Source organism: Sphingobium nicotianae, assembly GCF_018603885.1.
GTDB lineage: Bacteria > Pseudomonadota > Alphaproteobacteria > Sphingomonadales > Sphingomonadaceae > Sphingobium > Sphingobium nicotianae.
In genome coordinates this window covers 1-113,532 of the sequence record NZ_JAHGAW010000011.1, presented here as the reverse complement: position 1 = coordinate 113,532, position 113,532 = coordinate 1, and the positions used below count along the sequence as shown (strand labels likewise).

Annotated in this window: 106 protein-coding genes, 1 tRNA gene and 3 pseudogenes (1 of these 110 only partly in view); 47 read left to right on the top strand and 63 right to left on the bottom strand. The window is 65.1% G+C overall.

What is annotated here, in order from left to right; translation table 11 throughout:
• The 7 genes from KK488_RS16420 to KK488_RS16390 form a co-directional block, all read right to left on the bottom strand.
• Positions 1 to 445, bottom strand: partial view of an NAD(P)/FAD-dependent oxidoreductase gene (locus KK488_RS16420; protein ID WP_214624786.1) — the 5' end (the start) only. The gene continues 1,121 nt to the left of window position 1, outside the view; 445 of the gene's 1,566 nt are visible here — the first part of the coding sequence; its start codon is at positions 443 to 445; the stop codon falls past the left edge of the window.
• A gap of 79 nt (positions 446 to 524) precedes the next feature.
• On the bottom strand, positions 525 to 1,301 hold the full coding sequence (locus tag KK488_RS16415; RefSeq protein ID WP_349356912.1) for a cell envelope integrity TolA family protein: 777 nt from the start codon (positions 1,299 to 1,301) through the stop codon (positions 525 to 527).
• Positions 1,302 to 1,425: 124 nt separating this feature from the next.
• Entirely contained in the window at positions 1,426 to 3,015 is a 1,590-nt protein-coding gene (gene purH, locus KK488_RS16410; RefSeq protein ID WP_214624785.1) for a bifunctional phosphoribosylaminoimidazolecarboxamide formyltransferase/IMP cyclohydrolase, read from the bottom strand.
• Between the two features lie 93 nt (positions 3,016 to 3,108).
• Positions 3,109 to 3,801 (bottom strand): pentapeptide repeat-containing protein, encoded by a 693-nt coding sequence (locus KK488_RS16405; RefSeq protein ID WP_432653858.1) that lies wholly within the window; start codon positions 3,799 to 3,801, stop codon positions 3,109 to 3,111.
• A gap of 281 nt (positions 3,802 to 4,082) precedes the next feature.
• A complete protein-coding gene (locus KK488_RS16400; protein WP_214624783.1) occupies positions 4,083 to 5,846 on the bottom strand; it encodes a heparinase II/III family protein in 1,764 nt (587 codons plus the stop codon).
• Positions 5,843 to 6,505 carry a ribulose-phosphate 3-epimerase gene (gene rpe / locus KK488_RS16395; RefSeq protein WP_214624782.1) on the bottom strand — a complete coding sequence of 221 codons (663 nt, stop codon included), beginning with the start codon at positions 6,503 to 6,505 and terminating at the stop codon, positions 5,843 to 5,845. The genes KK488_RS16400 and rpe overlap by 4 nt, the downstream gene beginning before the upstream one ends.
• 77 nt (positions 6,506 to 6,582) lie before the next feature.
• On the bottom strand, positions 6,583 to 7,926 hold the full coding sequence (locus tag KK488_RS16390) for an RsmB/NOP family class I SAM-dependent RNA methyltransferase (protein WP_214624781.1): 1,344 nt from the start codon (positions 7,924 to 7,926) through the stop codon (positions 6,583 to 6,585).
• A gap of 121 nt (positions 7,927 to 8,047) precedes the next feature.
• Here KK488_RS16390 and KK488_RS16385 point away from each other — a divergent pair, with 121 nt between their 5' ends.
• Both KK488_RS16385 and KK488_RS16380 read left to right on the top strand, forming a co-directional pair.
• Positions 8,048 to 8,212, top strand: coding sequence for a DUF1674 domain-containing protein (locus KK488_RS16385; protein ID WP_214624867.1), 165 nt, complete (start codon positions 8,048 to 8,050; stop codon positions 8,210 to 8,212).
• Between the two features lie 241 nt (positions 8,213 to 8,453).
• The gene (locus tag KK488_RS16380) at positions 8,454 to 9,095 is read left to right on the top strand and encodes a hypothetical protein (protein ID WP_214624780.1); all 642 of its coding nucleotides are present in this window, start codon (positions 8,454 to 8,456) and stop codon (positions 9,093 to 9,095) included.
• An 85-nt stretch (positions 9,096 to 9,180) separates the two neighbouring features.
• On the opposite strand, the gene ssb is transcribed toward KK488_RS16380, so the two are convergent.
• The 4 genes from ssb to KK488_RS16360 form a co-directional block, all read right to left on the bottom strand.
• The gene (ssb, locus tag KK488_RS16375; protein WP_214624779.1) at positions 9,181 to 9,708 is read right to left on the bottom strand and encodes a single-stranded DNA-binding protein; all 528 of its coding nucleotides are present in this window, start codon (positions 9,706 to 9,708) and stop codon (positions 9,181 to 9,183) included.
• 85 nt (positions 9,709 to 9,793) lie between these two features.
• A complete protein-coding gene (gene feoB / locus KK488_RS16370) occupies positions 9,794 to 11,659 on the bottom strand; it encodes a ferrous iron transporter B (protein WP_214624778.1) in 1,866 nt (621 codons plus the stop codon).
• Positions 11,659 to 11,952: a FeoA domain-containing protein gene (locus tag KK488_RS16365; protein ID WP_214624777.1), complete on the bottom strand. Its 294-nt coding sequence runs from the start codon at positions 11,950 to 11,952 to the stop codon at positions 11,659 to 11,661. Before KK488_RS16365 ends, feoB begins: the two co-directional genes overlap by 1 nt.
• Positions 11,953 to 12,156: 204 nt before the next feature.
• Complete coding sequence (locus tag KK488_RS16360; protein ID WP_214624776.1) at positions 12,157 to 12,840, bottom strand: COQ9 family protein; 684 nt, start codon at positions 12,838 to 12,840, stop codon at positions 12,157 to 12,159.
• Positions 12,841 to 12,996: 156 nt separating this feature from the next.
• Here KK488_RS16360 and KK488_RS16355 point away from each other — a divergent pair, with 156 nt between their 5' ends.
• Complete coding sequence (locus tag KK488_RS16355) at positions 12,997 to 14,067, top strand: alkene reductase (protein ID WP_214624775.1); 1,071 nt, start codon at positions 12,997 to 12,999, stop codon at positions 14,065 to 14,067.
• A gap of 30 nt (positions 14,068 to 14,097) precedes the next feature.
• Here KK488_RS16355 and KK488_RS16350 read toward each other — a convergent pair whose 3' ends face one another.
• The gene (locus KK488_RS16350) at positions 14,098 to 15,171 is read right to left on the bottom strand and encodes an aromatic ring-hydroxylating dioxygenase subunit alpha (RefSeq protein ID WP_214624774.1); all 1,074 of its coding nucleotides are present in this window, start codon (positions 15,169 to 15,171) and stop codon (positions 14,098 to 14,100) included.
• Positions 15,172 to 15,245: 74 nt separating this feature from the next.
• On the opposite strand from KK488_RS16350, the gene KK488_RS16345 reads away from it, so the two are divergent.
• Positions 15,246 to 15,818 (top strand): TetR family transcriptional regulator, encoded by a 573-nt coding sequence (locus KK488_RS16345; protein WP_214624773.1) that lies wholly within the window; start codon positions 15,246 to 15,248, stop codon positions 15,816 to 15,818.
• Between the two features lie 10 nt (positions 15,819 to 15,828).
• Positions 15,829 to 16,572: a hypothetical protein gene (locus KK488_RS16340; protein WP_214624772.1), complete on the top strand. Its 744-nt coding sequence runs from the start codon at positions 15,829 to 15,831 to the stop codon at positions 16,570 to 16,572.
• Between the two features lie 140 nt (positions 16,573 to 16,712).
• On the opposite strand, the gene ribH is transcribed toward KK488_RS16340, so the two are convergent.
• The 3 genes from ribH to ribB are packed head-to-tail and all read right to left on the bottom strand — an operon-like array spanning position 16,713 to position 19,305.
• Entirely contained in the window at positions 16,713 to 17,135 is a 423-nt protein-coding gene (gene ribH, locus KK488_RS16335) for a 6,7-dimethyl-8-ribityllumazine synthase (protein ID WP_214624771.1), read from the bottom strand.
• 20 nt (positions 17,136 to 17,155) lie between these two features.
• Positions 17,156 to 18,007: a DMT family transporter gene (locus tag KK488_RS16330; protein WP_214624770.1), complete on the bottom strand. Its 852-nt coding sequence runs from the start codon at positions 18,005 to 18,007 to the stop codon at positions 17,156 to 17,158.
• A 2-nt stretch (positions 18,008 to 18,009) separates the two neighbouring features.
• On the bottom strand, positions 18,010 to 19,305 hold the full coding sequence (ribB, locus tag KK488_RS16325) for a 3,4-dihydroxy-2-butanone-4-phosphate synthase (protein WP_214624769.1): 1,296 nt from the start codon (positions 19,303 to 19,305) through the stop codon (positions 18,010 to 18,012).
• Between the two features lie 154 nt (positions 19,306 to 19,459).
• Between ribB and KK488_RS16320 the strand changes: the two genes are divergently transcribed.
• A complete protein-coding gene (locus KK488_RS16320) occupies positions 19,460 to 20,458 on the top strand; it encodes a hypothetical protein (protein ID WP_214624768.1) in 999 nt (332 codons plus the stop codon).
• 15 nt (positions 20,459 to 20,473) lie between these two features.
• On the opposite strand, the gene KK488_RS16315 is transcribed toward KK488_RS16320, so the two are convergent.
• The 6 genes from KK488_RS16315 to KK488_RS16295 form a co-directional block, all read right to left on the bottom strand.
• Positions 20,474 to 21,082 (bottom strand): riboflavin synthase, encoded by a 609-nt coding sequence (locus tag KK488_RS16315; RefSeq protein WP_214624767.1) that lies wholly within the window; start codon positions 21,080 to 21,082, stop codon positions 20,474 to 20,476.
• 11 nt (positions 21,083 to 21,093) lie between these two features.
• Positions 21,094 to 22,113, bottom strand: coding sequence for a bifunctional diaminohydroxyphosphoribosylaminopyrimidine deaminase/5-amino-6-(5-phosphoribosylamino)uracil reductase RibD (gene ribD, locus KK488_RS16310; protein WP_250890576.1), 1,020 nt, complete (start codon positions 22,111 to 22,113; stop codon positions 21,094 to 21,096).
• A gap of 2 nt (positions 22,114 to 22,115) precedes the next feature.
• Positions 22,116 to 22,601 carry a hypothetical protein gene (locus tag KK488_RS21455; RefSeq protein WP_250890575.1) on the bottom strand — a complete coding sequence of 162 codons (486 nt, stop codon included), beginning with the start codon at positions 22,599 to 22,601 and terminating at the stop codon, positions 22,116 to 22,118.
• Between the two features lie 77 nt (positions 22,602 to 22,678).
• A complete protein-coding gene (locus KK488_RS16305; RefSeq protein ID WP_250890573.1) occupies positions 22,679 to 23,350 on the bottom strand; it encodes an energy transducer TonB in 672 nt (223 codons plus the stop codon).
• 157 nt (positions 23,351 to 23,507) lie between these two features.
• Complete coding sequence (gltX, locus tag KK488_RS16300; protein ID WP_214624765.1) at positions 23,508 to 24,860, bottom strand: glutamate--tRNA ligase; 1,353 nt, start codon at positions 24,858 to 24,860, stop codon at positions 23,508 to 23,510.
• 6 nt (positions 24,861 to 24,866) lie between these two features.
• Entirely contained in the window at positions 24,867 to 26,531 is a 1,665-nt protein-coding gene (locus KK488_RS16295) for an NAD+ synthase (RefSeq protein WP_214624764.1), read from the bottom strand.
• A 296-nt stretch (positions 26,532 to 26,827) separates the two neighbouring features.
• On the opposite strand from KK488_RS16295, the gene KK488_RS16290 reads away from it, so the two are divergent.
• Positions 26,828 to 27,763 carry a ribose-phosphate pyrophosphokinase gene (locus KK488_RS16290; protein WP_214624763.1) on the top strand — a complete coding sequence of 312 codons (936 nt, stop codon included), beginning with the start codon at positions 26,828 to 26,830 and terminating at the stop codon, positions 27,761 to 27,763.
• A gap of 12 nt (positions 27,764 to 27,775) precedes the next feature.
• On the opposite strand, the gene KK488_RS16285 is transcribed toward KK488_RS16290, so the two are convergent.
• Positions 27,776 to 27,946, bottom strand: a complete 171-nt coding sequence (locus KK488_RS16285; protein ID WP_214624762.1) for a hypothetical protein — start codon at positions 27,944 to 27,946, stop codon at positions 27,776 to 27,778.
• Between the two features lie 143 nt (positions 27,947 to 28,089).
• Positions 28,090 to 28,791, bottom strand: coding sequence for an NnrU family protein (locus KK488_RS16280; RefSeq protein ID WP_214624761.1), 702 nt, complete (start codon positions 28,789 to 28,791; stop codon positions 28,090 to 28,092).
• A 127-nt stretch (positions 28,792 to 28,918) separates the two neighbouring features.
• Between KK488_RS16280 and pabB the strand changes: the two genes are divergently transcribed.
• The 7 genes from pabB to KK488_RS16245 all read left to right on the top strand — a co-directional run bounded on the left by pabB (position 28,919) and on the right by KK488_RS16245 (position 35,939).
• Positions 28,919 to 30,094, top strand: coding sequence for an aminodeoxychorismate synthase component I (gene pabB / locus KK488_RS16275; RefSeq protein ID WP_214624760.1), 1,176 nt, complete (start codon positions 28,919 to 28,921; stop codon positions 30,092 to 30,094).
• A 13-nt stretch (positions 30,095 to 30,107) separates the two neighbouring features.
• Positions 30,108 to 30,740 (top strand): aminotransferase class IV, encoded by a 633-nt coding sequence (locus KK488_RS16270; RefSeq protein ID WP_214624759.1) that lies wholly within the window; start codon positions 30,108 to 30,110, stop codon positions 30,738 to 30,740.
• Between the two features lie 77 nt (positions 30,741 to 30,817).
• Positions 30,818 to 32,020: a pyridoxal phosphate-dependent aminotransferase gene (locus KK488_RS16265; protein WP_214624758.1), complete on the top strand. Its 1,203-nt coding sequence runs from the start codon at positions 30,818 to 30,820 to the stop codon at positions 32,018 to 32,020.
• Between the two features lie 110 nt (positions 32,021 to 32,130).
• Entirely contained in the window at positions 32,131 to 32,541 is a 411-nt protein-coding gene (locus KK488_RS16260; RefSeq protein ID WP_214624757.1) for a hypothetical protein, read from the top strand.
• A 102-nt stretch (positions 32,542 to 32,643) separates the two neighbouring features.
• Positions 32,644 to 33,342 (top strand): peptide-methionine (S)-S-oxide reductase MsrA, encoded by a 699-nt coding sequence (msrA, locus tag KK488_RS16255; protein ID WP_214624756.1) that lies wholly within the window; start codon positions 32,644 to 32,646, stop codon positions 33,340 to 33,342.
• Positions 33,343 to 33,615: 273 nt separating this feature from the next.
• Positions 33,616 to 35,094 (top strand): lipopolysaccharide biosynthesis protein, encoded by a 1,479-nt coding sequence (locus KK488_RS16250; protein ID WP_214624755.1) that lies wholly within the window; start codon positions 33,616 to 33,618, stop codon positions 35,092 to 35,094.
• Positions 35,091 to 35,939 (top strand): hypothetical protein, encoded by an 849-nt coding sequence (locus KK488_RS16245; protein ID WP_214624754.1) that lies wholly within the window; start codon positions 35,091 to 35,093, stop codon positions 35,937 to 35,939. Before KK488_RS16250 ends, KK488_RS16245 begins: the two co-directional genes overlap by 4 nt.
• A gap of 24 nt (positions 35,940 to 35,963) precedes the next feature.
• Here KK488_RS16245 and cobT read toward each other — a convergent pair whose 3' ends face one another.
• On the bottom strand, positions 35,964 to 37,790 hold the full coding sequence (cobT, locus tag KK488_RS16240) for a cobaltochelatase subunit CobT (protein WP_214624753.1): 1,827 nt from the start codon (positions 37,788 to 37,790) through the stop codon (positions 35,964 to 35,966).
• Between the two features lie 249 nt (positions 37,791 to 38,039).
• On the opposite strand from cobT, the gene KK488_RS21450 reads away from it, so the two are divergent.
• Both KK488_RS21450 and KK488_RS16230 read left to right on the top strand, forming a co-directional pair.
• The gene (locus KK488_RS21450) at positions 38,040 to 38,633 is read left to right on the top strand and encodes a PEPxxWA-CTERM sorting domain-containing protein (RefSeq protein WP_250890571.1); all 594 of its coding nucleotides are present in this window, start codon (positions 38,040 to 38,042) and stop codon (positions 38,631 to 38,633) included.
• Positions 38,634 to 39,182: 549 nt separating this feature from the next.
• The gene (locus KK488_RS16230) at positions 39,183 to 39,572 is read left to right on the top strand and encodes a hypothetical protein (RefSeq protein ID WP_214624752.1); all 390 of its coding nucleotides are present in this window, start codon (positions 39,183 to 39,185) and stop codon (positions 39,570 to 39,572) included.
• Between the two features lie 109 nt (positions 39,573 to 39,681).
• Here KK488_RS16230 and cobS read toward each other — a convergent pair whose 3' ends face one another.
• Both cobS and KK488_RS16220 read right to left on the bottom strand, forming a co-directional pair.
• A complete protein-coding gene (cobS, locus tag KK488_RS16225) occupies positions 39,682 to 40,689 on the bottom strand; it encodes a cobaltochelatase subunit CobS (protein WP_214624864.1) in 1,008 nt (335 codons plus the stop codon).
• An 84-nt stretch (positions 40,690 to 40,773) separates the two neighbouring features.
• Positions 40,774 to 42,072, bottom strand: coding sequence for an Hsp70 family protein (locus KK488_RS16220; RefSeq protein WP_214624751.1), 1,299 nt, complete (start codon positions 42,070 to 42,072; stop codon positions 40,774 to 40,776).
• A gap of 135 nt (positions 42,073 to 42,207) precedes the next feature.
• Here KK488_RS16220 and KK488_RS16215 point away from each other — a divergent pair, with 135 nt between their 5' ends.
• Positions 42,208 to 42,867, top strand: a complete 660-nt coding sequence (locus KK488_RS16215; RefSeq protein WP_214624750.1) for a class I SAM-dependent methyltransferase — start codon at positions 42,208 to 42,210, stop codon at positions 42,865 to 42,867.
• 23 nt (positions 42,868 to 42,890) lie between these two features.
• Here the strand turns inward: KK488_RS16215 and KK488_RS16210 are convergent, their stop codons facing one another.
• Entirely contained in the window at positions 42,891 to 43,454 is a 564-nt protein-coding gene (locus tag KK488_RS16210) for a DnaJ domain-containing protein (protein WP_349356911.1), read from the bottom strand.
• A gap of 111 nt (positions 43,455 to 43,565) precedes the next feature.
• Here KK488_RS16210 and KK488_RS16205 point away from each other — a divergent pair, with 111 nt between their 5' ends.
• From KK488_RS16205 to KK488_RS16195, 3 genes are read left to right on the top strand one after another with little or no spacing between them, the layout of a single operon-like run.
• A complete protein-coding gene (locus KK488_RS16205; RefSeq protein WP_214624748.1) occupies positions 43,566 to 43,850 on the top strand; it encodes a BolA family protein in 285 nt (94 codons plus the stop codon).
• Between the two features lie 7 nt (positions 43,851 to 43,857).
• Positions 43,858 to 44,310: an NUDIX hydrolase gene (locus KK488_RS16200; RefSeq protein ID WP_214624747.1), complete on the top strand. Its 453-nt coding sequence runs from the start codon at positions 43,858 to 43,860 to the stop codon at positions 44,308 to 44,310.
• The gene (locus tag KK488_RS16195; RefSeq protein ID WP_214624746.1) at positions 44,307 to 45,203 is read left to right on the top strand and encodes a tyrosine recombinase XerC; all 897 of its coding nucleotides are present in this window, start codon (positions 44,307 to 44,309) and stop codon (positions 45,201 to 45,203) included. The genes KK488_RS16200 and KK488_RS16195 overlap by 4 nt, the downstream gene beginning before the upstream one ends.
• A gap of 141 nt (positions 45,204 to 45,344) precedes the next feature.
• Here the strand turns inward: KK488_RS16195 and KK488_RS16190 are convergent, their stop codons facing one another.
• The 4 genes from KK488_RS16190 to rsmI are packed head-to-tail and all read right to left on the bottom strand — an operon-like array spanning position 45,345 to position 48,208.
• Complete coding sequence (locus KK488_RS16190) at positions 45,345 to 45,950, bottom strand: DedA family protein (RefSeq protein ID WP_214624745.1); 606 nt, start codon at positions 45,948 to 45,950, stop codon at positions 45,345 to 45,347.
• A gap of 54 nt (positions 45,951 to 46,004) precedes the next feature.
• On the bottom strand, positions 46,005 to 46,970 hold the full coding sequence (gshB, locus tag KK488_RS16185) for a glutathione synthase (RefSeq protein ID WP_432653857.1): 966 nt from the start codon (positions 46,968 to 46,970) through the stop codon (positions 46,005 to 46,007).
• A 27-nt stretch (positions 46,971 to 46,997) separates the two neighbouring features.
• On the bottom strand, positions 46,998 to 47,360 hold the full coding sequence (locus tag KK488_RS16180) for a YraN family protein (protein WP_214624743.1): 363 nt from the start codon (positions 47,358 to 47,360) through the stop codon (positions 46,998 to 47,000).
• Positions 47,357 to 48,208: a 16S rRNA (cytidine(1402)-2'-O)-methyltransferase gene (rsmI, locus tag KK488_RS16175; protein WP_432653856.1), complete on the bottom strand. Its 852-nt coding sequence runs from the start codon at positions 48,206 to 48,208 to the stop codon at positions 47,357 to 47,359. Before rsmI ends, KK488_RS16180 begins: the two co-directional genes overlap by 4 nt.
• Between rsmI and KK488_RS16170 the strand changes: the two genes are divergently transcribed.
• Positions 48,207 to 49,406, top strand: a complete 1,200-nt coding sequence (locus KK488_RS16170) for a penicillin-binding protein activator (protein ID WP_250890569.1) — start codon at positions 48,207 to 48,209, stop codon at positions 49,404 to 49,406. The genes rsmI and KK488_RS16170 overlap by 2 nt on opposite strands.
• 156 nt (positions 49,407 to 49,562) lie before the next feature.
• Here KK488_RS16170 and fsa read toward each other — a convergent pair whose 3' ends face one another.
• Positions 49,563 to 50,216: a fructose-6-phosphate aldolase gene (fsa, locus tag KK488_RS16165; RefSeq protein WP_214624742.1), complete on the bottom strand. Its 654-nt coding sequence runs from the start codon at positions 50,214 to 50,216 to the stop codon at positions 49,563 to 49,565.
• A gap of 189 nt (positions 50,217 to 50,405) precedes the next feature.
• Here fsa and KK488_RS16160 point away from each other — a divergent pair, with 189 nt between their 5' ends.
• Entirely contained in the window at positions 50,406 to 51,011 is a 606-nt protein-coding gene (locus tag KK488_RS16160) for a DUF2490 domain-containing protein (protein ID WP_214624741.1), read from the top strand.
• 270 nt (positions 51,012 to 51,281) lie between these two features.
• Positions 51,282 to 53,450 carry a primosomal protein N' gene (locus tag KK488_RS16155; RefSeq protein WP_214624740.1) on the top strand — a complete coding sequence of 723 codons (2,169 nt, stop codon included), beginning with the start codon at positions 51,282 to 51,284 and terminating at the stop codon, positions 53,448 to 53,450.
• Positions 53,451 to 53,574: 124 nt separating this feature from the next.
• Here KK488_RS16155 and KK488_RS16150 read toward each other — a convergent pair whose 3' ends face one another.
• The 3 genes from KK488_RS16150 to KK488_RS16140 form a co-directional block, all read right to left on the bottom strand.
• Positions 53,575 to 54,684: a hypothetical protein gene (locus tag KK488_RS16150; protein WP_214624739.1), complete on the bottom strand. Its 1,110-nt coding sequence runs from the start codon at positions 54,682 to 54,684 to the stop codon at positions 53,575 to 53,577.
• A 94-nt stretch (positions 54,685 to 54,778) separates the two neighbouring features.
• Positions 54,779 to 55,819, bottom strand: a complete 1,041-nt coding sequence (ada, locus tag KK488_RS16145; protein WP_284732217.1) for a bifunctional DNA-binding transcriptional regulator/O6-methylguanine-DNA methyltransferase Ada — start codon at positions 55,817 to 55,819, stop codon at positions 54,779 to 54,781.
• 5 nt (positions 55,820 to 55,824) lie between these two features.
• A complete protein-coding gene (locus KK488_RS16140) occupies positions 55,825 to 56,292 on the bottom strand; it encodes a DUF1203 domain-containing protein (protein WP_214624738.1) in 468 nt (155 codons plus the stop codon).
• Positions 56,293 to 56,433: 141 nt separating this feature from the next.
• Between KK488_RS16140 and KK488_RS16135 the strand changes: the two genes are divergently transcribed.
• The gene (locus KK488_RS16135) at positions 56,434 to 58,023 is read left to right on the top strand and encodes a S1C family serine protease (protein WP_214624737.1); all 1,590 of its coding nucleotides are present in this window, start codon (positions 56,434 to 56,436) and stop codon (positions 58,021 to 58,023) included.
• 181 nt (positions 58,024 to 58,204) lie between these two features.
• On the opposite strand, the gene KK488_RS16130 is transcribed toward KK488_RS16135, so the two are convergent.
• Together KK488_RS16130 and KK488_RS16125 are read right to left on the bottom strand one after the other, a co-directional pair.
• Complete coding sequence (locus tag KK488_RS16130; protein ID WP_214624736.1) at positions 58,205 to 59,098, bottom strand: hypothetical protein; 894 nt, start codon at positions 59,096 to 59,098, stop codon at positions 58,205 to 58,207.
• Between the two features lie 113 nt (positions 59,099 to 59,211).
• The gene (locus KK488_RS16125) at positions 59,212 to 60,954 is read right to left on the bottom strand and encodes a methyl-accepting chemotaxis protein (RefSeq protein WP_214624735.1); all 1,743 of its coding nucleotides are present in this window, start codon (positions 60,952 to 60,954) and stop codon (positions 59,212 to 59,214) included.
• A gap of 370 nt (positions 60,955 to 61,324) precedes the next feature.
• On the opposite strand from KK488_RS16125, the gene KK488_RS16120 reads away from it, so the two are divergent.
• The 9 genes from KK488_RS16120 to KK488_RS16080 all read left to right on the top strand — a co-directional run bounded on the left by KK488_RS16120 (position 61,325) and on the right by KK488_RS16080 (position 71,158).
• The gene (locus tag KK488_RS16120; RefSeq protein WP_214624734.1) at positions 61,325 to 61,879 is read left to right on the top strand and encodes a F0F1 ATP synthase subunit delta; all 555 of its coding nucleotides are present in this window, start codon (positions 61,325 to 61,327) and stop codon (positions 61,877 to 61,879) included.
• Between the two features lie 34 nt (positions 61,880 to 61,913).
• Positions 61,914 to 63,443, top strand: coding sequence for a F0F1 ATP synthase subunit alpha (atpA, locus tag KK488_RS16115; protein WP_214624733.1), 1,530 nt, complete (start codon positions 61,914 to 61,916; stop codon positions 63,441 to 63,443).
• Positions 63,444 to 63,545: 102 nt separating this feature from the next.
• Positions 63,546 to 64,172, top strand: coding sequence for a LysE family translocator (locus KK488_RS16110; protein WP_214624732.1), 627 nt, complete (start codon positions 63,546 to 63,548; stop codon positions 64,170 to 64,172).
• A 3-nt stretch (positions 64,173 to 64,175) separates the two neighbouring features.
• Positions 64,176 to 65,048, top strand: coding sequence for a F0F1 ATP synthase subunit gamma (locus KK488_RS16105; RefSeq protein ID WP_214624731.1), 873 nt, complete (start codon positions 64,176 to 64,178; stop codon positions 65,046 to 65,048).
• A gap of 28 nt (positions 65,049 to 65,076) precedes the next feature.
• Positions 65,077 to 66,522, top strand: coding sequence for a F0F1 ATP synthase subunit beta (gene atpD, locus KK488_RS16100; RefSeq protein WP_214624730.1), 1,446 nt, complete (start codon positions 65,077 to 65,079; stop codon positions 66,520 to 66,522).
• 140 nt (positions 66,523 to 66,662) lie between these two features.
• Positions 66,663 to 66,917, top strand: a complete 255-nt coding sequence (locus tag KK488_RS16095) for an ATP synthase F1 subunit epsilon (RefSeq protein ID WP_214624729.1) — start codon at positions 66,663 to 66,665, stop codon at positions 66,915 to 66,917.
• A 216-nt stretch (positions 66,918 to 67,133) separates the two neighbouring features.
• On the top strand, positions 67,134 to 68,606 hold the full coding sequence (locus tag KK488_RS16090; protein ID WP_214624728.1) for an ArnT family glycosyltransferase: 1,473 nt from the start codon (positions 67,134 to 67,136) through the stop codon (positions 68,604 to 68,606).
• An 89-nt stretch (positions 68,607 to 68,695) separates the two neighbouring features.
• On the top strand, positions 68,696 to 70,225 hold the full coding sequence (locus KK488_RS16085; protein WP_214624727.1) for a TadA family conjugal transfer-associated ATPase: 1,530 nt from the start codon (positions 68,696 to 68,698) through the stop codon (positions 70,223 to 70,225).
• A 99-nt stretch (positions 70,226 to 70,324) separates the two neighbouring features.
• Positions 70,325 to 71,158: a class I SAM-dependent methyltransferase gene (locus tag KK488_RS16080; protein ID WP_214624726.1), complete on the top strand. Its 834-nt coding sequence runs from the start codon at positions 70,325 to 70,327 to the stop codon at positions 71,156 to 71,158.
• Between the two features lie 86 nt (positions 71,159 to 71,244).
• Here KK488_RS16080 and KK488_RS21820 read toward each other — a convergent pair.
• The 4 genes and pseudogenes from KK488_RS21820 to acnA form a co-directional block, all read right to left on the bottom strand.
• Positions 71,245 to 71,343 (bottom strand): annotated as a pseudogene (locus KK488_RS21820) (PEPxxWA-CTERM sorting domain-containing protein); the annotation flags it as partial.
• 75 nt (positions 71,344 to 71,418) lie between these two features.
• A pseudogene (locus KK488_RS16075) lies at positions 71,419 to 72,384 on the bottom strand (NF038122 family metalloprotease); the annotation flags it as partial.
• A 228-nt stretch (positions 72,385 to 72,612) separates the two neighbouring features.
• Positions 72,613 to 72,864 (bottom strand): CBU_0592 family membrane protein, encoded by a 252-nt coding sequence (locus KK488_RS16070; protein WP_214624724.1) that lies wholly within the window; start codon positions 72,862 to 72,864, stop codon positions 72,613 to 72,615.
• A gap of 87 nt (positions 72,865 to 72,951) precedes the next feature.
• A complete protein-coding gene (gene acnA, locus KK488_RS16065) occupies positions 72,952 to 75,627 on the bottom strand; it encodes an aconitate hydratase AcnA (protein WP_214624723.1) in 2,676 nt (891 codons plus the stop codon).
• 309 nt (positions 75,628 to 75,936) lie between these two features.
• On the opposite strand from acnA, the gene KK488_RS16060 reads away from it, so the two are divergent.
• From KK488_RS16060 to KK488_RS16045, 4 genes are all read left to right on the top strand, one after another.
• Entirely contained in the window at positions 75,937 to 77,016 is a 1,080-nt protein-coding gene (locus KK488_RS16060; RefSeq protein ID WP_214624722.1) for a helix-turn-helix domain-containing protein, read from the top strand.
• A gap of 98 nt (positions 77,017 to 77,114) precedes the next feature.
• A tRNA-Val gene (locus KK488_RS16055) sits at positions 77,115 to 77,190 on the top strand.
• 7 nt (positions 77,191 to 77,197) lie between these two features.
• A complete protein-coding gene (locus tag KK488_RS16050; RefSeq protein WP_214624721.1) occupies positions 77,198 to 77,425 on the top strand; it encodes a hypothetical protein in 228 nt (75 codons plus the stop codon).
• Positions 77,422 to 78,114 carry a VIT1/CCC1 transporter family protein gene (locus KK488_RS16045; RefSeq protein ID WP_214624720.1) on the top strand — a complete coding sequence of 231 codons (693 nt, stop codon included), beginning with the start codon at positions 77,422 to 77,424 and terminating at the stop codon, positions 78,112 to 78,114. Before KK488_RS16050 ends, KK488_RS16045 begins: the two co-directional genes overlap by 4 nt.
• Positions 78,115 to 78,443: 329 nt before the next feature.
• Here the strand turns inward: KK488_RS16045 and KK488_RS16040 are convergent, their stop codons facing one another.
• Positions 78,444 to 79,703: an NRAMP family divalent metal transporter gene (locus KK488_RS16040; RefSeq protein WP_349356910.1), complete on the bottom strand. Its 1,260-nt coding sequence runs from the start codon at positions 79,701 to 79,703 to the stop codon at positions 78,444 to 78,446.
• A 575-nt stretch (positions 79,704 to 80,278) separates the two neighbouring features.
• Here KK488_RS16040 and KK488_RS16035 point away from each other — a divergent pair.
• Complete coding sequence (locus KK488_RS16035; RefSeq protein WP_214624718.1) at positions 80,279 to 80,494, top strand: hypothetical protein; 216 nt, start codon at positions 80,279 to 80,281, stop codon at positions 80,492 to 80,494.
• 361 nt (positions 80,495 to 80,855) lie between these two features.
• On the opposite strand, the gene sppA is transcribed toward KK488_RS16035, so the two are convergent.
• Positions 80,856 to 82,769 (bottom strand): signal peptide peptidase SppA, encoded by a 1,914-nt coding sequence (gene sppA / locus KK488_RS16030; RefSeq protein ID WP_214624717.1) that lies wholly within the window; start codon positions 82,767 to 82,769, stop codon positions 80,856 to 80,858.
• Between the two features lie 133 nt (positions 82,770 to 82,902).
• On the opposite strand from sppA, the gene nuoF reads away from it, so the two are divergent.
• The 5 genes from nuoF to pepF all read left to right on the top strand — a co-directional run bounded on the left by nuoF (position 82,903) and on the right by pepF (position 89,443).
• The gene (nuoF, locus tag KK488_RS16025; RefSeq protein WP_214624716.1) at positions 82,903 to 84,198 is read left to right on the top strand and encodes an NADH-quinone oxidoreductase subunit NuoF; all 1,296 of its coding nucleotides are present in this window, start codon (positions 82,903 to 82,905) and stop codon (positions 84,196 to 84,198) included.
• A 248-nt stretch (positions 84,199 to 84,446) separates the two neighbouring features.
• Positions 84,447 to 84,734, top strand: coding sequence for a co-chaperone GroES (groES, locus tag KK488_RS16020; RefSeq protein ID WP_214624715.1), 288 nt, complete (start codon positions 84,447 to 84,449; stop codon positions 84,732 to 84,734).
• A gap of 43 nt (positions 84,735 to 84,777) precedes the next feature.
• Positions 84,778 to 86,424 carry a chaperonin GroEL gene (gene groL / locus KK488_RS16015; protein ID WP_214624714.1) on the top strand — a complete coding sequence of 549 codons (1,647 nt, stop codon included), beginning with the start codon at positions 84,778 to 84,780 and terminating at the stop codon, positions 86,422 to 86,424.
• A 305-nt stretch (positions 86,425 to 86,729) separates the two neighbouring features.
• Positions 86,730 to 87,392: a PEPxxWA-CTERM sorting domain-containing protein gene (locus KK488_RS16010; protein WP_250890563.1), complete on the top strand. Its 663-nt coding sequence runs from the start codon at positions 86,730 to 86,732 to the stop codon at positions 87,390 to 87,392.
• A 194-nt stretch (positions 87,393 to 87,586) separates the two neighbouring features.
• Positions 87,587 to 89,443: an oligoendopeptidase F gene (pepF, locus tag KK488_RS16005; RefSeq protein WP_214624713.1), complete on the top strand. Its 1,857-nt coding sequence runs from the start codon at positions 87,587 to 87,589 to the stop codon at positions 89,441 to 89,443.
• A gap of 779 nt (positions 89,444 to 90,222) precedes the next feature.
• Here the strand turns inward: pepF and KK488_RS21445 are convergent.
• Both KK488_RS21445 and KK488_RS16000 read right to left on the bottom strand, forming a co-directional pair.
• Positions 90,223 to 90,333 (bottom strand): non-structural maintenance of chromosomes element 4, encoded by a 111-nt coding sequence (locus tag KK488_RS21445; protein ID WP_250890561.1) that lies wholly within the window; start codon positions 90,331 to 90,333, stop codon positions 90,223 to 90,225.
• Between the two features lie 224 nt (positions 90,334 to 90,557).
• On the bottom strand, positions 90,558 to 90,971 hold the full coding sequence (locus KK488_RS16000) for an EVE domain-containing protein (RefSeq protein WP_214624712.1): 414 nt from the start codon (positions 90,969 to 90,971) through the stop codon (positions 90,558 to 90,560).
• A gap of 140 nt (positions 90,972 to 91,111) precedes the next feature.
• On the opposite strand from KK488_RS16000, the gene KK488_RS15995 reads away from it, so the two are divergent.
• Positions 91,112 to 92,056, top strand: coding sequence for an isopenicillin N synthase family dioxygenase (locus tag KK488_RS15995; protein ID WP_214624711.1), 945 nt, complete (start codon positions 91,112 to 91,114; stop codon positions 92,054 to 92,056).
• A gap of 582 nt (positions 92,057 to 92,638) precedes the next feature.
• Here the strand turns inward: KK488_RS15995 and istB are convergent.
• Both istB and istA read right to left on the bottom strand, forming a co-directional pair.
• Entirely contained in the window at positions 92,639 to 93,421 is a 783-nt protein-coding gene (gene istB / locus KK488_RS15990; RefSeq protein ID WP_214624710.1) for an IS21-like element helper ATPase IstB, read from the bottom strand.
• Positions 93,411 to 94,934 (bottom strand): IS21 family transposase, encoded by a 1,524-nt coding sequence (istA, locus tag KK488_RS15985; protein ID WP_214624709.1) that lies wholly within the window; start codon positions 94,932 to 94,934, stop codon positions 93,411 to 93,413. Before istA ends, istB begins: the two co-directional genes overlap by 11 nt.
• Positions 94,935 to 95,480: 546 nt before the next feature.
• Between istA and KK488_RS15980 the strand changes: the two genes are divergently transcribed.
• From KK488_RS15980 to KK488_RS15970, 3 genes are all read left to right on the top strand, one after another.
• Complete coding sequence (locus KK488_RS15980; RefSeq protein WP_214624708.1) at positions 95,481 to 96,434, top strand: ArsR/SmtB family transcription factor; 954 nt, start codon at positions 95,481 to 95,483, stop codon at positions 96,432 to 96,434.
• Between the two features lie 101 nt (positions 96,435 to 96,535).
• Positions 96,536 to 97,522, top strand: coding sequence for a DUF1852 domain-containing protein (locus KK488_RS15975; protein WP_214624707.1), 987 nt, complete (start codon positions 96,536 to 96,538; stop codon positions 97,520 to 97,522).
• Between the two features lie 27 nt (positions 97,523 to 97,549).
• A complete protein-coding gene (locus tag KK488_RS15970) occupies positions 97,550 to 98,572 on the top strand; it encodes a methionine synthase (protein ID WP_214624706.1) in 1,023 nt (340 codons plus the stop codon).
• 409 nt (positions 98,573 to 98,981) lie between these two features.
• Here the strand turns inward: KK488_RS15970 and KK488_RS15965 are convergent.
• The 16 genes and pseudogenes from KK488_RS15965 to KK488_RS15890 form a co-directional block, all read right to left on the bottom strand.
• Positions 98,982 to 99,245 (bottom strand): annotated as a pseudogene (locus KK488_RS15965) (transposase); the annotation flags it as partial.
• A 401-nt stretch (positions 99,246 to 99,646) separates the two neighbouring features.
• Positions 99,647 to 101,575, bottom strand: a complete 1,929-nt coding sequence (locus KK488_RS15960) for an ATP-binding protein (protein ID WP_214624705.1) — start codon at positions 101,573 to 101,575, stop codon at positions 99,647 to 99,649.
• A 138-nt stretch (positions 101,576 to 101,713) separates the two neighbouring features.
• Positions 101,714 to 103,228 carry a hypothetical protein gene (locus KK488_RS15955; protein WP_214624704.1) on the bottom strand — a complete coding sequence of 505 codons (1,515 nt, stop codon included), beginning with the start codon at positions 103,226 to 103,228 and terminating at the stop codon, positions 101,714 to 101,716.
• 127 nt (positions 103,229 to 103,355) lie between these two features.
• On the bottom strand, positions 103,356 to 103,571 hold the full coding sequence (locus tag KK488_RS15950; protein WP_214624703.1) for a helix-turn-helix transcriptional regulator: 216 nt from the start codon (positions 103,569 to 103,571) through the stop codon (positions 103,356 to 103,358).
• Positions 103,568 to 103,786 (bottom strand): DUF2274 domain-containing protein, encoded by a 219-nt coding sequence (locus KK488_RS15945; RefSeq protein ID WP_214624702.1) that lies wholly within the window; start codon positions 103,784 to 103,786, stop codon positions 103,568 to 103,570. The genes KK488_RS15950 and KK488_RS15945 overlap by 4 nt, the downstream gene beginning before the upstream one ends.
• Positions 103,787 to 104,986 (bottom strand): TraB/TrbI/VirB10 family type IV secretion system protein, encoded by a 1,200-nt coding sequence (locus KK488_RS15940; RefSeq protein WP_214624701.1) that lies wholly within the window; start codon positions 104,984 to 104,986, stop codon positions 103,787 to 103,789.
• Complete coding sequence (gene trbG / locus KK488_RS15935) at positions 104,983 to 105,927, bottom strand: P-type conjugative transfer protein TrbG (protein WP_214624700.1); 945 nt, start codon at positions 105,925 to 105,927, stop codon at positions 104,983 to 104,985. The genes KK488_RS15940 and trbG overlap by 4 nt, the downstream gene beginning before the upstream one ends.
• On the bottom strand, positions 105,924 to 106,730 hold the full coding sequence (gene trbF / locus KK488_RS15930; protein ID WP_214624699.1) for a conjugal transfer protein TrbF: 807 nt from the start codon (positions 106,728 to 106,730) through the stop codon (positions 105,924 to 105,926). The genes trbG and trbF overlap by 4 nt, the downstream gene beginning before the upstream one ends.
• A complete protein-coding gene (gene trbL, locus KK488_RS15925; protein ID WP_214624698.1) occupies positions 106,730 to 108,031 on the bottom strand; it encodes a P-type conjugative transfer protein TrbL in 1,302 nt (433 codons plus the stop codon). The genes trbF and trbL overlap by 1 nt, the downstream gene beginning before the upstream one ends.
• 116 nt (positions 108,032 to 108,147) lie before the next feature.
• Positions 108,148 to 108,900: a P-type conjugative transfer protein TrbJ gene (gene trbJ / locus KK488_RS15920; RefSeq protein ID WP_214624697.1), complete on the bottom strand. Its 753-nt coding sequence runs from the start codon at positions 108,898 to 108,900 to the stop codon at positions 108,148 to 108,150.
• 24 nt (positions 108,901 to 108,924) lie between these two features.
• Entirely contained in the window at positions 108,925 to 111,351 is a 2,427-nt protein-coding gene (gene trbE, locus KK488_RS15915) for a conjugal transfer protein TrbE (RefSeq protein WP_214624696.1), read from the bottom strand.
• Positions 111,345 to 111,608: a VirB3 family type IV secretion system protein gene (locus KK488_RS15910; RefSeq protein WP_214624695.1), complete on the bottom strand. Its 264-nt coding sequence runs from the start codon at positions 111,606 to 111,608 to the stop codon at positions 111,345 to 111,347. The genes trbE and KK488_RS15910 overlap by 7 nt, the downstream gene beginning before the upstream one ends.
• Positions 111,605 to 111,940, bottom strand: coding sequence for a TrbC/VirB2 family type IV secretion system protein (locus KK488_RS15905; RefSeq protein WP_214624694.1), 336 nt, complete (start codon positions 111,938 to 111,940; stop codon positions 111,605 to 111,607). Before KK488_RS15905 ends, KK488_RS15910 begins: the two co-directional genes overlap by 4 nt.
• On the bottom strand, positions 111,937 to 112,929 hold the full coding sequence (gene trbB / locus KK488_RS15900; protein WP_214624693.1) for a P-type conjugative transfer ATPase TrbB: 993 nt from the start codon (positions 112,927 to 112,929) through the stop codon (positions 111,937 to 111,939). The genes KK488_RS15905 and trbB overlap by 4 nt, the downstream gene beginning before the upstream one ends.
• Complete coding sequence (locus tag KK488_RS15895; protein ID WP_214624692.1) at positions 112,926 to 113,324, bottom strand: ribbon-helix-helix protein, CopG family; 399 nt, start codon at positions 113,322 to 113,324, stop codon at positions 112,926 to 112,928. Before KK488_RS15895 ends, trbB begins: the two co-directional genes overlap by 4 nt.
• Before the next feature lie 2 nt (positions 113,325 to 113,326).
• The coding region (locus tag KK488_RS15890) for a hypothetical protein (protein WP_214624691.1) at positions 113,327 to 113,532 on the bottom strand (206 nt) is incomplete at its 5' end.

The following is a 113,532-nucleotide window of genomic DNA, read 5'->3' as shown; positions in this document are numbered from 1 at the left end:
TGCGGCCGAACTGGTTGACCACCCAGTCCTCGAAGCTCTTCACCTCCTTGATCGGGGCCAGCTTGGCCTTGGCATAGCTCGCCATGCACAAGGTCGAGCGCCAGATGCCCAGATTGCGCAGCGCCTCGAAGGCGCGCAGCGGATAGCTGTAGAATTTGCCCTGGTAATAGATGCGGCTCATCCGCGGCCGATCGATGAAGTCGTGCGGCAGGATCTCGTTCCACAGGTCGACCACTTCCTTCGACTTCGAGAAGAAGCGGTGGCCGCCAATGTCGAAGCGAAAGCCGTCATGCTCGACCGTGCGGCTGATGCCGCCGACCTGCGTCGGATCCTTTTCGATAACCGTGACGCGATAGCCCGCCTTGGTCAGCAGATAGGCGGCGGTGAGGCCAGCTGGCCCCGCCCCGATGATGGCGACATCGACGGGCTGGTCAGGACGCGACATGGAGCGGTTCCCCGGGAACGTTTCGATCGCGTCCGGGAGTGAACGAATTGAGCTAATAAAAGGTTAAGCGGGTGTCAGATCAGCCCGGTTTGTCGGGTCCACCCTCGGTTACGCCATAGTCGATGCGGATGCGCACCCAGGCGCCGACCTGGGGCTTTCCGTTAATGCGCGGCGGCATGACCAGAAACTGCCACGCCGCTTCCCGCACCGCCCGGCCGAAGCCGGAGCCCAGCGGCGATTCGCCCAACGTCTGGCAATTGTCGACATGATAGCGCTCGATCGTCTGGCAGGCGATCAGGCCCCAGCCCCTGCGCGGCATGCTGGCCGTCATATATCCACCAATCTCTGCATCGGTGGGCTTGCGATACCAGTCCGCATTGTAGAGCCGTACGCCGCCCGGCCCTTCGCCGGGCCCATAGGTCGAGCTGCTGTCGCCGGTATCGCCGCTGTCACCCGTGTTTCTTTGCGCGCGCGCCATTTTCGAGATGTCGCTGGCGGCGAACTCGGCACGGCTCATGTTGAGCCAGGATGGGCCGATGGGGATGGGCGGCGGAGGCGTCTTGGGCTGCTCTACCGGCGGTGTCGGTGTCGGCTTGGGCTCCGATGCCGCGCTGGCGCTCTCCCGCTTCTTTTCCTTCTGCTCGGTCTTCGCCTTGGCTTTGTCGCCTTTGTCCTCCTTGGCCTCGGGCATGAAGACGGTCGTCAGCGATTCCTCGATCTTGCGCGGGACCGGCGCGCCCTTCTGGAGCAAGAGGAGGCCGATCACCAGGATATGTAGAAGAACAGTGAGCGCGAGCGGCCCGAGCTTGCGCTCGCGCCCGTAACCTCCCCGGCCGGAGACGGGCAAGTCCGTCACAGCCCGGGCATCGCCGGAGCGGCGAGCGGGAAAAAAGTTTTGAAGTCCACCTGCCAACACGCCCGACGATTATCGCGCCAGCGCTTTGCGCGCATCCCCCTTAACGCCAAATGACTGAGCTTTATCAGTGGCGGAAGTGGCGCATGCCCGTGAACATCATGGCGAGGCCGGCCTCGTCCGCCGCGGCGATGACGGCGGCATCTCCCATTGCGCCGCCGGGCTGGATCACGGCCGTGGCGCCGGCCTCCGCCGCCGCGATCAATCCATCCGGGAAGGGGAAGAAGGCGTCGGATGCCACGGCGCTGCCGACCGTGCGCGGCTGGGCCCAGCCGGCAATCTCGGCGGCTTCGCGGGCGCGGATCGCGGCGATGCGCGAGGAGTCGCGGCGGTTCATCTGCCCGGCGCCGATGCCGGCCGTCACGCCGTCCTTGGCATAGACGATGGCATTGGACTTCACATGCTTGGCGACAGTCCAGGCGAACAGGCAGTCCTCGAGCTCCTGGCTCGTCGGTGCGCGCTTCGTTACCACCCTAAGCTGGTCACGCGTTACGTGGCCATTGTCGCGGTCCTGCACCAGGATGCCGCCGGCGATGACCGTCACGCTCTGTCCGCTACGCGCCGGATCGGGCAAGGTGCCGGTCAGCAGCAGGCGCAGATTCTTCTTTTTCGCGAACACCGCTTGCGCGGCCTCGTCGGCATCTGGCGCAACGACGACTTCGGTGAAGATTTCGCTGATCGCTTCGGCTGTCACCGCGTCGAGCGGCCGGTTGACGGCGATGATCCCGCCGAAGGCCGAAACGGTGTCGCACTGGAAGGCGGCGCGATAGGCCTCGATCAGAGTCTCGCCGGTCGCCACGCCGCAGGGATTGGCATGCTTGGTGATCACGACTGTTGGTGGCCCGTCGCGAAATTCGGCGACCAGCTCGAGCGCGGCATTGGCGTCGTTGAGGTTATTATAGCTCAACTCCTTGCCCTGCACCTGGCGCGCCTGGGCGATGCCGCTGGTGTGCTGCCCGGCGGAAACGTAGAGCGCGGCGCGCTGGTGTGGATTTTCGCCATAGCGCAACGGCATGACCAACTTGCGCGCAGCCACCTGCGTTGCCGGGAAGGTCTCGCCCAGATCGACCGTGGCAAACCAGCCCGCGATCATGGCGTCATAGGCGGCCGTTGCAGCGAAGGCCTTGGCTGCGCACATCCGCCGGAAGTCGTAGCTCGTCGCGCCACTCTTCGCGTCCATTTCCTCGATGAGGCGGGTATAGTCCGCCGGGTCGGTGACGATGGTTACGCTCGCATGGTTCTTCGCGGCCGAGCGGACCATGGACGGGCCGCCAATGTCGATATTCTCGATAATCTCGTCACGGTCCGCGCCCTTGGCGAGCGTCTGCGCGAAAGGATAGAGATTGCTCACCACCAGATCGATCGCGCCGATCCCGTGCTCGGCCATGGCGGCGACATGCTCGGGATTGTCACGCACCGCAAGCAGACCGCCATGCACCTTGGGATGCAATGTCTTGACCCGGCCGTCCATCATCTCGGGCATGCCGGTGAGATCCGAGATGTCGCGCACGTCGAGGCCGGCATCGCGCAGCGCCTTGGCCGAGCCGCCGGTTGAGACCAGCTCGACGCCGTGTCGCGCGAGCGCCTGACCCAGCTCGATCAGCCCAGTCTTATCCGACACGGAGAGCAAAGCCCTGCGGATGATGACGTCCTGCATCGGTCTCGTTCCTTATTCCTTGGCCTCTGTGACTGCCGGCGGGGCGCGCACCCCCTCTCCTGTCGGGCGCGGATCGTCAAGCGGCAACGGCCTCTATCGCACGTTCAAGCCGAGTTCCCCGAGCAGTTGACCGGCCTGCTCGCGCGAAATCGTTGCGCCGCGAAACTTGGCGGCATCCATCAGACGCAAACCGCCGAGATCGGCACCGCGAAGATCGGCGCCCTCGAACCGCGCGTTCGTCAGATTGGCCTCGCGCAGGCTGCAATCGACGAAGATGGCCGCCCGGAAATCGCCTCTGCGCAGATCGGCCTGGCTGAAATCGATCTTGTTCAGCGTCATCTTCCGGAAGCTGTGGGATGGCAGCCTGGCATTGATGAGCAAGGTTTCGTCGAACCGGACTTCCATCATCCGCGCCTCGGACAGATCGGCGCCGGTCAGTTTACAGCCCTGAAACACCGCCGATGCCAGGTTGGACCGGCGAAAGTCGGCATTGTTGAAATCGCTCGATATTAGGGAGGCCTCCGTCAGGTCGCTGCCCAGAAAGCTCGCGAATCCGCCGCGGCATGACCGCCATGTCGTGCCCTCCAGCTTCGCTCCGCGAAAGTCTGCGCGCTGGAGGCTGCAGCGTTCAAATGTCCATCCGGTGAGGTCGCGCTCTGCAAGGCTGAGCTCTTCCATGTCGCACCCGGCGAGATGATGCGGCGTATCTGTCGCCGTCAGCGCCGCGATATCGGCAATAGCCATGCGACGGCCCTGAATGATGTGATCGGGGGACTGATCGGTCATCATATAATCCGTTTCTGCCTGGCTTGGGCCGGGAGTCTATCGATCGGCATGGTCGTTCATGTCAGCGCCATTTGTCATTCCGAACTTCGCTGACTTCTTGCATATCGCGCATGTGATTTTTGGCAAAAATCCTCCCTTGAACGAGAAGGGGGTCTAGATTTTCGAGACGGATTCACGCGGTCAAAGAGCGAACGCGGCATATCTTGGCATGCAGGCAGCCGTGTAGGACAGGCGGATATGCTGGAGGCACCATCCGATGGCGACGGAAGGCGTCGCCCGGCCTATCCCGATTTCTTGAGCAACCAGCCGATGCTGGTGCCGCCGGAACCCGTGACCATGTGGACGACGAGCTGCTGGGTCGGGTGCGGACGCCCCTCGCCATCGACCCACAGACTGTCTTCGATCGCGAGCTCGCCGGCGCCGACGCGGAATTGCCAGAGCGTGCCATGGCCGGTCCGCAGCAGGGCGCCCTGCTTGTCGGCGGTCAGGGTCGGCTCGATCTCGGTGCCGAGATGGAAGCGGATGGCGACCGGGCACTCTGCGATCTTCTTGCGCTTCTCGGCAGGCAGCAGCACATCCTCGCCGCGCAGCTCGCGGCCCTCGTTCGAGAGCATGAGGATGCGGCGATGCACGAAGCCGAGGCGCCGCGCATAGCCGTCATGCGCGACTTCGAGGCGGCTGCCCTGCTCCATCTCGTGCCGGTCCAGCTCCACTTCGCTGACGCCCTTGCCGAGTGAGCCGTCCGGCATGATCGCGGTCGAATTGCTGTCGTCCAGGATGAGGGTCGAGTGGGCCGCGGTGGTGCGCAAGCCTTGCGCAAGGTCGATCGGCAGGATCGAGCCGGCCAGCGCGGCGCCGCCGCAATTGACGATGATGCGTGTTGCGCCATCGGACAGTTCCATCGCGCCGGTCGAGGCGCAACCATTCCTGGCGAGCCGCGCGACCGGCGGAGGCGCGGCGTCGAGCTGCACGACCGTGGTGCCGGCGGCGAGCCGCTGATAGCCCCAGTCGCGCGCCTGGCGCAGCGGGCGGGTGCGGATGCCGGTCGCCGCGACGATCGCGGTGATACGGGCAGGATCGATCGGCGCGCCGCCCTGCCAGCTGCCGGGCGCGCCATCGCCATGAAGGATGCCGAGCAGGGCCGCAACCATCCGCTCCAGGCTCTGCGCGACGAAAACCGGCAGATCTTCGCGCCGCACGTCATAGACGGCGCGGAGCATCGCGAGCAAGGTGATCGCCTCGATCTGCTCGATCGGCGAGCGCGAGATGATCCCGCCATCCGCGTAGAAAGCACCTTCCAGCGCCCGCTTGAGGCCCGCTTCGCCGAACACGCGGCGCCCTTCACCGCCGGGCAGCAGCAGGCTGGCGGCGACGATGCCGACCCAAGCCGTGACGCGCGGCAGGCCCACCGGCGCCTTGTCCGCGCCACGATCGAGATGGCGGGCGGTGCGGGCGATACCATTGAGCACGAGGCTGCGATAGACGAGATCGCCGCTCGACAGGATCAAGGGCGAATAGGCCGTCCAGAACAGAATGCGCCAGGCGCAATTGTCGACGCGCCAGGCCGGCTCGCTCACCGTTTCGCCATGCGCTTCCAGCCACTGCCGCATCATCGCCTCGGCGACGGGCACGGCATTGTCGCGGCTGGTCGCGGCGGCGAGATCACGCAGCCAGCGGAAGCCATGCAGATAGTCGACAAAGGCATCGGGCTGGTCGATCTTGCGCCAGTCCATGCCGATGACCGACTGCTTCATGCCGCGGAAGAAGAAATAGCCCGCGCGTAGCGCCTTGCCGGCGCGCGGATCGCCGGGGATGGCATCGTCCGGGACAGCGAGCAGCTTGAGCGGATATTTGCCCTTGAGGCGCATCGTGTGGAACGGCGTCGCCCAGGTCATCCGGTAGAAATGATTGGCGATGCGCTGGGTGAGGCTGATGCCGCGATCGTCCGACAGGCGGATGAGCCGCTTGCCCTGCTCGATGCCGTCTTCCTCCGGCGGCTCGATCACCGGAGCGGGGCGGGCCAAAGGACGGGGGCGCGTGCTCATGATCCGCGCAGTCCCGCGATGTTCGCGGCATAAGCGGACGGGCCGCCCCTGAAGGTCGCCGTGCCCGCGACCAGCACGTCGGCGCCCGCGGCGATGGCGCGCGGCGCGGTGGTGGCGTCGATGCCGCCATCGACCTCCAGCGCGATCTCACGGCCGGACTTGTCGATCATCTTGCGGACCGCCTCGATCTTGCGGAGCTGACTCTCGATGAAGCTTTGCCCGCCGAAACCGGGATTGACGCTCATGATCAGCACCAGATCGACTTCGTCGATGAGGTAATCGAGCATCTTGGCGGGGGTTCCCGGATTGAGCGAGACGCCGGCCTTCTTGCCGAGCGACTTGATGTGCTGGACGGTGCGATGGCTGTGTGGCCCCGCCTCCGGATGGAAAGTGATGATGTCGGCGCCAGCCTGCGCGAAAGCATCGAGAAAGGCGTCGACCGGCGAGATCATCAGATGCACGTCGAAGGTCTTAGTGGTGTGCGGGCGCAGCGCCTTCACAACCATCGGGCCGATCGTCAGATTGGGCACGAAATGGCCATCCATGACGTCGACATGGATCCAGTCCGCTCCGGCTTCGTCGATCGCGCGGATTTCCTCTCCGAGGCGCGCGAAATCGGCTGAGAGTATAGAGGGCGCAATACGGACGGATGGCACCATGAATTTCGCTTAGCTCTGCGATTCCGGCAGCGCAACCGCATGGTGGACAAAGTTGTGGATGGTTTCGACGAGCCGCCTCAAAGTGACTCGGAGCGGGACAGGATTGTCACGAAAAAGCCATCCAGGCCGCCTTGTTCCAGCAACATGCCGGGGACCGTGCGCAGCGCGCCGTCGGGGGTCGGGGGGATGCCCGACGGGAGGGTGGCGGGGTCGATCGCCACGCGCCTTACGTCGCTCCGCCGGGCCAGCAACGCCGCGATCTGCGCTTCCCCCTCCTGCGGTTCGAGCGAGCAGGTCGCATAGACGAGACGGCCGCCCGGCTTGAGCCAACCGAGCGCGCGATCGAGCAGAGCGGCCTGCAGCTCGGCCAGCTCGGCAATCTGGCGTGGGCCAATGCGGTGGATGACATCCGGATGACGGCGGAAGATGCCCGTCGCGGTGCAGGGTGCGTCGAGCAGGATGGCGTCGGCCGGTGCATCGGGCTGCCAATCGAGCAGATCGGCATGGATGACCTCCGCCGCCAGGCCGGTGCGTGCGAGATTGGCCCGGAGCCGCTCGCTGCGGCGCTGCGACTGGTCGACGCTGGTGACGCGCCAGCCGGCCGCCGCAAGCTGCATGGTCTTGCCGCCCGGCGCGGCGCAGAGGTCCAGGACATGCCGGCGCTCGCCTGACCCGAGCAGACGCGCGGGCAGCGAGGCGGCGAGATCCTGCACCCACCAATCGCCAGTGCCAAAGCCGGGCAGCGCCGTCACCTCGCTGTCGGCGGGCAGGCGGACATGACCGGGCGCGAGCGAGACGCCGCCGAGCCGGGCCGCCCAATCGGCGGTGGCGGCGGCATCGCGCAGGCTGAGATCGAGCGGGGCGCGCTGGGCGATCGTGGCGCGCGCCGCCGCGACCATGTCTTCGCCCCATGCGGCGGTCCAGCGTTCCTCGACGTCTGCGGGCAGGCGCGGTGCGGGGGGCAGGGTGGGGTGGCGCTTGAGCAGTGCGCTCAGCACGCCATGGACGAGCTTGCGCGGGCCGCCGTCGACCAGCGGCAGGGCCGTGGCGACCACGGCATGGTGCGGCGTGTCGAGCAACAGCGCCTGCGCCAGTGCGAGGCGCAGCACCGTGCGCGCCTTGGCGTCGTCGGGCAGGTTCTGGCGGGTAGCGCTGTCGATCAGATCATCGAGATCGGGCAGATGGCGCAGCGTGAGCGCGGCGATATTGTGCGCCAGGGCGCGGTCGGCGGGCAGGCCCATATCCTTCGTCGCGCTGCCCAGCGCCTGTTCGAGCGGCTGGCCGCGACGCAGCACAGCGTCGAGCAGGCGCAGCGCGGCGCGTCGGGCGGGAAAGCCGGCGGGCATGGCGCCGGCGGATTGGGCATTGCCGCGCCGGGCGCCGGCCGGCCGCGCTTGGGATGGGCGATCAGGATGTGGCATGGCCAGCGCCTATAGCAGGCAAGCGCGCCCGTGCGCGGCAATTCGTCAAGCTTGCGCGGTGGCGGTCCAGGCCCGTAGGATGCCGGCTGATCTGCCCGCGAATGCAAGGATTGCAAGTGTTATGGGGAAGCGCCCCGATCATGTGAAGGCTCCGGCCCATCTCTCCAAGAGTCCGCCCGTCCCTGCGCCTGTCGAATCAGACGCCGCGTCGCCCGCCGATGAAAATCGCCTTGATCCGACCCGATATGGCGACTGGGAGATCAAGGGAATTGCCGTTGATTTCTAGATGATGGCACGCCTCGTCCGTTTTTTTGCACTTATTTCGGACAGCTCTGTAAATTTGTCTCTTTTTGGATCACTTTTCGCATGCATCCCCGTCATTTTTGCGTCATATAGTGCCCATACCGGCTCACGAGAGGCCGGAAAACAGAATCGGGACGTGTGGTCTTAGGACTTGATGCGGTTTGCTATAGCTTGGTGCTCCCACCACTGGGCTATGACGCATCTCTATCATCCGGGCTTCTATCTTGACCGATTCTAACCGAACTTCTGCTTCGACTGGACTTCCCACACCGGTCGACGACGGAACGCCGGCCGGTCATCCCACGCCGGCCGGCGAACCGTCCTCAGGAGTTCTGCCGCCCGCTTCTTCCCAGTCTTCCTCATCGCAGTCGCCCGCGCCGGTCAACTATGGCCGGCGCGCGACCGATCAGATCGAGCTCTTCCCCGGTTTACGTAGCTGCGCCGACGGCGACGTCTCGAATCGCCCGCTGCTGGAGGCGATTGGCGGGCTCATCCTCGCTTGGGGCCGGCTCGAGCGGACGACGGCGGAAAAGCTCGCGGTGATGCGCGAATCCTTCGGCGATGTGCGCGCGGTCGGCGGCCGGACGCGTCCGACCATGCAGAAGCTGCTCGCCGAGCTGCGGGCGCTGGTCGCGATGCGCGACCGCCATGACAAGCAGGTGCTCACCGTCATCGCCGATATTGACGGGACGCTCCAGCGCACGGCCCAGTTCCGGCTGCTGCTGGTCGACGGCACGCAGGACGTTCAGGCGGACGGCGTGGAATGCCGCGATCTCAAGAATAGCCTGGTCAGGCTCTCGGCGGAGGAAATTGCGCGCGAGACCGCCCAGCTGGAGCGTATCAGGGAGCAGATCTCGGGATTGTGAGGCCGAGCTGCGCACGCAGGATCAGTACCGTAGCAATCCCGGCTGTGGCTCGTCGGCCTTCGGGCCACGGGGACGACCTGGTGGTTCAGAACGGGATTTCGTCGTCGTCCAGACCATCGTTGAAGCCGCCGCCGCTACCCGAGCGCGCCGCGCCGCCCGCCGGACGGCCGCCGCCGAAGCCGCCGCCGGCATCGTCATTGCCCCAGCCTTCGCGGCTGCCGCCGCCACCGCCGCCCGAGCGTGCGCCGCCGCCTTCGCCGGGGCCGCCGTCCAGCATCGTCATCACCGAGCCGGGGCCGGACAGCACGATCTCGGTCGAGTAGCGATCCTGTCCGTTCTGGTCCTGCCATTTGCGGGTCTGCAGCGATCCCTCGATATAGACCTTCTTGCCCTTGCGCAGGTAGCGCTCGGCGATGCCGATGAGACCGTCGGAGCGAATCACGACGCTGTGCCACTCGGTGCGTTCCTTGCGCTCGCCACTGGCGCGATCGGTCCAGTTTTCCGAGGTCGCGATGCGCAGGTTGCAGATGCGCCCGCCATTGCTGAAGCTCTTCACTTCAGGGTCGGCGCCGAGATTGCCGACGAGAATGACTTTGTTGACGCTGCCTGCCATGGGGCTCTCCGGAGACTTGAATGGGATGAAGATTTCACCCGCTTATAGTCGCGCAGAGGCCGCCGTCTAGGGCCGCCGATGGACGCTAAAGCCCCGCGGCGACCGCCGTCCAGTAGGTCGCGCCTGCCGCGATATAAGCGAGCGTGAACAGATAGCCCACCATGAACAGCGGCCAGCGCCAGCCGTTGGTCTCGCGCCGGGTGACGGCGATGGTCGAGATGCATTGCGGGGCGAAGACGAACCAGGCGAGGAAGGCGAGCGCCGTCGGCAGCGTCCAGCGGCCTTGCAGATGCTCGCCCAGTGTCTTGGCCGTCGCGTCCTCGTCGTCGCTCTCGGCGATGGCATTGGCGGTGGCGAGGGCGGAGACGGCAACCTCGCGCGCGGCCATGGCCGGGATCAGCGCGAGCGCGATCTCATGATTGAAGCCGATCGGCCGCAGCACAGGCGTCAGCACACTCGCGATGCGGCCCGCCGTACTGTAATTCACCGGCAGCGTCGGGTCTCCGGCCGGCGGCTTGGGGAATGAAAGGAGCAGCCACAGGACGATCGTCGTGAAGAAGATTATGGTACCGGCGCGCTTCAGGAAGATGATGGCGCGCTGCCACAGACCCAGGACCACGTCACGCAGCAGCGGCATCTGATATTTGGGCAGCTCCATCAGGAAACTGCCGCCGCCCCCCTTGGTGACGGTGAGGCGCAGTACGCTCGCCACCAGGAGCGCGCCGATGATCCCCGAGATGAACAGCCCGAACAGCACAAGCCCCTGCAGGCCGATGCCATAGCCGACCGTGCGCGCCGGGATGAACGCGCCGATGATCAGCGTATAGACCGGCCAGCGCGCGGAGCAGGTCATCAGCGGCGCGATCAGGATCGTCGTGAGCCGGTCCTTGGGGTCGGCGATCGTCCGCGTTGCCATGATGCCAGGCACCGCGCAGGCGAAGCTGGAGAGCAGGGGGATGAAGGCGCGGCCCGAGAGGCCAACGCGCGCCATGAGGCCATCCATCAGGAAGGCGGCGCGGGTCATGTAGCCGGTCGCCTCCAGCATCAGGATGAAGAAGAAGAGGATGAGGATCTGCGGCAGGAAGACGACCACCGAGCCGACGCCGGCGATGGCGCCCTGGATGATGAGATCGCGCCAGAAGCCTTCGGGCAGGATGGTCTGGACAAGGCCCGCAAGCGCCTTGAAGGCATCCTCAATCATCGCGACCGGCGCTTCCGACCAGCTGAACACGGCCTGGAAGACCACGAACATCAGCCCGAACAGCAGCAGCAAGCCACCGACCGGATGCAGCACCACCTTGTCGATCGCGCCGGTCAGCCGCCGCGTCGGCGTTTCCGAGACGATCGCGCGGCGGGCGATGCGCTGGGCCTCGCGGCGCAACCGCGCTTCGTCGAACGTCACATTCTCGGCATGCACCGACTTCGGCAGGCCATGAGCCGGGACCGCCGCTTCGATCGTCTCGCGCAGATGATCGAGCCCGCGCCGGCGCACGGCCACGGTCGGGATCACCGGCACGCCCAGATCCTCCGACAGGCGCCCGGCATCCAGCTCCAGCCCGTCACGCGTCGCCAGATCGACCATGTTGAGCGCAATGATGCAGGGGCGACCGAGCGCGATCAGCTCCAGCGCGAAGCGCAAATGATTGTCGAGATTGGCGGCGTCGACGACGATGACCAGCACGTCCGGCGTGCGTTCGCCTTCCTGATAACCGAAGATGACATTGCGGGTGACGGTCTCGTCCGGGCTCTTGGGGTCGAGGCTATAGGTGCCGGGCAGATCGACGATATCGACCTGGCGCCCGTCTGCGAGCGCCAGCCGGCCGGCCTTCCGCTCGACGGTGACGCCGGGATAGTTGCCGACCTTCTGGCGCGCGCCGGTCAGTGCATTGAACAGGGCGCTCTTGCCGGCATTGGGATTGCCGACCAGCGCGATCATGCCGGCGTGGTCCATCAGGCGGCGCCCACCTCGCGTGACATCCCGTCTGCCACCGAGTCAATCGGGTCCATCTGAGAGCGCACGGTGATTGCCGCGGCATGGGCAGCGCGCATCGCGACGATCATGCGCCCGACCCGGCAGGCATGCGCGCCGCGGCCTGTGAAGCCCGCGCGGTGTAGCAGCTCGATGCTTGCCCCTTCGCAGAGACCCAGCTCCCGCAGGCGTCGTCCGTCCGTCTCTGACATGGCCGACCAGTCGACGATATCGACATAGGCCGGGAGATTGGGCGTGAGTTTGGTCAGGAGCACGGGCAGGTGGGGCTTTCGAGCGATTCCTGCGAGTGATTATCAATAACGGAAGCGAGGGGCAAGCGGCGGTTCAAGTCCTCTGTTCGTTTCGAGCGAACTCGAGAAGCGGAGTGGAGAAAATTCCGCGAGACTGCCATTTTCGAAAGCCGTCTCGACAAGCTCCACGGACGCTGGCACCGGACGGAGTAGGTGAGATCCGCTGTGCTACCGTCCTCGGTAGCGCAGGCGCCCCAAGAAGCGGGGAATGCTGAAATGATTGTCCGCGCCGGCGGTGAAGCGCGCTTTGGCTTTTTCGAAGCGCATGATCCCGTCGATGCGCCGGGCGAGGAAGGCGCGCGTATCGGCATGATCCTCGCTCTCGTCATTGACGAAGACGAGCAGGGTTGCGGCGTAGACCGTGCCGAGCGTGGCGCGCTTGGTGTAGTGATTATAGTCGACGGCCGTGTCACCCGCCGCGCGCCACATCGTGTCGGCCGCGCGCCAGCCGAGTTGCGCGGCGCGACTGACGTTTTTCGGCATGGCGAGAATGGCTTGCGCGCGACGCAGCGTCTCGCGATGCGGCGCAAGCAGATCGAGGCGGGCCTCGACCAGCGCGGTGATGCGCTCGCGAATCTTCATCGCCGCCAGCATCCCGGGAGGTAAACGTGTCAGCATCGCGGCATCGACACTGGCGAACCAGGCATCGATCATGACCATCGCGCTGCCATCGAACGCCAGGGCGGCGATATCGCGATCCACCCCGGCGGCTTCAGCGGCGCTCGCGACGGCGACCTTGCTCCAGCCGTCGAAGGCCGCATTGGCCGCAACCAAAGGAGCGAGGCGCAGGCGCAGTTCGTCGAGCGTCTCGTCTTCTCGAAGTCCTGTCTCGGGGCGCGCTGGGCTGATCATGACCTCGTCCCTAGCTGATCGCGAGGCGGCGCGAAAGTTCGACAGGCAGGGCGGCAAGTTTTCCTTGGGAAGCGAGCCCATTGTCGAATGGGCAGCCGCATCCTAGCTTTCGGCGCGGGTAGGCGTGATTTCTAATTGCCTTGATGGGGAGTTTCCATGACCAGTCTGTTCGATCCGATCACAATCGGCGGTGTCACTTTGTCCAACCGCATCATGATGGCGCCGATGACGCGTGGACGCGCCACCCGAGAGCATGTGCCGCTGCCGCGCATGGCCGATTATTATGCGCAGCGCGCCGGTGCTGGCCTCATCATCAGCGAGGCCGCGCCGATCAGCGTGCAGGGGGCGGGCTGGCCTTATTCGCCGGGCCTTTGGACCGACGAGCAGGTGGAAGCCTGGAAGCCGGTGACGCAGGCCGTGCACGATGCGGGCGGACGCATCGTCGCGCAGCTCTGGCACATGGGCCGGGTCGTCCATCCGGCGATGTCGGGCGCGCAACCTGTCTCTGCGAGCGCGACGACCGCGCCCGGCGAAGCCTTCACCTATGAGGGCCGCCAGCCCCATGTCGAGGCGCGGCCGCTGCGGCTGGACGAGATCCCCGGCATTATCGCCGACTATGTCCACGCTGCGAAGAATGCGATCCGCGCGGGGTTCGACGGCGTTCAGCTGCACGGCGCCAATGGCTATCTCATCGACCAGTTCCTGCGCGACTCGGGCAATCATCGCGAGGATGCTTATGGCGGCTCGATCGAGAATCGCGCGCGGCTCCTGCTCGAAGTGACGCAGGCGCTGGTCGATGCGGTGGGTTCTGACAAGGTCTCGGTGCGGCTCTCGCCCAATGGCGACGTGCAGGGCGTGATCGATTCCAATCCCGAGCCGCTCTTCGTCTATGCGGCGCGCGAACTCGACAGGATCGGTATCGCCTTCCTGGAGCTCAAGGAAGCGCGCAATGACGCGCAGCAGCCCGTATCGCCGGCGGTCCGCGCCGTGTTCGGCGGCGTGCTCGTGTTGAACGGCGAGTATGGCCTGGCGGATGGCAATGCCGCGGTCGCCGATGGCCGGGCGGACGCGATCAGTATCGGCCGGCCATTCATCGCCAATCCCGATCTGGTCGATCGCCTGCAGGAAGGGCATCCGCTTGCCGAGGTCAAGCAGGGGCCGGGCCTCTATCAGCCAATCGACGAGGGCTATGCGGATTATCCGCGCTACGAAGTGGCGAGCGCCTGACGCCCGAGAGGAGGAGGTGCGAGGACGTCGCTATGCGGCGTCTCTCGCCGCCTCGCCGCCGTCGCCGGCCAGCTTCTTCACCAGCCGATTGAACAGGATCACACCGCGATCGTGACTGGTCGGCATGATGCGCGGGTCGGCCGTCACGTCGATCATGCGCTGCTGCGCCTCGATCATCAGCTTGTCCTCGGCGAACGCCATGCCGGCCATCGCCATCATCGCGTCGCGCGTCGCTTCGTCGCCATGGCGGCGGTGCGGTCCCCAGGAGAAGAAATAGCGCGAAGTCGTGCCGGTCAGCGGCGTCACCGCCTGGCTCGTGAAATTGAGTCCGCCGATCGCGTCGTCCATGACGGGCGGCGCGAAATCGAGCGCCTGCGCCGCGCCGAGCTTATATTGCCCGCTCCACATCAGGAGGACGCCCGGCACGAGGAAGTCGTAGCTCTGCCAGGTGTCGATCGGCACCGGCGACTTGCGATTGCTCTGGCCGAATGTGTTGGTCCTCCAGCGCTGGACACGCACGCCCCGGTCGAGCGGCGTGATCGTCGGCTGCGTCTGCGCGAATTGCGGTCCGGCGCCGAAGCTGTTGGCATGGACGTAGGAAAGATGACTGAAATCGAGGAGATTGTCGTTGATCAGCCGCGCCTCGGCCGCATAATCGAGATGGCCGTGGCCGAGGAGATAATCGGGATCGTCGAACCCGACGGCGGGCGGAATGAGCGCCGGATCGGCCGTCTCCGCCGCGCCCATCCAGACCCAGACCCAGCTATGCCGCTCGATGACCGCATAATGCTTCACCCGCGCCTGAGCCGGGATGATGTCCTGCCCCGGTATCTCGACGACCTTGCCGGCGGCATCGAAGAGCAGGCCATGATACATGCAGCGCAGCCGTTCGCCTTCGCAGCGGCCGAGAGACAGCGGTGCGAGGCGGTGGACGCAGCGATCCTCCAGCGCGTGAATGGCGTTGCTCGCCGTACGCCACAGGACAATCGGTTCGCCCAGGATGGTCAGGCCGAATGGCTTTTCCGCCGCCAGATCCTGCGACCAGGCGGCGACGTACCAGGCATTGCGGACATAAGGGGCGGGTGCATGGGCTGATGCAGTCATGATGTGGCGCTCTTGCAGTTTCTCTCCTGCCGCGATGTTGACTTAACAGTGTTAAACAGTCAATCCATTGCGACATGGCCCGCTCCGCTGCTCCCGCGCTCGATCGTGACCGATTGGTCGGCGCCGCTTTCGCGCTGCTTGAAGAAGAGGGGCTGGAGGGCCTCTCGATGCGCCGGCTGGCCGCGCGGCTGGGTGTGCAGGCGCCCGCGCTTTACTGGCATATTGCGGACAAGGGCGAACTGCTCGGCCTGATGGCGCAGGACATCTATGCGCCGGCCTATGCCGGCGTGCCGCATGCGGCCCATTGGCGTGACTGGCTGCGCGGCTTCGGCCATGCTTTGCGCGCCACCTTCGCCACGCATCGCGACGGCGCGCGCCTCTGCGCCAGCGCGCCTGCCCCGCGCGACCGTGACGTCGCCGATCATGCCGCGCGCATCGCTGCGCCGCTGGCCGCACTCGGACTCGATCAGGGGCGCGCGCTCGCGTTCGTTGCCTCGGTCATTTCCTTCGCGCTCGGCTGGGCCAGCTTCGAGGCCAACGGGCCGATGCACGACTATCTCGACGAGATGCTGGACTTCGACGAGAGTTTCGACATTGGCCTGAAGGCGCTGGTCAGCGGCTTTGCCGATGCCTGCCCGGGCAGATAGGAGACGCTGCATGTCCAACCGATTTCACGGCCTGATTGCGATGGTGCTGCTTGTGATCGCCGCGCCATCCCTGGCCGAGCCGACGCCGGTCACCGTCCGCGTGATCGCGCGCGACGCCAAGTTCATCGGCACGTCGATGGGCGGCGCGCGGGTGACGCTGCGCGATGTGCGGAGCGGCAAGCGTCTGGCCGAGGGCGTCACGCAGGGCGGCACCGGCGACACCGACCGGATCATGCATGCGTCCGGTCGCAGCCCGCTCCGTAGTAGTGAGGGGGCCGCGGCCTATGCGGCGAGCCTCGATATTGCGCAGCCGACGCTGGTCGAACTGACGGTCGAGGGTCCGCTTGGCCACCCCGGATCGGCGCTGCGAGCGAGCCAGCAGCGCTGGATCATGCCGGGAGAAGGCATGACGCAGGGGGAGGGCTGGACAATCGAGCTGCCGGGTCTCGTCATCACGCCGCAGGCAAGGATCTCGGGCGTGGCGGCGAAGATCAGCGCGAAGGTCGAGTTGATGTGCGGGTGCCCGATCACGCCCGGGGGCCTGTGGGATGCGGCGGATTATGAAGTCAAAGCGACGCTGCGGCAGCGTGGGAAGGTGGTCGGGGCTGCGCCGCTCGCCTTCATCACGGCACCGGGCGGATTTGAAGGCGACCTCACGCTGCCCGGCAGGGGCGCCTACCGGCTCGGGATTGCCGCGCATAATCTGAAGACCGGCAACAGCGGTTACATCGAGCTGCCGATCAAGGCCGACTAGAGCTTATCCTGCGTGAGCGGAATCAGTGTTCCTGCTTTCGCAGGAACACAAGCCAGTCCAGTCTAAACAGGATAGAGACTGGCACACCTTCGATCCGTCGCTCCAATGCCGGGATGACGGATCGAATTGACGTGCTTTGCTTAATCCCCGAAGCTGCTGGCGATCTGGAGCATCCGCGCCGCCGCCCGGGCCGCGCCGCCGCCTTTGTCGCTCTGCTTCGGGTCGGCGCGGACGAGCGCCTGCGCCTCGTTTTCGACCGTCAGGATGCCGTTGCCGATGGCGATGCCGTCCATGGTCAGCGCCATGATGCCGCGGGCGCTTTCGTTCGAGACCACCTCGAAATGATAGGTCTCGCCGCGGATGACGACGCCGATCGCGACGAAGCCGTCATAGCGCCCGCTTTCCGCAGCCATGGCGATGGCGCCGGGGATCTCGAGCGCGCCGGGCACGGTCAGTATCTCGACCCTGTGGCCCTCGTCCTCCAGCGCGGCGGTCGCGCCCTCGATGAGCAGGTCGTTCAGGTGGTCGTAGAAGCGCGCTTCGACGATGAGGAACTTGGCCATGTCTGGGTCCTTTCGAGAGATCAGGCGAATGCCGAACGGGCAATGACGGTGAGGGTGCCGAGCGTCACGAGCAACGCGCCGCCGATGCGCAGGCGGCTCAGGCGCTCCTTGAGGACCATGGCGCCGAGCGCGAGGCCGAAGACGATGCTCGATTCGCGCACCGCGGCAACGACGCCCACCGGCGCCATGCCGAGCGCGAACAAGGCGGGCGCGAAGGAGATCGGCGCCATGATGCCGGCCAGCATGCCCGGCTTCATGTCGCGGGCTAGGAAGCCGAACGACTTGCGCCCGCTGCGCGCGAACAGGGCGAGCGGCATCGAGATGGAATCGAGCAGGAAGAACCAGGTGATGAAGGTCAGCATGTCCGGCGCGGCACGCACGCCCTTGGCATCGACCAAGGTATAGCAAGTCGTGAGCAGCCCCGTGCAGGCGGCCGCGACCAGCCCGGCGCGGGAGATGGCGCGATTGCCCGCCAGGCACAGGATGCCGGCGCTGACGATGCCGATGCCGAGCAGCACGAACTCGTCGATCCGGTCACCGAGGAAGGCAATGCCGAGCAGCGCCGTGAAGATCGGCGTGAAGCCCCGCGCGATCGGATAGGCGGCGGTGAAGTCGCTCATCGCATAGGACCAGGCCAGAGCGAGCTGGTAGATGGCGTGGATCGCCATGGCCGCGATCAGCCAGGGCCAGAGATTGGCCGGCGGCAGGCCGATCCACAAAGCGATCGGCGCGGCCAGCACGAATTCGGTCATGCGGATCCAGGCCTGCACGACCAGCTTGTCGTCGCCCGACTTCAGCAGCGCGTGGGCCAGCGACGAGGTGATGGCGGAGAACAGCGCGAGCCCGAGCCCGGCTGCCATCGTGCCCGCCACGATCAATCCTCGCGCGGGATAGCCCGCTCGCCGACGACCGAGAGATCATAGCCGTCGAGCGCGATCAGATTGTGATGATTGTTGGTGAGCAGGATCATGTCGTGCACGCCGAGCTCGGCCAGGATCTGGGCGCCGACGCCATAATCGCGCAGTTCCTCGGCGGTGCGGATCACCTCCGGCATGCCGACCGTGCGGGCGCGGATGGTGCGGCTGTAGCCATCCGACTGGCGCCGGTTGATCAGCACGACGATGCCCGCGCCCTCCTCGCCGATCATCTCCATCGAGCGGGCGAGCAGGCCGGAGCGCGGGCCATCCTCGCCGAAAATATCGGCGAAGAGCGAGATCTGATGCATGCGCACCAGGGTTGGCGTTTCGGACGAGACATGGCCCTTCACCAGCGCCACCGTCTCGGAATCCGTCGCGCGATTGTAGAAGCTGATCGCGCGCCATTCGCCGCCCCAGCGGCTGTGGAAGCCGACTTCGGCGCGGCGCTCCATCATGTGATCGTTGCGGCGGCGATAGGCGATGAGGTCGCGGATCGTGCCGATCTTGAGCTTGTGCTTCTGCGCGAAGGGGATGAGATCGTCGAGACGGGCCATGGTGCCGTCATCCTTCATGATCTCGCAGATGACGCCCGAGGGATTGAGCCCGGCGAGCCGCGCGACGTCCACCGCCGCCTCGGTATGGCCGGTGCGCACCAGCACGCCGCCGTCGCGGGCGATGAGCGGAAAGACATGGCCGGGCGTCACGATGTCCTGCGCGCCTTTGGCCGCATCGATGGCGACGGCGACGGTGCGGGCGCGGTCGCCGGCCGAGATGCCGGTGGTGACGCCCTCGCGCGCCTCGATCGAGACGGTGAAGGCGGTCTCGTGCCGGGTGCCGTTGTTAGGGCTCATCAGGTTGAGGCCGAGCTGCTGCACGCGCTGGCCGGTGAGCGCCAGGCAGATCAGGCCGCGGCCATGCGTCGCCATGAAGTTGATCGCGTCGGGCGTCGCCATCTGGGCGGGAATAACGAGATCGCCTTCATTCTCGCGGTCCTCGTCGTCGACGAGGATGAACATGCGGCCGTTGCGCGCCTCGTTGATGATCTCCTCGGCGCTGGCGAGCGCGGTGCCATGCTCGCGCGCGGCGAGATAGGTTTCGAGCTTGACCAGCGTCTCGGCGGTGGGGTTCCAGTCCACCTCGTGAAGGGTGCGCAGGCTGTTGGCATGGAGCCCGGCGGCGCGGGCTAGGCCGGAGCGCGACAGGACACCGTCGCGGACCAGTTTGCGGACATTATCGATCAGTTCGCTGCTCATGGCGAGGCGATTATCACATCGTAGTGTGATTTGCCAAGCGGCGATTTCACATTGGCGCTGATAGTCCGACGCCGATTGTTAACAGCCTTTGTCACTGGAGCGTCGCCGGCCGTTCTGCAAGACGATGTCCGATTCAACCAGGAGGGGTGTGGGCATGAAAAAGCGTTTTCTGGCATCGGCAGCGGGCATGGCGCTCGCGATGATCGCACTGCAGCCGGTCGCGGCTCTGGCCAATGACGACGCGCCGCTGAAGATTTCGTCCGAGGCGTCGATCAAGGGCACGCAGACGATCGTCGTCGGCGCGTTCAACGTCGGCTTCATCTTCTCGTCGGTGGACAATACGAAGGCGACGGGCGGCATGATCGGCGCATTCGGCGGCACGACCAAGGCCAAGAGCGAGTTGGTCGGCGTCACGCCGGAGATGATGCAGGCGATCACCGACGCGGCTTATGCCGACTTCAAGGCGCAGCTCGCGGCCAAAGGCTTCACCGTGGCCGATGCCGCCGCGATGTTCGGCCATGCCGAGTTCGCGCGCGTGAAGATGATGCCGGCGCCCTATGAGGCGAGCATCCAGCTCGACAAGAAGAGCAATGGCAAGGCGACCTATTACAAGCCCAGCGCCCTGCCCGGCCAGTTCATGCTGCCCGGCGACATCACCGCCAGCGGCATGAGCGGCATCGGCCTCAACATGGCCTCCGGCACCAATCAATATGGCGTGAGCCAGTTCGCCAAGGCAGCGGGGCAGTCCGTGGTCGATGTCGTCTATCTGATCGACTTCTCCGACGTGAAGCGGCCCGGCGCGTTCAGTTTCGGCGGGCTCAACGTCAATTCCGGCATGTCCGTGGTCGACGATTATTCGAAGCTCAACCTGATCAATCCGGCCGGCAAGACCGCGACGATAACCTTCCGGCAGCCCGTCGCCGTCGAGGGCGATTTCGCGACGATGGAAGACACCACCAAGGGCGCCGGCATCCAGAAAGCGGCGAACATCTTGGGCGGACTGGCGGCGGCGCGGGGTTTCGGCGGCCTCAAGTTCGGCAAGACCAAGACCTTCACCTTCACGGCCAAGCCCGGCGACTACGAACAGGGCGCGATCAAGGCGGCGACGCTGGCGAATGGCCGGCTGGTCGATCAGCTCGCAGCGCTCCGATAGCGCCGTCCGCGCGGTTCACGCGACGGCGGCGTGCTCGCGCATGCGGTGGAGATAGCGGGCGAGCACGTCGATCTCGAGATTGACGGGCTGGCCCGCCGTCAGCTTGCCGAAGGTGGTGACGGCCCAGGTATGCGGAATGATGTTGAGGCCGAAGGTCGTGCCGTCCTTGCCGTCGGTCACCGCGTTCACGGTCAGCGAGACGCCGTCGACGGTGATCGAGCCCTTCGGCGCGATATAGGGCGCGAGATCGGCGGGCACGCGGATCGTGACGCGATGCGAATCGCCGTCCAAGCTGATGCTGGCAACCTCGCCGATGCCGTCGACATGGCCCGTCACGATATGGCCGCCCAGCTCGTCGCCGATCTTGAGCGCGCGTTCGAGATTGAGCGCGCGGCCCGTGCCCCAGGCGCCCTGCGCGGTGCGCGAGACGGTCTCGGCCGAGAGGTCGACCGCGAACCAGTCCGGCCCCTTGTCGATCACGGTGAGGCAGACCCCCGAGCAGGCGATGGACGCGCCGATCGCGACCGTGCTCATGTCGAAGCCGCAGCCGATGACGAGCCGCAGGTCGCCGCGCTGCTGCGCCGAGCGGATGGTGCCGATGTCGGTGATGATGCCGGTGAACATGAGTCTCGCCTCTAGTCCGCCCGGACCCGCTCGTAAACCTCGAGCCGGTCGGGCGCGAAATCGCGCGTGTCAGCGAGGCGCCAGCGGCCATGTGCGCTGGCGAGGTCGGTGAGGCCGATGTCGGCCAGCCCTGGCCGGCCGCCGCCGATCAGGATCGGCGCGCGATAGAGCAGCAGCCGATCGACCAGATCGTCCCGCAGGAAGCTTGCCGCCGCGCGCGCACCGCCCTCGATGAGCAGATGGTCGCCGCCGGTCAGCGCCTTGACGTCATCCGGATGCGACAGGCCGCGCCAGCCGTCCGGCGGCGGCGCTGTCCCACTCAGCATCACACGCTGCGGCGAGCGGTCCTCCAGGCCCGGCAACCGCACGTCGAGGCGCGGCGCGTCGGCCTCGACGGTGTGCCGTCCCGCGAGGATCAGCTCATGCCGGGCGCGCTCGACATGGGCATGGACGCGCGCGGCCGGGCCGGTGATCCACTGGCTGGTGCCGTCGGCCATCGCGATGCAGCCATCGAGCGACAAAGCGAGCTTGAGCGTCACGAACGGGCGGCCGAGCCGCTGGCGCGTGAAGAAGCCGGCCATCGCCGCCTTCGCCTCGCGCGCCAGCAGGCCGGAGACCACCTCGATGCCCGCCGCCTTCAGCCGCGCGATGCCGGCGCCGTTGGTGCGCGGATCCGGATCGGTCGCGGCGATGACGACGCGCGCCACGCCGGCCGCGATCAGCAGGTCGGTGCAGCAGGGGCCGCGCGGCGACGCATGGGCGCAGGGTTCCAGGCTCACATAGGCGGTGCCGCCGCGTGCCTGCTCGCCGGCCTGCGCCAGCGCGACCGCCTCGGCATGGGGCCGTCCGCCCGGCTGTGTCCAGCCGCGCCCGGCGACATGGCCCTGCGCATCGAGCAAGATGCAGCCGACATTGGGATTGGGCGCGGTACGACCGTGCGCCCGCTCGGAGAGGGTGATGGCGGCGGCCAGCCAGGCGCCATCACCAGCCGGGCCGCGTCCAGCGCTGCCGCTCGTCGCCGCCTGCGCCAAGCTCAGCGGGCCGTGGGCGGCGAACTGGCGCCCGGGGCCGCACCAGCCTGCGCGGTGGCCAGCTTGCCCTCGCGCTCGAGTGCGGTGGCCAGCTTCTTCTCGAGATTCTTCTTCACCGCCGCGATCGTCTCTTCGCGCCGCTTGCGATTGCGCGCCTCTTCCTCGCGCCATTCGATGCCGAGCCGATCGGCGACCTTCTGGAACGACACCTGTTCGGTGCGCAGCGAGCCTTCATACTCGGTGAGATCCTTGAGCTGTCGCTTGATGATGTCGCTATCCTTCCGATCGGCCATCCAGCTCTCGACATAGATGATCTGCCGCTCCTTGGGCGGCGTGCGCGTATCGAGCAGGAACGCCCAGAGCAGGAGGCTGGTCACCGTCACGGAGAGCACCAGCAGCGTCCAGCGATGCGGCCGATCCGGCGAAAACATGTCGCGCAGATCGGCGAGTGCGCTCTTGGGAGATGCCGGTCGGGGAAAGATTGCCATGCCCGCAACATAGGCATGGATCATCCCATTGGGAAGGCGCGCGGTCCGGGCGCCCCCGCCCGACAAGCGCGCCATGATCATTCCTCCAGGCGGAAATGCACCGTCATCGTCTGCACGGATTCGACAGCGACACCGTCGCGCGTCGCCGCGATGAAGCGCCAGCTCCGCAGGGCCTGCCGCTTCGTCTCCTCGAAGAAGACCGGATTGGTGGCGCTCACCATCTCGACCGCGCTCACCCGGCCGCGCGGATCGATGGTGACGCGCACGGTGACGTCGCCCTCCAGCCCGTCGCGCACCAGCGAAGGCGGATAATTGGGGTGAAACGCGGCAGCGAAGCGCGGATCCTGGCGCGCCTTGACGAAGACGGGATCGGCGGGCGGCACATAGGGCGGCGTCACGGTTCCCGTGCCCGGGATGAGCGGCGGCGTATAGGGCGCGACTTCCGGCCCGGCGCGGAACTGGTCGAACGGGGTCGAGGTCGTGGTCGGTTGCGGCGGGGGCGGGTCGGAAATCGCTCGCTGCGTCGGCTGCGGCTTCTCCTTGGTCTCAGGCTGATCGACCGGCGGGGGATTTTTCGGCAGATACACCCAATGGGTCGGGAGGGGCGGTGTCTTGGGCGGCGAGACGAAGGTCATCGGCACGGCGATGATGACGGCCACGACGCTCGCGTTGAGCGCGACCGCGCCGAGCAAGGCGCTCGGTGAGCGGCGGTTGGAATAGCCGGAACGGGATATGGACAGATCAGTCATGACACCTCTCCTTCGCTATATTGTGATGATATAATATCACGATATAGCGTATCATCAAGAGCGATAAAGCGTTGCTTGCGAACGATCGCATGAGAGCGAGCGGGGCCGCCCGACCGGGGTAATCGTTCCGAATACGTGATTGAATTCGTTAAAGAACTCAGGCCGAGGCGATATTGCTCGCCGCCGCGCGCAGCCGCGCCAGTGCGCGGTCCCTGCCGATCAGCGGCAGGAGCTGCGCCATGTCAGGCCCGTGATCCATGCCGGTGAGCGCGAGTCGCAGGGGCAGGAACAGGGCCTTGCCCTTGCGCCCGGTTGCCTTCTTGAGCGCGCTGGTCAGCGCGTGCCAGGGATCGCTTGCGAAATCGATGCCCGCCAGTGCCTCTGTCGCCTGCGTCACATAGGCCGCATCGTCCGGGGTGAGCTGCGGTGCGGCCAGATCGCCGCCGAGCACTGCGAGCCAGTCCGCCGCCTCGCTCACGCGGGCGAGGTTGGGCTGGATCACCGGCCAGACCTGCGCCGTGATCGCGGCAGGCAGGCGATCGGCGACCGCCTCATAGGGAAGATGATGGACGATCTTGGCGTTCAGCCCCTTCAGCTCCTCGTCCGAGAAGCGGGCCGGCGCCCGGCCGAAATGGGCGAAGTCGAACCGCTCGATCAGTGGCGTCATGTCGGTCACCGGCTCGACCGGATCGCTCGTGCCCAGCCGTGCCAGCATGGCATTGATCGCCAGCGCCTCGATCCCCGCCTCGCGGAAGTCGCTGATGCCGATCGTGCCGAGTCGCTTGGAGAGCTTGCCCTCGCTGCCGGTCATCAGCGCCATGTGCGCGAACTGCGGCAGCGGCGCGCCGAGCGCGGCGAACATCTGCAGCTGCGTCGCGGTGTTGGAGACATGATCCTCGCCGCGCAGCACATGCGTCACGCCCATGTCGATATCGTCGATCACCGAGGGTAGCATGTAGAGCCAGCTTCCGTCAGCGCGGCGGATGACCGGATCGGAGAGCAGATGCGGCTCGAAATGCTGCGGCCCGCGAACAAGGTCGGTCCACTCGATCGGCGCGCTATGATCGAGCCTGAAGCGCCAGTGCGGCCGCTCGCCGGCGGCTTCCTTCGCGGCAATCTCGTCGGGCGTCAGGGCGAGCGCGGCTCGATCATAGACCGGCGGCAGCCCGCGCCCGAGCAGCACCTTGCGCCGCAGGTCGAGCTCCTGCGCGCTCTCGAAGGCGGGATAGACGCGCCCGGCCGCCCGCAGTTCCTCGAACTTTGCCTGATAGAGCCCGAACCGCTCGGACTGGCGTACCTCGCCGTCCATCGGCAGGCCCAGCCAGCCGAGATCGGCGCGAATGCTCTCGACGAACCGCTCCTCGCTCCGCTCGGTGTCGGTATCATCGATGCGCAGCAGGCATCGCCCGCCCATCTTGCGTGCCCACAGCCAGTTATGCAGCGCCGCGCGAATATTGCCGACATGCAGCTTGCCGGTCGGCGAGGGCGCGAAACGGGTGATGACAGTCATGGCGGATCAGCCGGTCCGGAACGCATTGGTGATCGGATAGCGCCGGTCGCGGCCGAAGTTGCGGCCGCCCAGCTTCACGCCCGGCGGGGACTGGCGGCGCTTATATTCGGCGACGTAGAGCAGCCGCTCGATCCGGGCGACCGTCTCCCGCTCGAAGCCCATGGCGACGAGCTGATCGACCGATTTTTCCTGCTCGACGAGGCCATAGAGGATGGGATCCAGCACCTCGTAGGGGGGCAGGCTGTCCGAATCCTTCTGATTCTCGCGCAGCTCGGCGGTGGGCGGCTTGGTGATCACCGTCTCGGGCATCACCGGGCCGTCCGGGCCGAGGCCGAGCGAGGGCGTGTGCGCGTTGCGCCAGCGCGAGAGATCGAACACCGTCGTCTTGTAGGCGTCCTTCAGCACGGAATAGCCGCCCGCCATGTCGCCATAGATGGTCGCATAGCCAACGCTCATCTCGCTCTTGTTGCCGGTGGTGAGGAGCATGTGGCCGAACTTGTTGGAGAGCGCCATCAGGGTCACGCCGCGCAGGCGCGACTGGATATTCTCCTCGGTGAGGTCGGCCTTGCGCCCCTCGAAAGCAGGGGCGAGCATCGCGTCGAACGCTTCCGTTCCCGGCACGATCGAGATGGTGTCGAGCCTGCAGCCGAGCATCTGCGCGCAGGCGGCGGCATCGTCGAGGCTCTCCTGGCTGGTGAAGCGCGAGGGCAGCATGACGCACCAGACCCGGTCGGGCCCAAGCGCATCGACCGCGACGGCGGCGCTGAGCGCACTGTCGATGCCGCCCGACAGCCCCAGCACCACGCCGGGGAAGCGATTGCGGTTCACATAGTCGCGCAGGCCGACGAGCATCGCATGGTAGATGTCGGCCGGATGCTCATCGAGTGTATGGTGCGGGCCGGGCAGGCAGAGCCAGTTGCCGCTCTCGTCCGGCGCCCAGTCGGTGAGGACAAGCGCCTCCTCCCAGTCGGGCAGCATATGGGCGATCTCGCCATCCGGATTGAGCACGAAGGAGGCGCCGTCGAACACCAGCTCGTCCTGCCCGCCGACGCGGTTCAGATAGAGGATCGGCAGGCCGGTCTCGTGGACCCGCGCGGCGCAGACGCCGTTCACGCGCCGGTCGTCCTTGTCGACCTCATAGGGGCTGCCATTGACGTTGATGAGGATCTGCGCGCCCGCCGCCGCCAGATGCGCCGTGACGAACGGGAACCAGACATCCTCGCAGATCGGCAGGCCGAGCTTGACCCCGCGAAACGCGACCGGCTCGGGCAGTGGACCCGGCGCGAACAGGCGCTTCTCGTCGAACGTGCCGTAATTGGGCAGCTCGCGCTTCTGGCGCACCGCCGCGATCCTGCCGCCGTCGAGCAGCGCCACGCAATTGAACAGCAGCCCGTCATTGGCGATGACGGTGCCGACCAGCATGGCCGGTCCGCCATCGGCGGTCGCCTCGGCAAGGCGGTGAAGCTGCGTCTCCGCCCGCGCGACCAAAGCGGGCTTGAGCACCAGATCCTCGGGCGGATAGCCGATCAGCTGAAGCTCGGGATAGACGATGAGATCGGCGCCGGCGGCGGCCGCATCGGCGCGCCAGGCAAGCATCGCGTCGGCATTGCCGGCAAGGTCGCCCATCGTCTGGTTGAGCTGGGCCATGGCGATGCGGAGGCGATCGGTCATGGGCCTGCCTCTAGAACAAGCGGCGGAAAATCAGAACCCTCGATTTTCCATTATATCCGTTCGGTTCGAGCGGCTATCGAGCTTGTCGAGATGGCTGTCGAGAACATGACGCTACGGTGCCTTTCTCGACTCCGGTTCTCGACAGGCTCGAACCTCAGCTCGAAACGAACGGAAGATGAGGGACGCGAAGCAATCCTGTCGCCAAACGGTCATAATCCATCATAACCGGCCTTCCCTTGCAGGCGTCGCCTCGCTAGAGGGGCCGCATCCGACACAGTGATCAGGGGATACCCCGCATGAAGCTCATTTCCGGCAACGGCAATCTGCCGCTGGCGCAGGCGATTGCCGATTATGTCGAGTTGCCGCTCACCCAGGCGAGCGTGCGGCGATTCGCCGACGAGGAAATCTTCGTCGAGATCCACGAGAATGTGCGGGGCGAGGATGTGTTCGTCATCCAGTCGACGAGCTATCCGGCCAATGACAACCTCATGGAAATGCTGATCATCATCGATGCGCTCAGGCGGGCATCGGCCAAGCGCATCACCGGCGTCATCCCCTATTTCGGCTATGCACGGCAGGATCGCAAGGCGGGGTCGCGCACACCGATCTCCGCCAAGCTGGTGGCGAACCTCATCACGGTCGCCGGCGCCAACCGGGTGCTCTCGGTCGATCTCCATGCCGCGCAGATCCAGGGCTTCTTCGACATCCCGACCGACAATCTGTTCGGCGCGCCGGTCATGTCGGCGGATATTCAGGCGCGCTTTTCGGGCGAGAATCTGATGGTCGTGTCGCCGGACGTCGGCGGCGTGGCGCGCGCCCGGGCGCTGGCCAAGCGGCTAGACAATGCCCCGCTCGCCATCGTCGACAAGCGCCGCGAGCGCGCCGGCGAGTCGGAAGTCATGAACATCATCGGCGACGTCAAAGGCCGTTTCTGCATCCTGATCGACGATATTGTCGATTCGGCGGGCACGCTGTGCAACGCGGCCAATGCGCTCAAGGCGGCGGGCGCGACCGATGTCGTCGCCTATGTGACTCACGGCGTGCTCTCGGGCGGCGCGGTGGCGCGGGTCGAGGGCTCGCAGCTGCGTGAGCTGGTCATCACCGATTCGATCCTGGCAACCGACAGTGTCACCGCCTCCTCGCGCATTCGCCAACTGCCGATCGCGCCGCTGGTCGGCGAGGCAATCCGCCGCACGGCCGACGAGACGTCGGTCAGCTCGCTGTTCGATTGACCGGTCGGGCGCTCAGGAGCGCGCGTCGAGCTGGTGCAGGCGGATCGTCGCGCCGACGAAACCCAGCGAGCAGATGAGCAAGGCCCAGCGCACCGCCTCTGGCGTGGCGCGCAGCAAGGTCGCGGCGAGCAAAGCCGTGCAAACGGCTGCCGCTGCTCCTGCGATCCTGCCATAGCTGAACATCGCGCACCTCATGCTGTCCGTGGCCGAGCCGGCCCGTCGCCTCCTTATGAAAGGCAGGGCTGAACGCCCAATGACAAACATCGTCATGAATGCCTGCAGCCCTCTGTCAACGGACCGGATTCGACGATTTGTCCGCGACTGTGTCAGCCAGTCCACAGCCAGGGACCGACGGGCGGACCACCGAGTGCCGGATGAAGCCAGGTCGCGCCGAGCCAGACGAGGAGTCCGCCGATCAGAGGAACCATTCCGGGAATCGCGGCACGCCAGGACGCGCGACCGCTGATCAGTGCCGCGAAGGGCACGAAGCTGGTCTTGCTCTCCCACTCGCGCCACGGCTGCCCGAGCATGCGGCGCTTCTTGGCATCCTGTCCCAGCGCGCCGATGAGGGCGAGGCCGCCGATCCCGGCGGAGAGGATGAGATTGCTCGGCGATCCCCAGACTCCGGCATGGACGGACGCCCAGAGGATGAAGGACCACATCATCGGATGACGGGTGATCGCCATAACGCCACGGGCGTTCTGCGGAAATCGGGGGCTTCCAGTGGGATCGACCATCGCCGGATTGCCGATGAGCGAGCCGACCAGCAGGATGGCGGCCAGCAGCATCACGACCGCCAGACCGTGCCAGACCGCCCGGCCGGCGACCCAGGCGGGCGCCTGCGGCGGCAGTGTCATCACAGCATAGATCACCCAGCCCAGGGTTGCGAACGAGATGAGCGAATAAAGGCCGAGAAAGCCGCGATCGCCCAGTCGCGAAACCAGCGGCGCACGAAGCGGATGAGACATGATGAGATGGGTTCCGACAAAGCTCGTCATGGCGAGTACCAGTTCGGTCACGGTGGTCATGTACACCCCTTTCCCTGCTACCCCAGTCTAAACCCGGTGGCATCGGAAGGAAACGCAATTGCCGCGGCCGGTACGACGGCCGGGGCAAAGGCTGGCAATCTGTGCACGGCGCTGCCAATAGGGCGCGATGAGTCTCGCCTTGCCCGATGGACCGCACGCGCCATTCGTCCTGCTCGACGATGCGCGGCCGCAGGGCGCGGGACAGGCGATGCTGTTTCGCGATCCGGTCGAGATCGTGCGGGCCGAGCGGCTGGACGAGGTGCTGCCCGCGCTGGCGCGGATCGAGGCGTCGGTCGCTGGCGGACTGCATGCAGCGGGTTATCTCTCTTATGTCGCCGGTCATGCCTTCGAGCCGCGCCTCAGCCGCCTCGCGCCGCGTGAGGGGGACGAGGGGCCGCTGCTCTGGTTCGGTCTGTTCGAGCGCAGCGAGGCGTTCGCGCCCGAAGGCGTGCCGGGACTGCTGCCCGCGCCAGACCCGGATGCGGTCGGTCTGGTGGAGCCTTTGGTGTCGCGCGCCGACTATGATGCGGCCATCGCCAAGGTGCTCGATTATATCCGGGCGGGCGATATTTATCAGGCCAACCTGACCTTCCTCGCCTCGGTCGCCATCGCGGGTGATCCGCTCGCTGCCTATGCCGCGATTCGGCCGCATGCGGCCGCCGGCTATGGCGCCCTCGTCCGGCATGACGGGCGGCATATCCTGTCCTTCTCGCCCGAGAGCTTCTTTGCGCTGGCGCGGGGGCGCATCGAGACGCGGCCGATGAAGGGCACCGCGCGGCGCCTCGCCGATCCGGCGCAGGACGCGGCCGCGATCCACGAGCTCGCCACCGATCCGAAGCAGCGCGCCGAGAATCTTATGATCGTAGATCTGCTGCGCAACGATATCTCGCGCGTCACCAAGCCCGGCAGCGTAAAGGTGCCGCAGCTCTTCACGGTGGAAACCTATCCGACGATCCACCAGATGATCTCGATCGTCGAAGGGCGGCTGCGCGATGGCCTGGGCCCGGTCGACGTCCTCCGCGCCCTCTTCCCCTGCGGCTCGATCACCGGCGCGCCCAAGCTGCGCGCGATGGAAGTAATCCGCGAGGTCGAGCGCTATGGGCGCGGGCTCTACACTGGCAGCATCGGCCATATCGCGCCGGACGGCACGGCGCGCTTCAATGTCGCGATCCGCACCATTTCGCTGGAATCGGGCGCAAAGTCCGGCATAGTCGGGTTGGGCTCGGGCATTGTTGCCGACAGCCAGCCCGCTGCCGAATGGCAGGAATGTCTGGACAAGGCGCGGTTCATCACCGCGCGATGAAGGGAAGTTTGGCTTGAGCGGAGAGGAAGGCAGGTTCGATCTCATCGAGACGATGGCGTTCGATCCGGCTATTGGCCTGCCAATGCTGGAGCAGCATCTCGCCAGGCTGACGGCCAGTGCCAGGGAGCTCGGCTTCAATCTCGATCGCCATGGACTGCGTAACGAGCTGCAGGCGGCGACCTTCGGTTATGTCGAGCCCAAACGGGTGCGTGTGCTGCTCGCGCGGGGCGGAGCAATCGCCGTCGAGGTGCGGGGGGAATCGCCCTGGCCGCAGGCGATCATGCAGGTCGCCATCGTGCCGCGCATGCTGAGTGGCGATGATGCCCGGGTCCGTCACAAGACCACCGACCGGCGCCATTATCAGGCCGCGCTCAGCGCCGGCGGCACGTTCGAGGTGCTGTTGACCGACGAGAAGGGCTATCTGACCGAGGGCTGCTTCTCGAACATCTTCGTCGAGCGGGGCGACCGGCTGCTGACCCCGCCGCTGTCGCGCGGTCTGCTGCCCGGCGTGCTGCGCCAGAGCCTGATCGACATGGGCGAGGCGGAGGAAGCGGACCTCAAGCCGCATGATCTCGACAGGGGCTTTTTCATCGGCAACGCAGCCCGCGGTCTCGTAGCGGCAAGTGTGGTTGCGCCGCGCGGCTGAGCGCACTATGGACCGCGCCGTCCGGGCACCGCTCCGGACTGCATCGCGCCCGTTTCTCTCCCCGCCAGGAGTTTTCCATGCCCCGGACTTCCGCCGCCCTCGGCCGCATCCAGCCCAGCGCCACGCTCGCCATGACCGATCGCGTCATCGCCCTGAAGCGCGAAGGGAAGGATATTATCGGGCTCTCGGCCGGCGAGCCGGACTTCGACACGCCCGATTTCATCAAGGATGCCGCGATCGCCGCGATCCGTGGCGGGCAGACCAAATATACGAACGTTGACGGCACCGCCGAGCTCAAGGAAGCGATTGCCGCCAAGTTCAGGCGCGACAATGACCTGTCCTACGAGACCAGCCAGATCAGCGTGAACTCGGGGGGCAAGCACACGCTCTTCAACGCGATCTGCGCGACCGTCGACGTGGGTGACGAGGTCATCATCCCGGCGCCTTACTGGGTGAGCTATCCCGACATCGTGAACTTCGCGGGCGGCACGCCAGTGATCGTCCCCGCCGGTCCCAACCAGCTCTACAAGATCCTGCCCGAGCAGCTTGAGGCGGCGATCACGCCCAAGACGCGCTGGGTCCTGCTCAACTCGCCGTCCAATCCGACGGGCGCCGCCTATTCGGGCGACGAGCTGATCGCGCTCGGCGAGGTCCTGCGCCGTCACCCGCACGTCATGATCATGACCGACGACATGTACGAGCATGTCTGGTACGCGCAGACACCGTTCAAGACGATCGCGCAGGTCTGCCCGGATCTCTACGACCGCACGTTGACCGTGAACGGCTGCTCCAAGGCCTATTCGATGACCGGCTGGCGTATCGGCTATGCCGGCGGGCCGCAGTGGATCATCAAGGCGATGGCCAAGCTGCAGTCGCAGTCAACCTCCAACCCGAGCTCGATCAGCCAGGCGGCGGCGGTCGCGGCACTCAACGGCGATCAGGACTTCCTCCTCGAGCGCAACGAGGCGTTCCGCAAGCGGCGCGATCTCGTTGTCGCGATGCTGAACGACGCGCCCGGCCTCAACTGCCCGACACCCGAAGGCGCCTTCTACGTCTATCCCGACGCGACCGGCTGCATGGGCAAGACCGCGCCCGACGGCCGCAAGATCGAGACCGACGAGGAACTGATCAATTATTTCCTCGAAGCGGGCAATGTCGCGGCGGTGCATGGCGGCGCCTTCGGCCTCGCGCCGGCGTTCCGGGTCAGCTACGCGACCTCGGACGAGATCCTGAAGAAAGCCTGTACCCGCATCCAGGAAGCCTGCGCCGCGCTGAAATAAGGCGCTTTTCCACAGCAGACGGCCGTTAAGATCGCGTTTACCAGCCGTGTCCCGCGCGCGTTAACCATTTTCGCTGATTCTCCCTTAACCGCAGGGAAGGGTTGGCGACGATGGGTTTTCCGCAAACAAAAGAGGCCGGGTTCAAGACACTCAGCCCGACAAAAGAGCTCTACGGGTTGCTCGCGGGACTCCTGTCGTTCCTGGCGTTGGTCACGCCAGTCGGAGCGACGGCGAAACAGGGGATTGAATCCCCCACAATCTCCGGTTTCGTCGTCGCCCCTGCCCCGTTGGACTACCGGTTGTTTCCGACCCGCCTGGCGATCCCGGTCGGAAGTCGTGCGCCGGCCATTCTGCCGCGCGACGCGGTCATTCCCTCGGTGGAGGCAGAGCAGGAGCTCGGCGACAAAGTCGTCCAGTTCTTCGCCATCGGCCCGGACCTGCACTTCCTGATCAACCGTCGCGTCGACGATGCGCGTGATGAGCGGATCGCGCTGGGGCTGCGCTACGCACAGGCTTTTTGATCTGCGTCCGCCGGCGTTGCGGACCGGCTCTTCTTGACGAACTGCATCCTTGGCCCCAGCTCTCTCGTAGCTGGGGGAGATGCCTGTCAAAGGAGAGCTGCCATGCGCGCCCTGATCACTGCCACCCTCTTCGCCGCCACGGTCCTCGCTGGCGCTTCGCTCGTTCCTTCGGTCATATCGCCTGCCGTTGCCGCCGAAGAAACGCGCCTTGCTCCCGCGCCCGCCGTAGATGAAGCCGCCGGGTCCGCCACCGCGGCGACTGCCTATTTTGCCGGCGGCTGTTTCTGGGGCGTCGAGGGGGTCTTCTCCCATGTGAAGGGCGTCAGGAGCGTGGTTTCCGGCTATGGCGGCGGCCCCGCCAAGCTCAATGTCGATTATGATCGCGTCGGCAGCGGCCGCACCGGCTATGCCGAATCGGTCAGGGTGATCTACGATCCCTCGCAGGTGAGCTATGGTACGCTGCTGCGCATCTTCTTCTCGGTGATCACCGATCCGACCACGCTCAATTATCAGGGGCCAGACCACGGCACCCAGTATCGCTCCGCCCTGTTCCCGCAGAGCGCCGATCAGGAGCGCGTCGCCAAGGCGTATCTTGCCCAGCTCGGCAAGTCGGGACTCTGGAAGGATCCGATCGTCACGAAGATCGAGCCGGTTGGCCGCTTTCAGCCCGCCGAGGATTATCACCAGGACTTCATGCGGCTCAATCCCAACCACGGCTATATCCGCATGTGGGACGCGCCCAAGCTTGCGGCCTTTCAGAAGCTCTTCCCCACCCTCTACAAGGCGGGCTGGTCAGCCTGACACCAAACCGGGCGGCGGAATCCGCAATTAACGCATTCGAAAAGACCGCCGTCTACGAAGGCGCCGCGCGTTCGTCGCTTTGCCGCCCTGCGGTTGCATAGACGCGGCCGCATCGACTACAGGCCTGCTGACCGCCGATAATCGATTTTGCGCGGCGAGGGCTGAAAGGATGTTGGTCTCGGCGCGGCTATGACAGAGCAGCTTTCCCGCGAAGAGCGCAATCGCAGAGCGCTGCAGAGTTCCGAAAAGCTGACTCATCTCGGCCGGAGCGCAATGAACGGCAGCATCGTGTCGATGATCGCCCAGGTTGCGCGCATGGTGCTGACGATCCTGAGCACCGTCGTGCTGGCGCGTCTCTTACAGCCCACCGATTTCGGCCTCCTTGCCATGGCGACGACCGTCACCGGCTTCATCGGCATGTTCACGGACATGGGCCTCTCCACCCCGACCGTTCAGCGCCCGGTGCTCAGCCAGGCCATGGTCAGCACGCTCTTCTTCCTGAACGTCATCACCGGTGTCGCGCTCGCGCTCATCGGTATGGCAACCGCGCCGATCGCGGCGGCTTTGTTCAGCGACGGCCGGGTGACGAACGCCGTGCTCCTTCTCTCGCTGTCGATCCCGCTGGCGGCCGCGGGCGCCCAGCACAATGCCCTCCTCACCCGCTCGATGCGCTGGATCCCGGCCCAGTTTTCCGGTCTGTTCGGGCAGGTCGTCGCATTGATCGTCGCCATTATCGCGGTCACGGTTTGGCACATCGGTTACTGGGCGCTGCTGATCCAGCCCATCATCGCCACGGCCATCTCGACCGCTTTGCTCTGGTTCTTCTCGGGCTGGCGGCCGAGCCTCATTTTCGATCTGGGCGGCACCCGCTCGGAAATTCATTTCGGGGCCGGGCTGACCGGCTTTCAGCTCGTCAATTATTTCCACCGGCAGCTCGACAATATCGTCGTCGGCTGGTGGTGGGGCACGGCGCCGCTGGGCCTCTACAGCCGCGGCTACAATATCTTCGCGTCCATCCAGGCCATGTGCTCGTGGCCGGTGACCGGGGTGTTGCTGCCGCTGCTCAGCCGTACCCGGCATGATGCCGACTATTACAACCGCAACCTGCTGGATGCGGTCGCGGCAGTCGCCCTGCTGAACGGATTGCTGGGCTGCCTGCTGATCTGCCTGTCGGACAACATCATCTACTTCCTGCTCGGCAAGCAGTGGGCGGAGTCGGCGACGGTGTTCAAATATCTCGCACCGACCATCCTTATCTCGGGCAATGCCGTGTTCGGCACCGTCTTCACGGCACGCGGCGACACGCGCGGCCTGATGATCAGCGCGATCGTGAATACGCTCGGTTTCGCCACGGGCTTCCTGATCGCCGTCCCGCATGGCATTGCCGCCGTGGCCGCCGCTTATTCGATCATCTCGCTGTTCGCCTGGCCGGTCACCGTCCATCTCGCTCTGTCGCGCGAGAGTCTCTCGCAGAGCCGCTATTATTCCGTGACCGTGCCGATCCTTGCCGCCTCGCTCGCGATCATCTCCTGCTTCACCGCCATGTTCGAGACCAGGTTCGGACCGATTTCGCTTGCCCAGTTCGTCCTGCGCGGCACGCTGATCGCTGTGAGCTACGGCCTGCTCGCCCTGTTGCTCAGCCAAGTTTTCCCGGAATTGCGGACCTTTCGCGGTCGCCTGCTGGGCTGGCTGCAGCATCTCCTGGACAGCCGCAAGCTGCGGTTGCTCTCCCCCGGGGCGAGTCGCGAATGACGGACGGCACTCACGGCGCGCGCTGCTTCGTCATCATGCATGGCCTGCCGCGCTCGCTGCTCTGGACCGAGCGAAACATCATCCGTCATGTCCTAGAGCCGTTCCGGGCGGTTTGCGGCCCGCTGACGCTGGTCGCGCACTTCAATCATCCCGACGTCATCGACAATCCCCGCAGCGGCGAGCGCAAGGTCGCGACGATGTTGCCCGACATGTCCAGGCTCGCGCCGGAAATCCTGATGATCGAGCGCCAGCACGCGGCGAACGTCGAGGGCAAGTATCAGATTTTGAAGGATCACGACCTGCGCTCGGGCGATCCCTCGCCCAACACGCACATGAACCTGCTGCAAGGCTATTACAGCCTGCGCCGCGCATGGACTCTGGCGACCCAGGCCGGGTTGAAGCAGGGCGACATCGTCCTCCTGCTGCGCCCGGATCTCGATTATATCGATCCCTGGCCCGCTGCCGATCTCGTCGCCATGATCCGCGAACAGGGCAGGGATCTCGTCTGTCCGGACTGGCACAGCTTTGGCGGCCTCAACGATCGCATGGCGGTCGCGAGCTACGAGGGCGCACGCGTGTTCGCCTCGCGGTGGGACATGGTTGAGGAGATCGCGAAGGCCGATACGCCTCGCAGCTCGGAAGAAATCCTCGCTTACTGCATCGAGCGCGCCGGGCTGGCGGTCGGCACTTTCTCCAGCCGGGGACCACGAGTCCGGGCGGACGGTCGCACGCAATATGATGCGTTCGAGCCCAGCTTGGCTCAGAAGTACCGCTGGAAGATCCGCAGCAAGCTCGTGCGCACCGGCATTCGCCCCCTGCGCAGCCTGACCCGATATATCCCCTGAGCCCGGACGGACGGCTATCCGCCCTCAGTCCTTGTCGAACAGCGAGGCGAGCTGCTCGACCATCGCGCCGCCGAGCTGCTCGGCATCCATGATGGTGACCGCGCGGCGATAATAGCGCGTGACGTCATGGCCGATGCCGATGGCGATCAGCTCGACCGGCGAGCGGCCTTCGATCCAGGCGATGACCTGGCGCAGGTGGCGCTCCAGATAGGTGCCGTTATTGACCGACAGCGTCGAATCGTCCACCGGCGCGCCGTCCGAGATGACCATCAGGATGCGCCGCTCCTCGTTGCGCGCGAGCAGGCGGTTGTGTGCCCACATCAGCGCCTCGCCGTCGATATTTTCCTTGAGCAGCCCCTCGCGCATCATGAGGCCGAGATTGGCCTTGGCGCGGCGCCAGGGCTCGTCGGCATTCTTGTAGATGATGTGGCGCAGGTCGTTGAGGCGGCCGGGTTTGGGCGGGCGGCCGGCGGCGAGCCATTGCTCGCGGCTCTGCCCGCCTTTCCAGGCGCGGGTGGTGAAGCCGAGCACTTCGGTCTTGACCCCACAGCGCTCCAGCGTGCGCGCCATGATGTCGGCGCTGATGGCGGCGATGCCGATCGGTCGCCCGCGCATCGAGCCTGAATTGTCGATTAGCAAGGTGACGACGGTGTCGCGGAAATCGGTGTCCCGCTCCATCTTGTAGCTGAGCGAATGGGCCGGGTTGACGACCACGCGGGCGAGCCGCGCGGCATCCAGCATCCCCTCTTCCTGATCGAAGTCCCAGCTGCGGTTCTGCTGCGCCATCAGGCGGCGCTGGAGGCGATGGGCGAGCTTCGAGACCGCACCCTGGAAAGGCGCGAGCTGCTGATCGAGGAAGCCGCGCAGCCGCGCCAGCTCCTCCGGCTCGCACAGGTCCTGCGCCGTGACGACCTCGTCATACTTGGTCGTATAGGCCGTGTAATTGAAGTCCGGGGGCAGGTCCGAGAAGGGCCGGTTGGGCCGCACCGGCAGCACGCCGTCATCATCCTGCGCATCGCCGTCGCCCTCCTCGTCGGAGTCCGAATCATCCTCCTGGCGCTCGTCGACCTGTTCCTCGCTCGGCTCGCCCTTGTCCTCGCCGCGCGTCTCGGCGCTGGACTGGTCGTCCTCGTCGGATTCGTTCTCGTTCTCCTGCTCGTCCTGGTCCTGCTGCTCGCCGTCCTGTTCGTCCTCATCCTGATCGGGCGATTCGGGTGGCACGTCGGCACGCACCAGCTCGAGATGCTCGAGCATGGAGAGCACCTGGCTCTGAAAGGCTTCCTGATCATCAAGGCACATCGCCAGCCCCTCGAAGTCGCTGGCGGCTTTCTCGTCGATCCAGTCGCGCAGGAACTGGATGCCCTTGATCGCCTCGGGTGGCGGCGCCTGCCCGGTCAGCTTCTCGCGCAGCAGCAGCGCTACCGCGCCCTGGATCGGCACCTCGCTGGCCGAATTGGCGCGCGTGATCGGGTCGCTGTGCGTGCGCATGTCGAGAGCGGCCGCCAGATTGGCGCGCATGCCGGGATAGTTTTTCGAGCCCAGCGCTTCGTAGCGGACCATCTCGACCGCGTCATAGACGGCGCGGGCCGCCGGCTCGCCCGGCGCACGGGCATTATGCAGCTTGGCATTGTGGTGGCGCAGCTTGAGCGAGAAGCTGTCGGCGAAGCCGCGCGCCAGCGCCACCTGCTCGGGCGGCAGGCCGCGCGTCGGCGTCGGCACCTTGATCTGCTTGCCGGCGAGATGCGGCGCGTCGGCGGTGAAAGCGAGTTCGATCTCGGCATCATGCGCGATGGCGCGCGCCGTGCCGGAGAGGACGTCCTTGAAACGATCGAGCTGCGAACGGTCGGCCATGATGATGGCTGGCTGGGCCAGCGCCGGCGTACTGTCAAGGCTTTGCGCGTCCGGGTCGGTTCGCCGCGCCGTTAACCCCGGCGCGTCGCTCTGTCCCGCTGCGGGACACGGGCCGGGCGCCAGCCATTATCGTGGTTAAGTCCGTTCCGTCTGAAGGGTTTTTGAAGGAGTTGAGGCTTATTCCACGCCGTGGGGACGATGCTGCCATGCCCTTCCAGGTGTGTGCGCCGCTTATCTAGGACGACCGACATGATCCGTACCGCCTGCATTGCCACCACGCTGCTCGTCGGCGCGCTGCTGCCGAGCACGAGCGCCAGCGCGGCGGTTTCGCTGAACGGCAAGATCAGTCAGATCATCAATGCGCTGCGCAGCAGTTCGGATTTCTCGCAAGGTGATTTCACCTTTGGCATCAATGGGCCGGGCGGCACCAAGACGCTGTTCAGGGGCATTCAGGGCGTCCGGGCCTTCAGTGACTATCAGACCCTGAACAGCTGGGTTGACAATCAGGCCGGACAGAGCGTGTTCGATGGCGGTCCCTATAAGTTCACGCACGGCGTGCTCGGCTCCTATTTCAACGAGCCGCCCAAGAGCTCGCTGTTCGATGGCAGCCCGTACAAATTCACGCACAGCGTGCTGGACAGCTATTTCGACGATCCGCAGCCCGGCAGTGAAACGAGCGCGGAACTGCGCATGATGATCGCCGCGCCGCTCGATCCCTCGTACACCGCGCAAACGCTCGACCAGCCGGTGCCCGAGCCGGCAAGCTGGGCGATGATGATCGGCGGCTTCGCGCTGGTCGGCGCCGTGATGCGCCATCGGAGTGCGGCAGTCCGCGCCGCCTGAGTCGCGCCATTCCCTTCCTGCTCGGGGCGGTCCGGCGACGGGCCGCCTTTTTTCTTGGGCGGAACGGGGCCCTCCATTGTGCTTTGTGCAGGCCAGTGGCTCGGTTTGGCTCGGTTCGTCGCAAATTTTGCGCATTGCACAACCAGTGGTGGCCATTTGTGCACAGTCTGCCGGAGGATTTCAGGCTGCAAATCGAACAGCTGTCTGTCGAACCGTATGGAACATCCTCAAGAAGGCGTACGAATGACAGTCGCCCGAGGTGCTGTAACCCCTGTATTTGCGGGGTTCGCGGCTTCTGTCGTCTCGAACGCTCGGGAGTTCCATCCTCCTTGCCGACTGCAAAATCTGCAAATCCGGGCCTGTTTCCAGCAATTTGTCAGCGGCTGTTAACTATGAGACTATCCTCTTGCTGCACCGCAAGAGATAAGCGGGTGGGCCTCAGGGGCGATCGAAGGATCGCGTGGAACCACGGGGGCCGACAGGCAGCAACATCGATCAAATACCTGATCGGCGGGGGAACGCGCCGGTCACCAACACGTGGGAGATCGCATGTTAAAAATTGCGCTCAAACTGGCGGCCGCGCCCGCCCTCATGCTGGCAGCGATGCCGGCCCATGCCGCCGACACATTATCGAATGGACTGACGACCATCACCCCCGACAATCCGTTCGCGTACAGTGACGTCGCTCACTATGACTGGATCTCGAAGCGGGACAATGCCGGTCAGCTGGTTCTCTACATGATCGACCTGGACAATCCGGTTCTCGGACGTCCCCAGGTTCTCGGGCCAACGCCCGGGCGTGGCCCGGCTGCCGGTCCGGTGGTGACCATCATGCCTGAGCCGATGACCTGGGCGCTGATGATTACCGGCCTGACTGCGGTGGGGTGGTCGCTCCGCTCGCTGCACCGCCGCGGAAGCCACCCCGTCTCGTTCGTCTGAACCGGCGAGCGCCGACACGGAAAAGAAAGGGCGACCCGTCTGGGCCGCCCTTTTCTTGTGCGCCATCGATGGATCGGCGCCTGCTGCGCTCCGATCGTGTCGTCCCGGATTACTTCGCCTTGCCGACGATGCTCTCGGGCAGGTCCTTGCCAAACACGCGCTGATAATATTCGGCGACCAGCGCCCGCTCAGCCTCGTCGCACTTGTTGAGGAACGACAGGCGGAACGCGAAGCCGACATCCTTGAAGATGAGTGTGTTCTGCGCCCAGCTGATAACCGTGCGCGGGCTCATCACCGTCGAGATGTCGCCATTGATGAAGCCCTGCCGGGTCAGGTCGGCGACGCGGATCATCTTGTTGACCTCGTCGCGGCCGCCCTCATGATCATATTCGCCCGACTTGGCGAGGACGATGCGCGCCTCGGTCTCGGCCGGCAGATAATTGAGCGTCACCACCAGGTTCCAGCGGTCCATCTGGCCCTGATTGATCTGCTGCGTGCCGTGATAGAGGCCGGTGGTGTCGCCCAGGCCAACCGTGTTGGCGGTGGCGAACAGGCGGAACCAGGGGCTCGGGCGGATCACCCGGTTCTGGTCGAGCAGGGTCATCTTGCCGTCCGCTTCCAGCACGCGCTGGATCACGAACATGACGTCCGGGCGGCCGGCATCATATTCGTCGAACACCAGAGCGACCGGGCGCTGCAGCGCCCAGGGCAGCAGGCCTTCTTTGAACTCGGTGACCTGCTGGCCGTCCTTGAGCACGATCGCGTCGCGGCCGACCAGATCGATGCGGCTGATATGCGCGTCGAGATTGATGCGGATGCACGGCCAGTGCAGCCGCGCGGCGACCTGTTCGATATGGGTCGACTTGCCGGTGCCGTGATAGCCCTGCACCATGACCCGGCGATTGTGCGCGAAGCCGGCAAGGATCGCGAGCGTCGTGTCCGGATCGAACACATAGGCCGGGTCGATGTCCGGCACGCGCTCGTCCGATTCGGAGAAGGCGGGGATCTCCATGTCGATGTCGACGCCGAAGACCTCGCGCGCGTTCACCACCCGGTCGGGCGCGTCGAGCAGCACTTCGCTGCGCATGTCGGGCTGGGCGTTGGGAATGTCGGTCATCATCGTCATCTTCCTGCGAGTCACCTACGCCCTAAACGATTGAGGAAGCCCGTGTCGATAGATGCGACGATCCGATCGGACCGATCAGGCGGCCCATTCGGCTAAATTACTGTCCTGGCCGATCAGCGCGAGGCCATGCGCGATGGAGGTCAGCTCGCCGCCCGTCGCGATACGCTCCTGTCCGAATCGCCGCGCGAAGATCGCGGCGATTGCCGGGATCAGCGAGGATCCGCCGGTAAGGAAGACGCGGTCGATCGCGTCCGGCGCCGTGCCCGCCTTGGCCAGCGCCTTGTCGACCGTTGCCTCGATGCGCGCGATGTCGGGCGCGATCCAGCGCTCGAAATCGGCGCGGGTGACATCGGCCTCGATGGCGAGATCGTCGGTCTCGAAATGGAAATGCGCCTCCTCCTGCGTCGAGAGCGCGCGCTTGAGCGCGCCGACGGCGTCATACAGCGCGTAGCCCAGCTCCTTCTCGATCACCGTGATCATCCGCCCGATCGCATCGGGATCGGTCGCCGCCTTCTTCAGCCGCTCCAGCTCGGCGAGCGTGCGCCGGTTGCGCATCAGCGCGAGGCGCGACCAGTCGGCGAAATCGGCGAAATAGCTGCGCGGGATCTCCAGCAGCTTGTCGAACGAGGCATAATTGCCGCCCTTGCCGAGCATCGGCAGCACGAGCTGGTCGACGATGCGATAGTCGAACCGGTCGCCGGCGATGCCAATGCCGGCCGAGCCCAATGGCTCGCAGCGCCGCGCGGCGCCGGGCGCGGCGACGCGGACGATCGAGAAGTCGCTGGTGCCACCGCCAAAGTCCGCGACGAGGATCGTGGCGGGCTCGGTCAGGCGGCTGGCATAGCTGAACGCGGCGCCGAGCGGCTCATAGACATAGTGGATCTGGGTGCCGAACGCCCGGAACATCGCGTCGTAGCGCTGCCGGGCCAGCGCCTCGTCGGGCCGTGATCCGGCATATTCGACCGGCCGGCCGACGACGATGCGCTCCGGCGGCTCGGAGAGGGCGCCGCCCGCATGCGCGACCATCCGGTCGAGGAAGATCTGCCCCAGCTCCTCGAAGCGCAGGCGCTTGTCGAAGATGCTGGCATGCTCGAAAACCGGGCTGGCGGCCACCGACTTGAACGACTGGATGAACCGGCTGCCCTCGGGAAAGTCGAGATATTCGGCGATTGCCCAGGGTCCGGCCTCGTGCGCGATCCCCCCGCGCACCGCTTCGTCATGCCAGAAGCACAGCGCTGAGCGGAACACCGCGCCCGTCGCCCGCGCCCCGCTGAACTCAACGAGATGCGACTCCACGCCCGTCGCGATTGCCGCGACGCTGTTGGTCGTGCCGAAATCCAGGCCCAACGCCCGCACCGGCGCTTGCTCTGCCATGGCTGATCTCCGCTGATGAAGGGCTGGCGCCTATGGCAGCGACAGCGGTCTGCCGCAAGCTGCCCACAACGCATTTGGTTAAGTGCAGCCCCTTATGTAAGGTCGAATCGACCGTTCGATCTTCGTGGGACCTTCATGAACCAGCCTTTCAATGCCTCTTATGTCGGCCATCGCGCCGACGTCGTCAGCCTGCTCATGTCGAGCGGCACGACGCTGCACCGCGTGCTCGACGTCGGCAGCGCCACTGGCGAAGTGGGCGCCTATGTGAAGCGCCAGACCGGCGCGATCGTCGATGCGGTCGAGATGGTGCCGGAGATGGCGGCAGTCGCCGCGACCAAGCTCGACAATGTCTTCGTCGGCACGGCGGAGGAGTTCGTCGAGAAGTCAGATCCGGCGCTGCGCTATGACGCCATCCTGCTGGCGGACGTGCTGGAGCATACTGCCGATCCCTGGGCGCTGCTCGCCTTCTTCCGCAGCCGCCTGACGCCGACCGGCGTGGTCGTCATTTCCCTGCCCAACATCCGCCACTGGAGCACCATCTTCAACCTGACGTTTCGCGGCGACTGGCCGCACCGGGATCGCGGCATCCACGATCGCACGCACCTGCGCTTCTTCACGCTCAAGACGATGCGCGAGCTGATCGAAAGCGCGGGCCTCAAGATCGACAGGATGAACCGCAATCTGCGCATCGACGAGGGCTTCGGCCGCATCAACAAATATTCGGGCTTCACCAATCTGCCCGGCCTGCGCAGCTTCTTCACCTTCCAATATCTGTTTCTCTGCTCCGCCGCCTGATCGGGAACGGACAGACCAAGGCTTCAGACGAAGGCCGGCGCCTTGCGCAGATGCGCATAGGCGGCGAGCACATCCTGCAGCGCCTTCTCGTGCGCCCGATCGCCGCCATTGTGATCCGGGTGGAAGCGGCGGACGAGCTCGGTATAGCGCGTGCGCAGCGCCTTGCGATCCGCATCGAGCGCAAGCCCGAGCGTCCTGAGCGCCGAGCGGTCCTCGCCGGAGAGCGGCTTGCCGTCATGGCGCTCCGCCGCCTCGGCCATCCGCGCCTTGAAGCGGGCGCCGATCGCGTCGAGCGGATCGCCGAAATCGGCCCAGCGCGGCGGCATCGTACCGCCGGCGGCATTGGCGGAAAAGGCCCGGGTCTCGCGGTCCCAGCCGCCATAAGGCCGCTGCGCGGCGTCGATCTCCTCCGCGCTCATGTCTTTGAAATAATTATATTGCTGATTGAAGGCGCGGATATGGTCGAGGCAGAACCAGCGCCATTGCGGCGGACCGTCCGGCGCGCCACGGCGCTGCTCAGGCGGGGCGCGGAACTCGCCGACATTCTCGCAGCCTTCCTGCGAGCAGGCGCGATTCGCCCCTTCCACCCGGCCATGAAAGCGGGTGTGGCGGCGACTCCCGTCTTCGTTCGTGCCCTGTGCTGACAAAGCGTGTCGATCCCTTCTGGCTGCGCGGAGCAAAGTCTCTATATATGGCAAATGGTTGATCCTTCGCTAGGCCCGGTTGGGCGTGAAATTGCCGAGAGGCTCGAATCCGCCCTGTCGCCGGAGCGGCTCGCCGTGATCAATGACAGCGCTCAGCATCGCGGCCACATGGGCGACGACGGCAGCGGTGAGAGTCATTTCACGGTGGACATCGTCGCGGCGGCCTTCGCGGGACAGTCGCGTGTGGCCCGGCAGCGCATGGTCAATGCCGCGCTCGGCAACATGATGCGCGAGAAAGTCCATGCGCTGGCGATAAAGGCGCGGGCGCCGGGCGAGTGAGCGACTGATGGCCCTGCGCGCCAAGCGTCCGGCGGCGCGACTGCTGGTCGCGGATCCGGCGGGGCGCCTGTTGCTGTTCCGCTTCACCCCGGATGATCGCCCGCCGTTCTGGGCAACGCCGGGCGGCGGCGTCGAACGTGGCGAGACATTCGAAGAGGCGGCACGGCGCGAATTGCTTGAGGAGACTGGCCTGGACGTCGAACCAGGTCCCTGCGTCGCAATCCGACAGGTGACCTTCAAAATGTTCGACGGCGTCGAGGTCGACGCCGAGGAGCGCTTTTTTGTGGTGGCCGTCGACGCGCCGGACATCGACACGGGCAACCACACCGATCTTGAGAAGCGCATCATGCAGTCGCATCGCTGGTGGACGCCGCAGGAGCTGGCGGAACAGGCCGAAACCTATTTCCCCGTCGATCTGCTGGATATCTGGCGCGATCTTCCGGCCGTCCCGCAGCCATGAGCACGCCCCTGATCGAGCGCTGGCGCGCCCATCTCGCGCAGGGCCGCCGCCGCTCCATCCATACGGTGCGCGCTTATGTCGCCACCGCCGAGCGCCTGCTTGCCTGGATGGAGGAGATGGACGGCCGTGCTCCGGATGCGGCCGCGATCATGAAACTGGCGACCAGCGATCTGCGCGCCTATCTTGCTTCGCGCCGCGTCGAGGGCATCGGCAACAGCTCGGCCTCGCGCGAGCTCTCCGCCCTGCGCGGCTTCCTGCGCTTCGTCGGCGGCGAGGGCAGCACGATCCCGGTGATGCGCGGCCCTCGCGTCAAGCCAGGCGTGCCGCGCCCGATCAGCCCGGACGAAGCCGTCGCGCTGGCGCAGGACATTGCCGAGACCGCGCGCGAAAGCTGGATCGGCGCGCGCGATTGGGCCGTGCTGCTCCTTCTCTACGGCGCGGGCCTGCGTATCAGCGAGGCGCTCGGCCTGACCGGCGAGGTGCTGCCGCTCGGCGAGACGATCCGTGTACTCGGCAAGCGCGGCAAGACCCGCCTCGTGCCGCTGCTGCCGCAGGTGCGCGAGGCGATCGACGCCTATCTCGCGGAATGTCCTTACCCTCCCTTGCGGGACGCTCCCCTGTTCCGCGGCGCGCGCGGCGGTGACTTGTCCCCGGCCATCATCCGCCGCGCGGTGCAGGGAGCGCGCGGCCGCCTCGGCCTCCACGAGCGCACCACGCCCCACGCCCTGCGCCACAGCTTCGCCACGCACCTCCTCGGCCGCGGCGCCGACCTGCGCTCGCTGCAGGAGCTGCTGGGGCATGCCTCGCTCAGCTCAACGCAGATCTACACCAAGGTCGATGCCGCCCATCTGCTGGACATCTATCGCAATGCGCATCCGAGGGCCGAGGGTTGAGTAACAACCAATAAGCCCCTCCCTTTCAAGGGAGGGGGAAGGGGTGGGTGGCGATGCGCAGCATCGCTCGCTTCGCGCAGGTATGACGTGTCGAGCCCCACCCCAACCCCTCCCCTATAGGAGAGGGGCAAAAGGACGGCCTTACCCCGCACTCTCGTCCTTCCACCGCACCAGCCGCCAGACATAGCCGACCGCGATCGCCGCGATGCAAACATTGGTGATCGGCCCGAGCCAGTCGTCGATCCGCTCGAACCGGGCGCCGAGATAATAGCCGCCGGCGACGAGGAGGATGTTCCAGATCAGCGCGCCGCCCATCGTCCAGAGCGTGAAGCGGATATAGCCCATGCGGAACAGGCCGGCCGGCAGCGAGACGATCGTGCGGAAGGCCGGCATGAAGCGGAACAGGAAGACGATCTTGTCGCCGTGCCGCTCGAAGCAGCGATCGAGCCACTCGACGTTGCGCCAGCGCATCGTCAGCCAGCGGCCGTGGCGGTCGATCAGCGGTTTCAGCCGCTCGAAGCCGAGCTTCAGGCCGATCAGATACCAGAAGAAATTGCCGATCGTGGTGCCGATCGTTCCGGCGACCAGCAGCGGGATCATCTCCATCCGCCCCTGGCCGACGCGAATGCCGCCAATGCCCATGATCAGCTCGGAAGGCAGAGGCGGGAAGACATTTTCCAGCACCATGAGCAAGGCGATGCCCCAATAGCCGCCCGCATCGATCAACTCGACGACCCAGTCCGTCACGGCCAGAGCATCCTCAGCCCACGACAGACATCAGATCGGAGGAAATTCCGCCGCTCACCCCGCCGCGCGCTCCGCCAGCTTGCGCTCGACGGCGTCCCAGATCAGCCCGCCGGTGTCGGTGCCGTTGAAGGCGTCGATCGCGACGATGCCGGTCGGCGAGGTCACGTTGATCTCGGTCAGCCACTTGCCGCCGATCACGTCGATGCCGACGAAGAGCAGCCCGCGCTTCTTGAGTTCCGGGCCGAGCGCGGCGCAGATCTCCAGCTCGTCCGGTGTCAGCTCCGTCTTGGCGGCGGTGCCGCCGGCGGCGAGGTTGGAGCGGATCTCGCCCTTGCCGGGGATGCGGTTGATTGCGCCGGCCACCTCGCCATCCACCAGCACGATGCGCTTGTCGCCCTGGCTGACGTCCTTGAGGAAGGCCTGGACCATGAAGCTCTCGACCCACATCTCGCCGAACAACTCGACGAGCGCCGCAAGATTGGCCCCGTCCGCGCCGATGCGGAACACGGCCGATCCGGCATTGCCGTAGATCGGCTTGACCACGATCTCTTTATGCTCGGCCAGGAAGGCGCGCGTCTCGTCCAGGCTGCGCGTGATCATCGTGGGCGGCATGAAGCGCGCGTAATCGAGCACGAACAGCTTCTCCGGCGCATTGCGCACCGAGGCGGGATCGTTGACCACCAGCGTCTCGTCCGTGATCCGCTCGAGCAGATGCGTCGCGGTGATGTAATTGAGGTCGAAGGGCGGGTCCTGCCGCATCCAGACGACGTCGATGTCCTTGCCGAGATCGAGCTTCACCGTCTCGCCGAAGGTGAAATGGTCGCCGACCACGCGCTGCAGGTTCACCACCTCGCGCGCCTCCGCATAGAGCCGCTCGCCGCGCCAGGTCATGTGATCGGGGCGATAATGGTAGAGCCTGTGCCCACGCGCCTGCGCCGCGAGCATGATGTGAAAGGTCGAATCGCCCGCGATCTTGAGCGATTCCATCGGGTCCATCTGCAAGGCGACTCTGAGCGACATGCGCGGCATTCCTCCCTCTGCCGGGAATCAGCCCCCGTGCCAGACATTCTCCAGATGGCGAGGCGGACGCCCCGGCGCAAGGAGCATCACGTCGATGCGCATGTCATCGCCCGCCTTCAGATAATTGGGGGCAAGAACTTCTGCCGCCGCCGCCACGCGAGCAAGACGGCGCTCGTCGATCGCGTCGTCCAGGGCCTGCCCGGTGCTCCGCGCCTTCACTTCGATGAACGCCACCATCGCCCCGCGCCGTGCGACCAGATCGACCTCGCCGCGCGGCGTGCGCACCCGCCTCGCAAGGATCGACCAGCCCTTGAGGCGCAGCCACCAGCCCGCGATCCGCTCGCCCTGCCGGCCGCGCTTCTCCGCCGCGAGCCGCGCCGGGGTCTTCACGCCTTGCCCTTGAGGTCCAGCGCGCGCGCGTAGAGCGCCTTACGATCTGCACCCAATGTCCGCGCCACCTCGCTCGCCGCCTGTGAGGCGGAGAGGCGGGTCAGCGCCTCGGCCAGTGCCGCCTCGACGTCATCCTCATCGGCCGGTGGCTTCTCGCCCGGCGGCCCGACCACGATGACGATCTCGCCGCGCGGCTCCTTCGCGGCACAGGCGGCGCTGAGCTCCGACAAGCTGCCGGTCAAGGTCTCCTCATAGGCCTTGCTGATCTCGCGGCAGAGGGCGGCGGGCCGGTCGCCGAGCGCCGCCGCCATGTCGGCGAGCGAGGCGGCGCAGCGCGGGCCGCTCTCGTAGAAGATCAGGCTGGCGCGCAGTCCCGCCACCTCCGCCAGCGCATCGCCGCGCGCCTTGGTCTTGGGCGGCAGGAAGCCCATGAACAGGAAGCGGTCGCTCGGCAGGCCGGAGAGCGTCACGGCGGCGATCGCCGCGCAGGGCCCAGGGATGGTGGTGACGGCCCGCCCGGCCCCGCGCGCGTCGCGCACCAGCTTGTAGCCGGGGTCGGAGATGAGCGGCGTGCCGGCGTCGGAGAGCAGCGCGACCACCTCGCTCGCCATCCGCTCGATCAGCCGCGCGCGCACCCGGTCATCGCTATGGTCGTGATAAGGCACCATCGGCCGGTCGGAGCCGGCATGGCGCAACAATTTGGCGCTCACGCGCGTATCCTCCACCGCGACGACATCGGCCTGTCGCAAAATTTCGGCAGCTCGTGGCGAGAGATCGGACAAGTTGCCGATCGGTCCCGCAACGATATATAGGCCGGGCGCAAAGGGAGCGGACATGAACACTGCCATGACAGACAGACGCCTTGCGGGGCAAGTAGGGTTGCGCATGGCGTCATGCCGGTTGCGGCACGGTCTCGCGCTGCTCGGCGCGCTGGTGCTCGCGGCCTGTTCGCAGGTCGTGCCGCGCACGCAGGGCCCGCCGCCGCCGCCGCCCGCCACCCAGCAGCCGGACGTCGTCCAGGGCCTGCCGACCGATACCGAGCGCCACCGCGTGGCGCTGCTGGTGCCGATGACGGGTCCCAATGCCGGCGTCGGCCGATCGATCGCCAATGCCACGACGATGGCGCTGCTCGACACCAAGACCGAGCGGCTGCGTGTCACCACCTATGACACCGGCAAGGGCGCCGCCGTCGCGGCGCGCCAGGCCATCGCCGAGGGCGCCAAGCTCATCCTCGGCCCGCTCACCGCCGATGAAGTGCGCACCGTCGCGCCGCTCGCGCGCGCCGCCGGCGTCCCGATCATCAGCTATTCCAATGACGAGAGCGTCGCCGGCAACGGCGTCTATCTCCTCGGCTACAGCCCCGAGCAGTCGGTCGAGCGCGTCATCGGCTTCGCCAGGGCGCGCGGGCTCAGCAATTTCGCGGCGCTGGTGCCCAAGGGTGTCTATGGCGAGCGCGCGGGCAGTGCGTTCCTCAGCAAGGTCAAGGCCGTCGGCGGCACGGTCGTGGCGATGGAGACGTTCGATCGCTCGCCCGCGTCGGTGCAGGCAGCGGTCAAGCGGCTCGGCGCGAGCTCGAGCTACGACGCGCTGCTGATCGCCGATGTTGGCCGCATCGCGCTCCAGGCCGCGCCGCTCGCCCGTGCCGCCGGCGGTGCGGACATGCGCATCCTCGGCACGGAATTGTGGAACACCGAGACCGGCCTCACCGCCAGCGCGGCGTTGCGCGGCGCCTGGTATGCCAGCGTGTCGGACGGTCTCTACCGCACCCTGGCGAACAAATATCGTACCTCCTATGGCGCCTCGCCCTATCGCCTCGCCTCGCTCGGCTACGACGCGGTGCTGCTCACCGTGCGCATCGCCAGCGACTGGAAGCCAGGCGCCGTCTTCCCGGTCGCGCGCCTCGGCGATGCCGAAGGTTTTGCTGGCATTGACGGCGCCTTCCGCTTCAATCGCTCAGGGATTGCCGAGCGGGCACTGGAAGTGTCGGAGATCGGCGCCGGTACGACCAGCGTCGTGGACGCGGCGCCCCGGGGCTTCGCGAAGTAGAGATCAGGCCTCCCGTCACATCTCCGTTCGGTTCGAGCGGCCGTCGAGCTTGTCGAGACGGGTGTCGAGAACGCAGCGCACCGCTCCTTCTCGACTTCGGTTCTCGACAGGCTCGAACCTCCGCTCGAACCGAACGGAGGGCAGGGATTTGGCCCTTTACAAAATCGACTGCCCCGTCGCCTCCCAATCCTTGGCGAAGGCGGCTAGGCCCTTGTCGGTCAGCACATGGTTGAACAGCGATTTGATCACGGCGGGTGGCGCGGTGATCACGTCCGCGCCGATCTTGGCGCATTCCAGGACGTGCATGCTGTGGCGCAGCGAGGCCGCGAGGATCTCGGTCTCGAAACCATAATTGTCGTAGATCAGGCGGATGTCGGCGATGAGCTGGGTGCCGTCCATGCCATTGTCGTCGAGCCGGCCGATGAAGGGCGAGATGAAGGTTGCGCCCGCCTTGGCGGCGAGCAAAGCCTGATTGGCCGAGAAGCACAGCGTCACATTCACCATCGCGCCATCCTCGCTCAGCGCCTTGCAGGTCTTGAGCCCGTCGATGGTGAGCGGCACCTTGATCGTCACATTGTCGGCGATCTTCCGCAGCACGGCGGCTTCCTTCATCATCGTCTCATGATCGAGTGCGACGACCTCGGCCGAGACGGGACCGGGCACGACCGAGCAGATTTCCGCGATCACTTCCATGAACTTGCGGCCCGATTTGTGGATGAGGCTCGGATTCGTCGTGACCCCATCGAGCAGGCCGGTCGCGGCCAGCTCGCGGATTTCGGCGATATCAGCGGTGTCGACGAAGAATTTCATGATGGTCTGGCTCCGGTTCGAGGGGCGTGTCGCCTGCGCCTATAGACCTGCGGCGCGCGCGGCGTAAGGGCATTGCGGCGTGGCGGAACGCATCCTAGACGCAAGCCTTGTCTGACGACCGGACCACCGGAGGCGGGATTGGGATTGCGGGGGGCTTCGGGCCGGCTGTGCGCTATGGCCCTGCTGTGCGTGTCGACACGCGCGGCGGCGCATGACGAGGATGTCGAGCTGTGGCTGGGGCAGAGCCTGTCCCACCGCATCGATGGCGGCACGAGTATCAGTCTCGACCTGAGCGAGCGGCTGCGCGAGGCGCGGGTCGGGGGCGATCAATATCTTGGCCGGATCACGCTGACGCGCCGGATCGCGCCCGGCGTCGAGATCGCGCTGGGCGCCAGCGCCGCGACCAATGGCGGCATCGGCGAGATAAGGCCCGAGCAGGCGATCATTCTGACGCGCGGCGTGCTGGCCGTCCGCTCCCGGCTGGAGGAGCGGATGATCGACGGGGTGGCGGACACATCCTATCGCCTGCGCGAGCGCCTTGCGCTCAACCTGCCGCTCGATGCCCGGGCGCGCTGGGTGCTGATCGCGAGCGGCGAGGCTTTCTTCGCTCTCAATCGCACCCGGCCCAGCGACGTCACCGGCTTCAACACGCTGCGCACCCAGCTCGGCGTCCGCCATGCCTTCACTCCTGCGCTCAGCCTCACCGCGCTCTATCAGCGCCAGCAGGCGGTGCGCCCCGGCCGGGCCGACAGCGTCGCGCACATCCCGCTGCTGAGCATCGGCTGGACTCTCTGAACGATCGAGGCTGTCCTACATGCGGGTCGCCGTGGCATAGCTGCGCTCGTTCTTTCTCAACCTGAAGATCGCAATTTTTTTGCGTCCGAACTTTGTCCGCGCAGCAAGGGGATTTATTAGTTCACCCCGTGACCTTCGTGACCTTCGGCGGATTTCCGTGCCTTGGCACAGATCGGTCGGATATCCCGATCAGCGACATTTTCGATCGCGCGCCCGAGCGCCATCGGGCAGGGGATTCCAACTCGGCATGACAGACCTTAAGTTCCATCCATGACCCGCGCCCGGCTCATCCTGCTCAACGCGGCTCTTGGTCCGCTCGACTATCGCGTGCCCCATGGCATGAGCGTCGAGCCCGGCCAGATCGTCGTCGCGCCGCTGGGACCCCGGCCGATGATCGGCGTGGTATGGGACGAGGGCAGCTTCCCGGATGTCGAGACGGTCGGCGACAATCGCCTGCGCCCGCTGCTCGGCGTGGTGGATGCGCCGCCTCTGCCCGCGCCGTTGCGCCGGCTGATCGAGTGGACGGCGGATTATTATCTCGCCCCGCCCGCCGCCGTGCTGCGCATGGCGCTCGCGTCCCTCTCGGCGCTGGAGGGCGGCAAGACCGTCATCGAATATCGCCAGAGCGGCGCGCTGCCCGATCGCATGACGCCGCAGCGCTTGCAGGCGCTGGAGCGGATCGGCGAGCGGCAGGGCCTGGTGCGCGAGCTGGCGACGATCGGCGACGTCAGCGATGCGGTGATTCGTGGCCTCATCAAGCAGGGCGCACTGGAGGCGGTCGAGGTCTCGACCGACCTGCCCTTCCCGGAGCCCGATCCGGATCATGCTCATGTCGATCTCAGCGCCGAGCAGCAGGCGGCCGCCGATCGCCTGATCGAACAGGTGCGGGAGCGGGATTTCCACGCCGTGATGCTCGACGGCGTCACCGGCTCCGGCAAGACCGAGGTCTATTTCGAGGCGATCGCGCAGGCGCTGCGGCAGGACAGCCAGACGCTCGTGCTGCTGCCCGAGATCGCATTGACCGAGCCGTTCCTCGATCGCTTCGCCGCCCGTTTCGGCCATGCGCCGGTCGCCTGGCACAGCGGCCTCAAGCAGTCGGACCGGCGCCGGGCCTGGCGCGCCATCTCGCGCGGCGAGGCGAAGGTGGTGGTCGGCGCCCGCTCCGCGCTGTTCCTGCCTTACCCCAAGCTCGGCCTGATCATCGTCGACGAGGCGCACGAGACCAGCTTCAAACAGGAAGAGGGCGTGCGCTATCATGCCCGTGATGTGGCGGTGATGCGCGGCCTGATGGAGGGCTGCCCGGTCGTCCTCGCCTCGGCCACGCCCGCGATCGAGACGCGGCACCAGGTCGAGCTGGGGCGCTACGAGGAGATCAGGCTGCCGGCCCGCTATGGCGGCGCCGAGCTTCCCGAGATCGTCGGCGTCGACCTGACGCAGGACCCGCCCGATCGCGGCCGCTGGATCGCGCCGCCGCTCGTGCAGGCGATGCGCGAGGTGCTGGATCGCGGCGAGCAGTCTTTGCTCTTTCTCAACCGGCGCGGCTACGCGCCGCTGACGCTCTGCCGCCATTGCGGCTATCGCTTCCAGTGTCCCAATTGCTCGGCCTGGATGGTCGAGCATCGCCTGACGCGGCGCCTCGCCTGCCACCATTGCGGCCATGCCGTCGCGACGCCCGACGCCTGCCCGGAGTGCAAGCAGCCCGACGCGCTGGTCGCCTGCGGCCCCGGCGTCGAGCGCATCGCCGACGAGGTGAAGGCCCTTTTTCCGGAGGCGCGCACCGCCATCGTCACGTCGGACACGCTCTGGTCGCCCGCGCGCGCCGCCGCCTTCGTGCGCGATGTCGCCGGCGGCGCGGTCGACATCATCATCGGCACGCAGCTCGTCACCAAGGGCTATCATTTCCCCGAACTGACACTGGTCGGCGTGATCGATGCCGATCTGGGGCTGGACGGCGGCGATCTGCGCGCGGCCGAGCGGACCTTCCAGCAGATCACCCAGGTCTCGGGCCGCGCCGGGCGGGGCGAGAAGCCCGGCCGCGTCTTCATCCAGACCCGCGCCGGCGAGGCGCCGGTGATCAAGGCGCTGCTCGATGGCGACGAGGCCGCCTTCTATGCGGCCGAGACGGCCAGCCGCCGCGTTGCCAATGCCCCGCCCTTCGGCCGCTTCGCCGCGATCATCGTCAGCGATACCGATGCGGCGCTGGCGCAGGAGACGGCGCGGCGGATCGGCAAGGCAGCGCCACATCAGGAGGGGCTGGAAGTCTATGGTCCGGCCGAGGCACCGCTATCGGTACTGCGCGGTCGGCACCGCTGGCGGCTGCTCGTCCATGCGCGCCGGTCGGTCGAAGTGCAGGCGATCATAAGAAACTGGCTTTCCAGCATAGACTGGAAAGCCAGCACACGCGTCAGCGTCGACGTCGATCCTTATAGTTTTGTCTGACCCGTCATCCGTGCTCGGCGTTCGGGCCTTTTCGATACAGCCACCCGGTCGCGGTGGGAGGGGGTATTGGACCGGGTGGCTGCGCGACCGCTCAGGGCGGGTCGACCGGTTGTGCGGCCTGTTATCAAGTCGTGGCGGGCTTCCATCCCTGCGGACGGAACGACACCGGGCCATTGGCGAAGTTGTAGACCGGTGCGCGGGCCTGTTCCTTGGCCGGCGAAGCGACATGCTCGGGTTCGATCTGCTTCGGCGCATCGATACCGCTCTGCGGCGCGTGACCATGCTGGAGGAGGAACTCGGCCCGGCGCAGACGCTTGCCGCGCGTCAGGAAGGGATTGTCCGGCGTCGGCGCCTGCGCGACCATCGCTTCCAGCTCGTCCGAATGCTCGCCGCGCGTCAGCACGGGCGCGCTCGCCGCCGGCGTGGAGGCGGGCATCGGCTGGGTCAGCTCCATGACGGCGGGTTCGTCGGCGGGCACAGCCACGGCAGCCGGGGCTGCTGCGGGCGAGACCGGGACGGGCGGCGTGATCGCGAAGCCCGGTGTGACGAACAGCGGTTCAGGGTCCGGCGTCACCACAGGCGCAGCGATCGGCGTGTCGTCGTACAACGTCTGGCTGCGGCGGCGACGCGTGAAAACAAGTACACCGACGCCGATCAGCAGGGCAGCGCCGACGCCACCCACGACCCACAGCGCTTGCTCGCCGCTGGGTTCATTGGCGTTCTGAACGGGAAGCGGCGCGGGCTGCGCATCCTGCTTCAGCGTTGCGGGATCGACCAGCGGCAGGCTCGGCAGCGCGGCATCCGCGCTGCGCGCCGTAGCGGGAGGCTGCGCCGGAGCCGGCGTCACTTTCGGCGTGACCGGCGTCGCAGCAGCCGGTCGAGCGACTGGTGCCGTGCGGGTGGTGCTTTCGGCCGTCGCGGCATGACGCGCCGGCGTGGGAGCCGGTTCGGCACGCACGCTGCGCTGCGGCGCGACCTCGGGAAGCGCCGGGGCGGCGGCCGGGGCAGCCGGCGTTGCCGCCGGCGGCGCAGGCGCGATCTGCGGGAGCGCGATGCTGGTCGCCGGGCCGGGGGCGGCCGGGGCCGGTTGCGCGCTCGGCACCACGATCGGCGAAGACGCCGCGTCGGCCGGAGCCGGATCGGTCGTCTGCGCAAGGGCAGGAGTTGAAGCAAGCGCCAGGCCAGCGGCAATCGCGGTCAGCGCGGAGTGAGCGGAGAGGGTTTGTTTGATCATAGCATGTGGAAAACCCCCGGACACCGCCAAGAGTTTCCCGTTTTTGTCGGCCTTTCGGCGATTTGTTTTTTTCGAGCGGCCAATTGCCGCAGCGTCAGCGCGCCGATTCGCGCCGTAAAAGCGCCTCTTTCCGCGCGATTCCGTAGGCATAGCCGCCGAGCGACCCGTCGCCGCGCAGCACGCGATGGCAGGGGATGACCACGGCGAGATTGTTGTCCCCGCACGCTGTTCCCGCCGCCCGCACCGCGCCCGGCTTGCCGATCGCGGCGGCGATTTCGCCATAGGAGCGGGTCTCGCCGGCCGGGATTGCGCGCAGCGCTTGCCACACGGCCTGCTGGAAGGCGGTGCCGGCAACGTCGATCGGCAGGTCGTTCGGGCGCGCGGGATCGTCGACCAAAGCGACCACCGCCTCGACCCAAGCCGCGAAGTCCGCATCGCCCGCCCGGATCGTCGCCTCGGGGAAGCGGGCGCGCAGGGCGGCTTCGTCCTCGTCGAAGGCGATGCGGCACAGGCCCTTGTCGGTCGCGGCGACGAGCAGCGGGCCGAGCGAGCTCTCGGCCACGGCGAAGCGGATGACCGCGCCCGCCCCGCCCTTGCGCCAGGCCGAGGGGCTCATGCCGAGATGCGCCTGGGCGTCGGCATAGGCCCGGCTCGGCGCCTCGTAGCCGGCATCATAGATGGCATCGGTGATCCGCCCGGTCCGCTCGAGTGCATCACCCAGGCGTCTGGCGCGCAGGGCACGCGCATAAGCGGCGGGCGAGACGCCGAGATCGCGCGTGAAGATCCGCTGGAAATGATGCGGCGCATAGCCGACCGCCTCGGCCAGATCGGTGAGCGATGGAATCGCCTCGCTCTGCTCGATCAGCGTGACGGCCCTGGCGATCGCGGACCGATCGCGCCCCACCTCGTCGGGCCGGCAGCGCAGGCAGGGGCGATAGCCTGCCTCCACCGCCGCGTCGTTGCTTGGCAGCAGCTCGAAATTCTCGCGGCGCGGGCGCCGGGCAGGGCAGCTCGGCTTGCAGTAGATACGCGTCGTCTTCACCGCGATGACGAAGCGCCCGTCCATCGTGCGGTCGCGCGCCTCGAAGGCGGCGAGCGCCGTCGCTTCGGGGAGGTCGAGAGTGGCGCTGGCCAAGGCGATCAATTCCTGTCGATCCGCGCGGCAAAGCAGCCGTGCGCGGCGTTGTGAGCATGAATGTAGGCAATCTCGTCGCGATCCAACAGGGTGCGAATCACGCCGTCCGCCTCGTCGGGCGGGGCGATCAGCGCGCCTCGCAACATGCCGTCCCTGTCGAAACCGCGCAGCGAGAGCTGGCGTCCGTCGAAGACTGGCGGTGTGCGGTCGACATAAGGCTCGGGTGCGCGCGCGGCCGCGCGGACATAGATGGCATAGGCGGTGCGATAGGGCGTGGCGACGTCATGGCTGACATGGTTGAGCAGGATGAGAGCGTCGCCCTTGTCGGCGTCGACAAGGCTCACCCGGCAGGGAAACCCGCGATCCGCATCGGCGGTGACGCGAACGGCGCAGCGGTCGGCGAGCGCATCGTCGCTCAGATCGAACAGGGGCGCGAAGGGCAGCATCGGCAAGCCGGAAATTCGATAGGTCATCGGGAGAGTCCTGTGTGGTGGTCCGTGATGGCCCTGTCCTGCCCCATGCCGCCGGGCAGCGCTTCCCGTGGCTTGCGCTCAAAGCGGATGGCATACGAAACCCCCTGTCGGGATCATCCGGTGCCCGCTAAGAGATGCGGCATGATCTCACGCCTCCCCGGACTGTTCCGCCCGTTCGCAATGGTCCTGCTGCTGTTGCTGGCGCTCGGGCTGCCGGTCGCTGCCCCGGCGGACATTCAGGACATCGCGGCAACCTCGCGCAGTGTCGTGCGCGTCGCGCTGGTCGCGACGGACGGCGAGAATGCCTATTTCGTCGGGCATGGCAGCGGCGTCGTCATCGCGCCGGGCCGGATCCTGACCAACGCCCATGTCGTCGAGCTGACCCGCAGCGAGCCGAACATCGTCATCGGCGTCATCCCGCCCGAGGGCAAGAAAAGCTATGGCGGCAAGGTCATCGCTTATTCGCCCGGCAATGATCTGGCGCTCATCGCCATCGACGGCGCGCAGCTTCCGGTCGCGACCTTCTATGCGGGCGTCCCTGTCGATGGCCAGCAAGTGACGGCGATCGGCTATCCCGGCTCGGTCGACCGGGCGCAGGGCATGGGCATCAACGACATCATCCATCCCATGACGCCGGTCCGCACCTCGGGCACTGTCTCGAGCGGACGGGCGTCGAAACAGTTCGACACCGTGCTGCACACGGCCGAGCTTGCGTCCGGCAACAGCGGTGGGCCGCTGGTCGACGAATGCGGGCGCGTGCTTGGCATCAACAGCTTCGGTTCGCTGTCGGACGGCAACGACGCGACCTTCGGCTTTGCGGTCTCGTATCGGGAGATTGCGAGCTTTCTGCGGCAGGCCGGTGTGCAGACTGCCCGGTCGAACGAGCCCTGCCGCTCCATGGCCGAGATCGACGCGGCCCAGCGTGTGGCTGACGAGCGCGCGCGCGGCGAAGCGGCCGCGCAGGCCGATCGCAAGGCGATTGCCGAGCGCGAGAAAGCGATCGAAGCGCGCGAGCAAGCGCAGCAGACCGTCATCGCGCGGCGTGAGAATATGATGGCGCTGGCGGCCTTGTTCCTCGCGCTCGGCGCCGTCGCTGCCGGCGCGGCCGTGCTCGGTCAGTCCAAGGGCGCGCAGGACCATGCGCGGCGCTATGGCATCGCTGCCGGCGTGCTGTTGCTCGCCGCCGTCATCACCTTCGCCCTGCGGCCGGGTTTCGACAGCGCGGAAGAAAAGGCGGGGGACGCCGCCAACGAAGCGAGCAGTAACGCCGCAGCCAACGGCGCCGATGCCGGTCAGGTGAGTGACCGGCTGTGTCGCATCGACAACGCGCTCAGCCGCGTGACCGTCTCGGACACGACCGACGTGCCCTTCACCTGGAATGAGGACGGCTGCCTCAATGGTCAGACCCAGTTCGCGAAGATGCAGGGAGTCTGGTCACGCGTCCTGGTCCCGGCCGAGGAAGCCTCGATCTCTGTGCGCAGCTTCGATCCGGTGATCGGCCGCTACCGCACCGACAAATATCTGGTCGACGCCGATACCGCCGACCGCGCGCGCGCCCTGCGCGAGAAGATCAAGTGGACCGGCTGCACGATCGACCCGGACAAGCTGGCCCAGCTCGCCAGCATGCAGGCCGAGATCCAGGCGCTCCTGCCCGCCCAGCCCAACGAGCGGCTGGTCTATCATTGCGAGATAGGCAAGGGCGCCCCGGCTGCGCCTGCGCCTCAGCCCTGATCGCACCCGCGAACGGTCTCCTGGGAGTGGACTGTCGGGATACGACGACTTTACGGACGTTGAGAGTTACGACAGGACCGCGCTTGACTATCACTCCTGCATCGAGACAGTTCTGTTTGAGGACGGGAGGATTGTCGCGACCGAGGGAGTAAGAACCTGGATTTCGCGCGGCCGAGTAAGGCTATCGCCGATCGATCCGAAATCCGCCCTCCTCGATCGCCACCTCGTACTCGATACCCATTCCCAGCCTCGGAACCTCGCTCGTCCAATACGCACTCGGATTGTGCAGAACTGCGATCTGCTCAGCGGACATTTCGATCGCGGCCGCGTTGAGCGATGTGAATGCGACCCCGTGAATATGTGCGAAGGCGTCATCGAGGAATGCTGATCGCTTCACCGGTTGCTTTCCCTCAGCTTTTTGAATCTCTGCGCTGAACTCTCGCCGAAAGGTCGTCTGAATGCTGCTAGCCTTGTCGATCGGGACATCGGCTACCAACGGGCCGACAGGCAAAAATGCGCGAATGAAATCGGGTATCTGAACGCCACTATCCAGCAACACGGGAGTGTTCTGGCTGATCTGCAAACCTGAAATCGCGATGACCACGTAGTCGTTCTCGCGGACAAGCCCTTTTTCGATACGTTCGGCAGCGATCTCCGCTTTCTTGCAAAAACCGCTGGTCAGTCGCAAAAGCGCGGAGTCAATGGATTTGTCATCGACGTGTCCTCCGGAGATGCCGTCCTTTTCCCAAACCTCATAATTGTCAGCGGGCTGCTCGCTGGGCGTCGTCACCTCGACCAGCAACCGACCGTTACCTAACTCATATGCGAAGTCGAAACCGGGCACGCGGGCAACTGGCCTCCAACCGACTTTCGCGAACGCGTGCGCAAAGAAAAGCTCTGAAATGCGCTGAGGCAATTCGCGGCGGAACCGATCCGGGAAGTCTTTATCAAGCTGCTCCGCGACTTCATTAAAGGTGGCTTGGCACCATTGCCTCAATTCAGGAAAGTTCTCGGAAGCGCGGATGGTGGCGTACCACGGATGGTCGCATTCTGCTGGTTCGGGGTCGAAAATCATCGATCTTTCTTAGCACGAAATGGCTTAATTGGGCGACTCCTCACGGACAAGCATCCTACTGGCGACGTCCGCTTACCACCCCATCACCGCCATCAGCTTCATCAATTCACCACCTAAGCCGCTTCGCTCAGATTGACTCGCAGCGCGGAAAATTCCCGATGCAGATCGGCGATCTGGCCGGCAATGGCGTCGGCCGTCTTGAGCAGCTGGCTTGCCGCATCGACCAGCGCTTCGGAGCCGGCGCGCGCATCCTGTGCCGCCAATGTGATTTCTCGGATGTCGGCGTGCGTATCGGCGATGGATGCAGCCATGCGATGGCTGGCGTCCTCCTGCGAACCGGCCAGCGCCTCGACCGAATCGGCCTGTTGCCCTACGCCGCCGGCCAGTTCCTCGACCAGCGAAGCGCTGGCGAGGAAGTCGGCCGCGGTCTGGTTGACCAGCGAGAGCTGCCGGGCGATCTCGCCGGCCGCCTGGCTCGAATCGACGGCCAGCGTCTTGATCTCGCGCGCGACGACCGTGAAGCCGCGCCCCGCCTCGCCGGAGCGATGCGCCTCGATATTGGCATTGACCGAGAGGAGATTGGTCTGGGCGGCAATGCCCTTGATCAGGTCGAGCGCCCGGCTGATCCCGTTGACGAGATCCGACAGCGCCTGCGCATGCGCCCGGTTGCGGCCCGATTGCTCGATGACGCCGCTGCTGTGCGTCCGCGTGGTGGCGGCGCTGCCGCGCACGTCGGCGACCAGCTGGAGCAAGCCGAGGCTGTCCTGTTGCACGGCGTCGACGCGGGCGGCGGCCGCGGTGACGCTCTGGGCGACGGCGTCGGCCCGGTCGCGCGACTGGGCCGACGCACTGGCGAGTGTGGTCGCCATGTCGCGCATCGTCGTCGAGGCTTGGCCGAGGGCGGCGACGAGCTGGGAGAGCACGGCGTCGAAGCGGGCGAAATGCGAATCGATCAGGCGGGCGCGCGCCTGTTCAGCGCGGGCCTCCTCCAGCTCGCGCTGGTGCAGTGCCTCTTCGGCGCGGTGCTGCTCGCGCCTGGACTGTTCGGCAAGGCGCTCGCTGGCGCCTGCCTGCGCCAGGGCCAGGGCAATGGCGCCGATTTCATCTTCGCGATCCATGCCGGGAACCTCATCCGAGGCATCGTCCGCGCGCGCGCGCCGGAGATGACCGGCGATGTCGGCAAGCGGCTTCACCAGCCGTGCTTCGCCAATTCGCGCGATGAGCACCCCACCGGCGATCGCGCCGAGCGTGAAGGCGATAAGCAGCAGTTCGGCCGCGAAGTTGACCCAGCGCAGGATCGTACGATCCTGGCCGGCGGTGCCGCGCAGATCCGCCGTGGTCTGAGCGATCCGGCTGAGCAGGGGATCAACGCCGCTGTAGAACTGGCCGGACATGAAGAAGTCGAGCCGGTCACGGTCACCCTTTTCAAGCAGGGTCTGGAGGCGCGCAACCGCTTGCTCGGCATCCGGGCGTTCCGTCGCGAACTGAGCGGCGATCTCGGGGGCGTTGATCTCGAGGTCGCGCCAGTCGCGCGCGAGCCGCGCCTGGAGGTCGCGCACGGCCGTGGCGCCGCCGGCCGCACCGAGCGTGCCGATGCGCACCTTGTCGGCGATCGCCCAGCTCGTCTGATAGGCTGACGCGACGACCTGCAATTGGCTCATCGGCGCGATGCGCTGCTCGACGAGCCGCGCCGTGATCAGGCGATTGACGGTCAGCGCGCCGAGTTGCGCGACGATGAGCAGGAACAACAGCGCCCCCGCTGCCAGCAACAGCCGGCGAAGCTGGCCGGACAGGGAGGCGCCGCGTCCGGCGGCGCGCTTGAACATGGCCGTCTTCCAGCGGCGTAGCGATCGCATTGGTCCTGATCTCTTGTTTTTCGACCTGGCTCGGGGCGTCCCGTCCGTCGCGGGACTTAGTGAATGAGCCATTGACGAAAAGTTACAGTTCCCGAACAAAAACAAGCAAAATCAATGTCATAAATCTGTCATATCCGGCGGCCTACGACAATTTTTGCGATCTGGAATCACAGTGGCGCCTGGCTTTGCCCTGGAGCTGCTATCTCTTGAGTGACCAAACGGCCTTGCTTTTCAATGCGGTGGTCTCTGGCGGTCCCTGTTGACTTGCATCATCGGGCGACCCCTGCTAACCGCGCCGCGTGTCAAGGGAGGCGGTCACGCTGCCTCCCCTGTTGTGGCGCATCCAAATTTTACGTGAGGCACAGCGCGCGTGGAGAATTCCAGCGGTATTCAGGCTAGTTTGGCGGGGCGTTACGCGCTCGCGCTGTTTGAGCTGGCCCGGGATGGCAAATCCCTCGATTCGGTGGCGCAAAGCCTGGCGACCTTGAAGGATGCGCTGGCGCAGTCGGCTGACCTCAAGGCGCTGACGACGAGCCCGCTGATTGCGCGCGCGGATGCCGCCAAGGCGGTCGCCGCCGTCGCGGATGCTCTGAAGCTCGATTCGCTGACGACGCGGACGCTGGGCGTGCTCGCTCAGAATCGCCGCCTGTTCCAGCTGCCGAATGTCATCCGCGCCTTCAACACCCTGCTTTCCGCCCACAAGGGTGAGACGCGCGCGGAAGTCACCTCGGCCTTCGCGCTCACCAAGACGCAGCAGAGTGCGCTCGCCAAGCAGCTGAAGGCCCGCACCGGCCGCGACATGGCCCTCGATCTCACCGTCGATCCCGCCGTCATGGGTGGCCTCATCGTCAAGATGGGCAGCCAGATGATCGACAGCTCACTTCGCACCCGATTGAACAGACTCGCCCAGGCGATGCGCGGCTGAACGCCCGCAAACTGGCTCCGACGAAAGGCAGACCATGGATATCAACGCCGCAGAAATCTCGAAGGTCATCAAGGACCAGATCGCCAATTTCGGCACCGAGGCGGTTGTCAGCGAAGTTGGCACCGTTCTTAACGTCGGCGACGGCATCGCCCGCATCCACGGCCTCGACAATGTCCAGGCCGGCGAGATGGTCGAGTTCGCCAACGGCGTGCAGGGCATGGCGCTGAACCTTGAGGCCGACAATGTCGGCGTCGTGATCTTCGGCTCGGATGCCGAGATCAAGGAAGGTGACGTCGTCAAGCGCACCGGCACGATCGTGGATGTCCCCGTCGGCAAGGGCCTGCTGGGCCGCGTGGTCGATGGCCTCGGCAATCCGATCGACGGCAAGGGCCCGATCGTCACCGATCAACGCTCGCGCGTCGAAGTGAAGGCGCCGGGCATCATCCCGCGCAAGTCCGTGCATGAGCCGGTGCAGACCGGCCTCAAGGCGATCGACGCGCTCGTCCCCATCGGCCGCGGCCAGCGCGAGCTGATCATCGGCGACCGCCAGACCGGCAAGACCGCCGTCGCGATCGACACCTTCATCAACCAGAAGGGCGTCAACGCGGGCGACGACGAGAGCAAGAAGCTCTATTGCATCTATGTCGCCGTCGGCCAGAAGCGCTCGACCGTGGCGCAGATCGTCCGCCAGCTCGAAGAGAATGGTGCGATGGAATATTCGATCGTCGTCGCTGCGACCGCGTCCGAGCCCGCCCCGCTGCAATATCTGGCGCCCTACACCGGCGTCGCCATGGGCGAATATTTCCGCGACAACGGCATGCATGCCGTGATCGTCTATGACGACCTCTCCAAGCAGGCCGTCGCCTATCGCCAGATGTCGCTGCTGCTGCGCCGCCCGCCGGGCCGCGAGGCCTATCCGGGCGACGTCTTCTACCTGCACAGCCGCCTCCTCGAGCGCGCGGCCAAGATGAACGACGCCAACGGCAACGGCTCGCTGACCGCGCTGCCGATCATCGAGACCCAGGCCGGCGACGTCTCCGCCTACATCCCGACCAACGTGATCTCGATCACCGACGGTCAGATCTTCCTTGAAACCAACCTCTTCTATCAGGGCATCCGCCCGGCGATTAACGTCGGCCTCTCGGTGTCGCGCGTCGGCTCGGCCGCGCAGACCAAGGCGATGAAGAAGGTGGCCGGCTCGATCAAGCTGGAGCTGGCGCAGTATCGTGAGATGGCCGCCTTCGCCCAGTTCGGATCGGACCTCGACGCTTCGACGCAGAAGCTGCTGAACCGCGGCGCGCGTCTCACCGAGCTGCTCAAGCAGGGCCAGTTCTCGCCGCTGCCGTTCGAGGAGCAGACCATCTCGATCTTCGCCGGCACCAATGGCTATCTGGACGGCATCGCGACCCGTGACGTCACGCGCTACGAGGCGGCGATGCTCGCCAATATGCGTGCGCATCATGCCGACATCCTGACCGCGATCCGCGACAGCCGCGACCTGACCGACGATGTCCGCGCCAAGGTCAAGGATGCGCTCGACGCGTTCGGCAAGACCTTCGCCTGACATGGCCGTCACCCCAGCGAAAGCGGGGGTGACGCGCGGCCGCCGGAGGAGATCCCAGCTTTCGCTGGGATGACGATTTGAGAGAGTGAAACGCTAAGTTCGATGCTGACCGCCCAAGCCCTCCTTGCCTGGACCCTGATGTCTATCGGCCTGGTGCTGCTGCCGGGACCGGACACCATGCTGGTGGCCGGCCATGCCGCGCGGCGCGGCTTCAGGGCGGGCATGGCGGCGATCGGCGGCATCCAGCTCGGCGGCCTCTTCTACATGGCGCTGTGCGGCTTCGGCTTCCTGTCGGTGCTAAACGCGGTGCCGGGCATGTTCATGACGGTCAAGATCGCCGGCGCGCTCTATCTCGCCTGGCTCGGCATCGGCATGCTGCGCGGTGCGATCAAGCCGGCGTCGGGCGACACGCAGTCGAAGGTCCGTCTCGGCGGATCGCCCTTCTCGCAGGGCTTCATCAGCACGGTGCTTAATCCTAAGGTGGCGGTGTTCTTCCTCGCCGCCCTGCCGCAGTTCGTCGGCACGGGGCCGAACGCGCCGTGGCATGGCATGCTGCTGATCGCGATCGTCTATGGCATCGGCTTCTGCTGGTGCGTGCTGCTCGCGGCGCTCGCCACCCATGCCGGCCGCAAGGTCGGTCAGAGCAGCGTCATGCGCTGGTTCGAGGGCGCGCTCGGCGCTGCATTTCTTGGTTTGGCGGGCCGTCTGGCCCTGGCTCGGAACGCTTAAGACATGGCAAGTTTGAAGGAACTCAAGGGCCGCATCGCCTCGGTGAAGTCGACCCAGAAGATCACCAAGGCCAAGCAGATGGTCGCCGCCGCGAAACTGCGCAAGGCGCAGGCGGCCGCCGAGGCCGCACGGCCCTATGGCCAGCGCCTCGAGAAGGTCGTCGCCAGCCTCGCCGGCAAGGTGACGGGCGACAATGCGCCGCGCCTGCTCGCCGGCACCGGCAAGGACGACGTGCACATGCTCGTCGTCGCCAATGGTGACAAGGGCCTCTCCGGCGCGTTCAACGCGAACATCGTCAAGGCGGCGATCGTTAAGGCGCGCATGCTGATCGCGCAGGGCAAGACCGTGAAATTCTACCTCATCGGCCGCAAGGGCCGCGCGGTGATCGCGCGCACCTTCCCCGGCCTGATCGTCGGCGAGTATGACACGACAGCCGTGCGCACGCCGGGCTTCGACGAGGCAAGCGCCATCGCGCACGACATCTCGGCGCGCTTCTTTGCCGGCGAGTTCGACGTGGCGCATCTCTTCTACTCGGCGTTCAAGTCGGCCCTCGCGCAGATTCCGACCGAGCAGCAGATCATCCCGGTTGCCGTCCCCGCCGATGCCCCGGCCTCGTCGGGCGCGGCGGTCGAATATGAGCCGGACGAGGAATCCATTCTCGCTGATCTCCTGCCGCGCAACATCACGATTCAGCTCTTCAAGGCGCTGCTGGAGAATATGGCCTCCGAGCAGGGCGCCTCGATGACCGCGATGGACAATGCGACGCGCAACGCCGGCGAGCTGATCAACAAGCTCACCATCGAATATAATCGCAGCCGTCAGGCCGCGATCACCACCGAGCTGGTGGAAATCATCTCGGGCGCCGAAGCGCTCTAAGCACGAATAGCAGGCAAGGAACGAAGTCATGGCAGCTACCAACAATGTCGGCAAGATCAGCCAGATCATCGGCGCCGTCGTCGACGTGATCTTCGAGGGCGAGCTCCCGGCGATCCTCTCCGCGCTGGAGACCAGCAACAACGGCCAGAAGCTGGTCCTGGAAGTCGCCCAGCATCTCGGCGAGAACACCGTGCGCACGATCGCCATGGACGCCACCGAGGGCTTGACCCGCGGTCAGGACGTGACCGACACGGGCGCCCAGATTTCCGTGCCGGTCGGCCCGCAGACGCTCGGCCGCATCCTCAACGTCATCGGCGAGCCGATCGACGAGCGCGGCCCGGTCAACACCGACCTGCGCTCGCCGATCCATGCCAAGGCACCCGAGTTCACCGACCAGTCGACCGAGAGCTCCATCCTCGTCACCGGCATCAAGGTGATCGACCTGATCGCGCCTTATGCCAAGGGCGGCAAGATCGGCCTGTTCGGCGGCGCCGGCGTGGGCAAGACCGTGCTCATCCAGGAGCTGATCAACAACATCGCCAAGGGCCATGGCGGCACCAGCGTGTTCGCCGGCGTCGGCGAGCGCACCCGCGAGGGCAACGACCTCTATCACGAGTTTCTCGACGCGGGCGTCATCGCCAAGGACGCCGACGGCAACCCGACGCCGGAAGGCTCCAAGGTCGCGCTCGTGTTCGGCCAGATGAACGAGCCCCCGGGCGCCCGTGCCCGCGTCGCGCTCTCGGGCCTGACGATCGCCGAATATTTCCGCGATGTCGAAGGCCAGGATGTGCTGTTCTTCGTCGACAATATCTTCCGCTTCACCCAGGCGGGCTCGGAAGTGTCGGCGCTGCTCGGCCGCATCCCTTCGGCCGTGGGCTATCAGCCGACGCTCGCGACCGACATGGGCGCGCTGCAGGAGCGCATCACCTCGACCACCAAGGGCTCGATCACCTCGGTGCAGGCCATTTACGTGCCGGCCGACGACTTGACCGACCCGGCACCGGCCACGTCCTTCGCGCACCTCGACGCGACGACGACGCTGAACCGCGCCATCTCGGAGCTCGGCATCTATCCCGCCGTGGACCCGCTCGACTCGACCTCGCGCGTGCTGACGCCCGCGATCGTCGGCCAGGAGCATTATGACGTCGCCCGCCGCGTCCAGGAGACGCTGCAGAAGTACAAGTCGCTACAGGACATCATCGCGATCTTGGGCATGGACGAGCTGTCCGAAGAGGATAAGCTGACCGTCGCGCGCGCGCGCAAGATCCAGCGCTTCCTGTCGCAGCCGTTCCACGTCGCCGAGGTCTTCACCGGCATTCCGGGCAAGTTCGTCGCCGTCGAGGACACGGTGAAGAGCTTCAAGGCGGTCGTCGACGGCGAGTATGACCATCTGCCCGAGGCGGCCTTCTACATGGTCGGCGGCATCGACGAGGCCGTCGAGAAGGGCAAGAAGCTGGCGGCGGAAGCGGCCTGATCAAAGCATAAGCCCCTCTCATGGAGCTGCGCTCGCTCGCAGCTCGGGGGAGGGGTTGAGGTGGGGTCGGCGCAAACCTCGGCTTCGCCTCGTACCCACCCCCGGCCCCTCCCTTGAAAGGGAGGGGGGAGATTTGGAACATGGCACTGCACTTCGAACTCGTGACGCCCGAACGCCTCGTCCTGTCGGAAGAGGTCCATATGGTCGTGGTGCCCGGCACCGAGGGCGAGTTCGGCGTGCTCGAAGGCCATGCGCCTTTCATGTCGACCGTGAAGGACGGCGCGCTCAAGGTCTATGCGCGCGACGGCGCCGAGCCGCGTATCATCCAGGTCGAGGGCGGTTTCGCCGAGGTCAGCGAGACGGGCCTGACAGTGCTGGCCGAGAAGGCGGCCTGACCTGCCCCACGCTGCGGTCAACGCAGCGTGCAGGCTAAGTTTTCGTTTACCATGAAGCGTTATTGAGGAGCGATCCGACCGTGGGGTCGGCTCTGTTCGGCGTCATCTGGACGAGGCTTCATGCTGCATTACCGAGTCACTCGTCCCGCCTGGATGGTGGTGTCGACGTCTGCCCACCCGCTTGACGGACCTGCGGCTCGCCCCCCTCAATCTCGATTGCGCTGGTGGCTTGCGGCGATGCTGTTGCTGGTCGTCGCGACCGCTTTGCGCGCACCCTTTTTCTTCAATCCTGACTATCATGTCGACGAGGAGTTCTACGCGCTGGTTGCCGATCGGATGTGGCACGGCGCACTGCCTTATGTCGATATCTGGGATCGCAAGCCGATTGGCCTATTCCTCATCTATGCCGCCACGCGTCCTTTCAGCGGCGCGACGTTGATCGGTGCGCAGATTGCGGGACTGCTCTCGGCATGGGCGACTGCGATGTTGATCTGGATCATGGCTCGGCGCCACATCGCCCCTGCGTTGGCACTGCTGCCCGCGACGCTCTATCTCTTCTGGCTGGGCGTGTTCGGTGGCTTCAATGCACAATCGCCGGTCTTTTATAACTTGCCGATGACGCTTGCGGCGCTTTTGTGTCTGCGTGCGGGCGACGCATCTGATCCGCGCAAGGTCGATCGTCTCGGATATGCCGCGATGCTGCTGGTCGGGCTTGCAATTCAGATCAAATATACAGCCGTGGCCGAGGGATTGTTTTTCGGGCTCTGGCTGATCTGGCAGCGCTTCAGTCGCGACCGTTCGGTGCGAGACCTTGCAGTGTCGGCGATCCTCTGGGCTTTCCTCGCGCTGATGCCAACGCTGCTGGCGAGCCTTGCCTATGCCAGTCTCGGCCATTGGCAGGCCTTTGCCGAAGCCAATTTCACCTCCATCTTCTTACGCGGCCGGCTTGAGCCAAACTTCCTCACCCAACTCGAGGCTTTTATTGCGCTCGCCGGGCTGCCGCTGTTTGCCGTTGCCTTGGCCGCGCTCGTTGGTCACGTCGGCGTTCAGAGGCCGCGTCACCGCGATCGCTGGTTCGTGTTCGGTTGGGTGGTATCGGCGCTGTTGGGCTTTATGGCGATCGGAAACTTCTACGACCATTACGCCCTGCCGCTGCTGCCCGTGCTGCTGTTTGCATCGGCACGCCTGTTTGGCGCACCGGCGCCGGGTGCCGTGTTGTTCCTCATCCTGGCGGGCTGGGCCTCTTTATGGTGGCCACCAAAGCCGACCTCTTCCAATGATCGCTCCCGAGCGTCGATCAGCCATTTGACCGAAGAAGCAAAGCCTTATTTGCGTTACGGCCCGCTATTCGTTTGGGATGGCCCATCCATCCTATATGTTACGACGAATGCGACGCCGCCAACCCGGTTTGCCTATCCCGACCATTTGAGCAACATCGTTGAGAAGGATGCCCTCGGCGTTGATCCGCGCGCGGAAATGGCCCGTATCTTGGCCCAGCGACCTGCTGTCATCATTTCCGCGAGCCGTAAAATCATTCCGCGCTACAATCCCGTGACCAGCGCTATGATCCGGAGGGCGCTCGCGCGCGATTATGTGGCGATCGACCGTCGGACAGAGGGCTGGGGTTATCGTGACTATATTCTGAACATTCGCCGCGACCTTGTGCGTGACCCTCCGGCTCGGTTCTAACGGTCATCTTAACCCTTTTAGCACTTTGTAGAGCTTTGCCGGCTAGGCTTGTTGGAAGCCCTCCAAGATTCCGAGAGTAGCAAGGTACGATGAGTGCATTTGGTCGCAAGAATGGAATGGGAGGGAAATCCTCTTTCGGCGTTGCGCGGCCGATGCAAACGCCCGGCGCGTCGCCGCAGATCATGCCGACGGGCCCGTTACCGTCGCCGATGGGCGGTATTCAATTCCCGCCGATTCCTTCCGAGCCGGCCATGCCCGCCGCAGGCCCGGGCCTGGATCGCAATGCGGATGCCATGGCGCGCCTCACTGACCGGATGAACACCGATCACAGCGAAGCCGGCGAGAAGTCGCAGGGCTTCGAGGCATCGGTCCACAAGATCAAGGAGCAGGTGTTGCCGCGCCTGCTCGAGCGTGTCGACCCGGAAGCGGCGGCGACGCTCACCAAGGACGAGCTGGCCGAGGAATTCCGGCCGATCATCATGGAAGTGCTCGCCGAGCTCAAGCTGACCCTCAACCGCCGCGAGCAGTTCGCGCTGGAAAAGGTGCTGGTCGACGAGCTGCTCGGCTTCGGTCCGCTGGAAGAGCTGCTCGCCGATCCGGACATCAGCGACATCATGGTCAATGGCCCCGAGCAGACCTATGTCGAGAAGAAGGGCAAGCTCCAGCTCGCCCAGATCCATTTCCGCGACGAGGAGCATCTGTTCCAGATCGCCCAGCGCATCGTGAACCAGGTCGGCCGCCGCGTCGACCAGACCACGCCGCTGGCCGACGCCCGCCTGCCCGACGGCTCGCGCGTCAACGTCATCGTGCCGCCACTCTCACTCCGCGGCACCGCCATCTCGATCCGTAAATTCTCGGCCAAGCCGATCACGCTGGACATGCTCGCCCAGTGGGGGGCGCTGAGCAGCAAGATGTGCACGGCGCTCAAGATTGCCGGCGCCTGCCGCTTCAACATCGTCATCTCGGGCGGCACCGGCTCGGGCAAGACGACCATGCTCAATGCGTTGTCCAAGATGATCGACCCGGGCGAGCGTGTGCTGACCATCGAGGACGCGGCGGAGCTCCGTCTGCAGCAGCCGCACTGGCTGCCGCTCGAGACGCGCCCGGCGAACCTGGAGGGCAACGGCGCCATCACGATCGGCGATCTCGTCAAGAACGCCCTGCGTATGCGGCCGGACCGCATCATCCTGGGCGAAATTCGTGGCCAGGAATGTTTCGACCTGCTGGCCGCGATGAACACGGGCCATGACGGCTCGATGTGTACGCTCCATGCCAACTCGCCGCGCGAGTGCCTGGGGCGCATGGAAAATATGATCCTGATGGGCGACATCAAGATCCCGAAGGAGGCCATCTCCAAACAGATCGCCGACTCGGTGGACCTGATCGTCCAGATCAAACGCCTGCGCGACGGCTCGCGCCGCGTCACCAACATCACCGAAGTGATCGGCATGGAAGGCGACGTCATCGTCACCCAGGAGCTGTTCAAGTTCGAGTATCTCGATGAGGACGCGGACGGCAAGATCGTCGGGGAATATCGCTCGATGGGCCTGCGCCCCTATTCGCTCGACAAGGCGCGCGGCTTCGGCTTCGATCAGGCCCTGCTCGACGCCTGCCTCTGACGGCACGGGACGGAGTCCGTCTCCGATCCAATGACTTGCTCTCGTCACGGCGTTGCGACATGCTTTGCCTGTGCAACGCCACGCCAGGAGAGAGCCGCCATGCCCGCCACGTTCCCCGCGCGTCCCCTGATCCTTGCCGCCGCTCTTATGAGCGCCGTCGCTCCGATCCCCGCCGCCATGGCCCAGACGTCCAGAGCCGCTGCCGAGATTGCCGCGGCCGTCGCCGCGCCGACGCGCACGGCCGCCAATGTGGCGCGCGATCGGTACCGTCATCCCGCCGAAACGCTGGCCTTCTTCGAGATTAAACCGACCGACACGGTGGTGGAGATCTGGCCGGGCGGCGGCTGGTACACCGAGATCCTGGCGCCCTATCTCAAAGGCAGGGGCACGCTCTGGGCGGTCGACTTCTGGCCGGACAGCCTGAAAGGGGTTCGAGCGCTGCAAGCCAAGGATCCCGCCCTGTACGGCGCAATCAGGCTCGCGGCCTTCCCGGCGAGCGGCGATCAGCCGGTAGTGCCCTCGGGCAGTGCGGACGCGGTCGTGACGTTCCGCAACGTCCATAACTGGCAGATGGGCTACAAGCGCGACGGCAAGGATTATGGCTTGGAGGCCTTCCGGCAGATGTATGCGATGCTCAAGCCCGGCGGCGTGCTCGGCATCGAGGATCATCGCCTGCCCGAAGGGGACGACGTCGCGCGCGAGAAGAGCAGCGGCTATGTGAAGGTCTCGACGGTGCGCCGGCTGGCCGAACAGGCCGGCTTCGTCTTCGAGGGCGCCTCGGAGATCAATGCCAACCCCAAGGACACGACCCAATGGGAGAAGGGCGTCTGGACGCTGCCGCCGCGCTTCGCCAATGGCGAGGTGGACAAGGAAAAATATGCGGCGATCGGCGAGAGCGACCGCATGACACTGCGTTTCCGCAAGCCGAAATAGACGATTGTCGGCGCGCTGAAAATGAATCGGGCGGCGCCGGCCTGGAAGCTGACGCCGCCCGATCTAATTCCTCGGTTCGCCGAAGATCAGGCGAACGCGATCTTGCGTGCGCGGCCGCGCATCACGCCGCCGAGCAGGGCCAGGCCGCCGATCATCTGCAGCCAGGTCGCCGGCTCGGGCACGGCGGCGTTGTAGATGTCCGCCGTCGAGATTGCGTAGTTCGGATTGGCGAGCGCATCGATATTGACGTCCCAGCCGATCGCGTCGAGCAGCGCGAGATCCTCGCCCGTGACGCTGTCGACCAGGGCGCTGCAGATATAGGGGTTCATGATGCCGACGAAGTTCGTGCAGCCGCCGGGAGCCTTCCAGTGCGAAGCCTGCCAACCGTCACCATAATTCGAGCCCGTCGAGAAATAGCTGTCGCCGTTGAACGCCGTCGCGCCGCCGTCGATCGAGAAGTAGGACGGGACGTTGAAGCGCCAGTTCAGCTCGTCGGCATTGGTGTAGCGGAACAAGTCGAGCGAATAGCCCCACCAATAGTCGTCCACCGGGAAGCCGCCGCCCACCGAATAATCGAAATCGTCGGCGCCACTCAGAAAGCCGAGCGCATGGCCCATTTCGTGGATGGCCACGCCGATGAAGTCATAGTGGCCGGCAGCGATGCCGTTGCTGGGATTGAAGTCGAACGCGAAGGTGCTCGAGAACTGAATCGTCGCGTCGGTCGCAGCAGCCTGACCGGTGAGCGCCTGCCAGACCGAACTGGCGACGGCGATCGTGTCGCTGATCGGCTTGCCGTCGGGCGCGACGCGGCCGCCGGTCGCATTGACGCCGGTGTGCGCGGCGGTGTTGCGATATTCCGGCACGATCACATCGAGGCTGCCCGTCGGACTCAGCGGCTGGAGGTTCGCGACCGCAACGGCGTCGAGTGCGCTGCTCGAGGCGGCAGCGAGGGCGTCATAATAAGCCTGGACCGGAACATAGGTGTAGAGCGACGTGCTGGTGCCGCCCAGAATGTTCGGGCCGAGATCCTCGAAGCCGACGTCGAAATGCAGCGTCACATTGTTCTTGAGCGCCTTCTCCCAATAGCTCGCGGCGATCTTGAAGCCGAGTTCGGCGGGCGAACCCGTAACCCCGCCAATGTCATTCAGAATGATCGTCGCCGCCGATGCCGGGGCCGACAGGCCAAAGCTCGCCAAAGCCGCGCTGCCAAGCAGCGCGGTCAACATATGCTTTTTCATAATGGTCTCCCACATTAAGTCCCCGCCACCCCCAAGACTCGTGGGGGAGCATGGTTAACGCCATAGTGCGGTGCAATATTGTTGCGCGTCAAGTGATTGTATTCATTTCTGGTTAACCACTGACGGCGTTGACGGCACTAATTGTTCTGAAATGGTGCAAATCATCGGCATCCCCCGCGATTTCGCGCAGCCGGATCCCGATTCCGATGGACTGGCTCAGCGGCGAAGACGCAGCCGGACGAGCGCGCCGAAGCCGATGCCGCTCCAGATGATGTTGAGCACCATCGAGGGAATGGCGCCATGCCACCAGGTGTTGAGCACGAAGAAGGCGGCACCGACCGCGTTCATCCACTGGAAGGCAGGCGAGATGCCGGAGAGCCGGCTGATCGACACGAGGATATAGGCGCCGAGCACGAGCACGGCACCGGCCCAGCCAACGATCTCGATGAGGAGGGAAGTTGCCGTCACGTGACGGTCTCCCACGGGACGAGGACGACCTGCCCGGGCCCATGACGGCCTGTCCCGGTGCAGGTCATCGTCCCGGCCTTCCGGTCGTCAGGCCGCCAGCTTCCTCAGCACATATTGCAGGATGCCGCCGTTCAGGAAGTAATCCAGCTCGTTGACGGTATCGATGCGGCAGAGCGCATCGAAGGTGAAGCTGGTGCCGTCGGCGCGGGTGACCTGCACCCCGACGATCTGGCGCGGCTTGATGCTGGCGACGCCGTGGATGGTGAAGGTCTCGTCGCCGGTCAGGCCCAGCGTCTCACGGCTGGTGCCGTCGAGGAACTGCAGCGGCAGCACGCCCATGCCGACCAGGTTCGAGCGATGGATGCGCTCGAAGCTCTCGACGATGACGGCGCGCACGCCGAGCAGGCGCGTGCCCTTGGCGGCCCAGTCGCGCGATGAGCCGGTGCCATATTCCTTGCCTGCGATGACGACGAGCGGCGTGCCATCTGCCTGATGCTTCATCGCCGCGTCGTAGATCGGCATCACCTCGCCATTGTAGCGGGTCATGCCGCCCTCGACGCCGTCCAGCATCTGGTTCTTGATGCGGATGTTGGCGAAGGTGCCGCGCATCATCACTTCATGATGACCGCGCCGCGCGCCGTAGCTGTTGAAGTCGGCCTGGGCTACTTGGCGCTCCTGCAGCCAGGTGCCGGCGGGCGAGGTTGCCTTGATCGAGCCGGCGGGCGAGATGTGATCGGTGGTGATCGAATCGCCGAAGATGGCGAGCGGCTTGGCGTCGACGATGTCGGCGACCGGGGCGGGTGTCATGCCCATGCCCTCGAAATAGGGCGGATTGGCGACATAGGTGCTGCCGGCGCGCCACGCATAGGTGGCCGACCCGGCGACGTCGATCGCCTGCCAGCGGGCGTCGCCGAGGAACACGGCGGCATAACGGCTCTGGAACATGTCGCGGGTGAGCGCGCCGTCCATGACCGAGCGCACTTCGTCATTGGTCGGCCAGATGTCCTTGAGATAGACGTTCGCGCCGTCGCTGCCTTGGCCGATCGGCGTTTCGATGAAGTCAGACGTCACCGAGCCCTTGAGCGCATAGGCCACCACCAGCGGCGGCGAGGCGAGGAAATTGGCGCGCACGTCCGCCGAGACGCGACCCTCGAAGTTGCGGTTGCCGGAGAGAACCGAGGCTGCGACGATGTCGTTGCCGTTGATCGCCTTGCTGATCGGCTCGGCGAGTGGGCCGGAGTTGCCGATGCAGGTCGTGCAGCCATAGCCGACGAGATTGAAGCCGACCTGGTTTAGATAGGTCTGCAGGCCCGCCTTCTCTAGATAGTCGGTGACGACCTGCGAGCCGGGGGCGAGGCTGGTCTTGACCCAGGGCTTGGGCTTGAGGCCTTTCTCGGCCGCCTTCTTGGCGACGAGGCCGGCGGCGATCAGCACGCTCGGGTTCGAGGTGTTGGTGCAGCTGGTGATCGCGGCGATGACGACGTCGCCGTCGCCAATGTCATGCTCCCTGCCCTCGACCGCGACGCGGACGGCGGCGTCCTTCTTGTAGGTCTTGATGAGGTCGGCGTTGAACACGTCGTCGACATCACCGAGCAGCACCTTGTCCTGCGGGCGCTTGGGGCCGGCGAGACTGGGCTGGACGCCGCCCATGTCGAGCGAGAGCGTGTCGGTGAAGACTGGATCGGCGGCGTCGACATCGAGCCAGAAGCCCTGCGCCTTGGCATAGGCCTCGACCAAAGCGATATTCTCGTCGCTGCGGCCGGTGAGGCGCATATAGTCGAGCGTCTTGCCGTCGATCGGGAAGAAGCCGCAGGTCGCGCCATATTCCGGCGCCATGTTGGCGATGGTCGCCCGGTCGGCGAGACTCAAGGCGCTGACGCCGGGGCCGTAGAACTCGACGAAGCGGCCGACCACGCCCTTGGCGCGCAGCATCTGGGTGACGGTAAGGACGAGATCAGTGGCGGTGATGCCCTCGGCCAGGCTGCCGGTGAGCTTGAAGCCGACGACTTCGGGGATGAGCATGGAGACCGGTTGGCCCAGCATCGCCGCTTCCGCCTCAATGCCGCCGACGCCCCAGCCGAGCACGCCGAGGCCGTTGATCATCGTCGTGTGGCTGTCCGTGCCGACGCAGGTGTCGGGATAGGCGATGGTGGAGCCGTCCGGCGCCTGGCTGGTCCAAACCGCCTGGGCGATATGCTCGAGATTGACCTGGTGGCAGATGCCGGTGCCGGGAGGCACGACCTTGAAATTGTCGAGCGACTTGCTGCCCCATTTGAGGAAATCGTATCGCTCGGCGTTGCGCTGATATTCCAGCGCGACATTGTCCTCGAAGGCCTTGGGCGTGCCGAACTCGTCGACCATCACCGAGTGATCGATGACGAGATGGACGGGGACCTGCGGATTGATCTTGGCCGCATCGGCGCCGAGCGCGTTCATCGCGTCGCGCATGGCAGCAAGATCAACGACGCAGGGCACGCCGGTGAAATCCTGCATCAGCACGCGGGCGGGGCGATACTGGATCTCGTTGTCCGAGGCGACCGGGTTCTTCTGCCAGTCGATAATGGCCTTCACGTCGTCGGTGGTGACCGTGACGCCATCCTCGAAGCGCAGCATATTCTCGAGGAGCACCTTCATCGAGAAAGGCAGGCGCGAGACATCGCCATATTTCGCGGCGGCCTTTGCCAGCGAATAATAGCCGTAGCGCTTGCCGCCGACGTCCAGTGTGTCGCGGGTGCCAAGCGTGTCCTGTCCGATCGCGGTCATCAGCGGGATCTCCTCATTGTCTGTATCTGCGCTCGGCGGTGGGAAGGCGAGCGGTCGCGCGGCGGGTCATTCGGCCACGCCGCGGTTGCATGCGCCATAACGCGTCAACAAAGCGTGTCAACGCTTGGGCGGGCTGCCCGAGCCGGTGGGGCGGCGCCGCGATGTCGAACCAGTTCCATCCGAAATGGCGACATGACCGGTCCGCTGGCAGCGAATCCTTCCACTTCCGCCAGAATGGAACAAAAAGGGTTCAAAACGGTCTCCGAATCGCGCATAAGGGGAACAAAGACGGTACGACGGGGTAGGTTCATGGCTGTGCTCAAGGACAGGGACGAAACGGACTTTCGATCGCATGCTGGCATGCTTGCGGATGCGCTCGCGCGGATCACGCCGGATGATCGGCCGACGGTCCTCATCGCGGGCATGGAGGAGCGGGCCGTAGCCATGGCCAGTTGGGCCGAGCGCGGCGGGCTGCGCTGTGTCGGGCGAGTCGGGCTGGACGGCATCGCCGATCGGCTGATGCGCATATGCGCGCTCGATCTCATCCTGCTGGACTTGCGCGGGCGCGATGCCGCGACCGGTCTCGACCGGGCGAGCGCCCGTGCGCTCACGGCGCGTCACGGCCTCACCGGCACCCGTCTCGCCGTGATCGTCGATCTGGACAGCGTCGATTGGGCGCTCGCTCTTCTGGAGTCGCCACGGGCCGAATTTCTCTGCGACCCCGCGGACAGCGAGATCATCTCGCTGCTGGTCGTGGCGGGACTGCGCCAGGCACAGCCGGCCGGATGCGTTATGGAAGACGCCTCGCGCGACTCGGAGAGCCTGAGGCTTGAGCAGCTCAGCGAGGAAGTGCGGCGGCTGGCAACCACGATCGAGCGCATGACCGCGGGTGTCTTCGCGCCGTTCCCCGTGGGAAGCGCAGCGCGGGATCGGCGGGATATTTATCGTACGGATGGGGACGGCCAGACCGGTCCGGCGCGGATGTTCCAGCCGCGCGATCGGCATCGCGGGCCTGATACGGCGAGCGGTCCTCCCAGCCATGCCGAGATCCGGGCGATGATCCGCGCGCGGCGGCTGCGCGACCAATATTTTCCGGCCGACCTTTTCGCCGATCCGGCCTGGGACATGATCCTCGATCTCATGGCGGCCCGGCTCAGTGGGCAGCGCGTCTCGGTATCGAGCCTGTGTATCGCCGCCTCGGTGCCGCCGACAACCGCGCTGCGCTGGATCCGTCAGCTCACCGACCGCGCCGTCTTCGCGCGCATCGATGATCCGGCGGATGGCCGGCGCGTGTTCATCGAGCTCACCGACATGGCGGCGCAGGCGGTGAGTGACTGGGTTCTGGCGGTGCGGCGAGGGGGCATGATTCTCGCAGCGGCACCCCGCTAGCGCCACGACGGATCGTGCGGATCGCTTGACCGCCGGGCGATCTCGCCGATATGGCGAACAGGCCTGACCGCGCGGATCGTTCGTCGACCGTGCCAGAGGGGCGATTAGCTCAGTTGGTAGAGCGTCTCGTTTACACCGAGAATGTCGGCGGTTCGAGCCCGTCATCGCCCACCAGGAGAACATGCGGCGGCAGTTCGGTTGGGCGTTTAACCTTGCTTTTGCCTTGGCCGGTATCCGCGAGAGAACCCGCGCGGTCGCCACCGGCGCGGCGCGGGCGCAGTTTATAAGAGTTTATGCCAAGTGGGGTGTCAGCTCGCGATCGTCCCTGATAGCCCTGTTCCTTGAGGAACTGATCGATCCCGCTATGCTCCGGGACGATATCGATGGGGACCGGGAGGCTCGCAAATGAGACCGCACAGGGAACAGCATCTTGTATCGCGCATCGGCTGGCTGCGCGCAGCCGTTCTGGGTGCCAATGACGGCATCGTGTCCACAGCGAGTCTCATCCTAGGCGTGGCTGCATCCGGCGCCGATCGATCGGCCCTGCTCGTCGCAGGCGTGGCTGGCCTGGTCGCCGGCGCCATGTCGATGGCGGCCGGCGAATATGTGTCGGTGAGCTCGCAGGCGGACACCGAACAGTCCGATCTCGCGAGAGAGCGGCAGGAATTGGCAACCGCGTCCGAGGCCGAGCTCAACGAACTTACCGACATCTACGTATCTCGTGGCGTCGACCCTGCCACAGCCCGTACGGTTGCGGAGCAGATGACGGCTTTCGACGCGCTCAAGACCCATGCCCGCGACGAACTGCACATCACCGAAGTGACCACTGCGAGACCGGTCGTCGCGGCCTTCACGTCGGCAGCCACGTTCACCGCCGGCGCCGCATTGCCTCTGATTCTGGCAGCTCTGATGCCAATGTCGATGATGGCGGTCAGTGAAGCTGCCGGATCGATCCTGTTTCTGGGCCTCCTTGGCGCGATCGGCGCGATTGCGGGTGGCGCCAGGCCCTGGAAGCCAGTCGCGCGTGTCGTATTCTGGGGCGCGCTCGCGATGGCGCTCACCGCAGGGATAGGCCGCCTGGTCGGCACCAGCGTCTGAAGCGACTCGCTGACCCGGACCGCGTGCATTGGGTGCCGCAAGCGGGACGGCGATATGCTGACGACGAGTGGCAGACGCCGACAGGCCCATCAATGCCGCGATTTCTCTGCTGGCATTTCCGCGCTGCGACGCGTGGTCAAATTTGTGATGGGACTGTTCGCCGCTATGGGGACAACTCGCGACCGGAGTGGACGGCCGAAACGTCGTGGTTAGCGGGCATTGGCCCCTCCTCTGAAGAGGAGGGCTTATGACGGCAACGTCGTGTCCGGACAGCCCACTTCCGGGGTGATATCTCTCGATAGCTGCTACCCAGAACCTGTCCACGCCGCCTAGCGCACAAGGATCAGCGCGCAAGCAGCCGCGCCCATCAAGGCGGTCGCCAGCCATCCCGATATCAACAGGCCCGGAGTCGCCGTGAATTTGCCCATGATCCTGTGGCGGGAGACGATGATCATCATTGCCATCATCAGCGGAACCGCGACGACGCCGTTGATGACCGCGCTCCAGAACAGGGCCTTGATGGGATCGAGCGGCGACCAGTCGATGACGATGCCCAGCACGGTGGCAGCCGCGATCACCGCATAAAAGCCCGTCGCCTCTTTCGGCCTGCGCTCGAGACTTGCCCGCCATCCCTGCGTCTCGCTGACCGCATAGGCGGCCGATCCCGCGAGGACGGGCACGGCGAGAAGACCGGTGCCGATAATGCCTATGCTGAACAGGAGGAGTGCGAAATGGCCAGCCACGGGTTCGAGCGCGCGGGCAGCATCAGCGGCTGTCTCGATGGACGTCATTCCCGCGCTGTGCAGCGTTGCCGCCGTTCCGATCATGATGGCAAGCGCGACGATGTTGGAGATCGCCATGCCAAACCAGGTGTCGATCCGCATGCGGCTGAATTCGCTTTCAGCCTGCGATGGCGCATCGATGAGCGGCCGCGCTTCGGGGTGCAGCGCGATGTCCTCCACCTCCTGGGCGCTTTGCCAGAAGAAGAGATAAGGACTGATCGTCGTACCGAAGATGGCGACGATGGTCACCACGGCATCCTGGCCGGCGATGCGGGGCCAGAACAGCCCATGTAGGACCGCAGCCCAGTCGAGCTTCAGAATCAGCGCCAGGGCGACATAGGCGAACAGCGAGAGCGTCAACCATTTCAGCAGGCGGGCGTAGCGATGATAGGGAACATAGAGCTGCAGCAGCAGTGACCCGATGGCGAAGGCGATCGTGAAGATATGGCCGCTGATGCCCGTGACCAGTTCACCGGCCTCGCCCATCGCGGCAATGTCCGCACCGATATTGATCGTATTGGCGATAAACAGCAGCCCGACCAGCATGTTGACCGCCGGCGCCCAGAGCAGGCTGCGCATGTTGCGCGCCAGACCTTGTCCAGTCACGCGACCGATATGCGCGCTGACCAGCTGGACCGCGCTCATCAGCGGATAGGTGAGCAGGAGCGTCCACAGCAAGCTGAAGCCGAATTGAGCGCCTGCCTGCGAATAAGTGGCGATGCCGCTGGGATCGTCGTCGGCAGCGCCTGTGACGAGGCCCGGTCCAAGCTGATCGAAAAGCGCGACACGGCGCGTGCGAAAACTCACTTTCTCGATCCTCCGGGCGGACATCAGGCAGGTTTAACCAGTCAGACCAAGGTCTATGCCTCACGCCGCCGGCGGAATGAAGTTGGCATGGGTGGATTGTTCGGGCAAAGCTTCGAGCATCTCATTGAAAATATCCAGTACTTCCTCGCACGTCCCATTTCTCTGGGCGGTGTGGACACATCGAGACAGCACGTCTGCTTCAATGAAGGCGGATCTGGCCGTTGAAACGCGGGATTGGGCGGGAAAAGGCCGTGAGTTCCATCTCCCTCGGCGGAGGAGAGAACAGCACAACTTGTCTCCCACCGGTGGCGAAATCGGGCTGTCCTATTGAATCGTGTTAAAGCATGACGAGTCGGGGCATGCGATCCGGCTCTTTCTCATCTCGTATATAGCGGCATGCGGGTGGGCCGTGGCATGTGTCGTCGTTCATAGTGTGACCCTGTTGTGACCTTTGGGCAATCCGGACCGCCGATTGGCAAGATGGCTTGCCAGGATCGACCGCTCGAACTGTCCACGTAGCCTAACGCGCTGCGCTCGCTCAATGTTCACGGGCTTTTCACCGCGCCGGCGAGTTCATGGCCTGGGATCCTGCGCACCGGCGCAAGGTCTGGACGATCAAGGAGCGCTGGCCGGTCTGGAGCGGCACGGCTGTGACGGCCGCCGGCATCGTCTTCTACGGAAATCTCGAAGGCTGGTTCAAGGCCGTGGATGCCGACACAGGCAAGCTCTGGCAGTTTCCGGCTAAGCGATCATGGGCTGGCCGACCGTGTTCAGGGGACCGGACGGCGTGAATATGTCGCGACCATCTCCGGCATCGGCGGTTGGGTCGGCGGCGTCGTCTCGCACGCTCTCGATCCGCGCGACCCGACCATGGCCAAGGGCTGGGGTGACATCGTCGGCACCTCAAGAAGGTCACCAGCAAGGGCGCAGTACTTTGTTCGTCTTTGCCTTGCTCTCGCCCGGAAACACCCCGGCACCGCGGCGCGTTCGCCTCGGCTCGGAATAACGAAACACTTATTTCGTTTTGGCCCTCTCATCCGAACAGCTATTTGGTTGGGGCGAACATTTTATTGCTTTGAAATAGGGCCGGAAACATAAGGTTTTCGTCGCGTCAGAAACAGCTTATTGCTCGGGTCCAGAGCCGGTGTTGGCTCATTTGCCAAACCCCAGCCATTTCACGAGCAGGCTCAGCCAGCCCGCCTTCTCCTGTTTCGTCGGGGCTGGTGCGGGCGTGAAGGCGCGGCACTCCAGGCAATCGGCACGCACCGACGCACCGTCGACCAGGCCGCGCAGATCCGCCACGACCCGCATCGCCATCATCTGCTGATGGCGCGCGGCATAGCTCAACCAATCGCGCGGACTGGCGCTGCTCTGCACGCGCACCCGGCTTTCCCCCTCCTCGCTGCCGAATGCGGAGAGGAGCTGCGTCAGACGATCCGGCTCAGGCTCGAAGTAGCGCGCCTGCGCCGCGCTTCCGGTCAGTTTCGCACGCCTGGCGGCTTCGGCAATGGCATCTTCGATCCCGCCGAACCGGTCGACCAGCCTCAGCTGGTGCGCCGTGCCGCCGTCCCAGACGCGGCCCTGGCCGATCTCGTCGACCCGCTCGGGCGTCAGCTTGCGGGAGACCGCGACGAGGCCGATGAACTTGCCGTAGATGTCCTCCACGCTGGCCTGCGCCAGTTGGTCGAACTCGGGGCTGACGCCACCGATGACATTCGGCTCGCCGGAAAGTGCCGTCGCCTTCACGCCGTCGCTGGTCACGCCGATCTTGGCGAGCGTCTCCTCGAAGCTCGGCAGGATGCCGAACACGCCGATCGATCCCGTGATCGTCGCCGGCTCGGCGAAGATGGTATCGCCCGCGGTGCTCACCCAATAGCCGCCGCTTGCCGCAACATTGCCCATCGAAACGACGACCGGCATGCCCTTCTTCTTGGCCTCGATAAGGGCAGCGCGAATATCCTCGGACGCTGCAGCCGACCCGCCCGGCGAATCGACCCGCAGCACCAGCGCCTTGATGTCATCGTCAGCCAGCGCATCGCGGATGAGATTGGAGACGGTGGCGCCGCCCGCCCGGCCTGCCTGCGCCTCGCCATCGACGATTTCGCCGGCGACGGTGATGACGCCGACCTTGCCGTCATTGCCCGGCTTATGTCGGCGAATATAGTTTTTGAGCGGGATCGCCGCGAAATCGCCGGGCCCCCCATCCTCTGCTTCTCCTGCCAGATCCGCTACATGCTTGCCGAAAGCAATGTCGTCGCCGAGCTTGTCGACCAGCCCCGCTGCCTGCGCGGTCCGCGCGGTGTCTCCCGAGTTGGCACGCAGCAGCGCGAGGGGCTCGGCGAGATAGTCAGTTACCCTGGCCTTGGGTCGTGCCCGGGCGACATCGCCCAGCCAGTTCGCCCACACCGCCTTGACCAGTGCCTCGTTGGCCGCCTTGGCCTCTGGCGACTGATCGGCGCGGATATAGGGCTCGACCGCGCTCTTGTAGGTGCCGACGCGATAGACATGAACCTTGGCGCCGAGCTTGTCGACGAGGCCCTTATAGTAAAGATTGCTGCCGCCAGGACCGGTCACGCCAACCATGCCCATCGGCGACAACCACACCTCGCTCGCATGGGCAGCCAGTAGATAGCCGTCATCGTCATAATAGGAGGCGTGGGCAAGCACGGGCTTGCCCGCCTTGCGCACCTTGTCCAGCGCCGCGCCGACGCGCTCCATCGCCACCTGGCCACCGCCGCCGAACCCGTTGAGATCCAGCACCACCGCCTTGATCGCCTTGTCCTGCGCCGCTGTCTCGATCGCGTGGACGACGTCTCGCAGGCGATATTCGGATGAGCCGTCATTGCCGCCCAGTGCCGAGAGCCGGTCGATCTCGCGCGGCTGCTCGACGATCGGCCCGTCGAGCGCCAGATAGAGCGCGCCCTTGCCCGGCACGCCATTGCCAGGCTCCGATCGCGCCAGCTTGATGCCCGCATAGACGAGCGCGAAGAAGAGTAGCAGAAACAGGAGCACCATCGCGTCCTTGATCGCGACGACAAGCTTCCAGGCACCTTTGACGAAACTCAACACCGGACACGTCTCCCTTGTGCGCACCGCTAGCGCATCTTTGCGCACGATGCACGGGGACTTGTGGACCCGCGCCGGGAGGACTGCTAGCGTGGCGGAAAGCGAGAATGGCGGGAGTGCATGAGCGATGATCATGGCGCTGGCAGACCGGGACCGGATCTTCACCAATCTCTACGGCTATCAGAGTACTGACATCGATGCGGCCATGGTGCGCGGCGACTGGGACGGCACGCGGATGCTGTTGTCACGCGGGCCCGCCGCGCTGATCGCCGAGGTCACAGCGTCGGGCTTGCGCGGGCGCGGCGGCGGTGGCTTCCCGACAGGACGCAAATGGGAGCTGATGCCGAAGATCGCGGGCGACGAGCGGCCGCGCTTCCTGGTCGTCAACGCCGACGAGTCCGAGCCCGGCACCTGCACCAATCGCGAGATCTTGCGCCATGAACCGCACAAGGTGGTCGAGAGCGCCTTGCTCGCCGGATACGCGATCCAGGCGCGCGCAGCCTACATCTACGTACGCGGGGAATATATCCGCGAGGCCCAGGTCCTGGAGCGCGCGATCGGCGAGGCTTATGCGCGAGGCTTTCTCGGCAGGAACGCCTGTGGGTCGGGCTATGACTTCGACGTGTTCGTCCATCGGGGCGCGGGCGCCTATATCTGCGGCGAGGAGACGGCGATGCTGGAGAGCCTGGAGGGACGCAAAGGCATGCCGCGCCTGCGGCCGCCCTATCCGGCCGCGTCCGGCCTCTATGGCTGCCCGACGACCGTCAACAATCTGGAGACCATCGCCACTGTCGCGACGATCCTGCGACGCGGCGGCGCCTGGTTCGCTGGTATCGGCGCGCCGACGAGTGCCGGTCCCAAACTCTTCTGCTTCTCGGGCCACATCGAGAAGCCCTGCGTCGTCGAGGAGGCAATGGGCCTGCCGTTTCGTGAGATGATCGAGCGACATTGCGGCGGGATCCGCGGCGGCTGGAGCAATCTGCAGGCGGTGATGCCAGGCGGCGCCTCGATGCCGATGCTGCCCGCGCACCTCATTGCCGATGCGGCAATGGACTTCGACAGCCTGAAAGCGCTCGGCTCGGGCCTGGGCAGCGCCGCCGTCATCGTGATGGACAAGTCGGCGGACGTGGTGCACGCCGTTACTCGCCTGTCGCAATTCTTCGCGCATGAAAGCTGCGGCCAGTGCACGCCCTGCCGCGAGGGCGCGGGCTGGATGGCGCGCGTGATGGCACGACTCGTCTCCGGCGAAACCGAGCTGGCGGAGATCGACATGCTGGAGGGACTGACCCGACAGGTCGAGGGGCATACCATCTGCGGCCTCGGCGATGCCGCCTCGTGGCCGATCCAGGGGTTGATCCGGCATTTCCGACCGGAGCTGGAGGCGCGGATTGCCCGGTGGCGGGAGGAACGGCTGCCACGGGCGGCATGACCGCACGGCTCGGCCCATCCCCACAACGATTCGAAAAATAAGGCGGATTTTTGCTGCGCTGTGCCTTGACCCTCCGCGCAGGAGGTCCATATGGCGCACGTTAGCACTCGCGCTGCGACAGTGCTAACAAACTGGTTCATGTGCGGGAGCAAATCGGCATCTGGGACATCGAAGCGCGATCGGCAAGGCCGGAGCGACGATGGGACGCAGAACCGGGATAGCGCCCGCCCGACAGAAAGGACAAGGATATGGGATTTCGTCCGTTGCACGACCGCGTGCTCGTTCGCCGCATCGAAGCCAATGAGAAGACTGCCGGCGGCATCATCATTCCCGACACCGCCAAGGAAAAGCCGCAGGAAGGCGAGATCGTCTCCGTCGGTACGGGCGCCAAGGCCGAGGACGGCAAGGTGACCCCGCTCGACGTCAAGGCTGGCGATCGCGTTCTGTTCGGCAAGTGGTCGGGCACCGAGGTCAAGGTCGATGGTGAAGACCTGCTCATCATGAAGGAAAGCGACATTCTGGGCGTCATCGCCTGATTTCGTCATCCAAGTTTCTGAATTTCTAGGAAGGACAAGCAACATGGCAGCCAAGGAAGTCAAATTCTCGCGCGACGCTCGTGAGCGCATTCTGCGCGGCGTCGACATCCTCGCCGACGCGGTGAAGGTCACGCTGGGGCCCAAGGGCCGCAACGTCGTCATCGACAAGAGCTTCGGCGCACCGCGCATCACCAAGGACGGCGTCACCGTCGCCAAGGAAATCGAGCTCAAGGACAAGTTCGAGAACATGGGCGCCCAGATGGTGCGCGAAGTGGCCTCGAAGACCAACGACATCGCCGGTGACGGCACCACCACCGCGACCGTGCTGGCCCAGGCGATCGTGCGCGAAGGCATGAAGTCGGTCGCGGCCGGCATGAACCCGATGGACCTCAAGCGCGGCATCGATCTCGCCGTGACCAAGGTGGTCGAGGATCTCAAGGGCCGCTCGAAGCCCGTCTCCGGCACGCAGGAAATCGCCCAGGTCGGTATCATCTCGGCGAATGGCGACACGGTCGTCGGCGAGAAGATCGCCGAAGCCATGGACCGCGTCGGCAAGGAAGGCGTGATCACCGTCGAAGAGGCCAAGGGTCTCGACTTCGAGCTCGACGTCGTCGAGGGCATGCAGTTCGATCGCGGCTATCTCTCGCCTTACTTCATCACCAATCCCGAGAAGATGCAGGTCGAGCTGACCGATCCGTATATCCTCATCCACGAGAAGAAGCTCTCGTCGCTCCAGGCGATGCTGCCGATCCTCGAGGCGGTCGTGCAGTCGGGTCGTCCGCTGCTGATCATCGCCGAGGACATTGAGGGTGAGGCTCTGGCCACGCTCGTCGTCAACAAGCTGCGTGGCGGCCTGAAGATTGCCGCCGTCAAGGCGCCGGGCTTCGGCGATCGTCGCAAGGCGATGCTGGAAGACATCGCGATCCTGACCAACGGCCAGATGATCTCGGAAGATCTCGGTATCAAGCTCGAGACCGTCACGCTCGGCATGCTCGGCCAGGCCAAGCGCGTCACCATCGACAAGGACAACACCACGATCGTCGACGGTTCGGGCGATGCGGACGCCATTAAGGGCCGCGTCGAGCAGATCCGCTCGCAGATCGAATCGACCACGTCGGACTATGACCGTGAGAAGCTGCAGGAGCGTCTTGCCAAGCTCGCTGGCGGCGTGGCGGTCATCAAGGTCGGTGGCGCGTCCGAGGTCGAGGTGAAGGAGCGCAAGGATCGCGTCGACGACGCACTGCACGCGACTCGCGCGGCTGTCGAGGAAGGCATCGTCCCCGGCGGCGGCACGGCGCTGCTCTATGCGACCAAGGCTCTCGCTGGCCTCAAGGGCGCCAATGACGACCAGACCCGCGGCATCGACATCATCCGCAAGGCCATCGAAGCGCCGATCCGCCAGATCGCCCAGAATGCCGGGCATGACGGCGCCGTCGTCGCTGGCAACCTGCTGCGCGAAAATGACGAGACCCGGGGCTTCAACGCGTCGACGGACGTCTATGAGAACCTCGTCGCGGCCGGCGTGATCGACCCGACCAAGGTCGTGCGCGCCGCGCTGCAGGACGCGGCTTCGGTTGCCGGTCTGCTGATCACCACCGAGGCGACCATTGCCGAGCTGCCGGACGACAAGCCGGCCATGGGCGGCGGCATGCCCGGCGGCATGGGCGGCATGGGCGGCATGGACTTCTAAGTCCCGCTCAAGTGTTGCCGGACCCGTCCGGCACACCGAATCAGGACAAGGCCGGCGAGGCGACTCGCCGGCCTTTTTCGTCGGTTGGGTGGAGGTGCTGCGCGATGTGGTTGCGTAAATGTTAAGCAACTCGCGCCAGTGTTGACCGAACGCGGGACATTAACCGGATCCGGTCAGCCTCTTACTGCACAATAGTGCCATACCTCCCTGAAAAATCAGCTCGTTAACCGTGATTCATGGTTAATCGCATTGTTACATTTTGCGACTTCCACGACTTGGGGTCACCAACCGTGGGAGATCATCAAATGCGTACCCTCAAGCTTCTCGCCCTTGCCGCCACCACCGCGCTGGCAGCGCCCGCCATGGCCGGCACCTACACCTACACCGGCCCCGTCAACGTTCCGGGCTTTCCCTTCAACATCGTCGGCACCGGCCCCGCATCGGTCTTCCCGATCGACATCAATGTCAGCGGCGCGGGCAATGTCCTCACCGACGTCGACCTGATGCTGACCGGCCTCAAGCACAGCTTCGCCGACGATCTGACTGTCGCGCTGCAGGGCCCGAACGGCCAGGCCATCCTGGTGCTGACCGACGCTGGCGGCTGGTCGAACTTCAACGGCACCTACACGTTCAGCCAAGGTTCCGCTGCGCTCGGCAATGGCAATTATGGCGGCAACAACACCGTCATTCCGGGCGGCACCTATGGTCCTTCGGTCTATGGCTTCAACCCGATCGCCAACCTGCTGACCAGCGGTAGCTCGCTCGCGGCCTTCAATGGCATCAACCCGAACGGCACCTGGAAGGTCTGGCTCTGGGACGACCAGATCGCCAATGTCGGCTCGCTGCAGAGCGTCTCGCTCAAGATTGCCGCGGTGCCCGAGCCCGCCACTTGGGCAATGATGATCGGCGGCCTCGCCCTCGCCGGCCTGCAGATGCGCCGCCGGGCCACGAAGGTCAGCTTCGCCTGATCGCATGACGATCCTTTGGGGGGACTGGGGGCCGGGAGAGAAATCTCCCGGCCTTTTCCTTGCTATCGTTCGCGGGCATTTTTGCGGGTATTGCGCAACAAAGCACTTTTCTTGCGCGCCCAACGGGATCAGAAAGGCAGGCAACCCGAAACCCGGCCGCGCGCCGCGCGCGAACCCCAGCCAGGAAGCCCGCCATGACCAATCTCTCCCGCCGCGAAGCGATCGCCGCCGCCGCTCTCGCCTCGCTCGCCTCCGCTTATCCCGCCCTCGCTCAGACTACGGCTGGGGGTGGCGCTGTCTGGGACCTGAGCGACATCTACCCGAACGATGCCGCGTGGGACAAAGCCCGAAAGGATGCCCTCGAAGCCCTCAAGGGGCTCGGCGCCTACAAGGGTCACCTTGGCGACAGCGCCGACAGCCTCGCCAAGGCGCTTCAGCTCCAGTCCGATCTCTATCGCACCATCGGTCGCGTCTACACCTACTCCAGCCTCAAGGCCGACGAGGATGTCCGCGTCTCCGCCAATCAGGAGAAGCAGGCCCAATCGATCGACCTCTTCACCGCATTCGGCGAGGCCAGCGCCTGGATCGCGCCCGAGCTGCTCGCAGTCGGCGCTGGCAAGGTCAATGGCTTCATCGCAACGAACGAGACGCTCCAGACCAAATTCAGCTATTATCTCGCCAATATACTGCGCCAGGCGCCGCACACGCTCTCGAGCGAAGGCGAGGCGCTGCTTGCCAGCGCCGGCGCACCGCTCGCCGCGCCAGGCGACATTTCACAGCAGCTGCGCTCGTCCGACGTGCCTTGGCCGACCATCACGCTCTCGACGGGCAAGAAAGTGCGCCTCGACAGCCAGGGCTATACGCTCGCCCGCGACGCGGCCAATCGCGACGACCGCAAGGCCGTGTTCGATGCCTTCTGGAAGACGTTCGGCGCGTTCAAGAACAGCTTTGGCGCGACCTATGCCGCGCAGGTGAAGGGTGACATCTTCACCGCCAAAGCGCGCAAATATCCGACCGCGCTCGCCGCCGCCATCGCCGGCGCCAACATCCCCGAGGGCGTCTATCGTACCCTCGTCGCCGAGACCGACAGGGGCCTGCCGGTGCTGCACCGCTATTTCGAGTTTCGCCGCAAGATGCTGGAGTTGCCGGATCTGGCCTATTACGACGTCTATCCCCCGATCGTGCAGCTCGACCGCACCTTCTCGCTCGACGAGATGCGCACGACGACGCTCGCGGCGGTCAAGCCGCTCGGCAAGGAGTATGGCGAGCGCTTCGCCAAGGCGACGGCGGGCAAGTGGATGGACCCGCTGCCCCGCGAGGGCAAGCGACCGGGCGCCTATATGCAGCCGGGCGCCTATGACGTGCATCCCTATCTGCTGCTCAACCTCAGCGACAAATATGACGGCATCACCACCTATGCGCATGAGTGGGGCCATGCGATGCATACGCTGCTGGCCAACGCGACTCAGCCCTTCGAGAAATCGGACTATCCGATCTTCCTCGCCGAAATCGCCTCCACCCTCAACGAGCTGCTGCTGAGCGACTATATGGTGAAGCAGGCCAAGACCAAGCAGGAAAAGCTCTTCTATCTCGGCCAGCGCATGGAGAGCATTCGCGGCACTTATTACCGCCAGACCATGCTCGCCGAGTTCGAGCTGGCCGCGCATGACAAGGCGGAGGCAGGCGAGGGTCTGTCCGGCGAGAAGTTCAGCCAGATCTTCTACGACCTGCTGGTGCGCTACCACGGCCCCAAGGTCGCCATCGCCAAGGATTATGGCAATGAATGGGCCTATATCCCGCATTTCTACACGAGCTTCTACGTGTACCAATATGCCACCTGCATCACCGCGGCGAACTTCTTCGCCCGGTCGATCCTGGCGGGCGGGGCGAAGGAGCGGGACAATTATCTCTCGGTGCTGAAGGCGGGCGGATCGGACTATCCAGTCGAGATCCTGAAGCGCGCCGGCCTCGATATGACCACCCCGGCGCCCTATCAGGCGATGGTCCAGACGCTGACGGAAACGCTCGACGAGGCGGAGAAACTTGTCTGAGGAGGCGCCGGGATCGTCGCTTACTCACCGAGGCCGCCGATCGCGTGCTTCTGCGGAAAAAGGAGCACGCGAATGAGGAGAACCTGGCGACATACTGCGACGTCCCCTGCCGCACATGCTAAATGAGGGTCGGCATCGCTGCCGACCCTCACTGCACCAATCGCCTTCCAATCCGTTGCCGGATATCCGGAGATCGGCATGGCGCCATCTGGACCCGAAGACCCCCATGCACGCCGGACTTCAAACTCTCGCGAGCATCGAAGCCCTGATCCGTGTCCGACCGGACGGCCGTTCCCGGATCGGCTAGGCTCCATCGCACGAGGCGACGGGGCCCGGCCTTTCCGAAGCATCTCCTTCGCCTAGACGGCGCTCTCGATCCTTCGACCCTCTGCCTCGCTTCATCCGCTCCCGAAGGAAGCGATCGACGCGGCCGGCATCGGGATCCGAGCCTTTCAAGGATCGCGTTGCCGCGCTCATCTCGAAGCTCGTCCAGATCGCTTATCAAGTCTTTGATTTCTCTCGGACTTTCACTCGCTCTGTAGCAGCAAGGTGTCACCAAAACCGAGTCGCGCCAAGGGGAATCTGCAGGCCCAAGACGCCCCAGATCGTCAAATCTGTGGATGAGTGTGGATAAGTTTGGGGATGACGGGCGGACTAGCCCATTGCAGCCGGCCTCTAAGGCCGGAAAACCGATTCGACAATGAAAAAGGGCGGCGCCTTGCCGGCACCACCCTTTTTTCTTCGATTAGATGCCGGCGCGCCCTGGCGCCGCGCACCGCTCAGTAAAAGCTGCCGATCACGAACGGGCCGGTGTTGCCGGCGGCAGCGATATAAGCGGCGATGAGCTTCTTCCACGTGCGCATGTCAATCTCCATTGGTTGGCCAGACATGGCCATCTCCTCAACTTCTGGAGGCGGATATATGTTGCGCTGCACCAAAAAGCAATTGCAAAGCTAATTAGTAGATTGCAGAAAATGCAATCGTTTCTATCGGGATATATGAAAAAGCTATCAGGCGGCCGACTTCGGGCTGTTCTTCATCGCCTTCCAAGCATATTGCAGGAGCGAGATAAGCGCTTTCGAAGGCCGGACAGAGGAGGGCAGCCGGAGGAGAATCAAGCCTCAGTCTGCGCCATGTCCAGGATCTTCGCCCATTCCTCCGCGCGCACCGGCGCGACCGACAGGCGCGACTGGCGGATCAGCTCCATGCCGGCCAGCGACGGCTCGGCCTTGATCGCCTTCAAGGTCACGAAGCGCTTGAGCGGCTTCACCGGGGCAACCTCGACCGCCATCCACTTGCCGGTCGGATCGGTGCTGTCCTGCTGCGCCGTCCGCACAATCTCCATGATGCCGACGCACTCCAGTCCGATATTGCTGTGGTAGAAGAGCGCGCGATCGCCGAGCGCCATGGCCTTCATGTTGAGCTGCGCGGTGTGATTGCGCACGCCATCCCACTCGGCGCGGCCCTTCTTGACGAGATCGTCCCACGAAAAAGCATCGGGCTCCGATTTCATCAGCCAGTAGCGCATCGTCTCGTCTCCTCCGGGGGGCTGCGGGCGCAATTCCATGGCCCGGCGCCGGGTGCAACAATTTCGTCGCAGGTGACAGGGGCGGGTCGAACGCCTAACCTGAGCGCAACAACAGATCCTATTTCGCGGAGTCCGCGCCCATGACCTCCTCTGTTCTCGAACAGGTTCCGACCCTTTCCCTCGCCAGGCTCGATGTCGCCGATTTCGCCCAGGCGATCGGCGGCAGTTTCCGCGAGTTCGGCTTCGCCATCGTGATCGACCACGGCATCGACGACGCGCTGATCGCGCGCGGCTGGAGCCTCGCCAAGGCCTTCTTCGCGCTGCCGGAGGAGGCCAAGCGTGCCTATCTCGTGCCTGGCGGCGGCGGCCAGCGTGGCTACACTGCCTTCGGCACCGAGATCGCCAAGGGCGCGAGCGAGAACGATCTCAAGGAATTCTGGCATGTCGGCCGCGAGCTGCCGGAGGGCGATCCGCTCGCCGCGGACATGGCGCCCAATGTCTGGCCGAGCGAGATAGCGGGCTTTCACGAGACATTCCAGGCACTCTACGACGCGTTCGACGCGGCCGGATCGCGCATCCTCTCTGGCGTCGCGCTCTATCTCGGCCTCCCCGCCGACTGGTTCGACAGCCGCATCGAGAATGGCAATTCGATCCTGCGCCTGCTGCACTATCCGCCGGTCTCGGCGCAGGCCCCGGGCGTGCGCGCCGGCGCGCACGAGGACATCAACCTGATCACGCTGCTGGCCGGCGCCGAGGAAGGCGGGCTGGAGATCAGGACACGCGCCGGCGAATGGATCCCAGTGACGCCGCCGCCGGGTGGCCTCGCCATCAATGTCGGCGACATGCTGCAGCGCCTGACCAATCATGTGCTGCCCTCGACCAGCCACCGGGTGGTCAATCCGCCGGTCGAGCGCCGCCACATTCCGCGCTACTCGATGCCCTTCTTTCTGCATCTGCGCCCGGACGTGGTGATCGAGGCGCTGCCGCAATGCGTGACGCCCGACAATCCGCTGCGCGAACCGCCGATCACCGCGCACGACTATCTGCACGAGCGGCTGCGCGAGATCGGGCTGACGAAGGGATGACGCGGTTTAACCTCGTCTCCCCTTACAGAAGAGGATAGCGCAGTTGGCGGAGCGGGAGGGATTCGAACTGATCGGCTAAGCGACTGATTTGCCGCGCTTCTCATCGAGCCTCTTTTCCACAACACCTCGGAATATACCTCGTCGACTTTTTCCTCTGAAAACCGTCACTGCGCGGCTCAGTTCGACTGCGTGCTCGGTATTCGAACCCACGATACAAAGCAAGGTTTCGGCGACCGCTGAATGGCCGGCTTTTGGGGACATTCCAGCCGGTCCGCCTAGCACCGGCTCGGCTTGAACAGAGCCATCGCACCGAGGACTGCAAATGGTCTCAGGGGTAATGGAGGATCTGCGGACGCAGCTCCTGTCCCGCACCGAGATCCTGGCGCGCAATCTCCTCCAGCTCGTGCGCAAACTGGCTCACCGATTTTCCATAGGACTGCCCCCCATCGGGATCGATGACATCTAGAAGAGGGTTGGGATCAGTGTACTGCCCCCGAATGTTGATTGCTGCTGAGAAGTGACCCGGGGTTTTCATCGAGAAGTGACCCACCCTGCGATTATGTTTCGGGTTTCATATGTGGGTCAAGATGGGGCTTTCTCCTTTCTGGTTTTGGGACCTTGGGCGGAGCTGTTCTTGAACCGGAAGCTGTCGTTGCCCGTTTCCAGGATATGACAGTGATGGGTGAGCCGATCGAGGAGCGCGGTGGTCATCTTGGCGTCGCCGAACACGGTGGCCCATTCGCTGAAGCTCAGGTTGGTGGTGATGATGACGCTGGTGCGCTCGTAGAGTTTGCTCAGCAGATAGAACAACAACGCACCGCCTGAGGCGCTGAACGGCAGATAGCCAAGCTCGTCGAGGATCACGAGATCGGAGTGGGCGAGCCGCCCGGCGATCTGGCCTGCCTTGCCCTGGGCCTTCTCCTGTTCAAGGACGTTGACCAGCTCGACCGTCGAGAAGAACCGCACGCGCTTGCGATGATGCTCGATGGCCTGAACGCCCAGCGCCGTGGCGATGTGAGTCTTTCCCGTGCCGGGACCACCGACCAGCACGACATTGTCGGCAACATCCATAAACTCGCATCGGTGGAGCTGGCGGACCAGCGCTTCGTTGATCTCGCTGCTGACGAAGTCGAAGCCGGCCAGATCGCGATAGGCTGGGAACCGGGCGGCCTTGAGCTGATAGGATACCGATCGCACCTCCCGTTCGGCAGTCTCTGCCTTCAGTAGTTGGGACAGGATCGGCACCGCGGCATCGAACGCCGGCGCGCCCTGCTCCATGAGATCGGTGACGGCCTGCGCCATGCCGTGCATCTTGAGGCTGCGCAACATGACGATGATGGCGCCGCTGGCGGGATCATGACGCATGGCGGTTCTCCCGGCGCAGGGCATCATAGCGCTCCACATTGGCCATGGGCTCGCTGACCAGTCTCAGCGCCTGTGGTGCTGTCACCGGCGGGGCGTTGAGCGGCTTGCCGTCGAGCAGACGGTGCAGCAGGTTGAGGATATGGGTCTTGGTGGGGACGCCGGTCTCCAACGCCATGGTGACCGCGCTGAGCACCGCCTGCTTGTCATGATGCAGCACCAGGGCGAGGATCTCGACCATCTCGCGGTCGCCGCCGGGAGATCGCAGCAGATGCCGCTGCAGCCGCTGGAACGCATCAGGCAGGTCAAGGAACGGTGCCCCGTTGCGCAGAGCGCCTGGCTTGCGCTGGACCACCGCCAGATAATGGCGCCAGTCATAGACGGTGCGTCCCGGACCATCATGGGATCGCTCGATGATCCGCTGATGCTCGCACAAGACCTGTCCCTCGGCGACCACCAGGAAGCGGTCGGGATAGACGCGCAGGCTGACCGGCCGGTTCGCGAACGACGCCGGCACGCTGTAGCGGTTGCGCTCGAGATGGACGAGGCAGGTCGGGGAGACCCGCTTGCCATACTCGACAAAGCCGTCGAACGGTCTGCCCATCGGCATCAGGCTTGCCACCTCGTCCGCCCAGGCATCGGCCACCGAGCCCAACTCGACCCCATGTGGGATATCCTGCCAGAGCGCCTTGCAGCGCTCTTCCAGCCATAGGTTGAGGGCATCGAGGCTCTCGGTCTGGGGAACGGGCTGCCACAGCCGATGGCGGGCATCCTGGACGTTCTTCTCGACCTGGCCCTTCTCCCATCCCGCCGCCGGATTACAGAACTCGGCCTCGAAGAGGTAATGGCTGACCATGGTCAGGAAGCGGGCGTTGACGGTCCGGTCCTTGCCGTGCCCGACCTTGTCGACCGCAGTGCGCATGTTGTCGTAGATACCGCGCCGGGGCACGCCGCCCAGCACGCGGAACGCGTGATTATGGGCATCGAACAGCATCTCGTGGGTCTGCAGGAGATAGGCCCGCACGAAGAAGGCCCGGCTGTAGCTGAGCTTGAAGTGCGCCACCTGCAGCTTGGTGCGCACGCCATCGATGATCGCCCAGTCCTCGCTCCAGTCGAACTGAAACGCCTCGCCCGGCGCGAACGACAACGGCACGAAGGTGCCACGTCCACTCATCTGCTGCTGGCGGCGATAATCATCACGCCAACTCCGGGCAAAGGCCGCCACGCGCTCGTAGGAACCGTCAAAGCCAAGGCTCACCAGATCGGCATGCAACTGCTTGATCGTGCGCTTCTGCTTGCGCGGGCGGCCCATCTCCCGCCTCAGCCAAACCGTCAGTCGCTCAACGAAAGGGGCCAGCTTGCTCGGCCGCTCAGGCGTCTTGAACCGCGGTTCCACCGCGTCAGACCTGAGATACTTGCGTACGGTGTTGCGCGAAAGACCGGTGCGCTTGGCAATCTCTCGGATCGACAGATGATCGCGGTAATGCCAGCGCCGGATGACGCTCAATAATGCCATGTCCAACACTCCATGGTCCCCCGCTCAAAGCCAGGGACGTGTTCAAACATGGGTCACTTCTCAGTGAAAATTACAGGCTCCCCCGGGTCACTTCTCAGCAGCAATCAACAGTCTTGCGCGGGAACTACTCGAACAAGCCGGGTCTCGGAAGTTCCCTTTATCGCCGTCCCAAAAATGAGAGCTTGTCTGCTGCCCGTACCCGGATCGCGGCGAATCGCAACAAAAGCAACGCGGATATCGGTCTTCATTGACCCGCCCCCCGGAGTTGAATCGTCCCGTTCCGTTTTCTTCTAAATTGATTTGGTCGATTCTAGCGAATCTAAAAGGCGCCAAAAATGACAAACGTGATGTTACTTGCGGTATTCGGGCGATCTAGCCCAATCCGCCCATCAATTTTCTTTTGGCGCCGTGCTCAGCGGTAAGGTTTCAGCCATGTAACCGCCTGCCCTAAAGCCGAAGGCGCAGGGTCCCCACCCATGCAAGTCGGCTGATCGATAAAGCCTCCGGCGCCCTTGACTATATATGCTAATATGCGAATATAGGAATATGAACAATGACGCCATCCTGTTTCAAGCCCTGTCCGATCCGGTTCGCATTCGAATCCTGTATCTCCTTCGGGAGATGGAGCTGTCGGTCGGCGAACTCGCTCAAACGCTCGCTCAGGGGCAACCCAAGATTTCCAAGCAGTTGAAGGTACTGATCGACTGCGGCCTGCTCGGGAAGCGCAAGGAAGGAAATTGGGTCTTCCTCAGGCTTGGCGCGTCGTCGCTCGTCGACCCTCTCTTCACCCTGCTTGACCGCTGGGCCGAAGTGCATGGCAGCGATCCGTGGTTCGCGGCCGACGCGACCAGACTCGCCGCCATTCATGCGGATCGCGCGACAGAGGCGGCCGCCTATTTTGCGGCGCACGCTGCGGAATGGAATCGTCTCCGCGCGCTCCATGTCTCCGTGGAGGACGTCGATGCAGCGATCCTCCGGGCGATCGGCGACCATAATCTCGGCGTGCTTGTGGATATCGGGAGCGGGACCGGGACCATGGTCCATCTGCTGGCCGACCGCGCTGACCATGTCATCGGAATCGACCGATCCCCCGAGATGCTGCGGTTCGGCCGCGCGAAGCTGCTGCAGGACGGCGTGACCAATGCCGAACTGCGCCAAGGCGACATGAACGCGCTGGACCTGCCATCCGGCTCGGCGGACACCGTCATTCTCCACCAGGTTCTGCATTATGCGCATCGGCCCGCTGCCGTCGTCGCCGAGGCTGCCCGCATTCTCAAACCGAGCGGAAAACTCATCATCGTCGATGTCGCGCCGCACGACCGGGAGGAGCTGCGGCGAGAACATGCGCATGCGCGGCTCGGCTTTGCAGACCAGGAAGTTCTCGACTTCATGAAGGCGGCCCATTTGCACGGACGCGTCGTGGAGCGCCTCACCGGCGGTGCCCTCACAGTCACCCTTTGGTCGGCAGAATGCCGTCCTGCGCGATTGCGGGCCGTTTGAGCATGGCCTTCGATACACGCGCCCGTCAGCGCGACCTCCGCCATGAACCGCAAGGATCTGCGCGCAGGCAGGTTTCATTCCGAACATCAGGACAACCCGTCATGATCGATAGCGCCTTCACTTTTTCCATCGAGCGCACGGCTTTCGACGAGGACTACCGCCCCGCCGACCATACGCGCGTCACGACCAACTTTGCCAATCTGGCGAGGGGAGAACGCCGTCAGGAGAATCTGCGCAACACGCTGCGGATGATCGACAACCGCTTCAACAGCCTGGCTGCCTGGGACAATCCCAGAGGCGACCGCTACTCTGTCGAGCTCGATATCATCTCGGTCGAGATGAACATCGATGTCCGAGACAATCGCGATTCCTTCCCGCTGATCGAGATCCTTCAGGCACGCATTTTCGACAAGCAGACCGGAGAGCGTATCGAGGGAGTCGTCGGGAACAATTTCTCATCCTACGTTCGCGACTATGACTTCAGCGTCCTCCTGCTCGACTATGCAAAGAAGCACCCGAACGCCGGCGTCCCGGCGGGGTTCGGCGATCTCCATGGAAGCCTGTTCAAGCTTTTTCTGAGTTCAGACGCCTACCGCGACAATTTCAGCAAGCCGCCGGTGATCTGCCTCAGCGTTTCGAGCACAAAGACCTACTACCGGACAGGAAACGAGCACCCATTGCTGGGCCTCGAATATCAGAATGACGAACCTTCCCCGACGGATGCCTATTTCGCGAAAATGGGCATGAAGGTTCGGTATTTCATGCCGAAGCATAGCGTCGCGCCGTTCGCCTTCTATCACATCGGCGACCTGCTTCGCGACTATACCAATCTCGAACTCGCAAGCACGATCAGCACGATGGAGACCTTTCAGAAGATCTATCGGCCTGAGATCTACAATGCGAATTCCGTTGCGGCCGAACAGTATCGCCCGAGCCTGAAGTGCCAGGATTATTCCCTGACGCGGATCGTCTACGACCGGGAAGAGCGCAGCCGGCTGGCGGTCGAGCAGGGCAAGTTTGCCGAGGAGCGCTTCATCAAGCCCTATCAGGCCCTCCTCGCGCAATTGTCCACCATCGCCGCCCATTGATCGGCCGAGAGCACGAGGTCATCCGCCATGAAGAAATTATTGCCCACCTCGACCGCCGGTAGTTTGCCCAAGCCCTCTTGGCTTGCGCAGCCCGAGACGCTCTGGTCGCCCTGGAAATTGCAGGACGACGAGTTGAACGAAGGCAGGGAGGATGCCTTGCGCCTGGCGCTCGACGACCAACGGCGGGCAGGCATCGATATCGTCAGCGATGGCGAACAGACGCGTCAGCATTTCGTCACGACATTCATCGAACAGCTGAGCGGCGTCGACTTCGAGAAGCGCGAGACCGTCCGCATCCGCGATCGCTATGATGCGAGCGTGCCGACCGTCGTAGGCACCGTGAACCGCCCGAAACCGGTCTTCGTCGACGACGCCAGGTTCCTGCGCGCACAGACGGACCTTCCGATCAAGTGGGCGCTGCCCGGCCCCATGACGATGATCGATACTCTTTATGATGACCATTATAAGAGCCGCGAAAAGCTCGCCTGGGAATTCGCCAAGCTCCTCAATCAAGAGGCCAGGGAATTGGAAAAGGCCGGTGTCGACATCATCCAGTTCGACGAACCGGCCTTCAACGTGTTCTTCGACGAGGTGAACGACTGGGGCGTCGCCACCCTCGAACGGGCGGCCGACGGACTGAAGTGCGAAACCGCCGTTCACATCTGCTATGGATACGGCATCAAGGCCAATACGGACTGGAAAAAAACGCTGGGACTGGAATGGCGGCAGTATGAGGAGGCCTTCCCCAGGCTTCAGAGGTCCAGCGTCGATATCATCTCGCTGGAATGCCAGAATTCGCGCGTCCCCATGGACCTTATCGAACTCATTCGAGGGAAGAAGGTCATGGTCGGCGTCATCGACGTGGCAACGAACATGATCGAGACCCCGGAGGACGTCGCCGACACGCTCCGCAAGGCACTCCGGTTTGTGGATGCAGACAAGCTCTGTCCTTCGACCAATTGCGGCATGGCGCCACTGTCCCGCGGGGTTGCGCGAGAGAAGCTGAAAGCCCTGGCCGCCGGCGCGGAGATCGTCCGAAGAGAGCTCTAAGGCTGATAGGCTGCTGACGTCAGTCGTGTCGTTGAAGAGAGATAACGTGACGGCATGGAAGGCCCCTGAGAATGGCAAGGACCGGGCCGTTGGCGGGCTGACAGACTTTATGAACGCGACGCGACATAACGGACATTCCCTCCGCCGCCGCTCTACGTGACCGACGGGTCAGCTAAACGCGCGAACCAGGTTGGCGAAGGCGCGGCGCCGGTCGCGGTTGAAGCAACGCACGTCAGGGGTACATCAGTCGTGCGGATCACCGCGATTAACGTGCGGCAGCGGCTGACCAGCAGCTTGATTAATGCATGTACGTCGAGCGGGAGGACCATCTCCCTGTCGCTCCGGCGTGCCGAGGCTTGCCGACCGAGATGCTCAAGCGCACTGAGCAGCATCAGCGCTTCGACCCGTGCGCCTCGCGTTCCAGGCGCCGGCTCGACTGGATCCTGTTCAGATAGCCGTAAAGGTGGATCTTGAGCATCGTCGCCGCTGGATGGTAGGCCGGGCGACCGGTCTCGACGGGCGTCGCTCCGGCAAAACCCAAGGCGTGGAAATCGAGCTCGTCGATAAAGGCCTCGACCACTCGAACCGGGTTGTCCTGCGACACATAATCATCAAGCGAGGCAGGCAGCAAAAAATCCTGCCGGCGGTCTTCCCCTTGAACGAAACGGCCCATCCCAAAGCCTCCCGCAAATCCGGGAAAACCTCAGCATATCCTCGCGTTTTTACACACCCTCGGTCGAAAGCCGCCAAACCGAAGGTATTCCTACCTGCGCCCAAAGAGGCGATAGCCGGTTGAGAAAGTGGGCCTTTTTGGCGGGCATGTAGGCCGCACAACCCCAAGGAGGGGTACGAGGCGAGGTACTTGGCCGGATCGACTAAATTTTACCGAGCAAAATCAAGGCAATATAGGTCAATTGCGATCATAGGATGGTATTCGAACCCACGATACAACTCAAGTTTTGGTTGCCCCCGAACACCCCTATTTGGTCTTGGGGGCGTTCCAATCTTGTAGCAGGAATTGAAGAACGGCTGGCCCTTATGGCGCTCGTGCTCAAGCTGCAGCCGGTACAGACTCTAGTTGGCAAGTCCTAGGCCCGGTTGAAGGACTGCCGGTTCTGCTACGAAGGCGTTCGCATCGACGCCGGCGTCTTGCAAGAACGGCGCTTGCGACAGCTTCGCGTACAGATTGAGCATGCGGGTCTCGGCGCGCCGGATGAAGGTTTCATAGGCCATAGGGATAATCTTTGTCCGGCCTTCTTCGCGTACGCCTTCTCGCGGCGTCAGCTTCGATCCCATGACAAAGCAAGTCACGCGCGTTGAATCATCGATCAGACCGTGCGTCTGCAACTCGACGACATATTTCCAAGCCTGGTTTTTTTGATCCATGCCGATCGGGATACCCGGCCGCTTCAGCTCGACCACCACTAAATGATCGACGCCTACCAGTTCATGGGAATCATCATAAGCGGGCCGCGTAAATAGGCCGACACTGCCATCAGGCATGATAACAAAGTCGGGTCGGTTGCCGCTGCCTTGGACAGAACCTCCAAGCAGTTTCTTTATGACCGTAGACATACCCTGGTTCGAGGTGAACTCGATACTTTCAAACTCGGGGCCAAAGACCCAAAGACTTCGCTCGATCAGTGGCTGAAGCTCACGCACTTCGTCGGCCCGCTCATCGCGCAGCTTGTCGTGCAGTTCGTGAATGAGCTTCAGCCGGGTCTGGATCTCATCCAACGCGATCTTGGCGGTCGCCACGCTCCAATCGGCGAGAATGCCATCAAGCTGGTCGAGCTCATTAGGGTGCAGGCCGTGGAGTTTTGCAAGCAAGCTATATTGCGAGGAGGATGCCTCCAGATTGGCAAGTATGCCCGCGACCTGTTCGATTTGATCCGACGAGATGCCCGGGCAGGTGTCGATGACCTGATCCACGAAGCTGTTCCAGCGCTCGCGCGCAAGTGGTGCGATCCGGGTTACGGTCGAGGCATAGCGCTCGCGGACTACATCCTTAGTCTCCCTGCGACGCTCCGAATGGAAGGCGGCGATCTCCTCTCGAATCTTGTCCTGCACTGCAACCTGGGTCTTCTGCCACGCGGCATTGCTTTGCTGGAATCCGGACCAGTCAGCCAAGACGGCGTCGGCGCCGGCCAGGAAATCGGCAAAGACGATGAAGGTGAACCGCTTCGCTTCGCTGGAACGACCGTCAAGGACTCGCTCGTAGTCTGTGCCGCGCCACCCGCAATTTCCGACCAGTCGATTGTTGACGTGCCAAGCAATACCGTGCTGACGCGTGCTACGATCGGCACGCTGGGATTCGATCATCATGATGGTGGCACGCCCGACTCCGGCGATGTCCACGAAACTCTCCCGCAGAAAATCGCGCGGAATATCATCAAACGTTACTGCTTGGCCGTCGACGAAAACCCTGAAGTTCGGATCGGTCAGAAAGCGGGTTCCGAGCACCTCGCGAATGTCGGCTGCGCTGAGGCGTAACCGGGTCGGCTCCACCGCTCTAATCTCGACGCCGTGTCCGGCGCTCTCCTCGCGCTTAACGAGCTGCCAATCGAACGGCCGGAGCCCCCCACGCGAGACCCGGTACGTAACCTGCTCGCCGCCCGCCTCGATGGTAATGTCGTAAGGATTCGAGAATGCGAAACCGCCGTGTCGACCACGGCCGTTGCGACCATAAGCGCGGCGGGGCGCGAGCGACGCCAATTCTGGCGGGGGCGCAACATACTCTCCTTCCGCCGCTACACGGTTATAGTCGAAGACACCCCAGCGTTGCTCGAACTGCGCCGCTGTCATGCCCCGGCCATTGTCCTTGATCGCGAACCTCCGCTCGCCATCGGAGGTCGGCCAAGTGATATCTACGGTTGTAGCGTAGGCATCCCATGCATTCGCAACGAGTTCTACGATGGCGACCGAGAGATCGGAGATGATCGGGCCGGCATGACGATCAAGAAAGCGCTGGTCGAATGCGTATAGTGTTTCTTGAGACGTCATAGCCGATCCCCCTTGTTGTTTTATAGCGATGGAGGCGGCCGATGGGCTATCGAGAATTACCGTCCCCGCACGGGAGCCCAGCGCTAGCTTCGGTTAGAGCGGAACTAGCGCCGCAAACAGACATAAGGCGGGCGTCGGCTAGCCGTTGTCCAAAGCGACCGGCACGACACGGATGTTCGCATCGACGGTTGAGAGAGCCCGAATGTCAGACTCGAGGCTGGCAAGTTCGTCGGATATGCCGACCAAAACAAGGATGGTCGGGACACCCAGGCGTTGCGCGCGACCGAGTTGAGAGAAGAAATCCCTGCGATGCCTTAACCGCACGAGTTCGATCACAACGCGTTGATCGGCACCGAATTGGGGAAATTGTAGGAGAATGTCCGCGCGGAGCGGACGACCGAACTCGCCGATGAGGGCTTCACGAGCGAGCGTAGCCGAAGAGAGTTGGTCGTCATTAGCCAGCCAATCCGCCAGCCATCGTGCCAAGCTGCTTTCGGTTTCAGCCGATCCTTCACGTGATTGGGGTCGCCATTCTGAGATGCGTTCGGAAATACGATCAATTGCGCCATGAGCGCTGAAGCCCGCGATCTTCTCTCCATTCTCCAAGTCGAGAAGGTCGACTTTCTCGACTTTGAAGAAGCGAGGGAGGACGTGGAGATCCAAAAGTCTGCGCATCGTTAAAAAACTGCGCTTCGAACTGCGCAGCCTGACGATTATGCTTCCTTCAAACACACCGAGCACCTCCGCATCGGGCACAAGGCTTCGCAAATCTTCAAGGAGTCGCTCCCGCTCACCTGCGGTCAAAGTTGCTCCCCCGAACCGAATCTCCCATGTCGCCATCGGCGCTAAGGGAGCAGCCGCGGCACGGTCGTGAAGAACCTCTGCTAACAGCAGCTGATCGAAATCCGAGAGGGGCTGGCGGTGGCCACGGCCGCCCCTTCGGATCGAGATTTTCCGATGAAGTTGGCGCAGTTCTGGTGACTCGCTTCGGCGCCGCGACAGCTCATCCCACAAATACTCGAGTCCATATCGGGTATCATACCGGCCGCCCGCTTCAACCTCTGGCACTAACTGAGCCGCTGCGCGGGCAAGCGACTTCGGAAGCGGATCTGGACCGTCAAACGGTGCCAAGCCGCCCGTGCTATTTGCGCTGATTGCCAGAAAGTGATTCCGGACGTCCTGAGCATATTCCAGTGCTTGGCGCGCCTCGTCCGGGATCGAACAGGTGCCAGCGGTCGGAATGCTGATCGACTCCTCCTCGCTTAGGAGGTCGAGAAACACGTTCTTGGTAAAAAAGTGTCGTGATCTGCTTTTGTGGATGTTCGCGAGGACTTCGAGCGACGTGATGGGAACCACGCTCACGCCAGGGTCCTCGCAGTTCGTCCGGTGTAGATGCGGCACCATGTGAAGTTCGAGCACTACCTTGTGCCCGCGCAACTTTTCGATTCTCTTCGCGCGCTCGGTCGCCTCAAGGTCCTGGTGAAACTTAACGACAATATCGAGATCGCTCATCTGGGCGTCGAACTGATCCCCATCCTGATAGATCGCGCTGCCGAAAAGGTAGATATCGCAAGGGATGGCCGCGCGAACCTCACGCGCCCAACGCGAACAGAGGTCGATCGCCGCACCTGCCTCTGGTGTCCATTCACCCAAATCATGCCCCCCTTTTGCCCGCCGGCAAAGACGTACAAGGCATCGCCGGCTAAGGAAATGGCGTTACCCCAATCGCTGCGAGATAGAAGGGGCATCGCCAACGATCCTCTCAACGCGCCGGGCGATTTCAAACTTTGCGCCGCTTCCCCTCGAAGCCGTCCTTCACGTCGTTGATCCAAGCGCGAACTTCCTGATCACTCCAGCGAGAAGCCAACGGCGTGACCTTGTATGGCGCGGGAAACTTCCCCTCTTGGATCAGCCGGTAGATCATCGACTTTCCCAGCCCGACCCGGCGCTTGACCTCGTCGAGCTTGAGGAAGCGATCGGGCTGATCGTCGCTCATTTTCCGCCGGCACGGCTTCGGACGAAGCCGCGATCGCTTTCAAGGAAGGCGCCGAGCATCGCCGGAATCAGCTCGGCGACCGGTTCGTCTCGGCCATAGGTCTTGGCGTAGAGGGCAGCGTAGTCAGTCAATGCCTGATGGAGGTCGGGCATCACCGAGACAGCGAGCTTGATCGGCGTGCGGTCCGGAAGCTGCGGCAACTTGATGTCGGCCATTCAATTGCTCCTGCCCGATGGTGGCGCAAGGATAAGATCCTTGTGAACAACCAATCGCACCGGGGCGCCCGGTCGAATGGTGATCGTCGGCTGGACCCCGAGATTGCGCTGGGTGATCTGATCGCCGGCCCGCGCCACATTGTCCTGCGTCGACATCCGGATCGCCTGAACAAGATCGCTCTGACCCGACAGAGCTAGCTCGGAACTGACGCCGAGCAGGGTCGAAAGGACGACGCCCTTGAGCAGCTGCCAAGTATGGAGGTCAACCTTGTCGGCGAGACCGGCGTACCCCGATGGATCGGCCGCCGGCACGTTGTCGATCCGCAGCGAGCTGCCGTCCGGCATGATGATGCGTTGCCAGATGATGAGCGCGCGCTTCTGCCCGAAGGCGACGACGCTGTCATAACTTCCGATCAGCCGGGCGCCTTGCGGTACGAGCAGAATGCGGCCGGTCGCGCTGTCGAAGGTGTTCTCCGTGACCTGGGCGGTCACCAGTCCCGGGAGATCGGATCGCAGCCCCGTGATCAGGCTGGCCGAAATCACGCTGCCGGCCGACAGTGTGTACGGCGACGGCAACGCGGCCAGCGCGTAGGGATTGATGTCCCCCGTCGCATCACGTTTGCCGACGAAGGCGGCCTTGCGTCCCTGCGCGTTCGGATCCCGATCCGGATCGAGCGCGACCTTGTCGGTATCGCTCGCCGGCGCGGGCGACGACCCGGCCGCAACGGGTTCAGTCGGCGTGGAGGCCTGCCGGTTCTGCACGAGCACGCCGGATTCCCGGGCGGCCTTGAGTTCGGCCAGGCGACGTTCGCGTTCCGCGGCCTCCGCCTGCTGCAGTTGCTGGCTGCCGGGGTCCACGCCGGTCGCCAACTGCTGCTGCCGTTCCAGGATCGGCTTGCCGAGGTCTCCGGGAAGCGGCGGGCCGAGCCGGGGCACGTCGCCATAGGTGGCAGGCGCGCCGTTCAGACCGTCGCTCATGGGCCGCACGTTCGGCTGTGAGAGTTCCTGCTGGTTTTCGCCGTGCTGGAACAGGCGCGGTTTCAGCGCCATCCACGTCACGGCGATCAGGCTGACCGAGCCGATGGCGGCGATCGCGATGATCAAACCGCGCTTGAACCGGATCGCGCGCGGTGGCCGGGCGCGGATCGCCAGCGTCTCGGGGTCGAGCTTCGCATTCTGCGGGAGTGCGGTCTGCGTCACGACGCCCTCCGTCGTGTGTCGGACCGACCGGCCCGGCTGATCCGCACGATGTCCTGGCGTTTCAGACCGAGGCGCAGCTCGGCCGTCACGAACAGGCGATCGACGACGTAATACCGACCTTGCACGCGATAATTGACGAGCTGAGCAGCGCCTTTCGCGTCGACGAGAAAGAGCGGCGGCGCTTCACCGGTTCCGAGATCTGACGGAAATTCGATGTAGGTCTGGCGGCCGTCGTCGAATGCACGAACGGGCCGCCATGTCGGACGGTCGCCCGAGATGACATAGTTGAAGTGGAGCTGGTCGACCGAAAGTCCGGTGGCAACCGGCTGCGCGGCGCGAGCGCGATCCGCAGCTGCCTTCAGCGCGATGAGCTGGTCCTGCGGATATGTCCAGGAGATCGCGACCATCGCCGAGCGTCCGACGCTGGTCAGCGCGAGATGATAGGTCCGGCGATCAGTGGTGATGATGATGTTCGTCGCAAGCCCGGGTGCGAACGGCTTGACGAGGACGTGCGTTCGCCGTGAATCGCCGGTCCCGCTGGTGGTGTCGCCGATGACCCATCGCACGGTGTCGCCCGCGGCGACCGCGCCCAGCACCTCGCCGGGCTGAAGCGTGATGTCGGTTACCTGTCCCGGAGCGGTGAGCACATGATAGACCGACCCGTCGCTGAACGGGTAGACCTGCACCGCATTGATGTAGCCGGCCGTCGCCGGCTCCAAGGTCGCAGCACGATTTGCAGCACGCACCCGCAGCTCCGCTGGCGAGGGTGGCAGGCGTCGACGCGGGGCCACAGGCGACGTGACGACGGGCATCGGCACTGCGGCGACCGGCGCCGCAACGGGCGGGATGGTGCCGGCCGATGATGGCGGCGGCGCTGGAACGGTCTGCGCTGCAGCGCTGCCGGCGCTGGCGAGCAGCGCGACAAGAAGGTGGAATCTCATTGACGGGTCTCCGCTTGGGGTTGCTGAGGCTGGGCCACGCTTGGATCGAGCGGCGATCCGAGCGGCAGGTTCGCTGTCGGCGCTGCTGCGGGGCGCGAGGGTGCCGGCGCTGTCGTTCCCGGCTCCAGCTCGCGGCTCCAGTCGACCGCGTCGACGTACAGACCGAGAGGATTGCGTCGGAGAGCATCCGCTGTCGGCGGCGACTTGAGCACGACCGTCAGGATTCCGGTCCAGTGCGTCGATCCGGCCTGCGCGCCGCGCTCGTAGGCGGTCTCGATCCATTTCACCTGAAAGGAGCGATCGGAGGCGCGGACCACGCTGGTGACCTGCACCGAGACTGTCCTCTCACCCACGCGACCGAACGGGTCTGCAGAGCGAGCATAGTCTCCGAGGAAGACGGCGCCTCGCTTGGTCGTGAAGTCATAGGCCGACAGCCAGTCCTGGCGCATCAGGACCGGATCGAGCGATACCGACCGGACGCTCGTCACGAACCGCCCGAGAAACCATGCGATCTGCGGATCGGTCGGATGGTAGACGGCATCGGCGGTCGACACGGCACGGGGTTCGCCCAGCTTGTCGACCTCTACGACATAGGGGACGACCCGGCTCTGAACCGACTGCCAGAGCAGGCCGCCCGAGAGGGCGGCGGTCAGGCCGAGGCATCCGAATGCCATCAGACGCCAGTTCCGGGCCTGCACGCGGGCGGAGCCGATCCGATCGTCCCAGAGCTGACCCGCTCGCTGGAATGGCGTTTCGGGTATGGGCGATCGCCCGTAGCGTTGCACGGCACGTTTGAAGATCATCAGTCGTCCCTTTCCTTGATGTCGGGGGTGGCACCGGCGCCGCCGCGGTCGCCTTGACCGATGGCGTGGATGGCAGCCTGGCGGTGGTGTCGAGCGGACGCCTGATCCTTCATTGCGCGCGCCCAGCCGGGCATGCTGCGGGCGTCATCGGCGGCGGCGCCGGCTGGCGCCTGCCGACCGACCATGGCGTTGAAGGCACCCTGCCGGCCGGATTCGGCGGCCTCGCCTAGACCGAGGGCGGCGGACATGCGCGAGCGGGCAGCACTGGAGGCGGCGGTGGCTACGCCCTTCATGCCGGCGCCGACGGACGCCGAGCCGCTCGCCTCCTGGCCCAGCTTGTAGGCCGTGCCTGCGGCAGACCCCATAGTAGTGCCCGCCCGGACGGCGCCCATGCCGGCCGCCGCCAGTCCGCGTGCGGCGCCTGCGGCGCCCGCCGCGCCCAGCACGATGACGCCCCCGGCGCCCAGAGCCGTGCCGAACGCCGCGCCGGCACCGAGCTGCGGCGCGCCCGATACCAGTCCCGAGGCGATCCCGGGGCCGAAGATGCCGAGGCCGAAGAGCGCAAGGCTGGCGAGCACTAGGCTCAGTGCCTGGCCAATATCGGGCTCCTGGCCCTGCAGGGCGGTGGTGAACTGGGAGAAATAGTTGGAGCCGATGCCGACGATCACGGCGAGCACCATGACCTTGATTCCGGAGCTGACGACGTGTCCGAGTACGCGCTCCGCCAGGAAGCTCGTCCGGTTCCAGAGCGCGAAGGGGACGAGGATGAACCCGGCAAGCGAGCTCAGCTTGAACTCGAGGATCGTCACGAACATCTGCACGGCCAGGATGAAGAAGGCGAGGATGACGAGCGCCCAGGCGATCAGCAGGACCATGATCGTGAGGAAATTGTCGAAGAAGCTGGTGAAGCCCATCATCTGCGAGGCCTGTTCGAGCAGCGGCCAGGCCGCGGAGAAGCCGGTTCCGGCGAGGCGACCGGGCTTGAGCAGGTCCGCCGCCGCCATCCCGCCCCCGCCGGCGGTCAGCCCGGCCTGGGCGAACGAGCGGAAGATGATGTCGGCGAGCGTCGAGAAGCTGTTCAGGATGAACGCGAAGGCGCCGATGTAGAGGATCTTGCGGATCAGGCGTCCGAGAACATTGTCCTCGCCGCCGAGCGCCCAGAACAGGCCGGCCAGCGTGATGTCGAGCGCGATCAACGTCCGACTGAGGAAGCTTACGTCGCCGCCGAGAAGGCCGAACCCACTGTCGATGTAGGTGATGAAGGCCTGCATGAACTGGTCGATGACGTTGAGGTCGTTCACGGTGGTGATGTCCTGACGAGATGGGGAGAAATGCCGCGGGGCGCGCCTGGGGGAGCTGCGACGCGCCCCGCGGCGACGTCGGCGGAGGGCGAGGTCCGTCGACGCCGTGCCGGCGCCTACTGGGGGGTGTAGGCGTTGCCGGAGCCGAGGAACTTCTTCGTCGCGCCCTGCGCGTCCGACTGGGCCTGCGCGCGGCTTGCCCGCTCGATCGCGTCGGCGCGGTACTGTGCCGCCATCAGCGTCTGGAGCTGGAACTGCTGCTTGGCGACGAGTGCGAGAAGCTGGTTCGTGGCCTGCTGCGCCTGAAGCGCGCCCTGCGCACCCTGGCTGCGCTGGACGATGCCGTTGAGCGTGCTCGCGTCTGCGGCGACGTTCTCGACCACCTGTGCCTCGACGGTCATGGTGTGCTTGTACGCATCCATCGACGCATCGAGCCGGGCGCGCGCATCGACGACATGCTGGTTGTTGCTGAGCGCCTGGTTGAAGCTCGTCGGGAACATCGACCGGAATTGCTGGTCGAGGCCGGCCACGCGGAACTGGATCGCCTGCGCCTGGCCCATCAGCTGGTCGATCTGCTGGATCGTCTGCGTGATCGCCCGGAGCTCGGGGAAAGTGATCGTCGTCAGGTTCCTGGCCTGATTGATCAGGCTCTGCGCCTGGTTCTGCAGCATCTGGATCTGGTTGTTGATCTGCTGGAGCGTGTGCGCGGCCGTCAGGATGTTCTGGCTGTAATTGCTGGGATCGAACACGGTGAACTGCGCCCGTGCCGGAGTCGTGGTCGTGATGACGCCCATCATGAGCGCGCCAGCGGCACCGATCGCAAGCGCGCCGGTCATCAGGTATTTCTTGAAGGGCCGTTTCTTCGTCATAGGGCTTCTCCTTGGGCTGGAGGATCAGGGAGCGGGAAAGGCGGCGATCAGCTCGGCGGCCCAGCCGAGATCGCAGTCGGCCAGGAAGTGGGCGGCGAAAGCGTCTGCGCCATGTTCGGCGAGAATGGCCTCGATCCGGCGCTGGCTGGCGGGATCGGAGGCACCGCAGAGCGCGAGGCCGATCGGCCCGAGGCCAAGCTCGAACAGCCGGTTTCCCCGCGCGGATTGCAGGTAATAGTGGCGCTTGGGCGTGGCCCGACTGATCAGTTCGATCTGGCGGTCATTGAGGCCGAACCGGGCATAGGCCTCGCGGCTCTGTGGTTCGATCGCTCGGTCATTCGGCAACAGGATGCGGTGCGGGCAGCTTTCGATGACAGCGGGCGCGATGCTACTGCCCGCGACGTCCGCCAGGCTTTGCGTCGCGAACAGCACTGCGACGTTCTTCTTGCGGAGTGTCTTGAGCCATTCGCGGATGCGTGCGGCGAACAGCGGATGGTCGAGGAAGATCCAGGCCTCGTCGAGGATCAGCAATGTCGGCCGGCCGTCGAACCGCTCCTCGAGCCGATGGAACAGATAGGTCAGGACCGGTGCGACGACGCTCGACTGGCCGAGCAGCGCCTCGGTTTCGAAGCACTGGACATCGGCGAGGGCGAGTCCGCTTTCGCTTGCGTCGAGCAGCCGGCCGTGCGGACCGTCCAACGTGTACGGCTGGATCGCGGTGCGGAGCGCGTTCGACTGGAGCAGCAGCGCCAGCCCCGTCATCGTCCGTTCGGCGGACGGTGCCGACGCCAGGCTGCCGAGCGCCGACCATACCGCATCCTTCACTTCGGGCGTGACGGCGAGCCTTTCGGCATCAAGCAGCGCCGCGATCCACTCCGCCGCCCAGCTCCGTTCCGTCGCGTCGTCGATCCGTACGAGCGGCTGGAACGCGAGCGCTGCGTCCGATCCGGTGTCGGCGCCGAGCGCATGGTGAGCGCCGCCCAAGGCCAGCACGGCCGCGCGGGCTGAAAGGCCCTTGTCGAAAATGTAGACCTGCGCGTCGGGGTAGCGGCGGAACTGCAGCGCGATCAGCGCCAGCAGCACCGACTTGCCCGCACCAGTCGGCCCCACGACCATCATGTGGCCGACGTCGCCGACATGGGTGGAAAGCCGGAACGGGGTCGAGCCTCCGGTCTGAGCGACCAGCAATGGCGGCCCTTCGAGATGCTCGTTGGCGACGGGCCCCGCCCAGACCGCTGACAGCGGCATGAGGTGGGCGAGATTGAGGGTGTGGACGATCGGCTGGCGCACATTGGCATAGACCTGGCCGGGTATCGACGACAGCCACGCCTCGACCGCATTCACACCTTCGCGGATCGTGGTGAAGCCGAGCCCGCCGATGATCCGTTCGACCTGCCGAATCTTGGCTTCGACGCCCGCGCGGTCCTCGTCACTGACGGTGATGGTCGTCGTCAGGTAGCCGAAGGCGACATGGTCGCCGCCGAGCGCCTGGAGCGCCAGGTCGGCATCCGTCACCTTGTTATCTGCGTCGCTGTCGAGCAGCTGGGCCGGCTGGTTGTACAGCACCTCGCGCAGCAGCGCGGTGATAGACTTGCGCTTGTTGAACCACTGCCGCCGCAACTTCGTCAGCAGCTTGGTCGCGTCGGTCTTGTCGAGAGCGATGAAGCGCGTGACCCAGCGATAGGCGAAATCGGCCTCGTTGAGCGCGTCGAGGATTCCGGGACGGCTGACGTTCGGAAACCCGACGACGGTGAGCGTGCGCAGGTGCCGAGACCCGAGCATCGGCTCGAGGCCGCCGACGAGCGGCGTGTCCGCCAGCAGCGCATCGAGGTACATCGGCGTCTCCGGCACCGCTACCGGATGATGCCGGCTCGAAACCGCGTCATGGAGGTAGGTCAGCGTCTCGGCCGACGAGAGCGCTCGAACCTCGGGCATGAAGGCGGCGAACAGGTCGAGCGCGCGGTCCGTCTCCGCGATGAAGGTGCCGAGTGTGCCGCGCCAGTCGCGGCCTTCCGCGGCATCAGGCCGATCGACAAGAGACCGGCCGGCGGCATCCGCGCCATCGGCGGCGGGCAGCCAGACGAGCGTCAGATGGTAGCGGCTCTCAAAATGAACGCCTTCCGCCTCGAACCGCGCGCGCCGCTCCTCGTCAACGAGCCAAGATGCCGGATCAGGAAAATTGCCCGCCGGATAGCCGAGTGCCTCGCGGCGTTCGGCATCGAAGAACAGCGCCCAGCCCGTGCCAAAGCGCTTGAGGACATTGTTCGCCCGCGCGCAGGCCGACACCAGTTCGGCTTCGGTCGCGCTCTCGAGATCGGGACCGCGGAAGGCGAGCGTCCGCTGGAAGCTGCCATCCTTGTTGAGGATGACGCCTTTCGCCACCAGCGCGGCCCAGGGCAGATGGTCGGCCAGGCGATCGGCGGCGTGGCGATATTCGCGCAAGGCTAGCATGCGAGATAGCCCTTCTGTCTGAGATGGCGGATGAGGACGGGCGCGAACGACGGGTCGCGGCGGGTCGCGAAGACCGCGATGCTGTGCCCGACCGCCCAGACGACGATGCCGGCGATCCATTGCTGGAGGCCGAGACCGATCGCGGCGGCCAGCGTACCGTTGACGATCGCGAGACCGCGCGGAGCGCCGCCGAGGAGGATCGGCGCTCCGAGGCTCCCGTGAATGGGAACCTCAAAGCCTTCGACATGCTCGCTCACGCGATCAGCGCTCCGCCGCCGAAGCTGAAGAAGCTGAGGAAGAAGCTCGACGCCGCGAACGCGATCGACAGGCCGAAGATGATCTGGATGAGGCGCCGGAAGCCGCCGGCCGTCTCGCCGAACGCGAGGGTCAGGCCGGTGACGATGATGATGATCACCGCGACGATCTTGGCGACCGGTCCCTGCACGGAATCGAGCACCTGCTGGAGCGGCTGCTCCCACGGCATGCCGGTGCCGGCGGCGTGCGCCTTGCTGGCGATCACGAGGCCGAGGCCGAACATGGCGCCGGCAATGAACGTGGTGCGGCGGTCGGGAATCCTGACGATATTCATTGTCGTTCTCCTGGGGGCTTGGGGAGTGGAGAGGTGTCGGCGAGCGCATAGGCGCCGTGCGCATCGAGCCCGGTCACGCTTGCGATCGTCTCGATCCGGCGGGAGGTGCCGCGGCCGGCGATGAACACGATGATGTCGATGGCTTCGGCAATCAGCTGCCGCGGCACGGTGACCACCGCTTCCTGCACCAGCTGCTCGATGCGATAGAGCGCGGCGACCGCGCTGTTGGCGTGAACGGTGGCAATCCCGCCCGGGTGGCCCGTGTTCCAGGCCTTGAGCATGTCGAGCGCTTCCGGGCCGCGGACTTCGCCGACGATGATCCGGTCAGGGCGCAGTCGCATCGTCGAGCGGACCAGGTCGGTCATCGACACGACACCGGGACGTGTCCGCAGCGCGACGGTATCGGGCAGCGGGCACTGCAGTTCGCGCGTGTCCTCGATGAGGATCACGCGTGCATCGACCCAGGCCATCTCGGCCAGGAGCGCATTGGCGAGCGTCGTCTTGCCAGAACTGGTCCCGCCCGCGACGAGGATGTTGGAGCGCTGGGTGACAGCTGCCCGCAGCGCATCCGCGATCGCTTCCGACGCGATCCCGTCGGCGACATAATCGTCGAGCGTGTAGAGCCGCTCGGCCGGCTTGCGAATCGAGAAGCAAGGAGCCGTCGAGACCGGCGGGAGCACGCCTTCGAAGCGCTCGCCGGCGCGACCTTCGGCGTGTGGCGGCAGCTCCGCCGATACGATCGGCGAGCCGTCATGGACCTCCGCCCGCGCATGGCTGGCGACGAGCCGGATGATCCGTTCGACCTGTTCCCGATCAAGACGGACGCCGGTGTCCGTCCGGCCCTCGCCAAGGCGGTCCAGCCTCAGCGCGCCGTCCGGATTGACCATGATCTCGACGACCTGCGCATCTGCCAGGGCCAGGGCGATATCGGGGCCCATCGCCGTGCGCAGCATGACACGGCGGCGATCCCGGGCGAGGGCGCCGCTCATCGATCCTGCTCCGCGCCGAGCGTGCGCCGACCGGCGGCGACCTGGCGGCCGACCTGGGCGACGAACGCTTCAAACCGCTTGGCGCCGAGTGCACGACCGGCGTGATCGTTTTCCGCAAGCGGCGTCTGGATGGCGAGCTCGAAGCGAATGAACAGCGCCAGCGTTTCGAGAATGACATCTCCGTCGCGCTCAATCCGCCCCAAGGCCTTCGACATGCGATCGAGCCGCAACCCGAAGCGTTCGTCGAGCTCGGAGGTACCGCGACGATCGAGCCAAGCCCTCAAGGCATCGGCGAGAATGGCCGACTTCGACGCTCCTGGTTTCGCCGCAAGCGCCTCGAGGCTGTCGCTGAGGGGCTTGGGGAGGAATAGCTGGTGGCGGACCTTCTCGACCATGGTCAGAAGTCCAGCTGCAGGTCGTCGGGACGCGACGACGCGGAATCGATGGCGTAGACGGCGCGCGTGGCGGCGAGCGACCGGGCCTGGTCCATCGCGCGCTTGTCGGTGGCAGCATCGGTGTCGTCGTCGCCGAGACCGAGGACATCGGCCGGACCCACGTCCTGCTGTACGGGCGCCTCAAGTTCGTGCGCGGGATGCCGAACCT

Excerpts from the sequence above, each read along its gene's own strand:
- purH (WP_214624785.1), bottom strand. The coding sequence starts at position 3,015 with ATGCAGGACGTCATCATCCGCAGGGCTTTGCTCTCCGTGTCGGATAAG.
- KK488_RS16405 (WP_432653858.1), bottom strand. The coding sequence starts at position 3,801 with ATGACCGATCAGTCCCCCGATCACATCATTCAGGGCCGTCGCATGGCT.
- KK488_RS16400 (WP_214624783.1), bottom strand. The coding sequence starts at position 5,846 with ATGAGCACGCGCCCCCGTCCTTTGGCCCGCCCCGCTCCGGTGATCGAG.
- rpe (WP_214624782.1), bottom strand. The coding sequence starts at position 6,505 with ATGGTGCCATCCGTCCGTATTGCGCCCTCTATACTCTCAGCCGATTTC.
- KK488_RS16390 (WP_214624781.1), bottom strand. The coding sequence starts at position 7,926 with ATGCCACATCCTGATCGCCCATCCCAAGCGCGGCCGGCCGGCGCCCGG.
- KK488_RS16385 (WP_214624867.1), top strand. The coding sequence starts at position 8,048 with ATGGGGAAGCGCCCCGATCATGTGAAGGCTCCGGCCCATCTCTCCAAG.
- ssb (WP_214624779.1), bottom strand. The coding sequence starts at position 9,708 with ATGGCAGGCAGCGTCAACAAAGTCATTCTCGTCGGCAATCTCGGCGCC.
- feoB (WP_214624778.1), bottom strand. The coding sequence starts at position 11,659 with ATGGACCACGCCGGCATGATCGCGCTGGTCGGCAATCCCAATGCCGGC.
- KK488_RS16360 (WP_214624776.1), bottom strand. The coding sequence starts at position 12,840 with ATGATCAGCCCAGCGCGCCCCGAGACAGGACTTCGAGAAGACGAGACG.
- KK488_RS16355 (WP_214624775.1), top strand. The coding sequence starts at position 12,997 with ATGACCAGTCTGTTCGATCCGATCACAATCGGCGGTGTCACTTTGTCC.
- KK488_RS16350 (WP_214624774.1), bottom strand. The coding sequence starts at position 15,171 with ATGACTGCATCAGCCCATGCACCCGCCCCTTATGTCCGCAATGCCTGG.
- KK488_RS16345 (WP_214624773.1), top strand. The coding sequence starts at position 15,246 with ATGGCCCGCTCCGCTGCTCCCGCGCTCGATCGTGACCGATTGGTCGGC.
- KK488_RS16340 (WP_214624772.1), top strand. The coding sequence starts at position 15,829 with ATGTCCAACCGATTTCACGGCCTGATTGCGATGGTGCTGCTTGTGATC.
- ribH (WP_214624771.1), bottom strand. The coding sequence starts at position 17,135 with ATGGCCAAGTTCCTCATCGTCGAAGCGCGCTTCTACGACCACCTGAAC.
- ribB (WP_214624769.1), bottom strand. The coding sequence starts at position 19,305 with ATGAGCAGCGAACTGATCGATAATGTCCGCAAACTGGTCCGCGACGGT.
- KK488_RS16320 (WP_214624768.1), top strand. The coding sequence starts at position 19,460 with ATGAAAAAGCGTTTTCTGGCATCGGCAGCGGGCATGGCGCTCGCGATG.
- KK488_RS16315 (WP_214624767.1), bottom strand. The coding sequence starts at position 21,082 with ATGTTCACCGGCATCATCACCGACATCGGCACCATCCGCTCGGCGCAG.
- KK488_RS21455 (WP_250890575.1), bottom strand. The coding sequence starts at position 22,601 with ATGGCAATCTTTCCCCGACCGGCATCTCCCAAGAGCGCACTCGCCGAT.
- KK488_RS16305 (WP_250890573.1), bottom strand. The coding sequence starts at position 23,350 with ATGACTGATCTGTCCATATCCCGTTCCGGCTATTCCAACCGCCGCTCA.
- gltX (WP_214624765.1), bottom strand. The coding sequence starts at position 24,860 with ATGACTGTCATCACCCGTTTCGCGCCCTCGCCGACCGGCAAGCTGCAT.
- KK488_RS16295 (WP_214624764.1), bottom strand. The coding sequence starts at position 26,531 with ATGACCGATCGCCTCCGCATCGCCATGGCCCAGCTCAACCAGACGATG.
- KK488_RS16290 (WP_214624763.1), top strand. The coding sequence starts at position 26,828 with ATGAAGCTCATTTCCGGCAACGGCAATCTGCCGCTGGCGCAGGCGATT.
- KK488_RS16285 (WP_214624762.1), bottom strand. The coding sequence starts at position 27,946 with ATGTTCAGCTATGGCAGGATCGCAGGAGCAGCGGCAGCCGTTTGCACG.
- KK488_RS16280 (WP_214624761.1), bottom strand. The coding sequence starts at position 28,791 with ATGACCACCGTGACCGAACTGGTACTCGCCATGACGAGCTTTGTCGGA.
- pabB (WP_214624760.1), top strand. The coding sequence starts at position 28,919 with ATGAGTCTCGCCTTGCCCGATGGACCGCACGCGCCATTCGTCCTGCTC.
- KK488_RS16265 (WP_214624758.1), top strand. The coding sequence starts at position 30,818 with ATGCCCCGGACTTCCGCCGCCCTCGGCCGCATCCAGCCCAGCGCCACG.
- KK488_RS16260 (WP_214624757.1), top strand. The coding sequence starts at position 32,131 with ATGGGTTTTCCGCAAACAAAAGAGGCCGGGTTCAAGACACTCAGCCCG.
- msrA (WP_214624756.1), top strand. The coding sequence starts at position 32,644 with ATGCGCGCCCTGATCACTGCCACCCTCTTCGCCGCCACGGTCCTCGCT.
- KK488_RS16250 (WP_214624755.1), top strand. The coding sequence starts at position 33,616 with ATGAACGGCAGCATCGTGTCGATGATCGCCCAGGTTGCGCGCATGGTG.
- KK488_RS16245 (WP_214624754.1), top strand. The coding sequence starts at position 35,091 with ATGACGGACGGCACTCACGGCGCGCGCTGCTTCGTCATCATGCATGGC.
- cobT (WP_214624753.1), bottom strand. The coding sequence starts at position 37,790 with ATGGCCGACCGTTCGCAGCTCGATCGTTTCAAGGACGTCCTCTCCGGC.
- KK488_RS21450 (WP_250890571.1), top strand. The coding sequence starts at position 38,040 with ATGATCCGTACCGCCTGCATTGCCACCACGCTGCTCGTCGGCGCGCTG.
- KK488_RS16230 (WP_214624752.1), top strand. The coding sequence starts at position 39,183 with ATGTTAAAAATTGCGCTCAAACTGGCGGCCGCGCCCGCCCTCATGCTG.
- cobS (WP_214624864.1), bottom strand. The coding sequence starts at position 40,689 with ATGACCGACATTCCCAACGCCCAGCCCGACATGCGCAGCGAAGTGCTG.
- KK488_RS16220 (WP_214624751.1), bottom strand. The coding sequence starts at position 42,072 with ATGGCAGAGCAAGCGCCGGTGCGGGCGTTGGGCCTGGATTTCGGCACG.
- KK488_RS16215 (WP_214624750.1), top strand. The coding sequence starts at position 42,208 with ATGAACCAGCCTTTCAATGCCTCTTATGTCGGCCATCGCGCCGACGTC.
- KK488_RS16205 (WP_214624748.1), top strand. The coding sequence starts at position 43,566 with ATGGTTGATCCTTCGCTAGGCCCGGTTGGGCGTGAAATTGCCGAGAGG.
- KK488_RS16200 (WP_214624747.1), top strand. The coding sequence starts at position 43,858 with ATGGCCCTGCGCGCCAAGCGTCCGGCGGCGCGACTGCTGGTCGCGGAT.
- KK488_RS16195 (WP_214624746.1), top strand. The coding sequence starts at position 44,307 with ATGAGCACGCCCCTGATCGAGCGCTGGCGCGCCCATCTCGCGCAGGGC.
- gshB (WP_432653857.1), bottom strand. The coding sequence starts at position 46,970 with ATGTCGCTCAGAGTCGCCTTGCAGATGGACCCGATGGAATCGCTCAAG.
- KK488_RS16170 (WP_250890569.1), top strand. The coding sequence starts at position 48,207 with ATGACAGACAGACGCCTTGCGGGGCAAGTAGGGTTGCGCATGGCGTCA.
- rsmI (WP_432653856.1), bottom strand. The coding sequence starts at position 48,208 with ATGGCAGTGTTCATGTCCGCTCCCTTTGCGCCCGGCCTATATATCGTT.
- fsa (WP_214624742.1), bottom strand. The coding sequence starts at position 50,216 with ATGAAATTCTTCGTCGACACCGCTGATATCGCCGAAATCCGCGAGCTG.
- KK488_RS16155 (WP_214624740.1), top strand. The coding sequence starts at position 51,282 with ATGACCCGCGCCCGGCTCATCCTGCTCAACGCGGCTCTTGGTCCGCTC.
- KK488_RS16150 (WP_214624739.1), bottom strand. The coding sequence starts at position 54,684 with ATGATCAAACAAACCCTCTCCGCTCACTCCGCGCTGACCGCGATTGCC.
- KK488_RS16140 (WP_214624738.1), bottom strand. The coding sequence starts at position 56,292 with ATGACCTATCGAATTTCCGGCTTGCCGATGCTGCCCTTCGCGCCCCTG.
- KK488_RS16135 (WP_214624737.1), top strand. The coding sequence starts at position 56,434 with ATGATCTCACGCCTCCCCGGACTGTTCCGCCCGTTCGCAATGGTCCTG.
- KK488_RS16130 (WP_214624736.1), bottom strand. The coding sequence starts at position 59,098 with ATGATTTTCGACCCCGAACCAGCAGAATGCGACCATCCGTGGTACGCC.
- KK488_RS16125 (WP_214624735.1), bottom strand. The coding sequence starts at position 60,954 with ATGCGATCGCTACGCCGCTGGAAGACGGCCATGTTCAAGCGCGCCGCC.
- atpA (WP_214624733.1), top strand. The coding sequence starts at position 61,914 with ATGGATATCAACGCCGCAGAAATCTCGAAGGTCATCAAGGACCAGATC.
- KK488_RS16110 (WP_214624732.1), top strand. The coding sequence starts at position 63,546 with ATGCTGACCGCCCAAGCCCTCCTTGCCTGGACCCTGATGTCTATCGGC.
- KK488_RS16105 (WP_214624731.1), top strand. The coding sequence starts at position 64,176 with ATGGCAAGTTTGAAGGAACTCAAGGGCCGCATCGCCTCGGTGAAGTCG.
- atpD (WP_214624730.1), top strand. The coding sequence starts at position 65,077 with ATGGCAGCTACCAACAATGTCGGCAAGATCAGCCAGATCATCGGCGCC.
- KK488_RS16095 (WP_214624729.1), top strand. The coding sequence starts at position 66,663 with ATGGCACTGCACTTCGAACTCGTGACGCCCGAACGCCTCGTCCTGTCG.
- KK488_RS16085 (WP_214624727.1), top strand. The coding sequence starts at position 68,696 with ATGAGTGCATTTGGTCGCAAGAATGGAATGGGAGGGAAATCCTCTTTC.
- KK488_RS16080 (WP_214624726.1), top strand. The coding sequence starts at position 70,325 with ATGCCCGCCACGTTCCCCGCGCGTCCCCTGATCCTTGCCGCCGCTCTT.
- acnA (WP_214624723.1), bottom strand. The coding sequence starts at position 75,627 with ATGACCGCGATCGGACAGGACACGCTTGGCACCCGCGACACACTGGAC.
- KK488_RS16060 (WP_214624722.1), top strand. The coding sequence starts at position 75,937 with ATGGCTGTGCTCAAGGACAGGGACGAAACGGACTTTCGATCGCATGCT.
- KK488_RS16050 (WP_214624721.1), top strand. The coding sequence starts at position 77,198 with ATGCGGCGGCAGTTCGGTTGGGCGTTTAACCTTGCTTTTGCCTTGGCC.
- KK488_RS16045 (WP_214624720.1), top strand. The coding sequence starts at position 77,422 with ATGAGACCGCACAGGGAACAGCATCTTGTATCGCGCATCGGCTGGCTG.
- KK488_RS16035 (WP_214624718.1), top strand. The coding sequence starts at position 80,279 with ATGGCCTGGGATCCTGCGCACCGGCGCAAGGTCTGGACGATCAAGGAG.
- nuoF (WP_214624716.1), top strand. The coding sequence starts at position 82,903 with ATGGCGCTGGCAGACCGGGACCGGATCTTCACCAATCTCTACGGCTAT.
- groES (WP_214624715.1), top strand. The coding sequence starts at position 84,447 with ATGGGATTTCGTCCGTTGCACGACCGCGTGCTCGTTCGCCGCATCGAA.
- groL (WP_214624714.1), top strand. The coding sequence starts at position 84,778 with ATGGCAGCCAAGGAAGTCAAATTCTCGCGCGACGCTCGTGAGCGCATT.
- KK488_RS16010 (WP_250890563.1), top strand. The coding sequence starts at position 86,730 with ATGCGTACCCTCAAGCTTCTCGCCCTTGCCGCCACCACCGCGCTGGCA.
- pepF (WP_214624713.1), top strand. The coding sequence starts at position 87,587 with ATGACCAATCTCTCCCGCCGCGAAGCGATCGCCGCCGCCGCTCTCGCC.
- KK488_RS21445 (WP_250890561.1), bottom strand. The coding sequence starts at position 90,333 with ATGTCTGGCCAACCAATGGAGATTGACATGCGCACGTGGAAGAAGCTC.
- KK488_RS16000 (WP_214624712.1), bottom strand. The coding sequence starts at position 90,971 with ATGCGCTACTGGCTGATGAAATCGGAGCCCGATGCTTTTTCGTGGGAC.
- KK488_RS15995 (WP_214624711.1), top strand. The coding sequence starts at position 91,112 with ATGACCTCCTCTGTTCTCGAACAGGTTCCGACCCTTTCCCTCGCCAGG.
- istB (WP_214624710.1), bottom strand. The coding sequence starts at position 93,421 with ATGCGTCATGATCCCGCCAGCGGCGCCATCATCGTCATGTTGCGCAGC.
- istA (WP_214624709.1), bottom strand. The coding sequence starts at position 94,934 with ATGGCATTATTGAGCGTCATCCGGCGCTGGCATTACCGCGATCATCTG.
- KK488_RS15980 (WP_214624708.1), top strand. The coding sequence starts at position 95,481 with ATGAACAATGACGCCATCCTGTTTCAAGCCCTGTCCGATCCGGTTCGC.
- KK488_RS15975 (WP_214624707.1), top strand. The coding sequence starts at position 96,536 with ATGATCGATAGCGCCTTCACTTTTTCCATCGAGCGCACGGCTTTCGAC.
- KK488_RS15970 (WP_214624706.1), top strand. The coding sequence starts at position 97,550 with ATGAAGAAATTATTGCCCACCTCGACCGCCGGTAGTTTGCCCAAGCCC.
- KK488_RS15960 (WP_214624705.1), bottom strand. The coding sequence starts at position 101,575 with ATGACGTCTCAAGAAACACTATACGCATTCGACCAGCGCTTTCTTGAT.
- KK488_RS15950 (WP_214624703.1), bottom strand. The coding sequence starts at position 103,571 with ATGAGCGACGATCAGCCCGATCGCTTCCTCAAGCTCGACGAGGTCAAG.
- KK488_RS15945 (WP_214624702.1), bottom strand. The coding sequence starts at position 103,786 with ATGGCCGACATCAAGTTGCCGCAGCTTCCGGACCGCACGCCGATCAAG.
- trbG (WP_214624700.1), bottom strand. The coding sequence starts at position 105,927 with ATGAGATTCCACCTTCTTGTCGCGCTGCTCGCCAGCGCCGGCAGCGCT.
- trbF (WP_214624699.1), bottom strand. The coding sequence starts at position 106,730 with ATGATCTTCAAACGTGCCGTGCAACGCTACGGGCGATCGCCCATACCC.
- trbJ (WP_214624697.1), bottom strand. The coding sequence starts at position 108,900 with ATGACGAAGAAACGGCCCTTCAAGAAATACCTGATGACCGGCGCGCTT.
- trbE (WP_214624696.1), bottom strand. The coding sequence starts at position 111,351 with ATGCTAGCCTTGCGCGAATATCGCCACGCCGCCGATCGCCTGGCCGAC.
- KK488_RS15905 (WP_214624694.1), bottom strand. The coding sequence starts at position 111,940 with ATGAATATCGTCAGGATTCCCGACCGCCGCACCACGTTCATTGCCGGC.
- trbB (WP_214624693.1), bottom strand. The coding sequence starts at position 112,929 with ATGAGCGGCGCCCTCGCCCGGGATCGCCGCCGTGTCATGCTGCGCACG.
- KK488_RS15895 (WP_214624692.1), bottom strand. The coding sequence starts at position 113,324 with ATGGTCGAGAAGGTCCGCCACCAGCTATTCCTCCCCAAGCCCCTCAGC.